The sequence below is a fragment of the Streptomyces sp. A18 genome, assembly GCF_059026065.1.
Map to the genome: position 1 here is coordinate 170599 of NZ_JBWLKL010000002.1, position 112062 is coordinate 282660.

Sequence of the window (112062 nt, forward strand, 5' to 3'; positions counted from 1 at the left end):
AACCGGCTGCTCTCGATCGTGAACGCGCCGCTTGCCACACCGCTCCTGGGCCACAAGGGCGCCGTCTACCTCACCTCGTTCAGCCCCGACGGACGGATCCTGGCCACCGCCAGTTACGACAGGACCGTACGGCTGTGGGATGTGTCGGACCCCTCGCGCCCCAAGCCGCTGGGCAAACCCCTTACCGGACACAAGAGTTGGGTGAGCAGCGCGGTCTTCGGTCCGGATGGCGACACGCTCGCCACCGCGTCGGACGACGGCACGGTCCGGCTGTGGGACGTACGGGATCCCGGCCACCCGCGTCCTTCGGGCTCGCCCATGGACGGCGACGGCGGCGCGATCTACCTGGTCGCCTTCAGCCCGGACGGACGCACGCTGGCCTCCGCCCACGACGACCACGCCGTTCGCCTGTGGGACGTGGACGACCCCGGTCGGCCCAAGTCGCTCGGCTCACCGCTCACCGGCCACACCGCCGCCGTGCGCTCCGTCGCCTTCAGCCCCGACGGACGGACTCTGGCGGCCGGCGGCGACAGCGGCGCGATCCGGCTGTGGGACATGGCCGACCGGCGTCACCCGAAGCCGATCGACAAGGTGACCGGCCATGCGGGCACGGTGCACTCCGTGGCGTTCAGCCCCGATGGCCGCACGCTCGCCAGTGGCGGCAAGGACGACACCATCCGGCTGTGGGACGTGGCCGACCCGCGCCACGCCACGTCGCGCGGCGCGCCCCTCACCGGCCACACCGGGCCCGTGTGGTCCGTGGCGTTCAACCCCGCGGGCACCATGCTCGCGGCCGCGAGCGCGGACTCCACGGCGAGCCTGTGGAACGTCCGTGATCCGGAGCATCCGTCACAGGTCGGCGAGCCCCTCGCGGGCAGCAGCGGGGAGATGTACGCGCTCGGCTTCAGCCCCGACGGACGGACGCTCGCCACGGGGAGCGGCGACAACAAGGTCCGCCTGTGGTCGATCCCGACGTCGGACATGGTCGGCCGCATCGGGGCGTTCCGCCCCGACGGGAAGGTTCTCGCCACGGCCGCGCGCGACGAGCAGGTGCGGCTGTGGAACGTGGAGCGCCCCAACCGGCCCGTGGCACTGGGCAAACCCTTCAAACCCCGGGACGGGGACGTGCGTTCGCCGGTGTTCTCCCCCGACGGCCGCACGCTCGCGCTGCTCACGGGAAGCCGCGCGGTGCAGCTGTGGAACGTCTCCGACCCGACCCGGCCCGTGCCCTACGGGCCGCCCGTCGCGCTGCGGACACGCTTCGCGGCCGCGCTGGCTTTCAGCCCGGACGGCGACACGCTGGCAACCGCCCACACCGACCGCACCGTTCAGCTGTGGGACGTCAGCGCGCCGTCCCGCCTCCGCCCGCTCGGCGATCCGCTCACCGGCCACAAGGGCTACGTCAATGACCTCGCCTTCAGTACCGACGGACACACGCTCGCCAGCGGCAGCGCGGACGGCACCATCCGGCGCTGGAACGTGACCGACCCGCGGCACACCACCCGGCTCGGCAGGCCTCTCACGGGACACCTGGGGCCCATCAACACGCTCACCTACAGCCGTGACGGTCGCACCTTGGCCAGCGGCAGCGACGACGGCACGGTCCGGCTCTGGAACATCACCGACCCCCGCAAGGCGACCCGGCTCGGCGCCACCCTCACGGGCCACACCGACGCCGTGGTGTCGCTGACGTTCAGCCAGGACGGCCGCACCCTGGCCAGTGGCGGCAACGACAACACGGTCAGGCTCTGGGACGTCGCCGACCCCGCCAGCGCCTCTCCCATCGGTCAGTCCATGAGCCCCAACGCCAAGACGGGCAGTTTCCTGTCGTTCAGTCCTCAAGGACAGATGCTCGGCGTTTCGAGCGGCACCGATACGGTCCGGCTGTGGAACCTGGACACCGACGAGGCGATTCGCCGTATTTGCTCGACCACTCGGAACGTTCTTACACGGGATAAATGGAACGAGTATCTGCCCCGTCTCTCGTATGAACCGCCCTGCGACGAGTAACGGCCGACCACCCCGCCCCTTTGGATCACGCTACGTGATCCCCATCACAACTCCTCATTTCGGCCGAGTAGTTGCCTCCCTCTACGCGGGGAGCCTTGTTACGGTTGGCCACAGCCCGATCGCTGGTGCATCCCCCGTCGCCAGCGATCGGGCGCTTTTGTTTATCTCCGGCCCAACTCGGTGGCGTAGCCATGCTTCATCTCTGGAGACGGATCTGGAGACGGATCTGGAAGCGGGCCCGATTGCTGGTTGGAACGGCAGTGCATTTCCCGTCAGACGCAGGCACACGGCAAGAGGCCAAGCCTCAAGTCCTCTTTAGGAGTCGTATGCTGAGCCGCGTCGGACGACGGGACGGTGGACGCGGATGGCGAAGGCTTACGAGAAGATCGCGGACGAGCTCCGCGCGCTGATCCGCGGCGGCCTGCTCGCGCCCGGCGACCGGCTGCCGTCCGAGGCGGACCTCATCAAGAGCTCCGGCCACAGCGGGCCGACCGTCCAGCAGGCCCTGCGCGTGCTCCAGGCGGAAGGCCTGATCGAGAAGCAGCACGGCCGCGGAACCTTCGTACGCCGCCCACGCACGCCGGTGCGGCGCTCGAACACGCGCCACCAATGGGAGAAGGACCGCGCCCGCGCCCCCGAACGGCGCCGCCTGGCGACCGGCGCGACCGAGCACGACACCGGCCTCGACGTCGGCGACCTCGTCTTCCACGCGGCCTACCGCGAGACCGGGGCGTCCGGGGAGCTCGCGGCCGCTCTGGGCGTCGACGAAGGCACGGCGCTGGTCGAGCGGACCTACCGGACGCGGTACAGCGCCGAGCAGAACCCCTTCAGCCTCGTCACGTCGTACCTGGTCCGCGAACGTATCAAGGCGAACCCCGACCTCCTGGACGAGACGAACGAGCCCTGGCCGGGCGGTACTTGGAACCAACTCCTCACGGTGGGTATCGAGATCGACCGCGTCGAGGAACGCGTGACGGCCCGGCCCCCGACGGCGGAGGAGGCCGACGAACTGGGCCTACCGCCCGGCACTTCGGTTCTCGTCCTGCGCAAGTCCATGTACGACAGGGACAACCGCGTCGTCGAGATGTCCGACGTCACGCTGCCGGGCGACCGCACCGAAATGCTCTTCACGACCCACTTGGAAAGGTGGTGAGCCGTGACCCGGCGCATCATCATCGTCACGGCCGTCCACGCACCGTCCGCGCACTTCCTTGCCGACGCGTACAAGTCCCTGTGCGCACAGGAGTTGCCCGCTGGTTGGGAGTGGCACTGGCTGATCCAGGAGGACGGCACGACCGACCAGGTCGCGCCCCACGTCCCCGACGACGACCGGATCACGTTCAGGCAGGGCCGCGCGGGAGGCCCGGGGGTCGCCCGGACCATCGCCATGGCGCACGCCGACGGTGAGTACGTGAGGATCCTCGACTCCGACGACCAGCTCGCGCCCGGCGCGCTGGCCCGGGACCTCGCGGCCCTCGAAGCCGATCGGAGCATCGGCTGGGCGACGTCCCGCGTGCTCGACCTGCTGCCCGACGGCTCCACGGCCGGTTTCCCCGGCGACCCCGAGCCCGGGGCGATCGAGCGCAACGCGGTGCTCGACTACTGGGCGTCCCACGACTATCGCGCGCAGGTCCATCCGGCCACGCTCTTCGTCCGCCGCGACCTACTGGTGGCCCTGGGCGGCTGGATGGCGCTTCCGGCATCCGAGGACACGGGCCTGCTGCTGGCCCTGAACGCGACGTCCCGCGGCTGGTTCTCGTCCGAGGTCGGCCTGCTGTACCGCAAGTGGGAAGGCCAGATGACGGGCCAGGCCGCGCACGTCGCCACGGCGGAGCGCGACGCCCGCATGGCAGTGGTCGAGGCCAGGGCGCGGGCGCTCGAGCACTTCCAGTGGCGGTACCCCGCAGGCTCGTGACCCGAAGGGCCGCGCCCCGCCCGTGAGCCGGCGCCGCCCTCGCCCTCCGCCTCGGCGACGCCCCGACCGTGAGCCGGCGTGACCGCCCTCGCCCTCCGCCTCGGCGGCGTCTGGTCCCGGTCGGCTCTGCTAGCTGTGGGCACCGCTTCCGGCAGTACCGACAGGGCGGATCTTGCCGCGGCCGCGGTGGACTACGTACGGTCGCGGCTATGCCTCCCGCTTCCCTCCGATGCGCGTCGGAGCTTCTGGTCACCCTTGGCCGCGGCTACGTACGCGACGCGCCCGGCACGCTGCTCAAGGGGCCGATCGCGGCCCGGTTCCTCAACCCGTATCTGCGCGACCAGCCGCGTCGGCGCGTGGTCGACGCGCGGTTCGGCGCCCGTTTCGCCTGTGACTCCCGCGACCTCATCCAGCGCTACATCAGCCTCTTCGGCGTGTGGGAGCCGCACATGACGCGGTGGCTGCGCGGTCGCCTGGGCGCCGGGGACACGTTCGTCGACGTGGGCGCCAACATCGGCTACTTCGCGGTCCTCGGCTCCCGGCTGGTCGGCGGCAAGGGGCGGGTGGTGGCCATCGAGGCGTCGCCCGCCTTCCACGACCGCGTACTGCAGCACGTCAGGCTCAACGGCTGCGACAACGTCCGCGCGGTCAACGCCGCGGTCTCCGACAGCCACAAGACGCTGACCTTCGTGCTCGCAAGCTCGAACAACATGGGCGCCAACTCCATCGTCCCGTACGACGGTCCGACCGAGTCGAGCTTCGAGATGGCGGCCACGCCCCTTCCCGAGATCCTGGACGGCGACGAACTCACGACCGCCCGCGTGATCAAGATCGATGTCGAGGGCGCCGAGGGCGGGGTCATCAGAGGGCTCGCTCCCGCCCTGGACCGGCTCCGCCCGGACGTGGAGATCGCCGTGGAGGTCACCCCGGACCGCATGGTCCAACTGGGGGACTCCATCGACGAGTTGATGGCGACCATGGCCCTGCACGGCTTCCACACCTACCGGCTGCCCACGGACTACCGCCCCGAGAACTACCCCCGCGCCCTGCGCAGCCCCGAGCCGCCGGTGCGCTGGCGCGGGCCCATCGTCGGAGAGAGCGAGCTGGTCTTCTCGCGGGTCGACGCCGAGGTCTTGCGCTGAGCCGAGCCCCATCCCGGCCGGGCGGCCTCGCTGAGCCGAGCCCCATCCCGGCCGGGCCGCACGGGGCTACCTGTTGCGGCTACCCGATTCGGCTACCCGATACGGCTACCCGATACGGCTACCTGTTCCCGTCGAACGGCAGATCCAGCATGCGGATCGCATTGCCGCGCAGCAGCTTGTACGCCACGTCCTCGGGCAGGTGGCCGACGTGGTCCTGGGCCACTTCCTTCGTGTGCGGCCACGTCGAGTCGACGTGCGGATAGTCGGTCTCGAACGTGGCGTTGTCGACGCCCACGGTCTCGATCGAGGCGACGCCGTGCTTGTCCCGGAAGAAGCAGCAGAAGATCTGCCGGTAGTAGTACGTCGACGGCGGCTCCGGGATCAGGTCCTTGACCCCGCCCCAGGCCCGGTGCTCCTCCCAGACGTCGTCGGCGCGCTCCAGGGCGTACGGGATCCAGCCCATCTGCCCTTCGCTGTACGCGAGTTTGAGGCGCGGGAACTTCACCAGGACCCCGGAGAAGAGGAAGTCCATCATCGAGGCCATGGCGTTGTTGAAGCTCAGGGACGCCTGGACGGCCGGGGGCGCGTCGGGGGACGCCGCCGGCATCTGTGACGACGAGCCGATGTGCATGTTCACGACCGTGCCGGTCTCCTCGCACGCCGCGAAGAACGGGTCCCAGTAGCCGGAGTGGATCGACGGCAGCCCGAGGTGTGTGGGGATCTCGCTGAAGGTCACGGCCCGCACGCCGCGAGCGGCGTTGCGCTTGATCTCGGCGACGGCGAGGTCCACGTCCCACAGCGGGATGAGGCAGAGCGGGATCAGCCTGCCGCCGCTGTCACCGCACCACTCCTCCACCATCCAGTCGTTGTACGCCCGGACGCAGGCGAGCCCGACCTCCTTGTCCTTGGCCTCGGAGAACGTCTGCCCGCAGAAGCGCGGGAACGTGGGGAAGCAGAGCGAGGCCTCGACGTGGTTGACGTCCATGTCCGCGAGGCGGGCCTTCGGGTCCCAGCAGCCGCGGCGCATCTGCTCGCGCGTGATGCCGTCGAGCGTCATCTCGTCCCGCGAGAAGCCGACGGCGGCGATGATGCGCTTGTACGGGAAGATCTCTCCCTCGTACTCCCACCAGTCGGTGATCTGACCGGCCGGATCCGTCGTGAACTTGTACTTGCCGCCGATGTATTCGAGCTCGCCGATGCCCGCCGTGAAGGGCTTCGGGCCCCGGTCGCGGTACTTGCTCGGGAGCCACTTCTCGAAGAGGTGCGCGGGTTCGATCACGTGGTCGTCCACGCTGATGACGCGGGGGAGTTCCCTGGCCCCGACCTCGCTGTTGTCCACTGCTGAGCCCCCTACTACCTGCCGGTTTCCCTGTTGCTCATCTGACGGTCCATCAGATCGAGGTTATGGGCTCACCCCGGTGACGGCAACAGCGCGCAGGAAACTCGACCCCTTGCGCGATCGGTCCTGATCCGCTGAACTGACGACTCGTCAGGTGAGGCAGAGGGAGGGCGCTCGATGCAGACGATGTGGCTCAGCGGAGCCGAGTGGTTCGCCGTGCTTCGGATCGGGCTCGGCCTGTGGTGGCTCGAAAGCTGGCGCCACAAGGACAAGAAGACGTGGTTCGGCGGCGGCGGGATCGACTGGGCCGCGGGGATCGCCGACAAGCACCGCTGGTCCTTCGTCCGGTCGGGCTTCGACGTCGTGGTGAAGCCCCGGCCCCGCACCATGGCGTACGTGGTCGCCTACGCGGAGCTCGCCCTCGGCCTCGGCCTGATCGTCGGCTTCCTCACGCCGATCGCCCTCGTCTGCGGCCTCGCCCTGAACCTGATCTACCTGGTGCTGATGATCCACGACTGGGGCGAGCAGGGGCAGAACCTGATGATGGCGCTGATCTCCGTGGTCGCGTTCTTCGGGATGGGCTGGCAGGTCTGGTCGCTCGACGACGCCTTCGGGCTCTTCTTGTAGGCGCTCGGCGTGCTGCAGGCGCCCGGCACCTTCCACGACGCCGCCCGTCGGGGCCTCGGCGTGAGCGGCCGCGTCACGGGCGAACAGGCCCCGGAGCGCGACCTGTTGCTCCCGCGCTCTCAGCGGAACGCGTAGCCGTTCGTCTGGTCTGTTGCGACGTGGCATGCCACCCTGCACCGTCGTTCTGGCAGACGAGGAGAAGCCGATGAGCGAACGCGACCGGGAAACGCACGGGCCACAGGCAGCGGCCCTCAGGAGCGGCCACGCGGCACGGGCCGAGAGCGCGGCGGCGCGGGCAGCCGCCATCAGCCACTACGTCGAGCTTTCCGCCCGACGCGGTGCCGGAGAGCGGCCAGACGGCGCCGCCGCGGACGAGAACGCCGTCTGGAAGGCCGCTCACGCCGCGCGCGTGGCGGCGCAGGCGCTCGCCGTGCTCTCCGAGAGCCCACCCGATCCGGCCGCGGACTCCCGCTGCGCCAGGAACGCCGCCGCGTCCGCCGCGCAGGCGGCCCAGATGGGGCAGCTTGTCGACGGAGACGGAGACGGGGGCGGAGACGGGGGCGACGGCGGTGACAGGGACGGGGGTTCCGGGCCGTCCCGGGCCGCGTGCCGAGCCGCCCTCGACGCATCCCTGGCCGCGTCAGCGGCAGCGGGAGCCAGGTATCTCGGCACGGACGAAGAGCTGAACTCCCGGGCGGACGCGGCGGAGAAGGCCGCCGTCGAGGCGGCGGAACGCGCCGGATGGATCCGGCCGGGCGCAGACGTGCCCGCCGTGTCGACGGGGGTGCGGAGCCCCGAGGTCATGTCGATGCTGCACTTCTGAGGTCATGTCGATGCTGCACTTCTGACCTACGCCCCCGTTCCGCTCGCCCTTCCGTGGTGTCACCATGCGGAGTCCAGGGGAGTCGAGGGGTGTCGAGGGGTTCCCTCGACGGGGGCGGGCGGAGGAACGAATGGCTGAGGTGTTCTTGCGCAGGCTGAGCCGGTGGCAGGCGGAGCAGCAGCGGGAAGCGGTCGCCGACGTCTATGTCGAGGCCTACAAAGGTCAGGCCGGAGCCGAGTACCGGGACCGGCAGGGATTCTTGATCATGTTCGAGAACACCGTGCAGCGGCCCGACTTCGACATGGTGGTCGCCGACGCGGCGGGCCTGGTCGGCTGCCTCTACGGCTACCGCGCCGCGCGTACCGGCGAGTGGTGGGAGGGGTTCCGCGGCGTCCTGCCCCCGGAGGTCGAGGAACGCACGGCGTCCGGCCGGGTCTTCATCCTGACCGAGCTGATGGTGGCGCCCCCCTACCGGCGCCAGGGCATCTCGGAACGCCTGCGCACGCTGCTGCTCGTACGGCACGCCACGGATCTGGTCGTCGCGGTCATCAAGCGGGACGACGACCTGGGGCGGGAGGTGCTGCGGTCCTGGGGCTGGACGAAGCTCGGGGAGTTCGACCGGGGCGGGCCCGGCTCCGCGGCGCCGCCCCGCAGGGGTGAGCGGGAGGCGCGTACGCAGGACGAGCTGGTGTGGGAGGGGTGGACGCGGCCTACGACGCCTTGAGCGGGCCACGGGTCTGTGCCTTGCTCGCTTAGCCGGCCTTGCTCGCCTTCAGGGAGTACATGAGGGGGATGCGCGGGCGGTCCACGGGGAAGCGGTAGGCGCCGTCGCGGAGTTCGAGGGTGCCGAAGCGTTCGAAGAGCGTGGTGTCGTGCTCGTGCAGGAACTCGATGCGCAGGCCCGCCGACACCAGTGCCGTGACGACCTCGCCCACCGGGTGCTGCCATTCCACGCTGCGGTTGTGGACGGTGGGGGTGGTCGTGTCCGCGTAGCCGCCGGGGGTCTCGTCGATCCAGGCGTCGCGGGCGAAGTAGTCGTACTCGATCCGTGAGCCCGTCGCGTCGTCCAGGATGTCCGCGAGCGGGTGGAACTCCGAAAGGTAGAGGAAACCGCCGGGAGCGACGAGCGCGGCCACGGTCTCGGCCCACCGCTGGATGTCGGGGAGCCAGCACAGGGCGCCCACTCCGGTGTAGACGATGTCGTACGAGGAGTCGGGCACCGCGTTCGCCGCGTCGTACACGTCGGCGGCGACGAAGGACGCCTGGTCGGCGGTGAGGCCGAGCTCGGCGGCGAGGTCGCGGGCCGCGTCGACGGCGGGCTCGGAGAAGTCGAGCCCGACCACGCGGGAGGCGCCGTGCCGGGCCCAGGAGAGGGTGTCGAGGCCGATGTGGCACTGGAGGTGGAGCAGCGAGCGCCCGGTGACGTCACCGACCTCCGTGAGCTCGAAGTCGCGCAGCGGGTCCTTGCCGGAGCGGAACGCGTCGAGGTCGTAGTAGTCACTGGCGAGATGGAGGGGGACCCTCTCGTCCCACCGTCTTCGGTTGGCCTCGCGCCAGTCGGAGGGGGTCGGTGAGTACATTCCAGAAAGTTATCCACAGGCTGGGGACCCTCGCCAGCGGATTGTCGGCGGGGACGTGCACTATGGGGTCCATGAGCGACTTGGGTGCGGGTGCGGTGGACAGGCCGGGTGCGGGTGCGGGCGCGGAGATGCCGGAGTGGGAGAAGCGGTTCCGTGCGCCGCGGGTCTCCCTGCCCGACTGGGCGGAGGACGCTCCGGCCCGGTCCTTGTTCGTGTCGAACGCTACGGGGACGTACGAGCTGTACGCATGGGACCGCGCCACCGGCGAGCAGCGCCAGGTGACGGACCGGCCGAACGGCACGACGGACGGCCTGCTCTCGCCGGACGGCGAGTGGATCTGGTGGTTCAACGACACGGATGGCGACGAATTCGGCGTCTGGATGCGCCAGCCCTTCGCGGGCGGCGGCGAGGACGAGCCCGCGGTGCCGGGGCTCGATGCGTCGTATCCGGCGGGCATCGCCCTCGCGCGGGACGGTCAGATGTCCGTCGTCGGCCGCTCGACGGACGAGGAGGGCTCGACGATCCATGTCGTACGGTCCGCGGGCGCGGACCCCGTCGAGATCTACCGCCACCGCGAGTCCGCGGGCGTCGGCGACCTCTCGCACGACGGCTCGCTGATCGCCGTCGAGCACACGGAGCACGGCGACGCGATGCACTCCACCCTCCGGGTGATCACGCCGGACGGCTCCACGGTCGCCGAGCTCGACGACACCAAGGGCGGCACCGTCGAGCTGGGCCTGGAGGTCCTGGGCTTCGCGCCGGTCGACGGGGACACACGGCTGCTCGTCGGGCATCAGCGGCGCGGCCGCTGGGAGCCGATGGTGTGGGACGTCGCGTCGGGCGAGGAGACGGACCTGGCGCTCGAACTGCCGGGGGACGTGAGCGCCGAGTGGTATCCGGACGGCTCCGCCCTGCTCATCGCCCACAGCTTCGAGGCCCGCAGCGAGCTGTTCCGGTACGTCTTCGCCTCCCGTGAGCTGATCGAGGTCGAGACACCCACGGGGTCCGTCTCGGGGGCGACGGCGCGGCCGGACGGCAGCGTGGAGTACCTGTGGTCGTCGGCCGCCGAGCCGCCGGTGGTGCGCTCGACGACGGGCGGCGTCGTCCTCGACCCGCCCGGCATGAAGGCCCCGGCGTCCGTGCCGGTGGAGGACGTGTGGGTGGAGGGCCCCGGCGGCCGGGTCCACGCCCTCGTACAGAAGCCGGCCGGCGCGAGCGGCCCGCTGCCCACGGTCTTCGAGATCCACGGCGGCCCGACGTGGCACGACAGCGACGCGTTCGCGGCGGGCCCCGCGGCCTGGGTGGACCACGGGTATGCGGTGGTGCGGGTCAACTACCGCGGGTCGACGGGGTACGGCAGGGAGTGGACGGACGCCCTCAAGCACCGTGTGGGCCTCATCGAGCTGGAGGACATCGCGGCGGTCCGGGAGTGGGCGGTGACGTCGGGCCTCGCGGACCCGGCCCGCATCATCCTGGCCGGGGGCTCCTGGGGCGGGTATCTGACGCTGCTCGGCGTCGGCACCCAGCCCGACGCGTGGGCGGTAGGCCTGGCCGCGGTCCCGGTCGCGGACTACGTGACGGCGTACCACGACGAGATGGAGGCCCTGAAGGCCATGGACCGCACGCTCCTCGGGGGCACGCCCGAGGAGGTCCCGGAGCGCTTCGAGGCCTCGTCCCCGCTGACGTACGTGGACGCGGTGAAGGCGCCGGTCTACATCTCTGCGGGCGTGAACGACCCCCGCTGCCCGATCCGCCAGGTCGACAACTACGTGGACCGGCTCAAGGCGCGGGACGCGGTGCACGAGGTGTACCGGTACGACGCGGGGCACGGCTCGCTCGTCGTGGACGAGCGGATCAAGCAGGTGCGGTTGGAACTGGACTTCGCCGAGCGGCACCTCCGCTAGCCGGGGGCTTGGCCGCGCGGACGGCGGCCACAAGGGACGGTGGCCGCGGGGCGGTCGCTTCGGCAACCCCGCGGCCCGTCTCCCACGGGCGCCCCCGTACCGTGGGGGTGTGTACCGGTTCCTGCTGACGCCCCGCTGGTGGGGGATCAACGTCTTCGTACTGCTGGCCATCCCCTTCTGCGTCTTCATGGGGTCATGGCAGCTGGGTCGGTTCGAGGACCGCGTCGAGGCGCATGACGCCGCGCAGGAGCAAGCGGACCGGCAGGCGTCGCCGTCCACGTCGGAGGCGAAGCCCCGGCCGCTGGACTCGCTCCTCCCCGTGGACCAGGAGACGTCCGGGGAACAGGTGACGGCGACCGGGCGATACGGCAAGCAACTCCTCGTGCCCGACCGCGAGTTGGACGACAAGTCCGGTTTCTACGTCCTGACGCTGCTGCGCACCGACAGCGGCAAGGACCTGCCCGTCGTGCGGGGCTGGCTCCCCGGGGACGCGGACGCGGCGGCGAAGGCCCCCGCCGCACCTTCCGGCGAGGTCACCGTGACCGGCGCGCTCCAGGCCTCCGAGAGCCCCGGCTCGAACGGGGTCAGCTCGGCCGGAGGGCTGCCGGACGGGCAGCTGGGCGCCATCAGCGCGGCCTCCCTGGTGAACGTCGTGCCGGACGACGTGTACGACGCGTGGGTCACCCTGGCGAAGGGCGACTCCGGGATGAAGGCCGTGCCTGCCGCGGCGCCGGACAACTCCGGACTCGACCTCAAGGCCTTCCAGAACCTCGGCTACACCGGCGAGTGGTTCGTCTTCGCGGGGTTCGTCGTCTTCATGTGGTTCCGGCTGTTCCGGCGGGAGCGGGAGTTCGCGCGGGACGCCGAGCTGGGACTGCTGCCGGAGGCTTAGCCTTCCCCCCTCCCCCTCGGGGGCCCTGAAGACCTGTGGACGTCGAAAAGCCGGTCAGGCTTGAGCCCGACCGGCTTTCGACTGCTCGCGAATCCGCGTCTCTCCGCGTCGTCTACGACGCCGACAGCATCCCCGTCCGGTAGACCGTCCCCGCACACGCGTTGTTGATCGTCGTGCCCGCAGCGGGGGAACCCAAGGACGCCGTCAGGGACACCGTCACTCCGCCGTCCAGGACGCCGTCCTCGCGCACCATCTGCGGCTCCGTGCCGCCCGGCGTACCACTGTCCCCGCCACCGCCGCTGCCCTCTGTCGGGCTCGGGTCGGGCGAAGGATCGCCGCCGCCGTCCGCCGGACACGCCTCGGAGGGCACCCAGGCGAACTTCACCTCGTACGCGGCTCCCGGCTGGAGGGTCAACGAGCCGACCGCCTGTGCCGGGTCCGGCAGACCGGTCGCAGGGTCGCCCGCCACGTGATCGCTGATGACGATCTTCGCGGGATCGGCCGCTCCCGTGGTCGCCGTGCTCACGTTCCCGGGAGCGCTGACCGTGCAGCTGCTCGTGGAGACGTTGGCGATGCGGAAGCTTCCGTAGACCTTGCCGTCCGCCTCCGCGACACCCGCGCTACCCGTGGCTTCGCCGAGCTGGTCCACCGTGCAGGCAGGCGAGTCGGCGGATTCTGTGCCCGCCGGGTCGGGACCACCGGTCGCGCCGCCGCTCGACTCACCCTTCCCCTTGCCGTCCTTCTTGTCCTTCTTGTCTTTCTTGTCCTTGGACTTGGAGGGGCCCGAGTCGCTGCCCTCGCCCTTCTCCCCGCCGTCAGGCCCCTTGCCCTCGCTCGAACCGCCCTGCGTCTGCTCGCTGTTGCCCGCGATCGACGGGCGGTCGTCCGAGCCGCCGCTCGAGTTCGTCACGTGTACGAGGGCGGGGATCGCGGTGCCGATGAAGAGGGCGGCGGCTGCCATGCCGACCACGGCCTGACGCTTGCGCGCCCGCCGCGCGGGCACCGCATGGCGCAGACGCTCCAGGGCGCGGTCCCCCGGCTCGATCTCCTGGACGGCCGAACGCATCATCCGCCGCAGCGCCAGCTCGTCGGAGCCGCCATCGCCGCCGAACGCGAAACTCGGCGCGGCGCCGCCCGCACGCTCGCTGCCCGCACGCTCGCTGTCCTGACGCTCGCCGCCCGCACGCTCGGACGCGGTGGGCTCGTCACCCTGGCCGTGTTTCACAGTTCCGTCCCCAGCATGCTGCTCAAACTCGACGCTCTTGGCGCTCTCGGCACTCTCGGCGTTCTCGACGCTCTCGGCGTTCTCGGCGTTCTCGTCACGCTCACGCCCGTACTCATGCTTGCTCATGCCGGTGCCTCCATGGCGACCCGCAGAGCCGCAATCCCGCGCGAGCCGTACGCCTTCACCGACCCGAGCGATATGCCGAGCGTCTCCGCGACCTGCGCCTCGGTCATGTCCGCGAAGTACCGCAGGACCAGGACCTCGCGCTGACGGCGCTGGAGGCCGCGCATCGCCTTGATCAGCTCGTCCCGCTCAAGGATGTCGTACGCACCCTCCTCCGCGCTCGCCATGTCCGGCATCGGCTTCGAGAGGAGCTTCAGGCCCAGGATCCGGCGCCGCAGCGCCGACCGCGAGAGGTTCACGACGGTCTGCCGCAGATAGGCGAGCGTCTTCTCCGGGTCCCGCACGCGTTTGCGCGCCGAGTGCACCCGGATGAACGCCTCCTGCACGACGTCCTCACAGGAGGCCGTGTCGTCGAGAAGCAGCGCCGCAAGCCCGAGGAGCGACCTGTAGTGGGCGCGGTAGGTCTCGGTCAGGTGGTCGACGGTGGTGCCCGCGCTCATCGCCTCCTCAGCGCCCTCGCGCTGCGTCGGGATGCGGGCCGATCTCGTGGTGGGCATGGGGGCGATCACCGGCATGCCGGCGGGCGCACGGGGACGGCGAGGCGGACGAAGAGCCGCGCCCCTCGCCTGAACCGCTGTGAAATCGAGTACCTCTGCCACGCCTGTTGGACACGCTTACCCCCTGGAGGGTTGTACGCATCGCGCGGCGCGTTTGCGGCAGGCATCGTCGCCGTCGGTGACGATGCATCAAATGCCCCCATGCGTACCAGCTCTTCCCCTATGCCCAATTTTCGCAGCGCTCAGGTCATGCCCCTGGGAGGGCGATCGCAAAGACGCGCCCCGCCCTGCTGCCGGTTGCAGTGGACGGGGACGAATAATGCGAATCTTCGAACGCGGCAATGGTCCAGATCAAGCGATCCTGGCCACCAAGTTGGACACAGAACTTACACAGATCCCACAAAGATCACCGCGCCGGGGATCAGTCACGCCCGGTCTGGGCCGGTCTGCCCCATCAGGACGTGAACTCCCCCGCCACCAGCTCGGCGATCTGGGCCGTGTTCAGCGCGGCTCCCTTGCGCAGGTTGTCCCCGCACACGAAGAGCTCCAGGGCCGTCGGGTCGTCCAGCGCGCGGCGCACCCGGCCCACCCACGTGGGGTCGGTCCCCACCACGTCGGCGGGCGTCGGGAACTCACCGGCTGCCGGATTGTCGAAGAGCACGACGCCCGGTGCGGTGGCCAGGATCTCGCGCGCGCGATCCACCGTGACCTCGTCCTCGAAGCGTGCGTGGACAGTCAGCGAGTGCGTGGTCACGACCGGCACGCGTACGCACGTGGCGGCGACCTTCAGATCGGGCAGGCCGAGGATCTTGCGGGACTCGTCCCGCACCTTCATCTCCTCGGACGACCACCCGTCGTCCCGCAGCGTCCCGGCCCACGGCACCACGTTCAGCGCCACCGGCTCCGGGAAGGGCCCCGTGTCGTCGCCGACGGCACGTCGTACGTCGCCGGGGCTCGTGCCGAGATCCGAGCCCGCCACCAGCTGCATCTGCCGGCGCAGGGTGTCCACGCCGTCCCGCCCGGCCCCGCTCACGGCCTGGTACGAGGAGACGATCAGCTCGCGCAGACCGAACTCGGCGTGCAGCGCGCCGATGGCCACGATCATGGACAGGGTCGTGCAATTGGGATTGGCGACGATGCCGCGCGGGCGTACGCGCGCGGCATGCGGATTGACCTCGGGGACGACCAGCGGCACGTCCGGGTCCATCCGGAAAGCGGCGGAGTTGTCCACGACGACGACGCCCTTGGACGTGGCGACGGGAGCCCACTGCGCGCTGACCTCGTCGGGCACGTCGAACATGGCCACGTCGACGCCGTCGAAGACGTCCTCGCTCAGCGCGAGGACCTCGACCTCCTCACCGCGCACGGCCACCTTTCGGCCGGCCGAGCGCGGTGAGGCGACGAGTCGGATCTCGCCCCAGATGTCGGCGTGCTGCGACAGGATCTGGAGCATGACCGCGCCGACGGCCCCGGTCGCTCCGACGACCGCGAGTGTCGGCTTTCCGGTCATCGCCCGGTGCCTCCGTAGTGCGGCGTCATCGCCCGGTGCCTCCGTAGACCACTGCCTCGTCCGTGTCGGAGTCGAGGCCGAACGCGGTGTGCACGGCGCGCACGGACTCGTTCGCGTCATCGGCGCGGGTCACGACCGAGATGCGGATCTCGGAGGTCGAGATCAGCTCGATGTTCACGCCCGCGTCGCTGAGCGCCTCGAAGAAGGCCGCAGTGACGCCGGGGTTCGTCTTCATGCCCGCGCCGACCAGCGAGATCTTGGCGATCTGGTCGTCGTAGCGCAGGGAGTCGAAGCCGATGGCCGAGCGGGTCTTCTCGAGCGCGTCGATCGCCTTGCGGCCCTCGGCCTTGGGCAGCGTGAACGAGATGTCCGTGAGCCCGGTCGAAGCGGCCGAGACGTTCTGGACGATCATGTCGATGTTGACCCCGGAGTCCGCGATGGCGCGGAAGATCGAGGCGGCCTCGCCCGGCTTGTCCGGCACACCGACGACCGTGATCTTGGCCTCCGAGGTGTCGTGCGCGACACCGGAGATGATGGCCTGCTCCACCTTGCGGTCCCCTTGCGGTTCGTTGCTGACCCACGTGCCCTGCAGCCCACTGAAGGACGAGCGCACGTGGATCGGGATGTTGTAACGGCGCGCGTACTCCACACAGCGGTGGAGCAGCACCTTGGACCCGGAGCTCGCGAGCTCCAGCATGTCCTCGAACGAGATCCAGTCGATCTTCTGCGCCTTCTTCACCACACGGGGGTCGGCGGTGAAAACGCCGTCCACGTCCGTGTAGATCTCGCAGACCTCGGCGTCGAGCGCGGCCGCGAGGGCGACAGCGGTCGTGTCGGACCCACCACGACCGAGCGTGGTGATGTTCTTGCCCTCCTGGCTGACGCCCTGGAACCCGGCGACGATGGCGATGTTGCCCTCGTCGATCGAGGCCCGGATACGGCCGGGAGTGACATCGATGATCCGCGCTTTGTTGTGGACGGAGTCGGTGATGACACCGGCCTGGCTGCCCGTGAACGACTGGGCCGCGTGACCCAGGTTTTTGATCGCCATGGCAAGCAGCGCCATGGAGATCCGCTCCCCGGCGGTCAGCAGCATGTCGAATTCGCGCCCGGCAGGAATCGGGGATACCTGCCCGGCAAGATCGATCAACTCATCCGTCGTGTCACCCATGGCGGACACCACGACAACGACCTGATGGCCGTTCTTCTTGGCGTCGACAATCCTCTTGGCGACCCGCTTGATGCCCTCGGCATCGGCTACGGAGGAGCCTCCGTACTTCTGCACGACAAGGCTCACGTGCGCTCCTCGCTCAGTCCGTCTCTTACCGCACTGCTGCGGTCGGCTCAGTCTAACGAGCGGCCGAAATTCGCCTCGCAGATATCACATCGTGAGATGTCCCGCCCACTACGTGATCATCCACCGGCATACGCTCCCGCTGCTCGGGACGTACGTTTCGACCGCTCGGCTTGGCACATGCCCGCTGGGGCGTGGGGCACTCCGGAAAGTGGGGCGGGTCACAGGATCCGGCGGTGGGTTCGGCGGCGGGTCCGGCAGCGGGTCCAGTGGTGGATCCGGGGCAGGCCCGGCGGCGGGTCCGGCGATGGCTCTGGTCGATCGGGTCTGGCGGATGTCCGAGAGTCCGACTATTCTGGAATCACGACTAGTCGGGGAGGTGGGTCACATGCCGGAGTTCAGCTCCGCGTGGCTGCGTGCGGCATTGCCGCTGTGCCTGCTCGGAATGTTGGAGCGGGGCGAGAGCTATGGGTACGCACTGCTCCAGGAGTTGAGCGCCGCCGGTCTGGCCAATGCCAAGGCGGCCACGCTCTATCCGGCCCTGACCAGGCTGGAGGAGGAAGGCGCCGTCGACATCCGCTGGAGCGCGGGCGAGGGCGGACCCGGCCGGAAGTACTACAGCCTCACCGAAGCGGGGCGCGCGCGGCTGACCGTCGAGTACGGCGCCTGGCGGGACTTCGACGGCGTGGTGACCGCCCTGGCCGGCGGCAGCACCGAAAGGCCGACGGAGAGCTCTGAGAGCGGACGAGAACAGGGGGAACACGATGATTCGTACGGACGGCAGGGAGCGGAAGCCTGACTGGCCCAGCGGTGACGACGCCCAGTGGGCCGCCGAGTTCGAGCTCGCGCTGGCGCTGGGGCACACCCCGCCGGATGGGCTCGCCGAGCAGGTGCTGGCAGAGGCTCGGGCGACCGCGGCCGAGGCGGGGCTGCCCGTCCGGGAGGTTCTCGGCGACCCCTCCGCGTACGCGGATGCCGTGGCCGCCGAGCGGATCGACGAGGCGCACCGCAGCTCCGTCGACGTCGAAGGGTTCGCCGCCGGTGACCGGTTCACCAGCTCGTTGATGATGGCCGGTGGCCAGGCCGCCCTGTTCGGTGCCGTGCTCTGGGTCAGCAACGGACTCTGGATCCAGGTCGGTTGGCCCACGGGCGGGGCCGGGCTGCTGCTCGCCGCGCTCATCGTGCTCGTGACCGGCGTCATCCCCGAACTGCGTTCGGCGGGACGGCTCCGTGCCGGCCGGGTCGCCATGGCCTGCGCCGCGGTGCTCGTCGTGGCGTGCGCCGTGGGGTTCACCGTCATACCTCGGGGGCCCCAAGTGGGCGTCCCCGCACCGTCGTTGTTCGTTATCGGCGCACTGCTGGGAGTGCTGGGTCTGCGCATGCCCGTAGAGCCCGTCGGCCGATGGTTCCGTGGTCGGACGGCGCCGGTCGAGGCGATACGGAGCGACGACGAAGCCTGGCTGAAGCGCCTCTCCGCCTTGCTGCGGGGGCGGCATGGGATGTCCGCGGGGAACGCGGCGCGCTGCGTGGCCGAAGCGCGGGATCATCTCGCCTCGTCGGGCGGAAGCGCCGCGGGCGAGTTCGGGGACGTCGAGGTCTACGCGCTGCGGCTCAGCGAAGGCCCGGGTAAGTCGCGGCGCGCGGCACGGGCCGAGGTGCTGCCCACGGTCCTGTTCACCGGCGGACTGCTGTGGTGGGGGCTGGACTTGCTCAGTGCCCCTGAGCCCGCGTCCCTCTGGTTCTGGACCAAGGTCGCGGTCCTGGTCGTCGGCGCCTGGGCCTGGGCCACGACCACGCGATCGCTGTGGCGGAAGCTGCGGCCCGGCGCGGAAGCCAAGGCCTGATGCTTCACCGATCGGTCCGGGCCGTGGGGCCCGGACCGGTGTCCGGATGGTCCGGGCCGTGGGGCCCGGACCCCGTGTCAGGATGGTCCGGCTACTGCACCGACCGCAGGCCCAGCGGCCCCGCGATCTCCTCCGCCATGACCTTGCCCGCGGCCTCGGCCAGCGCGTCCTCGGCCAAGTCCTCGTCCGTGTCCAGGCCGTTGAGGTCCTCAAGGGGCTGGTTCAGCCGGACGTGGGCCACCAGGGACTGGAGGGCGCGCAGGGCGCCCGAGGCCGTGGAGCCCCAGTTCGAGAAGTACGAGAACTGCCACCACCACAGCGCTTCCGTGGTGCGGCCCGCCCGGTAGTGGGCCAGGCCGTGGGAGAGGTCGGCGAGCACGTCTGCCAGGTCGTCCGAGATGCGGCAGGCCACCGGGGCCTTGCGCGGCTCGTACGGGTCGAAGACCTCGGAGTAGACGTCGATCGGCTCCAGCATGGCGGCGAGGCGCTCGCGGATGTCGTCCACGTCCCGCTCCGGGCCGAGGTCCGGCTCGTAGCGCTCCTCGGGGACGATGTCCTCGTGCGCGCCCAGGCGGCCACCCGCGAGGAGGAGTTGGGAGACCTCGAGGAGGAGGAAGGGGACTGCCGAGTCCGGCTCGTCGCCCTTCGCGACCTCCGTCACCGCGACGATGAAGCTCTCGATCTGGTCCGAGATCTGCACCGCGAAGGAGTCAGGGTCCTGCGCGGACGCGTGCAGCAGAACCGTCGACTCGGCGGCGGTGATCGGCTCGGAGGCGAGCGCCGGCTCAGGAGCGCGTGCCGTTTCCGGCTTGGTGGACTTCTCAGGCTGCTTCTTAGACATCTAGGAGTCGTCTCCCCTCGAAGGCGCGGCCCAGGGTGACCTCGTCCGCGTATTCCAGATCTCCCCCGACAGGGAGCCCGCTGGCCAGGCGGGTGACCTTCAGGCCCATGGGCTTGATCATGCGCGCGAGGTACGTCGCCGTGGCCTCGCCCTCCAGGTTCGGGTCCGTGGCGAGGATCAGCTCGGTGACCGTGCCGTCCGCGAGACGCGCGAGCAGCTCTCGTATACGCAGGTCGTCCGGGCCGACCCCCTCGATCGGGCTGATCGCTCCGCCCAACACGTGGTACTTCCCCCGGAACTCGCGCGTGCGCTCGATCGCCACGACGTCCTTCGGCTCCTCGACGACGCAGATGACGCTGAGGTCGCGGCGCGGGTCGCGGCAGATGTTGCAGAGCTCTTCCTGCGCGACGTTGCCACACGTCGCGCAGAAGCGGACCTTGTCCTTCACCTCCAGGAGGGCGTGCGCGAGACGGCGTACGTCCGTCGGCTCGGCCTGCAGGATGTGGAAGGCGATCCGCTGCGCGCTCTTGGGACCGACGCCGGGCAGCCTGCCCAACTCGTCGATGAGGTCCTGAACCACGCCTTCGTACACGGGTTGCCTTTCCTGCTATAGCCGGTCGTTCCGGTTCTTGTTCTTCCGGTCCTGCCGAGTGTCACGCTCTGGTACGTACGGTAGTTGGCCTGCGGCCCTCTTAGAAGGGAAGGCCGGGGATGCCTCCGCCGCCCAGGCCCTGCGCGAGCGGGCCCAGCTTCTGCTGCTGGAGCGCCTGCGCGTTCTCGTTCGCCGCCTGGACCGCCGCGACGACCAGGTCCGCGAGGGTCTCGGTGTCCTCCGGGTCGACCGCCTTGGGGTCGATCACGAGGCCGCGCAGCTCGCCGGAGCCGGTGACCGTCGCCTTGACGAGGCCGCCACCCGCCTGGCCTTCGACCTCGGTGCGCGCGAGCTCCTCCTGCGCGGTCGCGAGGTCCTGCTGCATCTTCTGGGCCTGCTGGAGCAGCTGCTGCATGTTGGGCTGGCCACCACCGGGGATCACGATCAGCTCCTGTCTCGGATGGTCTCGGATGGTCTGGGACGGTCTATGGGGGTATAGACGGTGGGTTTTCCACCTGGAATGAGCCTACGTGGTCGGGGGTGCCCTCGCCCCAGCACTCTTTCGAGTGAGATCAACCGTCCTCCTATACCTGATCAAGCACCACTTCCGGGCGGAAATACCGAGAAAACGGGCTCACGGCCACCCATTGGGCGGTAGGACTGGGGCTGCGCATGAGCTGACACCAGTCGCGTCAGCACCAGCTGTCACAGCGCGCGCACCGTACGGAACCGCCGCAGGGAACAGTCAGGGATCTCGTAGAGGTAGAGGGAGTGCCGGGTGAGCCAGCCGGATATGCAGCCCGAGGGGGTGCCCCATGAGGGGCAGGGTGCCGGGGCGGGGTCAGATGCCGGCTCGGGGGCCGGCTCCGGGGCCGGCTCCGGTGTTCAGCGCGGTGTTCCTGGTGGTGGGCACGGATCACGGCCCGGGGATCTGACGGGGCAGGCGTTCCCCCTCGGCGACTGGGGTGAGCCCGCGGAGCGGCTCGACGAGTTGTACCGGTGGGTGGAGCGGGGCGCCCTCAACACCGCGGAGTGGTATCTGTCCGACCGCGCCTGGAAGCGGCGCGGGGCGCGGTTCGCGCGGGTGGGGGCGGCGGTGGGGGCCGTGGGCGCGGGGGTGCTTCCGCTGCTCGACCTGGCGGGGGCGGTGGGGGGTGTCGCGACGTGGGGGTTCGTCTCGCTGCTCGCGGGGGCCGCGTGCGTGGGGTGCGACCGGTTCTTCGGCCTCACGTCCGGGTGGATGCGGGACGTGGCCACCGCGCAGGCCGTGCAGCGGCGGCTTCAGGTGCTGCAGTTCGACTGGGCGTCGGAGAGTGTGCGGGAGGTTCTCGGGCCCACTGAGGGGACCGCGAGTGAGGCTGCCGAGCGGTGTCTGGGGGTACTGCGGCGGTTCTCCGAGGACGTGACGGAGCTTGTGCGGTCCGAGACCGCGGACTGGATGGTGGAATTCCGGTCCGGTCCCGCGCCGCTGGCCATGCAGGCGGTGGTCCCGGCCTCCCGGGGGGAGGCGGGCGCTCCCCCCGTTCGGGCCGCGCTGCCGCCCGGGGCCCGGCCCAACATGCCCCGGCAGCGGCCGCCGGAGCCTCGGTGAGGGGCCCCGGGGGGCGGGCGGAGGCCCTGCGGGGCCTTCCCCAATCCCGCCCCTTCCCGAAACCATGGGGCTACGCCCCCTGGACCCCACAAAAGATGGCCTCAAACGTCGGCCGGGCCGAGATTTCCGACAAGGTCAGCTGTAGATGATCATCGAGCCCTGGGCCAGGCTTCGGGTCGTTGCCGCGTGCAGGCCCAGCCACACGTGGCGTTCCCTCGCGAAGGGGCTGTCGTCCGGGGGAGCCGGGGCCGCCGGTTCCTCCAGGGACGTCGGTGCCTCGGGCGGAGTCGGCGGGCGCGGAGGATTCGCCGCGTCGATGCCGATCGACGGGGCCACGAATTCCAATTCCCGCAGGAGCGCCTGGGCCGAGCCCAGCGGGCCGCCGCCCGACAGGAGCTCGTCGTTCGAGAGGGGCGCGGGGAAGTCGACAGGGACGTACGCCCCCGCATGGTCGTAGTGCCAGACCAGATGCGACTGCTGCGCCGTCGTGTCGAACATCTCCAGCAACTGTTCGTAGTCCCCGCCCAGTTCGTCCACCGGCGTGACCTCGAGACCGCAGACCTGGAGCAGATACGCCCGGCGCAGGAAATGCAGCGCGTCGTAGTCGAAGCCCGCGACCGGGGCCACGTCACCGGACAGGCCCGGCATGTAGGCGAAGACGGGAACGGGCGGCAGGCCGGCCTCGTGCAGCGCCTTGTCGTACGTCGCGATCTCCTCCGCGAAGGGATTGTCGGGGCTGTGGCACAGCACATCGACGAGCGGGACCAGCCACAGGTCACAGGCCAAGGGTTCTCCTCAGGTCAGGCTCATGCCGGAAGGCTTTCGGACGTCGGACGTTCCTCGCGTGCAGGCAGCGTAGTCCGGGCTGACGCCCCCTAGCTGCCCTTGTGCAGATCCCAGATCCACACCCCGTCTACCCACTTTCCGGGGCGCTCAAGGAGTTCCTCCACCGTCACCCGGAGTTCGGCGTCGTGCTCCTGCGGCGCGAGGACCAGGACGCCCGCGTTCCAGTACGCCAGGTCCTCGCGGGCCGCCTTGCGCCACGCGTCCGTGATCTGCGGGGCGCGGCCCGCCGAGCGGACGTCCCGCAGGAGGTTCGACGTGTTGCGGGGCGACGCACCGTAGATGCCCACGCGGTCGGGGCCCCACGGACCGTTGAAGTAGCCGCCGGGCAGGCGGAAGCCCAGGCCTGCGGCCGTCTGCCAGTGCAGCGCCTCCGCGACGCCCGGGTCGGGCAGCGGTACCGGTACGAGGGACTCGCCCTCGCCCACGTACTTCTTCCAGGTCCCGGCGGCGATGAACGCGGGCACCTGCGCCCGCTCCACCGCCCGCAGCGGCGCCGGCACGATCGGCAGGAGCGCGAGGACGACCGCGGCCACACCCGCGTACCGCGCGCCGGTCATCCGGCGCCGTGACGTGAGGAGGCCGGCCAGCGCGAGCGCCACCAGCATGCCGAGCGCCGGGGCGCACACCATCGCCACCCGCGACTCGATGACCGACTCGAAGAGGGGCGCGTGCGCGAGGACCGCCCACGGGCCCGGCAGCACGACGTCCGTCAGCGGGATGCGGAACTTCGGGCCCAGCGAGAGGAACGCCGCCGCGAGGACCGTGCAGGCCAGCGCCTTCACCACCGCCCGCTCCCAGAGGCGTACGACGATCGCGAAGGCCAGCGCGACCAGGGGCCAGCCGTAGAAGGCGTTCTGCTCGGTGGGGTTCTGGGAGAGGGCGTCCGCGGTCTGCTCGTTGCCCGCGAGCGAGCGTTCCGCGAAGGAGAGGAGCGCGAGCGGGCTGTTGCCCGCGTTGTCCCCGTGCAGCACGCTCGTGTAGCTCTGCGGGCCGAAGAACTGCCAGTAGAGCGGGAAGGCGACCAGCGGCACCGTCACCGCCACGGCCACCCCGAGGCCGCGCGCCAAGGGCCGCAGCGCCTCCCTCGCCACATCCCTGCGCACCACGCCGTACGCCACCGCGAACAGCAGCATGCCCATGGCCGCGAGCAGCAGCGGCTCCTCGCCGAGGAAGATCTGGTACGTCGTGAAGAGCCCGAGGACGACCCCGTCACGTACGACTCTCGCGCTCTCGCCCTCGCACAGGCGCAGGGCCCTGTCGATGATCAGCGGGATCATGAACAGGACCATGAAGTTCGGGTGCGCGTGGGCGTGGCTGATCATCGGTGGCGCGAAGGCGGCGAGCGCCGCGCCGACGGCTGCCGCGCCCCGGTGACGTACGAGCCGCTTGACGATCAGCCAGTACCAGGCGACCCCCGTCGCGGCCAGACCGAGCGTCATCGCCGCGTTCAGGGCGACCGCAGGGCCGAAGAGCCAGGTCACGGGGGCGAAGGGGACGGAGAGGCCGAGCATGACCGTGTTGGCCATGAGGTTCACGCCGTCGGGAAAGTTCTGGAGGGTCGTGAAGAGGGGGTTCTGGAGGTGGCGGACGTTGTCCGCCGTCACCGCGAAGAACCACTCCCACTGGTTCTGGTCCTGGAGGGAGTCCGGGAGATAGCGGTCGCCCGGCGCGATCCAGCGGCCCGAGTAGAGGGTGACGGCCATGGACAGGAACAGCGCCGCGACGAGCAGATCCATCGGGCGGACCGAGCGGGCCTTGAGCGAGGTCAGTTCGGCGAGGACCTTCACGTAGTCGAAGGGGCGGACCTTCGAGCCCTCCTGGTGCGCCCAGCGCACCGGCACCTCGGCGACCGGCCAGCCGGAGCGGCGGAAGTACTGCAGTATCTCGACGTCGATCCCCCAGCCGCGCAGGCGCGACGCGGCGAAGGCCTCGCGGGCCCGGTCGCCGTCGAAGAGCTTGAAGCCGCACTGGGTATCGCGGACTCCGGGGACGGCGACCGAGCGTATGAGGAAATTGCCGGTACGGCCGAGGAGTTCGCGCAGGCGGTGCTGGTGGCTCTCGATCGTCGCGCCGGGGCGGGCACGGGACCCGATCGCCGCCGCGTGGCCGTCGGCGAGCGCCTTGTCGAGGCACTCCAGCTCCTCGATGGGGGTGGCCAGATCGGCGTCGGTGATCAGTACGCGGTCACCGCGCGAGGCGAGGACGCCCAGGCGCAGGGCGTGGCCCTTGCCGAGGTTGCGGTCGGAGTGGACGAGCTGGACGCGGGCGTCGGCGGCCTCGGCGTCGGCCGCGATGTCGAGGGTGCCGTCGGTGGAGCCGTCGTCCACGACGATCAGCTCCCAGCGGAGGGGGTCGCCCGTGGTCGCGTCCGCCTCCAGGTACTCCCGGATCGCGGCGAGCGTGGGGGCCAGGCGCCGCTCCTCGTTGTAGGCGGGGACGACGACGGTCAGATCCACGCTCATACAGCGGCCAGCCGCTCGATGAGGGCGAGTGAGTGGGCGTTGTACTCGGCGACGATCGCGTGCGCGGCCTTGGGGTCGCGGTGCGCGAGGGCGTCGACGAGCTCGGTGTGCCGGGCCCAGAGGGTGCCACGCAGGTCGCCGTCGCCGCGTTCGACGGCGCGGCGGAGGTGGGTGACGGCGCAGACCCAGGACTGGACGCGGATGCGGTGCAGGAAGTCCGAGAGGTAGGGGTTGCCGAAGAGGGCGCTGAGCTCGCGCCAGAAGCGGAGGTCGTAGCCGATGAGGACGTTCAGGTCGCCCGCGCAGGCGGCGCGTGCGGCTTCCTCGCCACGGCGGCGTACGGAGAGGAGGGCGGCCGAGGCTTCCTTCTGGCCCTTGGGCCCCAGCGGGGTGCCCTTCGTCACGAGGTCACGGAAGATGCCGTCGGCGACGAGGCCGCGGGCCTCCAGCATGCCGCGGTAGTCGGTGAGGGTGTGCTCGTGGACGCGGTAGCCGCGGTGCTGGTCGGCGTCGAGCAGACCCTGCGCCGCGAGGTTGACCAGGGCCTCGCGGACCGGGGTCGCGGAGACGCCGTACTGCTCGGCGATCTCCTTGACCGTGAACTCCTGACCCGGCTCCAGACGGCCGCCGAGGATCTCGTCGCGCAGCGCGTCGGCGATCTGCTGGCGCAGAGTGCTGCGGATGACGGCGGGGCCGTCGGTGCCGGGCATCTGGGTTCCCTCGTCGTGGTCTCGTCGTGGTCTCGTCCTGCTTACGAGCACGTCAGACTACGCGGTCGGGGTTCCTGAGGGTGGGGGCTGTTGTGGGGGGCGGGGGACGCTGGTGCCCCCCGCCCCGCGGGGTTACCGGTGGGCGGGGGCAGATGATCCGCCGCGAGGCGGCGGTCCAGATGGCCCGGGCTCCGGGGTCAGGAGGTGTGTTCGTCCGCCACGGCCAGCGCCGCATCCAGCGCCGCGAGGCCCTCCTTCGCCTCCGTCTCCGTGATGTTGCACGGCGGCACCACATGGGTGCGGTTCATGTTGATGAAGGGCCACAGGCCCTGCTTCTTCGCGGCGGCGCCGAACGCCGCCATCGGCGCGTTCGCCTCGCCCGACGCGTTGTACGGGACGAGAGGCTCGCGGGTCTCCTTGTCCTTGACCAGTTCCAGGGCCCAGAACATGCCGAGGCCGCGGACCTCGCCGACACTCGGGTGCCGCTCGGCGAGCTCCGCGAGGGCGGGGGCGATGATCTCCGACCCGACGCGGGCCGCGTTCTCGATCACTCCCTCCTCCTCCATGACGTTGATCGTCGCGACGGCCGCCGCGCACGCCAGGGGGTGGCCGGAGTACGTGAGCCCGCCCGGGTAGGGCCTGCGGGCGAACGTCTCGGCGATGGCGGAGGAGATCGCGACACCGCCGAGCGGGACGTAACCCGAGTTCACGCCCTTCGCGAAGGTGAGGAGATCGGGCACGATGCCGCCGTCGAAGTGGTCGGCGGCGAACCACTTGCCGGTGCGCCCGAAGCCGGCCATCACCTCGTCGAGGATGAAGACGATGCCGAGGCGGTCGCAGATCTCGCGTACGCCCTTGAGGTAGCCCGGCGGCGGGGTCATGATGCCGGCGGTTCCGGGGACGGATTCCAGGATGATCGCCGCGATCGTCTGCGGGCCCTCGAAGGCGATGGTCTTTTCGAGGTGCTCGAGGGCGCGCTCGCACTCCTGCTGCTCGTTCTCGGCGTAGAAGGCGCTGCGGTAGAGGAACGGCGCCCAGAAGTGGACGACGCCCGCCGAGCCCGTGTCGGAGGCCCAGCGGCGGGGGTCGCCGGTGAGGTTGATCGCGGTGGCGGTGCCGCCGTGGTACGAGCGGTAGGCGGAGAGGACCTTGGGGCGGCCGGTGTGGAGGCGCGCCATGCGGGTCGCGTTCTCCACGGCTTCCGCACCGCCGTTGGTGAAGAAGATCTTGTCCAGGTCGCCGGGCGTCCGCTCGGCGATGAGGCGTGCGGCCTCGGAGCGGGCTTCCACGGCGAAGGCGGGCGCGAAGGTCGTCATCTCCGCGGCCTGCTTCTGGATCGCGGCGACGACCTTCGGGTGCTGGTACCCGATGTTGGTGTAGACGAGGCCGCTGGTGAAGTCGAGGTAGCGGTTGCCGTCGTAGTCCCAGAAGTACGAGCCCTCGGCGCCGGCTACGGCGAGGGGGTCGATCAGCTCCTGTGCGGACCAGGAGTGGAAGACGTGTGCGCGGTCCGCGGCCTTGACGGCGGCGCCGACCTGGGGGTTCGGGTTCGGCTGAGGGGTCATGTGGGTGAGGGTAAATGTCCACGATGCGGATGGGACATGGGCGGTCTGTTTCGCGGGGGCGGGGGGTACTGGACAGTGTGTCGGGGCACCCGGGGGCGGGGGCTCTGTACCCCTGCCGGGGTGGGGGCTCGGGGCTCTGCGCCCCCTGCCGGGGTGGGGGCTCGTTCGTCGGTGCTCGGCATCTGGGCGACTGATTTCTCCCCAACCCCGCCCCTTCCCGGCTGAGACATGTGCGGCTCCGCCGCGGGCCGCTCGGCGCGGGAGCCTTGCGTGCCCTCATCACCGGCTTCGCCGAGTTCGTCCTCAAACGCCGGACGGGCCGACATGCCTCAGTCGTCCGCCACCACCCTCGCCCTCGGCTCCCCGCCCTCCCCGCAGCGGATCTCGTACGGCAGATCCTCCTGCTCGTCGTCGTCGCTCGGTTCCGCCTCCAGGCGGGCCACCGCGCCCGGACCCCGATCCACGTCCTCATCGATGTGGAAACCGTCCGCCGGGCTCCACGAGACGAGGTACACCGTGCCGTCACCCCGGCACTCGACCGTCGCCGTCCCGCCCGTGAACCGCAGGGTCGAACGGTCGCGGGCCGTTTCCGCCGGCTTGCTCGGTGTGGCGGAGGGCGGGGACGGCCGCTGCGGTGTCGCCGATGTCGCCGCAAGCGCCCTCTCCACCGCCCCCTCGTCCAGAGGACGGCTGTGCGCCGCGCCTCCGCCGTCCGAAGTGGCCAACTGCCAGGCGCCCAGCGCCCCCGCAGCCGTTCCCACCCCCACCCATGCCGCGGTCACGACCGCGCTCCGCCACTTCCTCATCCGGCCACTGTGCCGCACAGTTTCCTAACGCCCGGTTAAGGGCTGCCCAAAGCGCCTGACTACGGTGGATGTATGGCCCATCTTCTCGTCGTGGAGGACGATCCCCAGCTGCGCGGTGCCCTCGTGCGGGCCCTGCGCGACAAAGGGCACGCCGTCGCCACCGCCCCCAGCGGCATGGCGGGCCTGGACGCCGCGGTCACCAACCGCCCCGACCTCGTCGTACTCGATCTGGGGCTCCCGGACGTGGACGGCGCCCAGATCCTCCGTATGCTCCGCGCCGTCAGCGACGTACCCGTCATCGTCGCGACCGCGCGCGACGACGAACCGGAGATGGTGGCGATCCTCGAGGACGGAGCCGACGACTACATCGTCAAACCCTTCGGCGCCGCCCAACTGGACGCCCGCATCAAGGCCGTCCTCCGCCGCCTCGGCGCCACCGAAGCCGCCGAGGAGCCCCTGCGCGTGGGAGGTCTGGCCATCGATCCCGCCTCCCGCGAAGTCGCCCTCGACGACCGGCCCCTCGACCTCACCCCCCGCGAGTTCGACCTCCTCACCTACCTCGCCAACCGCCCCGGCCAGGTCGTCTCCCGCCGCGAACTCCTCGCCGAGGTATGGCAGCAGCCCCTGGGCGGCGCCGACAAGACCGTCGACGTCCACCTCTCCTGGCTCCGCAGAAAGCTCGGCGAGACCGCCCAGGCTCCCCGCTACCTCCACACGGTCCGCACGGTGGGCGTAAAGCTCACAGCACCCGAGGACGCACCAGCCCCCACGCCCCCGCAGCCGCGCGACGCACGCGAGGGGACGTGCCGGTATGTCCGCCCGGAGCACGGCAAGCAGGACTCCCCGGCCGAAGTACGCGACGCTCGGACCGAGATGGCGCGGACGGACATACCGGCGCGGCGCCGCCCCCAGAACAGCACGGCGCCCCACGACGGCGGGGCCCACACCGACACCGGCCCGACCCACGACGACGGCGAGGCATCCCACGCCGACAGCCGGTCGACCCACGACACCGGGACCTCCCCTGACGGCGGCGAGGCGCCGGGCCACGGGGAGGGACCCCGCCACGGCGAGGCGCCCGCCCACGGCGAGAGGCCCGCCCAAGCCCCCGGCGAGGGATCCGCCCAAGGCCCAGGGGCCGGCCACCGCCCAGGGGCCGGCTGATGCGACGCAGCCTTCTCCTCCTCACCGCGGCCACCACCGCCCTCGTACTGACCGCCCTCCTCGTCCCCCTCACCCTTCTCACCCGCACCCACGCCGCCGACCGCACCACCGCCGAAGCCACCGCCCGTGCCCAGTGGGTGGCGCACGCGCTCGGGCCCGCCCTCGCCACCCCGGACGAACGCGAAACCGCCGAGCAGACCGTGGAGAGCGTCAACACCTCGGCTCTGCCGTCCACTTCGCTCGTTCTCGGGGACGGCACCGTCATCGGGCCGAACCCCGGGCGCCACGCCAAGGCCCGCGTCACGGATGCCATCCGCCTTGCCCGCACCGGCCGTGCCTTCACCTACGAGCCCTCCACCGGCGGCCGCCAGGTCCTCGTGCCCGTCCAGGGTGCGGCCGGTGGCACTGCCGTCGTGCAAGTCACCCTCAGCGAACGCCAGTTGTATGCCGGGACCATGACCTCCTGGCTCGTCCTCGCCGGGATCGGAGTAGGCCTCGTCCTCATCGGGCTGCTCCTCGCCGACCGTCTCGGCGCCCGCCTGGTCGGCGCGACCCGCCGCCTCGCGCGCACCGCGGACCGCCTCGCCGCCGGCGACCTCACCGCCCGCGCCACACCCGAGGGCCCGCCCGAACTGCGCCTGGTCGCAGGGCAGCTGAACCACCTGGCCACCCGCATCGACGCACTCCTCACCGCCGAACGCGAGAACGCCGCCGACCTCGCCCACCGTCTCCGCACGCCAGTCGCCGCCCTCCGCCTGGACGCCGAGACCCTCCGCGACACGGAGGAGGCCCACCGCATCGCCGCCGACGTCGCCGCCCTGGAGCGGAGTGTCGACGACGTGATCCGCAAGGCCCGCCGCCCGCTCCGGGACGCCCCGTACGCCGACCTGGCCGCCGTGGCCCGCGAACGCGTGACGTTCTGGCTGCCGTTGGCGGAGGATCAGGGGCGCACGACGGAGGTGTCGGCCCAGCCACGGACGAACCCGGTCCCGGTCCCGGAGGACGACCTCGCCGCCGCCATCGACGCTCTCATCGGCAACGTCCTGGACCACACCCCCCAAGGCACCCCGTTCCGCATCACCGTCCGCACCACCCCAGAGGGCACCGCCGAACTCACCGTCGCCGACGAAGGCCCCGGCCTCCCGCCGACGTACGCGGCGGAACGCGGCACCAGCGGCGGCGGCTCCACAGGCCTCGGCCTGGACATCGCCCGCCGGACGGCGGAAGACGCGGGCGGCAGCTTCGCCATAGCCTCGGACGCCGTCCGCGGCACCCGGGTCACCCTCACGTTCCCCGAGGCACCGCCAGGGCCCCCGCGGCCCGCGGAAACGCGACCCGCACCGCCCGAGCCCAGCGATTGATCCCCAACTCGGGCCGCAGCGCGGCGAACCCGCCGCAGTACTTCGTGAACTCCGCGGCCCGCACCCCGTACCGGTGAAGGACACGGTCCGCCTCCGTCAGATGCCCCTGCGTCTTCGTCTCCACCAGGACGAGCCCTGAATCCGCCTCCACCGAACGTCCCGTCGCCACGTCCCGCACCACAAGACCGGCATCGCACGTGATCCGCTGACCGTCGGCCACGAAGGTCGCCCGCTGGTACTCCGTGACCAGCGCCGACGTCAGACCGCCCGGCGCCTCGATCCCGTACGACCCGCTCAGGACCCCCGCGAGGAAACCCTGCCGCTCGGCATCAAGGACACGGTCGTCGCCCCGCAGCCGCTGCCGGTGCTTGACCGTTTCGCCGCGGCCGCTCTTCAGCTTGATCTCGAACTGCCGCTCCCCGCTGTCCTGGTAGACCCGCTCCCGGATGCGGTAGCGCAGCCGCCTGCCCTGCCGGTGGTGGTGGTAGGTCAGGAGCTCGGGGGTGTCGTAGTACGTCGAGTGGTAGCTGAACCAGCGCTTTCCGCCGATGCTCAGCGCCCGGAAGGGGCCCGACGCACGGCGCGGGTCCGTGAGCAGCGCCGCCAGGTCGTCGAAGATCTCGACCGGTACGAGGTAGCTGTTGTCGTAGCGGGCGAGCAGCTCCGCCCGTGCGTTGACCTCGTCGAGCGAGATGGGGTGCGCGGCGAGCGCGGCCCGTCCGATGGCGCGTACGGCGGGGTTCACACGGTCTCCTTCTGGTGGGGGACGGCAGGCGTGCGGGACCGGGTCGTGCGGCGTCGTGGTGCTGTACGTGTGAACTCCCCGGCCCGCCCGGAAGGTTCCGGCTGCCGGAAGCGGACTTCCAGAACCATCAGGTCACGTACGTAGTCGACCTCCTGGACGGTCCAGCCGAGCGGCTCTCCCAGGCGCCGCGCCAGCTCGGCGCGGAGCTCGGTCTCCTCGCGGTACACCGCGTCCAGGGTGATGACCGCCCGGCGGTCACCGGCGAAGAGGCGGGGGTGGTCGGCGCCGTACATCACCAGGAGCAGCACGGCCGCGAGCCCGGCGGCGACCGGCAGGTCGAGGCCCGGAAGGCCGCAGAGGAGGCCGAGGACGAGGGTGATGAAGTAGTACGCGACTTCCTGGTGCTGCAGGGCGTCCGAGCGGAGCCGCACGATCGAGAGCACCCCGAAGAGCCCGAACCCGAGCGCGAGGCCGCCGTTGCCGCCGGCGCTCGCGAGGGCGGAGACGACCGCGAAGAGCGCGACGTTCAGGGCGAGATAGGCGGGGACCAACTCCCGCCTGCGGTGCCGTGGATAGAAGACCCCGAAGGTCAGGAGGGTCACGGCCACCAGGTCGAGGCCGAGGTGGGCGGCCATCTGTCCGAGGTTCTCTGCACTGTCCATGACCAGGACGCTAAGGAACGGCGGGTTAAGGCCGCCCCCTGCGGGAGTTAACGGGCCCGGAGCCCACCCCCAGAGCACTGCCAGATATTGACAGCATGCTGTCGTTTTGACAGCATGCATACATAAGCACCGAGCGGCACCCAGCTCCCCGCCCACAGCCAGTGGAGGCAGTCATGACCCGCAAGCCCGTGCACCTCGCCGTCTACGACACGCTCGCCGACTGGGAGCCCGGATACGCCACCGCGTACCTCGCCCGCGCCGGTTACGAGATCCGCACCGTCGCAGCGGACTCACTCGACTCCGTCACCACCGTGGGCGGCGTCCGCATCCAGCCCGACCTGACCCTCGCCGACCTGCGGCCCGAGGACAGCGCGCTGCTGATCCTGCCGGGCGCCGACCTGTGGGACACGGGCGACGACCTCGCCCCCTTCGGCCGCGCGGCCCGCGCCTTCCTCGACGCGGACGTGCCGGTCGCCGCGATCTGCGGCGCCACCGCCGGGCTCGCCCGCGAAGGGCTGCTCGACGAGCGCGACCACACCAGCGCGGTGTCCTTCTACCTCACGGCCACCGGCTACAAGGGCGGCGAGCGGTACGTCGACGTGGACGCCGTCACCGACGGCGGCCTGACCACTGCGGGGCCGACCGAGCCCGTGGCCTTCGCCCGCGAGATCCTCGGGCGGCTCGGCGCCTTCGAGGGCGAGAAGCTGGACGCCTGGTACCGGCTGTTCCACGACTCGGACGCGTCTGCGTACGAGGTGCTCGAGTCGTGAGCGGCGACGCCCCCCACGGGAGGCGGGAGCAGCAGGAACTGTTCTCCCGCACCGCCATCGGCGTCTTCCGGCTCAACGGCCAATTCCTCTCCGTGGCGGATGAGTTGGCGAAGCCGGGCGGCCTCACCGCCGCCTGGTGGCAGGTGCTCGGCGCCGTCCTGCGCGAGCCGCTGCCCGTCGCCGGGATCGCCCGCGCGATGGGCATCACCCGGCAGAGCGTGCAGCGCATCGCCGACCTGCTGGTGCGGCGCGGCCTCGCCGAGTACGCGCCGAACCCCGCCCACCGCCGCGCCAAGCTCCTGCGCCCCACGGACGAGGGCCTGTCCGCCGTCCAGAGGATCAGCCCCGGCCACGCGGACGTGGCCGCCCGGCTGGCGGACGCGCTCGGCGAGGAGGAATTCGCCGAGACCGTACGGGTGTTGGAGCGGCTCTCCGCAGCCATGAAAGAGCTGGAGTCATGAAAATCCTGGGAGGGGATACGGAACAACCCGTTACGGAGCCGTAGCAGGCAGTCCGTGCCCCGATGTCCTATCGCCCCACTATCCTCGATCTGTTGCACACCAACGGGGGAGGTCGGCGCGGCGATGGAGAAGCTGGGACCCGGGGATCCACAGCGAATAGGCGCCTACCGGCTGCTCGCGCGACTCGGCGCGGGCGGCATGGGACACGTCTATCTGGCACGGTCCGACCGGGGTCGTACGGTCGCGGTGAAGCTGGTGCGTGAAGAACTCGCCGAGCAGGAGGAGTTCAGGAACCGCTTCCGGCAGGAAGTGCAGGCGGCACGGCGGGTCGGCGGCGCGTGGACGGCGCCGGTGCTCGACGCGGACACCGATGCGGCGATCCCCTGGCTGGCCACGGGATATGTCGCGGGGCCCTCCCTCCAGAGCGTCATCGCGCACGACCACGGGCCGCTGCCCGAGCGGTCCGTGAAGATACTCGCGGCAGGGCTCGCCCATGCCCTCAAGGACATTCACGCGGCGGGCCTCATCCACCGTGACCTGAAGCCGTCGAACGTACTCGTCACGATCGACGGTCCCCGCGTCATCGACTTCGGCATCGCCCGCGCCCTTGAGACGGTGACCGACGGCGGCCTGACCCGCACCGGCGCGCTCGTCGGCTCGCCCGGCTTCATGGCGCCCGAGCAGGTGCGCGGCGACCGCATCACACCGGCCTGCGACGTCTTCTGCCTGGGCTCGGTCCTCGCGTACGCGGCTTCGGGCGCGCTGCCGTTCGGCACCGCCAACAGCGGCGTGCACGCGCTGATGTTCCGCATCGCGCAGGAGGAGCCGAATCTGGAGGGGCTGCCGGAGGAGCTTGCCGAACTGGTAAGCGCCTGCCTGCGCAAGAACCCCGCGGACCGGCCGACGCTGCAGCAGGTCCTGGAGCGGACGGGGGCGGAGGACACACTCGGCGACGGCGGCCGGACGCGGGATCCCTGGCTGCCCGGCGCACTGGTGGCCCAACTGGGGCGCCATGCGGTGCAGTTGCTCGACACGGAGAACCCGGACGACGCCGGGTCCGGGTCCGGGTCCGGTACGAAGGAGCCTGCGGCGGAGGGCGATGGCAACGCCTCGGCGGCAGCGGCCGGGTCCGCCGCTGCGGCAGGCACGGCAGGTGCGGCAGGTGCGGCAGGCGCGGCGGCCGGAGCCGCGAGCGCCGAGCCCGAGCCCGTCGGCCGCGACACCCCGCCGCCGCCCGGAAAGCCGGGCGAGGCGGCCCCCTTGGACCACCTCCCCACGATGATCACCGGCCAGGCACCACCGCCCACTCCCCCGCCGGGCCCGGCGTACGGCTATCCCCAGCAACACCCACAGCAGCACCCCCACCCCCAGCAGCACCCCCAACAACCGCCGCCCGGCTACGGCTACCCCCAGCAGGGTCCGTTCGGCCCCACGCCTCCGTACGGCCCCCTCGTCCACCCCCAGGCCGAGCCCCCGCGCCGCAGCGGGCGGTCCACGGCCGCGCTCATCGCGGTGGCCGTCATAGTGGCCATAGGAGCGGGCGGCACGGTGTACGCGGTAATGAAGGGCGAGGGCAGCACGAAAGCGGGCGGCACCAGCTCCGAGTCGCCGTCCTCCAGCGCCCCTTCCACGCCGGGCACGCCGTCCGGGGACGAGGACGACGGGAAGCCGTCGGATCCCGACACTCCGCCCACATCCCCCGCGTCCAAGGACGAGGACAAGGACGAGGAGGGCGCGATCCCGGCCAAGTTCCTCGGCACCTGGAGCGGCTCCATCCAGAACGACCTGGGCGACAACTCCCGGCAGCTCGTCCTCCAGCAGGGCGAGGTCGGCGACACCGTCGTCTCGATCACGGCGGACGGCCCGACCGACACGGGCGGCACGTACCACTGCGTGTTCCAGGGCAAGTTGGAGTCGGCGAGCGGCAACACCCTGCGGATCGGACCGACGGACGTGATCGTCGGCCAGCCCGCGAGCTCCTGCAGGCCGGGCCAGGCGAGCACGGTCACGCTGCTCTCGAACGGCAGGCTGCACCGGGAGAACACGGGCACGGACAAGGGTCTGACGTACGACAAGGAGGGCTGAGCCCGTGACACGGGCCGCCGAACCAGCGGCCCCCCGCTCGTAGTTGAACCCCGGGCGAACAGATCCTGTCCGGACGGACAAGGGCCGTCCGGCGGCCGTTCCGGCCGCCTACCGTGCCGCCCATGAACTGGTTGAGCACCGAAAACATCATCGCCGTGCTCGCCATCCTGGTCGGCATCGCCGGCGCGTTCGTCCCCGTGCTGCTCGAACGCCGCGTACCACGCCGCAAGCGCATCGGCTACCGCAGGCAGATGGACACGGCGATAGGCGACAACGTCCGTACGGGCGACGCGAACGCGCGCCTCGGCCTCTTCGACGAGGACCCGGACATGTCGGACGCGACGCTGGTGCTCCTGCGCATCGAGAACGACGGCTCGCTGCCCATCGCCGTGGGCGACTACACGGGCCGCTCGCCGCACGGCCTGACGGCGGTCTTCGAGCAGCGCACGATCCGCGGCGTCGCGGTGACGCTGCCGCCCGAGGCCGACCACCTGATGGAGCACTTCGGGCCCGACACGAGCCTCGGCTACGAGGAAGGCAGACTGCGCATCCCGCGCGTGCCGCTCAACCGCGGTGAATACTACAAGCTCCTCGTCCTGCTGACCGGCGGCCCCGTCGACAGCGGCTACACGGTCATCGGCGGCATCGAGGGCGGCGAGACGCACGAGAACCACAGCGCGGCCCCCGACGAGAAGCCGCCGGTATTCAGCAGGCTGTCGCAGCGGGTGGCCATCGCGCTGAGCCTGGTGATCCTCGGCCTCGCGGGCCTCATCCTGCGCCCCGACACCCAGCCGCCGCCCTCGTACTGCGGGAAGGGCACGCTGACCCTGACGGGGTCGACGGCGTTCGAGGAGGTCGCGACCGAGCTCGCGGAGAAATACATGGAGGCCTGCGACGGCTCGACGATCAAGGTGAACGCGCACGGAAGCCGGGGCGGAGTGCGGGAGTTGGCGGCCATGGGCGCCGACTCCGATGAGGGCGAGGACGGTTCCCCGCCGGTGATCGCCTTCTCCGACGGGCCGCGCCCCTCCAGCTATACGCAGCTGAGCGAGACGCGGGTGGCGGTCTCCCTCTTCGCCCTCGTCGTGAACGACGAGATCCCGCTCAAGAACCTCTCGTCGCGGGATGCGGGTCGTCTCTTCAGGGGCGAGATCCGCAACTGGAACGAGCTTCCCGGCGGACCGAACCGCCCGGTGGTCCTGGTGAGCCGCGGTTCCAGCTCAGGCACGCGGGTCACTCTCCAAAAGCAGGTCCTGAAGGGCGGTCCGGAGATCCAGGAGTCCTCCAGCGACTGCCTGACCAAGGACATCAGCCCGTCCGCCCCGGTCATCCGCTGCGAACTCGACGACACGGACCAGGTCTTGGACACCGTCGCCTCCACCCCGGGCGCGATCGGCTACAGCGAACTCCGCAAGACGACCACCCTCAAGGACACGCACCGCCTGAACCTGAACGGCCACGCCCCGTCCATCGACGGCATCCAGTCCAGCGGCTATCCCTACCGCGAGATCGAGTACGCCTACACCTACGGCAGCCCGCCCGCCGACTCCCTGGCGTCGAGCTTCCTCGCGTACGCACTCCGCGGAAACGGCCAGGACGTGATCCGCACCCACGGCCATCTGCCGTGCGATACGCCGGTGGGCCTTCGGATGTGCGGGGAGGAGTGAGCCCCAAGGCCTGTCGGTTCTGGCCCGCGCGGCGGAGGTAGATCCGTCGTCCTCCCCGTCTGCGTCCGCGCGTGACCGGACGAACGGAAGGGGCGCCCCGGCCAGGCCGGGGCGCCCCTTCGTCGCACAGTGACCGCTGTTGAGCAGCCGCCCTCAGATGAACGAGTTGATCTCGATCGTCTCCGTGCGGCCGGGGCCGACGCCGATCGCGGAGATCGGTGCGCCCGACATCTCCTCGAGCGCCTTCACGTAACCCTGCGCGTTCTTCGGCAGGTCGGCGAAGGTCTGTGCCTTGGTGATGTCCTCGGACCAGCCGGGGAGGTACTCGTAGACGGGCTTCGCGTGGTGGAAGTCCGTCTGGTTGTACGGGAGTTCCTCGACGCGCTTGCCGTCGATCTCGTACGCGACGCAGACCGGGATCTGCTCCCAGCCCGTCAGGACGTCCAGCTTCGTGAGGAAGAAGTCCGTCAGGCCGTTCACCCGGGTCGCGTAGCGCGCGATCGGCGCGTCGAACCAGCCGCAGCGACGGTCGCGGCCGGTCGTGACACCGCGCTCGCCGCCGATGCGGCGCAGGTCCTCGCCGTCCTGGTCGAAGAGCTCCGTCGGGAACGGGCCCGCGCCGACGCGCGTGGTGTACGCCTTCAGGATGCCGATGACGCGGCTGATCTTCGTCGGGCCGACGCCCGTACCCGTGCAGGCGCCGCCCGCGGTCGGGTTCGAGGAGGTGACGAAGGGATACGTGCCGTGGTCCACGTCCAGGAGCGTGCCCTGGCCGCCCTCGAAGAGGACGACCTTGTCCTCGTCCAGCGCGTTGTTGAGGATCAGGGTGGTGTCGGCGACGTACTGCTTGATGTTCTCGCCGTGCTCCAGGAGCTGCTCGACGATCTGGTCGGCCTCGATGGCACGCCGGTTGTAGAGCTTGGTCAGGAGCTGGTTCTTGACCTCGAGCGCCGCCTCGACCTTCTGCTGCAGGATCGACTCGTCGTAGAGGTCCTGTACGCGGATGCCGGTGCGGTTGATCTTGTCGGCGTAGGTCGGGCCGATGCCGCGGCCCGTCGTGCCGATCTTCCGCTTCCCGAGGAAGCGTTCCGTGACCTTGTCGACGGTCACGTTGTACGGCGTGATGATGTGCGCGTTACCGCTGATCAGCAGTTTCGACGTGTCGACGCCGCGCTCGTTCAGACCGCTCAGCTCGGAGAGCAGGACCGACGGGTCGACGACGACACCGTTGCCGATGACAGGCACGCAGTCCGGGGAGAGGATCCCGGAAGGGAGGAGATGCAGCGCGTACTTCTGGTCGCCTACGACGACCGTGTGGCCGGCATTGTTGCCGCCCTGGTATCGCACCACATAGTCCACGGAGCCACCGAGCAGGTCGGTGGCCTTTCCCTTGCCTTCGTCACCCCACTGAGCACCGAGCAGCACAAGTGCGGGCACAGGCGTACACCCCTTCCGGGCGGGGCATGTCCAAGGTCAGGGGCCGTAGCCGCCATATGGGTGTGCCTTGGATGCTGCCCCGGAATAGACGAAGCCCCTGGCGCAATAGCGCAAGGGGCTCTTGCACAAAGATGCTACCCGAGGAAGGACGGACGTGTCGGCTCGCGATCAGCTGCTAGTCGTCATCGACCCGGTCGCCCGGCGCACGGACGGTGAGTCGGTACGGATCGCGAAGGACGTGCTCGGCGCGGCTGCGGCCGTCCGGATCTGCCTTCCTGACGGACCCGAGGACTTCGCAAAAGCCCTGGCCAGAAGGGGTGCGCGGCGTCCGGTGGTGATCGGCGACGACCGGGCGCTGCTGCGTGCCGTGACCGTCCTGCACCGCGAGCGCGAGCTCGATTCGTGCACGGTTTCGGTCGTTCCGGTGGGCGCCGCACAAGTCCTTTCACGCTCGCTCGGAGTGCCGCCGGGGGCCGTGGCGGCGGCACGAGCGGTGCTGGAAGGGGTCGAGCGGCGGCTGGATCTGCTCGTCGACGACAGCGACGGGGTGGTCCTCGGCAACCTTGGAATCCCGCCCGTAGCCGCATCCCCCGCCCCCTCCCCCTCTCCCTCATCCTCCTCATCGGCGTCCGGGGGCACGGCGATGGACGGCCGCCCCTGGCTGCGCACGTGCCAGTCCTTCGTACGCACCCTGACCCGCCCCTCACGCGTGACGTCGGCGCCGGGCCCCGCGCCGACGCGGCTGCGGGTGGAGGCGGACGGCGTGGTCGTGGTGGACCTGGACCAGCCGGTGGAGAGCGTCTCGGTACGCCCGCTGACCGATGGCTTCGCGGAGGTCGAGGTCAGACCCACGTCGGTGGGCGCGGCGGCCGAGACGCTGCGGGCACGGGCCCGGACGATCACGGTGTCCGGCGCGGATTTCCGCTACCGGGCGGATGCGGTGGTCGGGGGGCCGGTGCGGACGCGGACTTGGGCGGTGCGGGCCAATGCTTGGGGCTTGATGCTGCCCCGGTGACGACCGCTTTCCCGCCCCCCGACGGCCACCGCGACCCTTCGCCTGCGGCACCGCTCTCGCCTGGCGTGCCGCGCTTCGCCTGCGGCACCGTTCGCCCTGGCCGGGCGTCGTTCGTCTGCGACGCCGTTCTCGCCCGGCCCGCCGCTTCGCGGCGGATCTTTCCCGCCCACCCACCCGATTACCCCGCGGCGCCGGGGTGTCTTGTGGGTGAGCGGGGGCGTCCGCTGCGGGGCGGCAGGGCGTTACTTGCCGAACAGGTTCTCCCGGTGCTCGCGCCAGCGGGCCAGCATTCCTGCGATCTCTCCTTCGACGAACTCGAAGAAGGCGAGCGTCTCGGCCATGCGCAGGCCCGCGGGGGTGTCGGGGCCAAGGCTGGTGACGCCGTCTCGTAGGGCCGCCTCCCAGCGCTTGAGTACGCCGTCGCGGTTGGCCAGAGCCTCGTACCACTGGTTGCTGTGCACCCGGAAGAGATCCCGCCGTGAGCCGGGGTCGCGCTCCCTGGAGACCATGTGCTGCTGCGTGAGGTAGCGGACCGCGCCCGATACCGCCGCCGGGCTCACCTGAAGCCGTTCTCCCAGCTCCGCCGAGGTCAGTGCGCCCGCGTCCGACGCGAGGAGCGCCGCGAAGATCCTCGCGGGCATCCTCGGCATGCCCGCCTCGACCATTTGGGCGGCGAACTGCTCCACGAAACGTGAGACGACCGCATCGTCCCGCACACGTACCGCCTCTTCGTCGGACCCCTTGGGCATCTGCCGATCATCTCCCCTGCTCGTCGGACGGGGCCAAGTTTATACGCTTCCTTAACTTCACAAGTTTGTGAAAGTATGGCGATGGACGTTTCTCCCTTCGGTCACCTCCCGAAGCTGCCGGGCTCCGCGATGGCCTGGGGGCCGGTGATCTCCCTGATCGCCCTCGCGGCGGCGCTGACCGCCGCGGGCCTGGCGGGCCTGCGCCGCAGGGATCTGACGACCTGACCCGCGTTCCCCTGGGCGCAAGGACCTCTCCCGCCCTCCCCCAAACTCTTGAGGAGCAGGGGACCCCCACAGCGAGGACGGACATACCGGCGCGGCACCGACCCACGACGGAGGGGCACCGCACTCGCACCCCACGTAGTACCTGCGACGGACCCCGCGGAACCCATCCCTGAGGGGACGCCCCCGGCAAGGCCGCCCCCGTACCTTCGTAAGCGTGACTGACGCGACCAAGACCGCCGACCCCAGCAGCACCCACAGCAACGGCAGCAACCGCAGCCCGGAGTTCCGCCTGGCCATGGGTGCTCTCGGAGGGCTTCGGCAGGATCTCTTCCGGGATGCCTTCGCCTACCGACCGCTGCCCGCGATGCGTACGGACGGCCCGCTGACCCGGCGCCTCCCCGCACGCATACGTCAGTACGCCGGCTGGGCCCCGCACGCGGCGATCGGAACCGCCGCCTTCTTCACCTTCCTCCTCGCCCTCGCGGTGAACTCCGGCGGCCTCGACTACGTGCTCACCGGCCTCATCCCGGCCGCCGCCGTGGTCATGACCATGATCAGGCCCGTCGGCGCCTGGTGGGTCCTGCTCGCGGTCACGCCCTTCGCGGGCGCCCTCGCCGGCTACTACGACGGCTATCCCTGGCCCCCGAGCGTCTTCCTCGCGCACCTCACCGTGATGACGGTGATCACCCTGCGGACCCGCCCGCGCACCGCCGCGTGGATGTGGGTCGGCACAGTGCTGTACGGCATCGCGGCCGAGGTCTTCCTCAGCCCGGGGTACACCACCAACCTCCCGGAGATGCTCTTCTTCTCCGCGCTCACCCTCCTCGCCGCATCCCTCGTGCACATCCGCCGCGAGGCCCAGCGCGAGGTCACCGTCCAGCGCACCGTCACCGCCATCGAGCGCGACAAGCGCACGCTCCTGGAGGAGCGGACGACCATCGCGCGCGAACTGCACGACGTCGTCGCGCACCACATGTCGGTGGTCGCCATCCAGGCGGAGGCCGCGCCCTACCGCGTCGAGAACCCGCCGCCCGAGCTGGAGCAGGCCTTCGTCACGATCCGCGAGAACGCCGTGGCCGCGCTGACGGAGCTGCGCCGCGTCCTCGGAGTCGTACGCGCGGAGGACTACGAGGCGCCGGACGCCCCGCAGCCCACCCTTGCCGACCTCGACCGCCTCATCGCGAACGTCGCGGAGACCGGACTGAACGTCGAGAAGGTCGTCACCGGCGCCGTCCGCGAACTCCCGCAGGGCGTCGAGCTCTCCGCGTACCGCATCGTCCAGGAGGCCCTGAGCAACACCCTGCGCCACGCCCCCGGCGCCACGGCCCGCGTCGAGGTCGGGTACGTCCTCGGCGGGCTCGGTCTGCGCATCGTCAACGGGCCCGCGACCGGCCTGGTCAAGCCCTCACCCGGCGCCGGTCACGGCATCACCGGCATGCGCGAGCGCGTCACCATGCTGGACGGCGAGATGACGGCCGAGGAGACCGCCGACGGCGGCTACGAAGTCACCGTCTTCCTGCCCGTCGCGTCCGCCTCGGAGCCCACCGGAGGCCAGGAATGACGATCCGCGTACTGATCGCCGACGACCAGATGATGGTCCGCGAGGGCTTCTCCGTCCTGCTCAACGCGATGCCGGACATCGAGGTCGTCGGAGAGGCGGTCAACGGCCGCGAGGCGGTCGACCGCGTCCGCGAGCTCACCCCGGACGTCGTCCTGATGGACATCCGCATGCCCGTCCTGAACGGCATCGAGGCGACCCGCGAGATCGTCGCGGCGGACGTCACGTCGAAGGTCCTCGTCCTGACCACCTTCGACCTGGACGAGTACGTCTACCAGGCACTGCGCGCGGGCGCGTCCGGCTTCCTCCTGAAGGACGCGTCGGCTCGCCAACTGGCGGACGGGGTACGGGTGGTGGCCGCCGGGGAGGCCCTGCTCGCGCCCTCCGTCACGCGCCGCCTCATCACGGAGTTCTCCAAGCTGGGCGAGACGCCCCGCCTCTCGGCGACGGTCCAGGCCCAGCAGTACGGCGAGCTCACCGAGCGCGAGACGGAGGTCCTCGTCCTCATCGCCCAGGGCCTGTCCAACGGTGAGATCGCCTCGCGCCTCGTCGTCGCCGAGTCGACGATCAAGACCCACGTGAGCCGCATCCTGGTGAAACTGGGCCTGCGGGACCGCACCCAGGCGGCGGTCTTCGCGTACGAAGCAAGGCTGGTCACGCCCGGCTGACCCGCACTACGGTCCCCTCATGGACGCTCCCTTCGCCCCCTGGTCACCGGAGTTCATCGCCGACCCCTACCCGGCCTACGCGCAGCTGCGGGCCGCCGGGCGGGTCCACTACTTCGGGCCCACCGACCAGTGGCTGATCCCGCACCACGCCGACGTGTCGGCGCTGCTCCGGGACCGGCGGCTCGGTCGGACCTATCTGCACCGGTTCACGCACGAGGAGTTCGGGCGGCAGGCGCCGCCGCCCGAGCACGAGCCGTTCCACGTCCTGAACGACAACGGCATGCTCGACCTGGAGGCACCGACCCACACCCGCATCCGCCGCCTGGTGTCGAAGGCGTTCACCCCGCGCACGGTCGAGCAACTGAAGCCGTACGTCGAGGGGTTGGCCGACCGGCTCGTACGGGACCTGGTGGCCGACGGGGGCGGGGACCTCGCCGCCCGCGTCGCCGAGCCGCTGCCCGTGGCCGTCATCGCGCAGATGCTGGGCATCCCGGAGTCCGACCGGGATCAGCTGCGCCCCTGGTCGGCCGACATCTGCGGGATGTACGAACTGAACCCCTCCGAGGAGACCGCGTCCCGCGCGGTGAGCGCCTCGCTCGAATTCTCTGCGTACCTGCGCGAACTCATCGCCGTACGGCGCGAGAAGCCCGGCGACGACCTGATCTCGGGGCTCATCGCCGCGTACGAGGAAGGGGAGTCCCTCAGCGAGCAGGAGATGATCTCCACCTGCGTGCTGCTGCTCAACGCGGGTCACGAGGCGACGGTCAACTCCACCGTCAACGGCTGGTACGCCCTCTTCCGCAACCCCGCCCAACTCGCGGCCCTGCGCGCGGACCCCGGCCGCCTGATCCCCACGGCCGTGGAGGAGTTGATGCGGTACGACACCCCACTGCAGCTCTTCGAGCGGTGGGTCCTCGACGACATCGAGGTCGGCGGCACCGTGATCCCGCGCGGCAGCGAGGTCGCCCTCCTCTTCGGCTCCGCGAACCACGACCCGGCGGTCTTCGCCGACCCCGCCGAACTGGACCTGTCCCGCGCGGAGAACCCGCACATCTCCTTCAGCGCGGGCATCCACTACTGCATCGGCGCACCCCTGGCCCGCATCGAACTGGCCGCTTCCCTGGGCGTGTTGCTCCGCCGCGCCCCCGAGCTGCGGCTCGCTTCGGAGCCGGAGCGGAAACCGAACTTCGTGATCCGGGGACTGCGGCAGCTCCTCGTGGAGGTCTGACTCAGAACGCCAGTTGCGCGATCTCCTCCGCCACCACCGCACAGGCGTCCGCCGCCGGGTCGATCAGCGGGAAGTGCCCCACGTCCTCGAGAAGCGTGAACCCCACCACTTCGCCCGCCTTCGCCGCCGCGTCGGCGTACGCCTCGGAGACCTCCTGCGGCACGACGATGTCCGTACGCCCCTGAACGATGGCCGTGGCGATCCCGGTCGGCAGCAGGGCCGCGGGGTCGGCGTGCGGCAGCCGCTCGTCGAACTTGTCTTTCCCGCCGAGCAGTTGGAGAGGGGCATCCGAACAGACACCCAGCTCCTGCGCGACACGGAAGTCGACGATGGGCGCGAGGGCCACGACACCGCGCAGGGGCGCGGGGCGGTCGGTGCGCCAGGGGGAACCTGCGGGCAGTACGTGGCGGGATGCGACCCAGAGGGCGAGGTGGCCGCCCGCGGAGTGACCGATGACGACGGTGCGGCGGGTGTCGGCCGCCGGCAGGTGCTCCCGCGCGAGGGCGGGGAGCGCGTCGAAGGCGGCGGCGACATCGTCGAAGGTCTCGGGCCAGCGGCCCGCGACGGGCCCTTCCCCCTGCGCGGGGATCGAACTCCCCTTGCGGTACTCGACGTTGGCGACTGCGAAACCACGCCTGGCGAGGAAGTCCGCGAAGGGCGTCATGTGCGCGCGGTCGTACGGGGCACGCCAGGCGCCGCCGTGCAGGACGACGACGAGGGGGGCGGGGGTCGCGAGGGCGACCCGGGGTTCGTAGAAGTCGACCACCTGGTCGGGGTGTTCGCCGTAAGCAGCGGTGGCGTCGGGCGTCACCGCGGGGTGCGAGAAGGCGGCTTCGGCCTCGGTGGCATCGCGGGCCACGGCGTCGGCGTCGTCCGGCATGCGACAACCTCTCTGCGGGGAGTGGAGCTGCTGCGGGTGGGTGTTCATTTGATCTTCCCCTACCCCGCCCCTTCCCGATACCGGGGTCCCGCCCCGGACCCGCCCGGGAAGAGGCGGGACCGGGGACGGAATTCGCTCCGGGCTCAGGCCTGCGAGCCGGTGGCCTCACCCAACGTCCGGGCAAGGACCCCCGCCGCCCGCTCCACATCGGCGAAGCCGACGTACAACGGCGTGAAGCCGAACCGCAGTACGTCCGGCGCGCGGAAGTCCCCGACGACGCCCTGCTCGACCAGGCGCCGCATCACGTCACCCGCGTCATCACACTGCAGGGCGACCTGGCTGCCGCGCTCTCCGTGCGCGGCCGGGGTCAGCACCTCGACCCGGCCCTCGGGGACGTAGGCCCGCACGCACTCGACGAAGAAGTCCGTCAGAGCGAGGGACTTGGCCCGTACCGCCTCGATGGACACCCCGTCCCAGACGTCGAGCGCCGCGTCGAGCGCCAGCATCGAGAGGATGTCGGGCGTACCGACCCGCCCCCGAAGGGCCCCCTCCGCCGCCTCGAACTCCGGCCGCATCCCGAACGGCTCGGCGTGCGAGTTCCAGCCGGGCAGCGGGGAGTCGAAGCGGGGCTGCAGATCCGCCCGTACGTAGATGTACGCAGGTGAACCCGGCCCCCCGTTCAGGTACTTGTAGGTGCACCCGACCGCGAGGTCCACGCCGTGCTCGTCGAGCCCGACGGGCAGCGCACCCGCGGTGTGGCACAGGTCCCAGACGACAAGGGCGCCCGCCTCGTGCACGGCCGCCGTCAGGCCGGGCAGATCGTGCAACCGCCCGGTGCGGTAGTCGGCGTGGTTGAGCAGGACCACCGCCGTGCGCGGGCTCAGGACGCCGTGCACCTCGCCCGGCGCGACCGGCACCAGACGGCAGCCGGTCATGCGTGCCGCGGACTGCGCGATGTAACCGTCCGTGGGGAACGTCGTCGCGTCAACGACGATCTCGTCGCGCCCCTCGCCCGAGTCACGCGCGATACGGACCGCCGCGACCAGCGCCTTGAAGACGTTCACGCTCGTCGAGTCGCCGACGACGATCTGGCCGGGGCCCGCTCCTACGAGGGGGGCTATGCGGTCGCCGATGCGCTCGGGGGCGGTCCACCAGCCGCTCTCGTCCCAGGAGCGGATGCGGAGTTGGCCCCACTGGCGGGATATGACGTCTGCCACGCGGGCCTGAACGACCGCCGGGAGCGCGCCCAGCGAGTTTCCGTCCAGGTAGACGGAGTCGTCGAGGACGAACTCCTCGCGCTTCGCGGCGAGTTCGTCCTCCGCGTCCCTCTTCGCCGCTTGCGCCGGGAGGTCCCGCTCGCCGGTCTCAGACATGGCTCCTCGCAGTCCACAGCTCGGGGAACACGTTCTTCGTCGCTCGCTTCTCCAGCCACGCCACGCCCGCCGAGCCGCCCGTGCCCGTCTTGGAGCCCATCGCGCGGCGGGTGGCCACCAGGTGGTCGTTGCGCCAGCGCCACACCAGCTCGGCCACGTCCGTCAACACCTCACCCAGGCGGGCGAGTTCGTGGTGCTCGTCGCCCGCGTAGAGGTCGGTCCACACCTTCTCGACTTCCGGAGACGGCTCGTACTTCTGCGTCAGGTCGCGCTGGAGCACGGCGTCGGGGACGGCGTGGCCGCGGCGGGACAGGAGGGCCAGGACCTCGTCGTACAGGCTCGGCTCCTGGAGCGCCTTCTCCAGTTCCGCGTGGACGCGCGGCGCGCCCCGGTGCGGCACCAGCATGGACGCGGACTTGTCGCCGAGCAGGAACTCCATGCGGCGGTACATCGCGGACTGGAATCCGGATCCCTCGCCGAGCGCGGAACGGTAGGAGTTGAACTGCCCGGGGGTCAGCTGGGCGAGCGGGCGCCACGAGGCGTTCAGCGCCTCCAGCTCGCGAAGGCTCCGCTTGAGCGCGGCCACGGCGGTGGGGATGTCGTCGCGGCGCAGGGCGTGCGACGCGGTCTCCCACTCATGCACGATGACCGTGAACCACAGCTCCATCACCTGGGTGGTGACCAGGAAGACCATCTCTCCGGGGTCGTCCGAGCGCAGATGCTGGAGGTGTGTGAGGACGTCCGCCTGGACGTAGTCCTCGTACGGGGTGGTTCCTGCGAAGTCGAGGTTCGGGGTGTCCACGTCTTGGGACATCGCGATCTCCTTGATACGTACTCCGGGTAGCGGTCCGCCCCTGCCGTTACCGACACGGGGGCCCCGGTCCCCACCGGCATCCTCCGCAACATCCCATGAAACGGCAAGACCTGCCTGGTCACAGCGGCGTCCAGGCAGGTCACGCGCGTGCGGGGGCTAACCCAGGGTGTCCGCCGCCGTCTCCGAGGAGTCCCTCAGGAAGCTCGCGCAGCGCTCGTACTCCTCCTGCTCACCGATCGACTGCGCGGCGCGCGCGAGCCCGTGCAGGGCACGCAGGAAGCCGCGGTTCGGCTCGTGCTCCCACGGCACGGGGCCGTGGCCCTTCCAGCCGCTGCGGCGCAGCGAGTCCAGGCCGCGGTGGTAGCCGGTGCGGGCGTACGCGTACGACTCGACGACGCTGCCCCGCTCGAACGCCTCGTCGGCGAGCTGCGCCCAGGCGAGGGAGGAGGTCGGGTACTTCGCGGCGACGTCGGCGGGCGCCGCGCCGTTCGCGAGGAGCTCGCGCGGCTCCGGGTCGTCGGGCAGGTGGGTCGGGGGCGGTCCCCCGAGCAGATCCTTGTGAATGGCCATGGGTTCCAGTCTGCTCCATACGCGTACGGGCCCGGCACCCAGGGAAGGGTGCCGGGCCCGTACGGACGCCACGTGCGGACGCCGTGGTGACTACTGGTGACTACTGGTGACTACTTCAGCCTCGTGCCCGTGGAGCGCAGGTTCGCGCAGGCCTCGGTGACGCGCTTGGCCATGCCCGCCTCGGCGGCCTTGCCCCAGGTGCGGGGGTCGTACGTCTTCTTCGAGCCGACCTCTCCGTCGACCTTCAGGACGCCGTCGTAGTTCTTGAGCATGTGGTCCGCGACGGGACGCGTGAAGGCGTACTGCGTGTCCGTGTCGAGGTTCATCTTCACGACGCCGTTCTCCAGGGCGGTCGCGATCTCCTCGGCGGTGGAGCCGGAGCCGCCGTGGAAGACGAAGTCGAACGGCTGCGAGCCCGCGGCCTTGCCGTGCTTGGCGGCGACGCCCTCCTGGAGGTCCTTGAGGAGCTCGGGGCGCAGGACGACGTTGCCCGGCTTGTAGACGCCGTGGACGTTGCCGAAGGACGCGGCCAGGAGGTAGCGGCCCTTGTCGCCCAGGCCCAGGGCCTCGGCCGTGCGCAGCGCGTCGTCGACGGTGGTGTACAGCTCGTCGTTGATCTCGTGCGTGACGCCGTCCTCCTCGCCACCGGTCGGGGTGATCTCGACCTCAAGGATGATCTTCGCGGCGGCGGCCTTCGCGAGCAGCTCCTGGCCGATGGCCAGGTTGTCGGCGAGGGTCTCGGCGGAGCCGTCCCACATGTGCGACTGGAAGAGCGGGTCACGGCCGGCCTTGACGCGCTCGGCGGAGACGTCGAGCAGCGGACGGACGTACGTGTCCAGCTTGTCCTTGGGGCAGTGGTCGGTGTGCAGCGCGACGGTGATGTCGTACTTCGCGGCGACGATGTGCGCGAACTCGGCGAGGGCCACGGCGCCCGTCACCATGTCCTTGTTGTGCTGACCGCCCAGGAACTCCGCACCACCGGTGGAGATCTGGATGATGCCGTCGCTCTCGGCCTCCGCGAAACCGCGCAGTGCGGCGTGCAGCGTCTGCGAGGAGGTCACGTTGATGGCCGGGTAGGCGAACTTGCCTGCCTTCGCCCGGTCGAGCATCTCGGCGTAGACCTCGGGGGTTGCGATGGGCATGTGTCCGCTCCTTGTGATGTGCGGGTGTGTGCTTGGCCCTGACCTAAGGGGGCGACGTCATCGTCGCCCCCATCTTTCCAGACTTGCCGGGCGGCTCCGCCCGGACGTAGGTCCTCAGTCGCTGAGGCCGAGGTCGTCCTTGGAGTACGCGAAGAGGTACGGCACCCCGGCGCCCTCGGTGATCTTCTCGCCCGCCCCGGTGGCCCGGTCCACGATGGTCGCGACGCCGACGACCTCGGCCCCGGCCTCACGCACGGCCTCGACGGCGGTCAGCGGGGAGCCGCCGGTGGTGGAGGTGTCCTCGACGACGAGGACGCGTCGCCCCTTGATGTCGGGGCCTTCCACGCGCCGCTGCATGCCGTGCGCCTTGGCGGCCTTGCGTACGACGAAGGCGTCGAGCCGCTTGCCGCGCGCCGCGGAGGCGTGCAGCATCGCGCCGGCGACGGGGTCGGCGCCCATGGTGAGGCCGCCCACGGCGTCGAAGTCGAGATCGGCGGTGAGGTCGAGCAGGACCTGACCGACCAGGGGGGCGGCCTCCCCGTCGAGGGTGATGCGGCGCAGGTCGATGTAGTAATCGGCTTCGAGACCCGAGGAGAGGGTCACCTTGCCGTGCACCACGGCCTTGTCCTTGATCTGCTGCAGCAGGGCGCCACGTACGTCGTCAGTCATGCCTGTCAGCTTAAAGCTGCTTCAGCCGCGTCCAGGTCCAGGTGGTCGACGTCTCCAGGGGGTCGATGGGGGTGACCAGGCGGGGCAGGGTGTTGAGCCCGTCGGGCGGCCCGGTCTGCGGCTCGACGCAGACGGCGGCTTCCTGCTCGTCGTACACGACGACCCACTGCTCGCGGCTCTTGACGTTGAGCTCGATCTGCTCGGGCCAGGTGAGGGTGGCATCGACGCCGTCGGGCATGCCGAAGCAGTCGTCCCAGGGGCCGGGGGTGGGGGCGATGCGGTGGCCGGTGGTGAGGTGGTCGTCGCCGCGCTCCTCCTGCCAGGCGGGGGTGAAGTTCACCTGTACGTCCTCGCCGCCGAGGCTCCTGTTGAACCACGGGTGCCATCCCGCCTGGGCGGGGAAGGAGTCGCCGTACGTCTCGATGCCGAGGGTGAGGGTGAGGGAGTCCTCGGTGAGGGCGACGATCTGGGTGACGCGGCCTTCGTAGGGCCAGGGGTCGGCGAGATCGTACGTAAATGCCGCCTCGGCCTTCCCTGCGCGGGCGGTGCGCCAGGCCGCGTCGCGGGCGAAGCCGTGGATGGCGTGGGGCGGGGAGTTCAGGGGCATCCGGTGGAGGGTGCCGCCGTTGCGGAACTTGCCCTCGCGGATACGTCCTGCCCAGGGGGCCATGGGGAAGCAGCCGTATCTGGCACCTTGCCTCAGCAGCTCCAGGCCGCCGACCTTGAGGCTCCCCACTCGGCAGCCGTTCCCCGGCCGCACGATGACTTCCGCGTCGCCCGCGGTCAGTGTCACGTCTTCGTCGCTACTCACGGGGTGAGCCTACGGGCACAGACTTTCCTCTTCCCCGACCCCGCCCCTTCCCGGCTGCGACATTTGCGGCTCCGCCGCGGGCCGCTCGGCGCGGGGGCCTTGCGGGCGGGGTGGGGCAAAGTCACCGCCTGCGCCGAAGCGCTCGGCCCACCACGATCGCCGAGGCCAGCACCACCGCGGCAGCAGGCGCAGCCCACCGCAGCGTGGCGGAGGTGGACATCGACTCGGCCGCCGGAGCGGGGGCGTACCGCCCCCGGGGCGGCGCGTGGTCGACCTCCTCCGCGCTCCGGCCGATCATCGTCCGCCGGGCATGCGCGGCCTCCGCAGGAGGAACCACGACCTCATCCACGTCGTCGGCCTCCTCGAACGACGACGGCGGCACCTCCGTCTCGAAGACGGACGCCTCCGCGACGGGCTCGACCACGACTGGATCGGGCGCGGGCTGAGCCTCGGGCTCGGGCGAAGCCCCCCGCCCAAGCCCCTCCCCGAACCGGTCGAGCAGCCTGCGCACCGCCCCCTCCACAGCCTGTGGAGAACTTTCGGCGACGCGCCCCTCCCCCGCACCCGTACCGGAGAAGACCACCCGGGTCCCGGACTCGGTACCGGATCCGGCCCCGCCCCCGTCATCGGCGGAATCGAGCCGCACCGTCAGCGAGAACTTCACGGAGCCGCCGCCCCGCACCTCGACACCCTCGCCCTCGATCGCGAAGGACCCGTCGCCCCGCACGGCGGCCCGCGCCGCGCCGCGGTACGTGATCGTGTGCCCGCCGATCCGCACCTTGAGGCGGCCGGAGAGCGGGGACGCGGACTCGTCCGCGTCGCGCTGAAGTCCGGGCACCGCCCCAGCGACCTGCTCGGGGTCGCTCAGCACCTGCTGAAGACGGTCGGCGGGAACCGGAACGAACACCTCATGCTCCATGGCAACCGAGCCTACCCACGCGGTCCACACCATGTACGTCAGTTCGTCAGTTCGCGTACCGCGGGTGTACCAGCGTGGAGGGGGTCACCCCCCGGACCCGCGTCCGTTCGGCGGACTCCACGCCCACCGAGAGCAGCGCAGCGGTCCGTGGCGCGGCCCGTGCCGCGGTCCGCGTCGGGGAGAAGGTGGGGCGGGATCCGGCCGCGAGGACGAAGCCCCAGTCGCGCGGCGCCGACTCACCGTCCGCCGTCCGGTCCGGGCCCGCCGCGAACCCGGAGAGTCTGCCGCTCACGCGGTAGGGCTCGGTCCGCAGCCCCGCCGCCCGCAGCGTCGCCTCCACCGTCCAGAAGACGCGGGGCCTCGCGGCGACCGGGCCCGCGTGCACGGAGAGGCGCCCGCCCGGGGCCAGGACCCGCCGCGCCAGGCCGTAGAACTCCTGGGAGTAGAGCTTGGTGCTCGCGGTGATGCCGGGGTCGGGCAGATCGGAGATCACCACGTCGTACGTACGCGGGGGCGAGCGCAGCCAGCGGAACGCGTCGGCGTACACCACCCGCACCCGGGGGTCGCGGTACACCTGCTCGTTCAGCTCGCTCAGGGCCGGGTCGCGGCGCGCCAACTCCACCACTCCCGGGTCGATCTCGACGACGTCCACCCGCCGCACCCCCGGGTGCCGGAGCACCTCGCGCGCCGCGAGGCCGTCGCCGCCGCCGAGGATCAGCACGCGCGCGTGCCGTCCGTTCATCGCGGGGCCGACGAGCGCCCGGTGGTAGCGGTGCTCCTCGCGGCCGCTGACGCGCAGGCGGCCGTCCAGGTAGAGGTCGAGCGAGTCCTGCCTGCCGCCGGTGAGGACCACTTCCTGGACGTCGGTCTGCACGGCGACCCGCACGTCCTCGCCGTAGACCGCCCTGCGCGCCGCCGCCTCGAAGTCCCCGACGAGGACGGCGGCCGAGGCGAGCAGGCCCAGGACGGTGACGTTCGCGACGAGCAGCGCCCAGCGGCCCCGCACGCTCAAGTCGTGCCGGAACAGGCCGAAGACGAGCGCGCCGCCCGCGATCGCGTTGACCGCGCCGGTGATCAGCGCCCCGGTCAGCTGGCCGAGGAGGGGGAGCAGCAGGAAGGGGAAGGCGAGGCCGCCGACCAGCGCACCCACGTAGTCGGCGGCGAACAGGTCCGACACGGCGCCGCTGGCGTCCTGCCGTCTGATCCGCTGGATGAGCACCATGAGCAGCGGCACTTCGGCGCCGATGAGCAGGCCGATGGCGAGCGAGAAGGCGACGAGCAGATACCGCGATCCGCTCGCCCAGACCTCGCCCTGGTCGCCGGTCCAGGCGAACGCCGCGTACAACGCCATCGCGCTCAGTCCGCCGACCAGTGCGAGCGCCGCCTCGACCAGGGCGAATCCGGCCGCCGCCCGGCACCGCAGTCGCTTGGCGAGCAGGGAGCCGATGCCCATCGCGAAGACCATCACCGAGAGGACCACCGATGCCTGCGTGACCGAGTCACCGATCAAGTACGAGGCGAGGGCGACGAGTTCGAGTTCGTACACCAGACCGCAGGCCGCGCAGATGAAGACGCCGGCCAGGACGAGGAACCGCCCCGTTCTGGGCGTCACGGGTAAATGCGTTGACGGCTCCATCACCTTGGGAACGCTACGTCACCACACTCTTACGCCCAGTCACCCACAAGGGTGCATCTCGACTGCAGGGGTGTAGAAGGGGCGCAGCCGTCAGAGCGCGGCCGGCGTACGGACCCCCAGGCGCGTGCGCGTGGCCACGAGTTGCCCGTCCTGCGGGTAGGCGTGCCAGGTGCGCCACTGCACGGAGCCCTCGTGGCGCTGGGCCAGCATCGCCGTGAACGCGTGCGGGCTGCCGGGGAAGACCCCCGCGAGGCCGTGCGGATGCTCGGCCACCAGAGCGAGCAATTCCTGTGCGCGTCCGGCGAATTGACCGCGCGAGAGAGTTTCGACGCGCGCCGCGAATTCGTACTCCCACTCGCCCAGGCGCTTGGAGACGCCCAGCGGAAGGGGCGTACTGCTGCCGGGGATGCAGGCGACGGTCTCGGAGCAGGTTCCCTGCTCTTCTTCGAGAAGCACCTGGTGTGACGCGCCGAGAAGCCTCAACTCCATTCTCGTGTCGGCGAGTTCGAGTTCGAGTGTGGCGAGCGCCGGCAGCGGCTCGCGCCCCAGGGTCCAGGCGAGGTCCGCGGCGCACGTGTCGGTATAGACAGTCTTCAGGGTCGTGAGCATGGGTCGGCTCCGCTAACACGCAATGGAGGTGGTGCCGACACACCCGGTCGGAACACCGGGAGGTCGGAATGCCGGCTCGTGCCCACGGGAACGTCCTTGTTGTCCAAGTCGTCCTGACGAGGGCGGTGCTGACGATTTAGAGGGAATCATGGACTGCTGCACTGCCACAGCGTTTTTACCCAACTTCGGAGGGTTTCCATCCCCTCGGGGGCTGCACAGTTCAACTGTTCAATGACTCAACGACAAAGTGCCCGACAGGAGTTGCCTCCCTGCCGGGCACTTCAACAGATGGACGGACCAGCTGCCCCGTGTCAGCTGCCTCCGCCACCGCCACAACCGCCGCCACCGCCACCGCCACCGCACGAAGAGCTGCTGCCGCAGGACGATCCGCCGCCACAGGAGCCACCCCCGTGGTGACCGCCATCGTGGCCGCCTCCGGCCCACCAACTGCCGCCGCCGGAACCCGCCGCCCCGCTCGCCCCCGAGCGCGACCCCTTGCCGCTCGCATTACCGGCGTACACGGCGAGTCCGACGATCAGAGCCACGCCGACAAACACGAAGACCAAGACCATGACCTTCACGCTCCTTTCTGTTCCCCCGAAGCAGGCCCCCCGTGGGTCCGCGTTCTTTTCCGTGCTGTTCTTGTGTGAAGGGGGAATGCCCCCGCACACGGCGGCCCAAAGCAGAGTTGAGGAACTCCAGAGGTTCGGCGCAGGATGGCGGCCATGACCTCCACATCCGGGAGCGCGCGCCCGCTGCTCAACCGCCGCCTCGCCGAGTTCGGCACGACGATTTTCGCCGAGATGTCCGCACTGGCCCTGAAAACGGGTGCCATCAACCTCGGCCAGGGCTTCCCCGACACGGACGGTCCCGAGGAGATCCGCGAGGCCGCGGTCCGCGCCCTGCGCGATGGCCGCGGCAACCAGTACCCGCCGGGCCCCGGCATCCCCGAGCTCCGCACGGCCGTCGCCGAGCACCAGCGGCGCCGGTACGGCCTCTCGTACGACCCCGACCGCGAGGTCCTGGTCACGGCGGGCGCCACCGAGGCCATCGCGGCATCTCTGCTCGCCCTGGTCGAGCCGGGCGACGAGGTGATCGCCCTGGAGCCGTACTACGACTCGTACGCGGCCTCGATCGCCCTCGCCGGAGGCAAGCGTGTCCCCGTGACGCTGCGCCCGGACGCGGCCGAGGGACGCTTCCGACTGGACCTGGACGAGCTGCGCGACGCGATCACGCCGCACACCCGGCTGCTGCTGCTCAACACCCCGCACAACCCGACCGGCACCGTCCTCACCCGCGCGGAGCTCACCGAGATCGCGAAGCTCGCGGTCGAGCGCGACCTGCTCGTGGTCACGGACGAGGTCTACGAACACCTCGTCTTCGACGACGGCGACGGCACGACGCACATCCCGCTCGCCTCCTTCCCCGGCATGCGCGAGCGCACGGTCACGATCGGCTCCGCGGGCAAGACGTTCTCGTACACCGGCTGGAAGGTCGGCTGGATCACCTCCACGCCGGAGCTCGTCACGGCGGTCCGCTCGGCGAAGCAGTTCCTCACGTATGTGTCGTCGGGCCCGTTCCAGTACGCGATCGCCGAAGCCCTGGCCCTGCCCGACGCGTACTTCGCGGACTTTGCCGAGAGCATGCGGGCCAAGCGGGACCTGTTGAGCGAGGGTCTGACGGCGGCGGGCTTCGACGTCTACCGCCCGGCGGGCACGTACTTCGTCACCACCGACATCCGCCGCCTGGGGGAGTCCGACGGCTTCGCGTTCTGCCGGGCGCTGCCCGAGCGCGTCGGCGTGGTCGCCGTACCGAACGCGGTCTTCTACGACCACCGCGAGGCCGGAGCGCCGTTCGTGCGCTTCGCGTTCTGCAAGAAGGACGAGGTCCTGGCGGAAGCGGTCTCGCGGCTCAAGTCGCTGTAGTCCCGGTCATCACCGTCACGACGAGAGCCCGGCCGGGTCACCCCGGCCGGGCTCTCGGTCCCGCGTGGTCCAGGCTTAGGCCTGGTCGTCGCCGGGCTTCTCTTCACCCTCGGTGCCGTCGACCTCGGCCTCCAGGCCGAGCTGCTCGACGAGCCAGCGGTCGAACTCGATCGCGGCCCGCACCCAGCTGACCGTCGACGACACGAAGTGCTCGAGCGCGACGCCGGTGCCGATCAGCATCTGCGCCTCACCGATGAGGCGGACGGTGCCGTCGTCGTGGGTGTGCGTGTAGACCTTCGGCCACAGCGTGCGGCGGTTCCAGTCGTCGATCGCCTCGAGAAGCTGGGGCTTCTCCTCGATCGCGTGCGCGCGGTCGTAGAACGTCCGCACCGAGAAGACCTGCTGGTCACCCTCGCCACGGAACATGAAGTACGTGCGGAACTCCTCCCACGGCGCCGCGAGGTCTCCCTCTTCGTCGACGACGTGCTTGAGCTCCATCTGGTCCAGGAGCTGCTTGACCAGGTCCTGGTCGGGGACAACGGGGCCCGCCGGTCCATCGCCCTGCTGCGGTTCGGGCTGTCCCCCGAAATTCGGAATCGAGGACGGGTCGATGCTCACGTGCTTAGTCCCTTCGTACGGATTCCGCCATCCTGCCCCATGTCGGGCGGGGGCCCGCAACCCCCGCCCCCGATGTGACCGGGTTATGCCGTCATGGAGTGCCTCAGAGCGACTTTCCGGTGGCCGGACCGACGATCAGGCCGTCCCCGAAGGTGTCCACGCGCACCGTGTCGCCGTCCTTCACCTCGCCCGAGAGGATCTCCTTGGCGAGCCGGTCGCCGATGGACGTCTGGATGAGGCGGCGCAGCGGGCGCGCGCCGTACGCCGGGTCATTGCCCTCGTCCGCGAGCCAGGCCAGCGCGTCCGGGGAGACCTCAAGGGTGAGCCGCCGCTCGGCGAGCCGCTGGGCGAGCCGGTCGATCTGCAGCTCGGCGATGTGCGCGAGCTCGTCCCTGCTGAGCGCGGAGAAGACGACGAGGTCGTCAAGGCGGTTCAGGAACTCCGGCTTGAAAGAGGCCCTCACGACTTCGAGTACCTGCTGCTTCTTCTCCTCCTCGGAGGAGAGCGGCTCGACGAGGTACTGGCTGCCGAGGTTGGAGGTCAGGACGAGGATGGTGTTGCGGAAGTCCACCGTCCGCCCCTGCCCGTCGGTGAGCCGCCCGTCGTCGAGGACCTGGAGCAGCACGTCGAAGACCTCCGGGTGCGCCTTCTCGACCTCGTCGAGGAGTACGACGCTGTACGGGCGCCTGCGTACGGCCTCGGTGAGCTGGCCACCCTCCTCGTAGCCGACGTATCCGGGCGGTGCGCCGACCAGCCTCGCCACGCTGTGCTTCTCGCCGTACTCGCTCATGTCGATGCGGACCATGGCGCGCTCGTCGTCGAAGAGGAAGTCCGCGAGGGCCTTCGCCAGCTCGGTCTTGCCGACACCGGTCGGGCCGAGGAAGAGGAAGGACCCGGTGGGGCGGTCGGGGTCGGCGATCCCTGCGCGCGTGCGGCGCACGGCGTCGGAGACCGCCTGCACGGCCTCGGTCTGGCCGATGAGCCGCTTGCCGAGCTCGTCCTCCATGCGGAGCAGCTTCTGCGTCTCGCCTTCGAGGAGCCGCCCAGCCGGAATACCCGTCCAGGCGCCGACCACGTCGGCAATATCGTCGGGCCCCACTTCCTCCTTGACCATGGTGTCCTTCGAGACCTCTTCCTCCGCCTCGGAAGCGACCTCCAGATCGTGTTCGAGGGCGGGGATCTCGCCGTAGAGCAGCTTGCTCGCGGTGTCGAAGTCACCGTCGCGCTGGGCGCGTTCGGCCGTGCCGCGCAGCTCGTCGAGCTTCTCCTTCAGCTCACCGACGCGGTTGAGGGACTGCTTCTCCTTCTCCCAGCGCGCGTTGAGCCCACGCAGCTCCTCCTCCTTGTCGGCGAGGTCGCGCCGCAGCCTTTCGAGGCGCTCCTTGCTCGCGGCGTCGGTCTCCTTGCTGAGGGCGAGCTCCTCCATCTTCAACCGGTCGACGGAACGCTGGAGTTCATCGATCTCGAGCGGGGACGAGTCGATCTCCATCCGCAGCCGGGATGCCGCCTCGTCGACGAGGTCGATGGCCTTGTCGGGCAGGAAGCGGGACGTGATGTACCGGTCGGAGAGCGCGGCGGCGGCGACGAGCGCGCTGTCGGCGATCTGGACCTTGTGGTGCGCCTCGTACCGCCCCTTGAGCCCGCGGAGGATGGCGATGGAGTCCTCGACGGTGGGCTCGTCGACGAGCACCTGCTGGAAGCGGCGCTCCAGGGCGGGGTCCTTCTCGATCCGCTCCCGGTACTCGTCGAGGGTGGTGGCGCCGACCATGCGCAGCTCGCCGCGGGCGAGCATGGGCTTGAGCATGTTCCCGGCGTCCATGGCGGAGTCGCCCCCGGCCCCCGCCCCCACGACGGTGTGCAACTCGTCGATGAACGTGATGATCTGCCCGTCACTCTCCTTGATCTCGGAGAGGACGGTCTTGAGCCGCTCCTCGAACTCGCCGCGGTACTTGGCGCCCGCGACCATGGCCCCCAGGTCGAGGGAGACGAGCCGCTTGTTCTTCAGGGACTCGGGGACGTCACCCTTCACGATGCGCTGGGCGAGCCCTTCGACGACGGCGGTCTTGCCGACGCCGGGTTCGCCGATGAGGACGGGATTGTTCTTCGTACGCCGCGAAAGGACCTGCACCACGCGTCGGATCTCCTGATCCCGCCCGATGACGGGATCGAGCTTCCCTTCCCTCGCTGCGGCGGTGAAGTCGGTGCCGAACTTCTCCAGGGCCTTGTACTGACCCTCCGGGTCCGGTGTGGTCACCCGACGTCCTCCCCTTGCCGTCTCGAACGCGTCGAGCAGTTTCTTGGCCGTGGCCCCGTACCGGCTCAGTACCTCACCGGCGGAGCCGCCCTTGGCGGCGGTGCCGATCAGCAGATGCTCGGTCGAGAGGTAATCATCGCCCAGCTCCTTCGCGCGCTGCGAGGCGTCGGCGATGACCGCGAGCAGCTCGCGGTTGGGCTGCGGCGGCGCGACGGTGGATCCCGTGACGCTGGGCAGGCCGCTCAGCGCCCGCTCGGTGTCGGCGCGGACGGCTGCCTGGTCGGCGTCGACCGCGGCGAGCAGGTCGGTGATGTTCTCGTTGTCCTGCCCCTCAAGCAGCGCGAGCAGCAGATGCGCGGGGGTCAGATCGGGATGCCCGTCCTTCACGGCCAGGCTGCCGGCCGCGTTGATCGCGTCCCGGCTCCTGTTGGTCAGCTCGGCGTCCACGTGAGTCGTCTCCTCCTTGCGGTTACTGGCCTCTGGCCTTGGCGGTACGGGTGGCCGGGTCCACCTGACTTAAACAGCGTACATAAAGTTGAGTCTATTCCACTCAAGGGCGGAGGACGAAAATCGGCTGACCGGCGGTTAAGTTCCCTCCATGGCCATGGACCCTCACCACCCCACTCCCGCATACCTCAGCTTCTGGCGCGAACGGCACCTGTGCACGCTGACGACGCCACGCCCCGACGGCACCCCGCACGTGGTACCGGTCTGCGTGACGTACGACCCGGAGGCGGGTGTGGCCCGCGTACTGGCGAGCAAGTCGAGCGCGAAGGTCCGCAACGTCCTCGCGGCGGCCGGCGCGGAGGGGCCGGGGGCGCTCGCGCCGGCCGGCGGGGAGGGGCCGGGGGCGCGGGTGGCGGCCGGCGCGGAGGGGCCGGGGGCGCGGGTGGCGGCCGGCGCGGAGGGGCCGGGGGCGCGGGTGGCGGTCTGCCAGGTGGACGGGCGGCGCTGGGCGACGCTGGAGGGGTACGCACGCATACGTACGGAGGCGGCGCAGATCGCGGAGGGCGAGCGCCGCTACGAGGAGCGGTACGGGAAGCCGCCGAGGCCGAATCCGGACCGGGCGCTGATAGAGATCACGCTGACGCGGGCGATGGGCACGCGGTCACTCACCGAGGCATAGCTCCCCCTGGGCCCGCCCGGGGGTCCCTGTACACGGCGATGGGCACGCGGTCGCTCCACCGAGGCACAGCTCCCCCTGGGCCCGCCCGGGGGACCCCTGCACACACCACAGCGGCGCCACCGTGTTCAGGTCCACGGTGACGCCGCTGCTGGGGGAAGCACCTGCGCGATGTACAACGACGGGGGATCGCGTCAGGCGCTGCGGGGGGTGGCTGTGATGGCTCTTGTAGTACTCGTGGTGTTCGTGGTGCTGCCCGAACTCTGCTGGTCCTGCTGCCCGCCGGGCCGGCCGGGCTCACCGACCAGCTGGTGGTCACGCCGGTCGAGATTGACGAAGACCATCCCGTACCGAATGGCACACCGCACGGGCTGCGGGGCGCCTCGCGGCTTACGGAGGCATCGGTAGGCCCGGATCTCCTCCTCGTCGTCCCGGGTGACGACGATGGGCTCGCCGAGGAGCGTGACCATCAACGAGTCGCCTGCGTGGGGTATCGCGGTGGCGAGATCGATGAAGTGCCAACCGGAGCGGTAGGCGGTGGCCATTTCTCGGCGGAAGGTGCGGTCGTCGGGGGGCGTGCTCATACGCTCGCCCCCTTCGGCCCGATGGTCCAGCCGGTGTCGGTCTCAGTCGCCGTCACCGCTCGGGTCCAGCCGGTGTCCGATCCGGGGGTCGCCTCCACGCTGGTCCAGCCGGTGTCCGGTGGGGCCGCCTGTCGGGCGTCCCCCACGCCGTGGCCCGAGCCACCCAGAGCACCGAGGGCCAGGGCGGCAGAGAAGACAGTGGCAAGCACTGAGCCAAGCATTCTCACGCGCATAGTCGGCTTCGTCCTCACTTGATGGATTCCTCTCCCCCGGCCAACATGACGATGGCTCATTCAGGCATGTCAATGCCACAGGAGCGATGCATCATGTTCCTGCACGTTCAGGACCCTGGGGGGTGGAGATATGACCACAATGGATTCAAAACCGACACATCCCCATGCTGTCACTGAGCTGTGTGACGAGGGGGCGCGGCTTTACGCCAACGCTTTGCGTTCCGGACGCCTCACCCGCGTCGAGGTGGAACCCGCTCCTTGCCTGGTGGAGTTCGGCCTTCTCCACCCCGATCCGGACGACGCGAACTGGCTCCGCCCCGTTCCACCGTCCGTCGCGTTGGCCCAGCGACTGCACCCCCTGGAACGGGAGATCCAGGACCGCAGACGGCTCGCCATCGAACTGACCGACTCCTTCGACTCGTTCGTCGCGATCAGCACCCAGAGCCCGGCGAGTATCCACGCGATCACCGTGTTGGAGGGGTTCGACCGGATCAACGCGGCGCTCAACTCCGCCACGGCCGAGTGCCGCACGACAGTACTGACGATCCAGCCCGGCGGCGGTCGCCCTGTGGACGCCCTGACCCAAGCCCTGGAGCGTGACAGGCCGCTCACCGACCGCGGGGTCAGCATCCGTACGCTGTACCAGCACACAGCCAGGCACAGCCAGGGAACTCTCGCCTACGTGGACCGAATATCCGGCGGCAAGGTCCAAGTGCGCACCCTGGAAGAGCTCATCGAACGCTTGATCATCTTCGATGGAACGGTCGCCTTCATCCCTGCGAGCGACGACCGCCGGGTAGCCCTTGAGCTGCGCCACCCCGGATTGGTCGAGTACCTCAGCAAGGTCTTCGAGCAACTCTGGCAGCGTGCCGTCCCGCTGACGGAAGAGGTCCCCTACGACCTTCCCTCTGACGGCATCACCGGCGTCCAGCGCACCATCGCCAGGCTCCTCATCGAAGGTCACGTGGATGAGGCCATCGCCCGCAGGCTCGGTATGAACGTCCGCACCTGCCGCGCCCACATCGCCAAGATCGCCGCCGCTCTGGGAAGCGGCAGCCGCGCTCAACTCGGCTACTTGATCGCCCGGTCAGGAATCCTCGAGAAGGACCACTGAGTCCGGCGAGGGAGGGGGCCGACGTGACAGCAGCACCCCATACGCACGCGCCAGACGAGCTGTGCGAGGCCGGCTCGGCCCTGTACGTCCGCGCGGTGACCGAAGGCCGCGTCCACCGTGAGACGGCGGCTGAAACCCCCTGCCTGATCGGCTTCGGGCTGCTGCGCCCGGATCCCGAGGACACGCTGTGGCTGCTGCCCACCGCACCCGCCGTCGCGCTTCCCCGGCTGCTGCGGACCATCGAGGAGGACATCGCGCACCAGCGCCGTCGAGCGACAGAACTGGCCGATCTCTTTGAGCCACTCATGGCGCTCGGCTTTCACAGGGCCTCCACACCCGGCGCTCCGGACATCACCGTCCTCGACGGTTTCGAGCGCATCAATTCAGCCATATCAGAGGCGATGGCACCCGCGGTCCACGAGCTGCTCACCATCCAGCCGGGCGGCACCAGATCCCCCGAAGTCCTGGCCACGGCGCTTCCACTCGAACAGTCACTTCTCACGCGAGGTGGCCGCATGCGCACGCTCTACCAACACACGACGCGGCACGCGTTGCCGGTCCTCGCCCACTTCGAACAACTGGAGGGCGATGTCGAGGTCCGCACTCTGGACGAAGTGACCGAACGCCTTGTCGTCATCGACCGTGCCGTGGCGTTCATCCCCGCGACCAAGGATCGCAGCATCGCCCTCGAAGTACGCCACCCCACCCTGATCGACTACTTCGCCACCACCTTCGAGCGCTTCTGGCGCATGGCCGCTCCCATGCATCCCCGGCCCGCACCGGAGCCCTCCGGCAAAGGAATCTCCGGACGCCAACGGGCCGTGGCCGGATTTCTGATCGAAGGCCTCACCGACTCCGAGATCGCCGCACGCCTCGGCCTCAACGTCCGCACCGCTCGCGTCCACATAGCCAAGCTCGCCACCACCCTGGGCAGCAACAGCCGCGCACAACTCGGCTACCTCATCGGCAGCTCAGGCATCCTCAACGACCACGCGTGCGCTTCCCCCACTCCGACCTCGCACATGACGCAACCACCCCCGCCCCCATCGCGTCGCTTCAGCCAACCGGGAGGGAGACAGTATGCCGATCGAGCACATACCGCACGGGGTAGAGCAGCTATGTGATGCGGGCTCGGCCGTCTACCTCCGTGCCCTTCACGAAGGCCGCATCCCACGAGAAGACACCGATGAAGCCCCCTGCCTCATCGACTTCGGGCTGCTCCACCCTGACATCAGCGACATGCAGTGGCTCCTCCCCACATCCCCCGCCGTCGCACTCCCCCGCCTCCTCCGCACCATCGAAGACCACATAGCGGACCAGCGTCGACGGGAAGACCACCTCACCGCGGCGTTCGAGCCGCTCATGGCCCTCGCCTCCCGGATGACCGCCGACTCCGACGACCCGGCGATCACGGTCCTCGACGGCCTCGAACGCATCAGCGCGGCCATCGACCAGGCCATGTCCGACACCACGGAGGAGTTCCTCGCCGTCCAACCGGGCGGCACCCGCCCCCCGGAGACGCTGGCCGACGCCTTCGCCCGCGACCAGGACCTGCTCAGCCGGGGCTGCCGCATGCGAACCCTCTACCAGCACACGACTCGCCACTCACTCCCGGTCCTCGCCTACTTCGAGCGCCTCGAAGGCGACGCCGAAGCCCGAACCCTCGACGAGGTCACGGAGCGCCTCTTCGTCTTCGACCGGACCGTTGCCTTCATCCCGGCGAGCAAGGACCGCAGCATCGCCCTCGAACTGCGCCACCCGGCCGTGGTCGACTACCTGGCCACCACCTTCGACCGCCTGTGGCGCCTGGCCACGCCGATGTGGCCCCAGTCGGTCCCGCAGCGCACGGAAGGCGGAGTCACCACACGCCAACGCGCCATAGCGACCCTCCTCGTCGAAGGCCACACCGACGCCGAAATCGCCGCTCGCCTCGGCATGAACGTGCGCACCGCCCGTGTCCACATAGCAAAGCTTGCTGCCACTGTGGGCAGTCACAGCCGGGCCCAACTCGGTTATCTGATAGGCCAGTCAGGGCTTCTGGATCCGGACGGCTGAGTCACAACATGGACGTACGCCAGTACGTTCACCAGCGCCACGAAAAGCCCACCACTCCGGCGGGCCTACGCCACATCTCGGGAGGCCCTGCCCATGAAGCTCATTCCAATCAGGCTCCATCCATGACGACTCACCCCGTCGCCCGCCTGACGGCCCTCACGCAGGGATACGGCAGCCGCCGCATCATCGAGGACCTCGACCTGTCCATCCAGCCAGGCGTCACCGGATTGCTGGGTCCCAACGGAGCAGGCAAGACCACCCTGTTCCGTACCCTCGCCACGATCGCGCCTCCGCAGAGCGGGGCATTGGAGCTATTCAACGAGCCCGTCACCAGCGAACGGGACGTGCGGAAGGTCCGTCCTCGCATCGGCTATCTCCCACAGGACTTCGGCTACTACCCGGCCTTCTCCGTCACCGATTTCGTCCGCTACTGCGCCTGGTTGCGTGAAGTCCCCTCCAAGGAAGCCGAGTCGGCGACGAGGGAGGCGCTGGCCGCTGTGGGGTTGACCGACCGGGCCCGGGACCGCATGAAGTCTCTTTCCGGCGGCATGCTCCGTCGCGCCGGAATCGCCGCCGCCATCGTCGGCTCCCCCTCGCTGCTCCTCCTCGACGAGCCCACCGTCGGCCTCGACCCCGCCCAGCGTCTCGACTTCCGTGAGCTCATACGTTCCCTCGCCCGCGGCGGGGCCGCCGTCGTGCTCAGTACGCATCTGGTGGAGGACGTGGGCGCCGCTTGCGACGCTGTCCTCGTACTCGACGACGGGCTGCTGGTCCACAGCGGTACGCCACAGGAGCTGGCGGCACTGTCCACACCGGCAGCCCCAGGAGACAGCCCGCTGGAGCGCGGCTACATGACGGTTCTGGGGGGTCGCAGAGGCAGCCGCGGGACGACCGAGGAAGCCGCATGCTGAACGCCTACCGCATCGAGCTGCGCCGCTCCCCCCTGCTCACCGCCTTCCCCGCGCTGATCGCCATGGACCTGCTGGTGCTCTTCGGGCGGTCCCGGTACTGGATCGGGGTGTGGCCCGAGGCGAGCGTCGCGGCGCAGGTCGTCACGCTCTTCCTGGGGCCCGTCCTCGCCGGTGTCTCCGCCTGGCAGGCCGGACGTTCCTCCCGTGCGGGGATGCCCGAGTTCCTTCTCGCCGCCGCCCGGCCGGGCTGGCAGGTCGAGGCCGTGCGGCTGGCCGCCACCCTCACGCTCGGATTCCTCGCGTACGGAATCGGATGCCTCACCGCCGTGGCCGTCTCGCTCGGCGACGCGGGGCCAGGTTTCCTCTGGCCGTCCTACCTGCTGCTCGGCGCCTCGACCCTGATCATTTTCGCGTCCGTGGGACATCTGGCCGGTCGCTGGTGGCCCTCGGCAGCATTCACACCCATCGTCTGCGCACTGGGCTGCTTCATCAGCATGTTGTCCCTGCCGTTCAAATTCAATGTGCTTGCGGGGCCGCCGGACACCCACCTGAGTCCGCTGCCGGTCGCTCTTCGCCTGCTGTGCGCTCTCGCTCTCGCGGTGCTAGCGGTGACGGCACCGCCGCTGAGGAAGAGAGCCGCGCGCCAGATGCCCCACCGGAAGCTCCCGCGCCCTGTCCGCGCCATCGCCGTCGGGTCGGTGGCCTGCTCCCTCACCGCACTGGCCGCGGTCCCGGCAGCCGGCGAACTGCGCGTGGAGCGCCCGGCCTCGGCGACCGAGCCGCTGTGCGACCGTGCCGACAAAAGCGCCCCGCGGGTGTGCGTCTGGCCCGAGCACCGGAAGTATCTGCCGGAGCTGACGCGGATGGCTCAGCGCCTCGACCAGACCAATCACTCCTGGATCAAGACACCCGCCGTGTTCTACGAGTTCGGGCTCCGGCGAACGGACCTGGGAGACCGAGGCTTCGACATCGCCGAAGGGCACGTACGCACCGCAGCGATCGCCATGTCCGACCAGGTGTTCACCGAGTCGATCGGCGACTGCAGCCCGCCCGAGGACGAGCGCCGTGCGTGGCAGTCCATGGACAACATCGCTCTATGGCTTGAGTACCAGGCCGTGGGACAGGACCCGGCCGTCGCCGACAAGGGACTCCACATGGAAGGAGTCGACACCGCCCAGCGCGAGGCGACCAAGGCCTCGCGGATGCCGTCGGCCGAGCAGCAGAAGTGGGTCGAGCAGGAGCGCGGCCAGGTACTTCGTGAGAGCTCGTGGTGCAAGCCTGATGCATGGCACTGATCTGCTCCGCTACGCAAGAGTCCACCGAGGCGCAGCAGTCCTCGTCGGGACCGCAGTTGTCGCCCTTCTGTCGGCGCTCTTCGGCGGTACCAGCATCTCGCTTCCCTCCATCGGCAGCGGAGGAGTAACCACAGGCGTGCCGTACCGGCAGGAGCTTCCGCTGCTGTCGGCGGTCTTCCTCTCCGCCTCCCTCGACGGGGCCATGTCGGCACACGACGCGATGGGCGCGTCCACGATGCACCGCTTGCGCGTCGCGTACTGCACTGGGCTGACGCTGACGGTCTGCGCCTTCTCGTTCGGTGCGGAGACCGTCGCCAACGGCCCGGACTCCGGGTCCGTCTTCGTCCGCTCCACCTTGATCTGGCTGGGCCTCGCCCTGCTCTCTTCGGGTGTACTCGGCCATCAGCTCGGCTGGGTCGTCCCGCTGACCTCGGTCCTATTCCTGGTCTGGTACCCGGGCAACTGGTGGGACTGGACGGCCAATCCGGCCGCTCACCTCTTCAGCTGGGCTGCCGCCGCCATCGCACTGAGCCTCGGAGTCACCGCGACCGCGGCAACTCCGTGGCGCAGGAAGGCCCTCCTCCGCAGGGCGGCCTCCCTCACCCGCGCCGCGCCCCCGTGATCGCCTCGCCGATCGTGAACCCCTTGGCGGGTCCTTCGGGGATCGTGACCTCGGTCCCGTACGGAACTCGGTGGACGCCCACCCAGTCCGCCTTCTCCGGCGACATGGTCTCGTGCCTCTCAGCAGCAAGAGCGGTCATGATGGCGCACCTCCTTTCCAGTGTGGGCTTGGCGTCCTCGCGGCACAAGCAACGCGATCACGGTAGGTACGTTCATGGGGCCGACCAGGGGAAAGAGCGTCCAGCTCACCCGATGCGGTGAGGGCGAAACGGTCCTCCGTTCCCGGCCTCCCCCAACTCGAACCACACCCCCTTCGCATACCGCCCCGCCCTGTCGTCCGCGACGCCCCACGTGTCGGCGAGTTCCGCGACCAGGGCCAGCCCTCGCCCCCAGGCGGCCACGGCCACCCCGGCGGCGGGGTGCGCTACGACCGGAGGGTCCGGGCTCTCGTCGAAGACCGTTACCCGTAGGCGGGTGAGCGTCAGGAGGATGCGGAGTATGGCGGAGCCCTTGGTGTGCAGGTGCACGTTCGTGAGGAGTTCCGAGGTGCAGAGAGTTGCCGGCATGACCAGCGGTTCTCGGTCCAGGGTGCGCAGGACTGTGCGTACGAAGTCTCTGCCGACCTTGGGGGAGGTCGCGTCCCCGGGGGTGAAGAGGCTGTAGTCGTACGCGAGTTGGGCTGCTCGGTGCGCGATGCGTGGGCGGTCTGCGGGCATGACGGTTGCTCCCGTCGGGAGGGGTGGGGGAGGTGGTGCGTGTTCCTTGCCGGGCGATGGCGTTGCCCACGTGCGCCTGGTCGGTGCTGTGGGTGCCTTTCGGCTTGTGGGCAGGGGGAGTTGACCAACTCCGGGGCGTCACCGGTGTCACACTTAAGGTAAGGATGCAGGGAACGCATTCGCAACCTGAATCGCGTAAGTGATAGACCAACTCCCCCGAAAGAGGGGAGACTTCGCCCAGACAACTGAGGAGATAGCCCCTTGGGAATGCGCACTGTCATCAGTGAACGCCAGCACCGGCTCGGCCACGAGCTCAAGAAACTGCGCGAACAGGCAGGCTTGTCCGCCGGAGAAGCAGCCGAGCGGATCAATATGGGCCGCGGCCAGCTGAGCCATGTCGAAGCCGGGCGCACCTCGATCGTGTCGGACCGTCTTCGAGACCTCTGCGAAGCACTGGGATGCGAAAGTGTTCCCTACGTCGATGCCCTCGTCGCCATGTCCGAGGCAACAGGAAAAGGCTGGTGGAGTGCCTATAAGGGCAACGTCGGTTCTGCGGCCATGAATCTCGCCGAGCTGGAGGCTGGCGCTATCGCGTTGCGGAGTCACGAGTCGCTGTTCGTCCCCGGCCTGTTGCAAACCGAGGAGTACATGAGAGCCATCTTCGCCAACCCCAAGTTGGCCGTGAGCGACGTGGACGAAGCTGCAGCCTTCCGCATGGAGCGTCAGTCCGTCCTCACCTCCGAGAACCCTCCGGAGTTCCACGGCGTGATTCACGAGGCGGCACTGCACATGCGCTTCGGCGGTACTTCCGTCCTGCGCGGCCAACTTCTGCACCTTGTCGAGGTCGCCCGGCTCCCCAACGTGACCGTCCAGGTCGTCCCGTTCGAGGCGGATGTCGATGCCGCGCTCAGTGGAGCATTCCTGCACAGCATCACGCCGGTACACCGGCTGAGCACGGTCGTGCTCGATCACCCTTCGGGTCCGCTGTATCTCCGCGACGATGAGCACCTTGCGTTGTACGGCAGCATGTTCGATCGTCTAACCGAGTGTGCACTCGCGCCGATCTCCGGGCGTTCACACGCCACACTCGCGGCCAAGGACTCTCTGGCACTGATCCAGCATCTGCTCTACACACTCTAGGAGCCCACAAATGCCCCGCCTGAACTGGCAGAAGTCCTCATTCAGCGGCGGCCCGGAGAGTAACTGCCTCTACATAGCCACCGCCCCCGACGGAACGATCCGCCTCCGCGAGAGCGACGCCCCGGACACGATCCTGACGACCACGTCCGGCTCGCTGGCAGCACTCCTGGAGACGCTCTCCCGAGAGGACTGACTCAAGAAGGCAATCGCTGAGGAGTTGAGGTCGCGGGCTCAGCCGCCGCCCCACTCCCGCAGCAGACCCTCCCGCTCAGCGCCCCGCGGCGAACCCCCCTCCCGCGCCCGCCCCCACTCCGCCATCGACGCCAGAGTCGTCCGCAAGGTCGCCTCGCCCTCCGTCATGCGGGTCAGGAGCGTCAAGGACAGGTCGTACTCCTCCTGGGAGTAGCCGATCGCCGCCGCCGTGTACGCCGACAGTTCCGTGTCGGCGCCTTCGGCCCCCGTGACCCGGACGGTGAGGGTCGGCGGCTCGTCCCCACTCCCGAGGCCCGCCGTCAGCGCCATGTCCACCAGCGCTCCCACGTGCCGCTTCAGGGACTTCACGGGGACATCGTCGACGCTCAGCGCGTGTACGTCCTCCCACGGGAAGAACCCCGACTGGCCGTCCCCCAGGGCCACCACGCCCTCCGGCGTCAGCCGCACCCCGGCCGCGAGGCCCGACGGCTTCGCGCCCACGTACACATCGCCCTCGGCGATCCAGAACAGTCCCACCATGGCCATGGCGAACCCCGCTTCCCCCGGCAAATTTCTTCAGGTCGACCATCGCAACGCGCGTCGGGGCCGGGAGGTTCCCACCTCCCGGCCCCGACGCGCGAGCAAAGAACTACTGCTCCGAAGCTACCGCTCCGAAATTACTGCTCCGACGACCTCTTCGGCCGCCACACCACCAACGCGCTCGCCTGCTGCACGTCCTGGTACGGGACCAGGTCGCGGCGGTACGAAGCGTGCACCGCCGCCTCGCGCTGCTGCATCGCCGCAGCCGCGCCCTCCACCGCCGACGACAGCTCCGCCACCCTCGACTGGAGCGCCGCCACCTGGTGTTCGAGCTCGATGATGCGCTTGATGCCCGCCAGGTTGATGCCCTCTTCCTGCGACAACTGCTGCACCGTACGGAGCAGTTCGATGTCGCGGGCCGAATAGCGTCGGCCACGGCCCGGCGTGCGGTCGGGAGAGACCAGGCCCAGGCGGTCGTACTGACGCAGGGTCTGCGGGTGGAGGCCGCTCAGCTGAGCCGCTACCGAGATGACGTAGACCGGCGTCTCGTCGGTCAACTGGTACGGATTTCGACGACGGCCGTCCATCTCATGCTCCCTTCGCGGCCTGGAACAGTTCTGCCCGCGGATCGTCGTCCGCAGTCGCCTTGCGGTAAGCCTCGAGGGCTTCCTTCGCCGTGTCGGAGAGTTCGGTCGGGACCGATACCTCCACCGTCACCAGCAGGTCGCCCCGCGAGCCGTCCTTGCGGACCGCGCCCTTGCCCCGCGCCCGCATCGTACGACCGTTGGGCGTGCCCGGAGGGAGCTTCAGCGTGACGGCCGGTCCGCCCAGGGTGGGGACCTTGACCTCGCCGCCCAGTGCCGCTTCCGTGAACGTCACCGGCACCGTCACCGTGAGGTTGTCGCCCTTGCGGCCGAAGACCGGGTGGGTGTCGACGTGCACGACCACGTACAAGTCGCCCGCCGGACCGCCCCGTTCACCGGGGCCGCCCTTGCCTCGCAGGCGGATGCGCTGGCCGTCCGACACGCCCGCGGGGATCCGCACCTGCATCGTGCGGGACGACTTCGCCCTGCCCGAGCCCTTGCAGACCTCGCACGCGTCCTGGGCGATGAGCCCTCGGCCCTTGCAGTCCACGCAGGGGTCGGTGAGGGAGAATCCGCCGCCGCCTCCCCGCGTCACCTGGCCCGTGCCGACGCACGTCGGGCACACGCGCGGTGTGCCGTTCTTGTCGCCGGTGCCGGAACAGGCCTTGCAGGGAGCCTGGGAGGACATCCGGAGCGGGACCGTGGCCCCGTCCACCGCCTCCGTGAAACTCAGCGTGACCTCGGACTCGATGTCCTGGCCGCGCCGGGGCTGCGTACGCGTGCCCGCGCCGCCCGCCCCCGTACCGCCTCGGTTGAACAGGCCCCCGAAGACGTCACCCAGACCGCCCCCGAAGCCGCCGGCACCGCCTGCGCCGCCCGCTCCACCGCCCGGGGCGCCGCCTCCGAAGAGGTCGCCCAGGTCGAAGTTGAACGAGCCGCCGGTGCCGCCCGCTCCGGGGCCTGCCCTGAAGCCGCCGTTGCCGAAGAGAGCACGCGCTTCGTCGTACTCCTTGCGCTTCTTGGGGTCCCCGAGGATGTCGTTCGCCTCGGAGATCTCCTTGAAGCGCTCTTCCGCCTTGGTGTTGCCCTTGTTGGCGTCCGGGTGGTTCTCGCGGGCGAGCTTCCGGTACGCCTTCTTGATCTCGGCTTCGGTGGCGTCCTTGGGGACGCCGAGGACCTTGTAGTAGTCCTTCTCGATGAAGTCCTTCGTGCTCATCCCCGACGTCCCTCCTCTCGCTTCACAACAACTCCGTTACGTCAGCCCTCGTCCGGGCCGCCACCGGTCTCCTTGTCCTCCGCCTGCTCGGCGGAGTCCTTGGAAGCAGCGGTGTCGGCGTCTCCGCCCTTGACCGTCTGCGCGCCCGGCTGCGGCTCGGCCACGGCCACCCGCGCGGGGCGGATGGTGCGCTCGCCGATGCGGTACCCCGGCTGCAGGATCGCGACGCAGGTCGTCTCGGTGACGTCCGGCGCGTACGAGTGCATCAGGGCCTCGTGGATCGTCGGGTCGAAGGGCTCGCCCTCCTTGCCGAACTGCTGGAGGCCCATCTTGGCGACGACCGTCTCGAGCGCCTCCGCGACGGACTTGAACCCGCCGACCAGCTCGCCGTGTTCACGGGCGCGGCCGACGTCGTCCAGGGTCGGGAGGAGTTCACCCAGGAGGTTCGCCGCGGCGATCTCCTTGACCGTGACCTTGTCCCGCTCCACTCGGCGGCGGTAGTTCTGATACTCCGCCTGGAGCCGCTGGAGGTCCGCCGTGCGCTCGCCGAGCGCCGTGCGCACCTGGTCCAGCTGCGCGATCAGACCCACGTCCTGGGCGGACTGAGCCGACTGCGCCGATGCGTTGTTTGCTGCGTCCCCGGCCGGGGCCGCCGGGCCCTCCTCAGTGGAGGGCTCGGCGGCCTGCGGCGCCGCGTCATCAGGGGTGGCGCCGGAGGGGACGTCGGGCTTCTCGGCGTTGTCACCGAAGCCCGGAGTCTCCTCGGTCATGCGGCGCCGCCCTTCGTGTCACCAGGCTTCTCGTCGTCGACGATCTCGGCGTCGACCACGTCGTCGTCCTTGTCCTTGGACATGTTCGGGGCCTCTTCGCCCTCGCCGCCGGGGGCAGCGCCCTCGGCACCCGCGGCCTGAGCGTCCGCGTACATGGCCTGGCCCAGCTTCTGGGAGACGGCCGCGACCTTCTCGGTGGCCGTGCGGATCTCCGCGGTGTCCTCGCCCTTGAGCTTTTCCTTCAGCTCGTTGACGGCTTCCTCGACCTCGGTCTTGACGTCACCGGGGACCTTGTCCGCGTTATCGGTGAGGAACTTCTCCGTCTGGTAGACGAGCTGCTCGCCCTGGTTGCGGGACTCGGCGGCCTCGCGGCGCTTGTGGTCCTCGTCCGCGTACTGCTCGGCCTCCTGGCGCATGCGGTCGACCTCGTCCTTCGGCAGCGAGGAGCCGCCGGTGACGGTCATCTTCTGCTCCTTGCCGGTGCCGAGGTCCTTGGCCGTCACGTGCATGATGCCGTTGGCGTCGATGTCGAAGGCGACCTCGATCTGCGGGACACCGCGCGGGGCCGGCGGCAGGCCCGTGAGCTCGAACATCCCGAGCTTCTTGTTGTACGCCGCGATCTCGCGCTCGCCCTGGTAGACCTGGATCTGGACGGACGGCTGGTTGTCCTCGGCCGTCGTGAAGATCTCGGAGCGCTTGGTCGGGATCGTGGTGTTGCGCTCGATGAGCTTCGTCATGATCCCTCCCTTGGTCTCGATGCCGAGGGACAGCGGGGTCACGTCGAGGAGCAGGACGTCCTTGACCTCGCCCTTGAGGACACCGGCCTGCAGGGCGGCGCCGATGGCGACGACCTCGTCCGGGTTCACGCCCTTGTTGGCGTCCTGGCCGCCGGTCAGCTCCTTGACGAGCTCCGCGACGGCGGGCATACGGGTCGAGCCACCGACGAGAACGACGTGGTCGATCTCGGAGAGCTGGATGCCCGCGTCCTTGATGACGTTGTGGAACGGCGTCTTGCAGCGCTCCAGAAGGTCGGACGTGAGCTGCTGGAACTGGGCGCGCGTGAGCTTCTCGTCCAGGTGCAGCGGGCCCTCGGCGGACGCCGTGATGTAGGGCAGGTTGATCGTGGTCTCCGTAGAGGAGGACAGCTCGATCTTGGCCTTCTCGGCCGCCTCGCGCAGGCGCTGGAGCGCCATCTTGTCCTTGCCCAGGTCCACGCCGTGGCCGTTGTTGAACTGCTTGACCAGGTAGTCGACGACGCGCTGGTCCCAGTCGTCACCACCGAGGTGGTTGTCGCCGTTCGTGGCCTTCACCTCGACGACGCCGTCGCCGATCTCCAGGAGGGACACGTCAAAGGTGCCGCCACCGAGGTCGAAGACGAGGATCGTCTGGTCGTCCTTGTCGAGGCCGTACGCCAGAGCGGCGGCCGTCGGCTCGTTGACGATGCGCAGGACGTTCAGGCCCGCGATCTCGCCGGCCTCCTTCGTGGCCTGGCGCTCCGAGTCGTTGAAGTACGCCGGGACGGTGATGACCGCGTCGGCCACCTTCTCGCCCAGGTACGACTCCGCGTCGCGCTTCAGCTTCTGCAGGATGAACGCCGAGATCTGCTGGGGGTTGAACCCCTTGTCGTCGATGTCCACCTTCCAGTCAGTGCCCATGTGGCGCTTGACCGAACGGATGGTCCTGTCGACGTTCGTGACCGCCTGGCGCTTGGCCACCTCGCCGACAAGCACCTCGCCGTTCTTCGCGAAGGCGACGACGGACGGCGTGGTCCTGGCGCCCTCGGCGTTGGTGATGACGGTGGGCTCGCCGCCTTCAAGAACGCTGACGACAGAGTTAGTCGTGCCCAGGTCGATGCCGACCGCACGTGCCATTTCGGTTCCTCCAGATGTAACTCTTGAGTGGATCTGACTCAACAATGCATGACGGCTGCGCCGGCGTCAACAGAACTGAGTCGAGGGGGCTCAACTCTTATCCAGCCCTTACGCGCAACCAGGCCCCGTAAGGGGCACGGGGAGCTGCGCGACCAGCCGCAGCCGACCCACAGATGGGCGGTCTTCCAGCGGAGCGCCGACGCAAGGGTTGCCTGAGCGACGCAGATCACCGCCTTGCTGGCTACAGTGCGGCTGAGTAAGTGGGTAGTCTCAGACGGACTGCATAAGTTACCGCTTAGTAATAGTTCGCCTCGCAGGCCCGAGGAGCCCCCAAATGCAACTCGCCGCGATCATCGTGTCGCTGGTCCTAATCGCGGTCGGCGTCGCGCTGTTCGGCCGTGCCATCGTGCAGATCTACCAGTACATGCGCCTCGGACAGTCCGTCCCGGCAGGTACCCGCACCGATCAGCCCGTGCAGCGCACCGTCACCGTGGCCAGGGAGTTCCTCGGCCACACCCGCATGAACCGCTGGGGCGTCGTCGGCGTCGCGCACTGGTTCGTGGCGGTGGGCTTCTTCTCGCTGCTCCTCACCATCGTCAACGCCATCGGCCAGCTCTTCAAGGCCGACTGGATGCTGCCGATCATCGGTGAGTGGGCGCCGTACAACATGTTCGTCGAGTTCATCGGCACGATGACGGTGGTCGGCATCCTGACGCTGATCGTCATCCGGCAGCTGAGCAACCCCGACAAGCCGGGCCGCAAGTCCCGCTTCGCGGGTTCCAAGAAGGGCCAGGCGTACTTCGTCGAGGCCGTGATCCTCATCGTCGGCGTCTGCATCTTCACGCTGCACGCCCTTGAGGGTGCCCAGCACCACGTGGACAGCTACGAGGCGTCGTTCTTCATCTCGTACCCGTTCGTCTCGTGGTTCGGCGGCATGGACCTCTCCACGCTGCAGAACCTCACGTACTTCTTCGCCATGGTGAAGATCGCGACGTCCTTCATCTGGATGATCACCGTCGCGCTCAACACGAACATGGGCGTCGCCTGGCACCGCTTCCTCGCCTTCCCGAACATCTGGTTCAAGCGCGACGCGGACGGCTCCACGACCCTCGGCGAGCTCCAGCCCATGACGTCCGGCGGCAAGCCGATCGACTGGGAGGACCCGGCCGAGGACGCCGTCTTCGGTGTCAGCCAGGTCGAGCAGTTCTCCTGGAAGGGCCTCCTCGACTTCAGTACGTGCACCGAGTGCGGCCGCTGCCAGTCGCAGTGCCCCGCCTGGAACACCGGCAAGCCGCTCTCCCCGAAGCTCCTGATCATGTCGCTGCGCGACCACGCGCACGCCAAGGCCCCCTACTTGCTCGCCGGTGGCGGCAAGGACATGGAGGGCAACGAGAAGGCCACGGAAGAGCAGCTCAAGGACGTTCCCGCCGCCGCCCTCGCCGAGGCCGAGCGCCCCCTCATCGGCACCGCCGAGGAGAACGGCGTCATCGACCCCGACGTCCTGTGGTCCTGCACCAGCTGCGGTGCCTGCGTCGAGCAGTGCCCGGTGGACATCGAGCACATCGACCACATCGTCGACATGCGCCGCTACCAGGTGATGATCGAGAGCGCGTTCCCGTCCGAGGCCGGGACGATGCTCAAGAACCTGGAGAAGAAGGGCAACCCCTGGGGCCTGGCCAAGAAGCAGCGCCTGGAGTGGCTCAAGGAGCTCGACTTCGAGGTGCCGGTCGTCGGCAAGGACATCGAGGACCTCACCGAGGTCGAGTACCTCTACTGGGTCGGCTGCGCCGGCTCCCTGGAGGACCGCGCGAAGAAGACCACCAAGGCCTTCGCGGAGCTGCTCCACATGGCGGGCGTCAAGTTCGCCATCATGGGCGGCGACGAGAAGTGCACCGGCGACTCCGCACGCCGCCTGGGCAACGAGCCGCTGTTCCAGCAGCTCGGCCAGGAGAACGTGATGGCGCTGAACATGGCGTTCGGCGAGGAGCTCGACGACGACGGCAAGGTCACGCCCGAGTCGGCCAAGCCGAAGACCGCGAAGAAGATCGTCGCGACCTGTCCGCACTGCCTCAACACGCTCGGCAACGAGTACCCGCAGCTCGGCGGCGACTACGAAGTCATCCACCACACGCAGCTGCTCCAGCACCTCATCGACGAGGACAAGCTGATCCCGGTGACGCCCGTCGAGGGCCTCATCACCTACCACGACCCGTGCTACCTGGGCCGGCACAACAAGATCTACACGCCCCCGCGCGAGATCATGTCCGCCGTCCCGGGCCTGCGCCAGCAGGAGATGCACCGCCACAAGGAGCGCGGCTTCTGCTGCGGTGCCGGTGGCGCGCGGATGTGGATGGAGGAGCGGATCGGCAAGCGCATCAACAACGAGCGCGTCGACGAAGCCCTGTCCCTCAACCCGGACATCATCTCCACCGCCTGCCCGTTCTGCCTGGTGATGCTCACCGACTCCGTCAACGGCAAGAAGGCTGCATCTGACAGCGGCTCCGCCGCGGGCGGCAAGGCCCAGGAGTCCCTCCAGGTCGTGGACGTCGCGCAGCTGCTGCTCGACTCCGTGAAGACGCCGGTGGACCCCGCCGGTGAGTCCGAGACCGCGGACGAGCCGGAGCCCGAGCCCGTGAAGTAACCACGGGAAGCATGGCTTCAGGCCGGTTCCGCCCTCTTGGGCGGGACCGGCCTTTCGTTTGTGAACGGAGGGGGAGCATCATGTGCTGGTTGTTGTCGGTTGGGGCGGTCGGGGTGGGTGATGGGCATGCGGAGTGCCGGGACGCGTGGCATACGTGGTGTCAGACGCGGAGGCGTCACGAGCCGCGGAGGTGTCATGGGCACGGCAGCCGTGGTCAGCTGTGCGCTGCTGCTCGCCGGATGCGGCGGCGGCAACGACGACGCGGGCAAGCCCGACACACGGCACCGGCCCGTCAGCATGGCGGGCAAGGGCGCGGCGCAGCAGCCCGTCCCCAGCGGCAAGGGCTCCAAGGTCGACGACGACTTCAACGGTGACGGCGCCCCCGACCTCGTACTCGACGACCTGGTGCACCGCGGCCACGGCGACGACGCGGGCATCGGAGTCGTCTACGGCTCCCGGAGCGGACTGCGGCCCGGCGCGCGGCAGTTGCTGAGCGCGCGGGCCAACGGGGCTCGCACCAAGGGCGAGTTGCCCGCGTCCTTCGAGTCCGAGGCGTCCTGCGACCTCGACGAGGACGGCTTCACCGACCTCCTGGTCTCCACCGACCCGCCGTACGACGGCCTCGGCCGACCGCCCGTGCCGCTGCAGATCGTCTTCGGCTCGCCCGAGGGCCTGAAGGGCAAGGCCGTGAAGGTGAAGGTGCCCGCGCAGTCCCGCATCGGCAACGACTGGTCCGACCAGCCGGTGTGCGGGGACTTCGACGGGGACGGGGCGAACGACCTGGTCCTGCACGCGAGCGGCGCCCGGCTCACCTTCCTGCGCGGCCCCTTCAAGCGGACCGGCGCCCCGCGCGCCGCGGGCAAGCCGCTGGCCGCGCCCGGCAACGACCTCGTCACCGGCAGGGCCACGGACGTCGACCGCGACGGGTACGACGACGTCCTGGTCCGCAAGGCCGCGAACGCGTCCGGCGCCGCGGCCGGCGCGCTCGTCCTGGGCGGCCCGAAGGGCCCCGCCGAGACCGGGGTCCTGTTCCCCTCCGGCACGGACACCGCGTTCGGGCGCTTCGGCAAGGGCAAGGGCATGGACGCAGCCGTCGCGGGCCCGTCCGGGGTCGCCCTGCGCTACGACGTGCCCGGCACCCTGCGCTCCACCCTTGAGGCGAAGGACGTGGCCGTGGACGCGGGTGACCTCGACGGGGACGGCCTGAGCGAGCTCGTGATGAGCGGAGGAGGCAGCGGGAGCGGCGGCGGCGCCGGTGAGGTGCGGGTCTTCCGGGGGCGGGCCGGAGGGCTTTCGGCCAATGCCACCGCGACCGTGATCCCCTCCGCCAAGGGCACCACGCAGGTTCTCGGGATCGCGGACTTCGACGGGGACAAGCGTGCCGATCTGATCCTTCGTACGTACCGGGGAGACGGCGAGGACACGGTGGGGGTCTATCCCGGGGTGAAGGGGGACCTCGTGGCACGCAAGCCCCAGCTGACCTTCTCTACGCGGGATTTCCTGGCCCTGGGGGACGGGGCGTAGGGGACGGGCGCAGGAGACGGGCGTAAGGGTTCCGCGGGGCCTTCGGTTCACCTGGACGTCACCTCACCTCCCCCGTCGCACAACCATTGGTACGCCTCACATGTCACATCCCCGGAAGCATCTCCGTACTCCCGGGAGTCCCACGTGCGCGTACGTAATCTGGCCATCGCCGCGAGCGTCGCGGCCCTCGCCGCCGCGGGCCTGACGCTGCCCCTCGCGGGCACCGCGAGCGCCGCGTCCACGCTCAAGGACGACTACAACGGGGACGGCTACCGCGACCTCGCGATCGGCAACCCCGCGACGAACTCCGTGACGGTGACCTTCGGTTCGGCTTCCGGCGTGTCCCAAGGCCGCTCGGTCACCGTCACCCAGAACACCGCCGGGGTCCCGGGAGTCACCGAAGCCGAGGACGAGTTCGGCGAGAACGTCACCAGCGGCGACGTGAACGGCGACGGCTACGCCGACCTGATCGTCGGCGCCCCCGGCGAGCAGGTGACGGGCAAGCCCTCCGGCTCCGTCACGATCATCAAGGGCGGCAAGAGCGGATTCACCGGCGGCAGCCACGTCGTGAACGCCCCCGCCGACACCGCGGGCCGCTTCGGCGAGGCCACCACGTGGAACGACCTGGACACCGACGGCGCGCCCCAGCTGGCCGTGATCAGCGGCGACAACTGGTGGTACTACTCCGGCGCGGGCGAGGACGGCCGCGCGTACGGACTCGAAGTCGACTTCATCCCCGAGGGCGTACGCCTGGACGGCATGGTCAGCGGCAACTTCAAGTACAAGGACGGCTTCGGCTACGTCCTGTACGGAGAGCGCGCCGACGGCGGCGCCTACACCGCGCACATGAACGGCGGCGCCGGCGACTACGGCTACCAGGCGGAGCTCCTCGGCGAGGGCGACGATCCGACCGCGACGCGCGACGCGGCCACCGCGGGTGACGTGAACGGCGACGGCTACGACGACCTGATCACCGGCAACTCCCGCGACTCGGCGGGCGGCAAGGGCGGTTCGGTGAGCGTCCGGTTCGGCGGCGACCGCGCGTTCGGCGCCCCGGTGACGTACGGCCAGGACAGCGCGGGCGTGCCCGGCGCCGACGAGGCGGGCGACGGCTTCGGCGCCTCGGTCTCCGCGGGCGACGTGACCGGTGACGGCCTCCCGGACCTCGCGGTGGGCGCGCCCGGCGAGACGGTCGGCACCGTCGCGGGCACCGGCAGCGTCACGCTCCTCAAGTCCTCCGCGGGTGCCTTCACTTCGGGCAAGGCGTGGCATCAGGAGACCGCGGGCGTGCCCGGCGTCGCCGAGGCCGACGACCGCTTCGGCGCGTCCGTCCGCCTCAAGGACATCAACAAGAACGGCAAGGCGGACCTGGCCACCGGCGCGACCGGCGAGGACATCGGCACGACGCGAGATGTCGGCGCCGTGTGGGTCCTGCGCGGCACGGCCACGGGTCTGACGTCGTCGTACGCGACCTCCTTCAACGGTTCGGACTTCGGGGTCGGCGGCGCGGACGCCGACTTCGGACGAACGCTGCGCTGAGCCCCTCCCGCGGGCCCACCGCCCCCTCAACTCGCCACCCCCCAAGGCAGACGAGCAACTTCAGGAGTAGTCCCGCATGGCAAAGCACAAGCGCACCGCCCCCACCCACCGACCCAGACCCGGCCGCCTGGCCGTGGCAACCGCCGCCGCTGCGGCCCTCACAGGCGGACTCCTCACCCTCTCGACGACCTCCGCGACCGCGGCACCCGCGGCCACACAGCCCGACGACGCCGACTTCAACGGCGACGGCACGGCCGACCTCGCCACCTCCGCGACGCACGCCAATGTGGGCGGCAAGGACAAGGCGGGCCAGGTGGTCGTCACGTACGGCGGCACCCAGCAGCGCCACGTCACCTTCAGCCAGAACAGCGCGGGCGTGCCCGGCACCGCCGAGAAGGGCGACTTCTTCGGCGCCGACTCCGCGTACGGCGACTTCGACGGCGACGGCTACGACGACCTCGCCGTCGGAGCCATCGGTGAGGACGTCGGCACGGATGTCGACGGCGGCACGGTCCAGGTCCTGTGGGGCTCGCCGAACGGCCTGTCCGGCGGATCCACGGTCAAGGACCCGCGCCCCACCAAGCACGACGGGTTCGGCGGCCCCCTCCAGGCGGGCGACTTCGACGGCGACGGCAAGGACGACCTCGCCGTGGGCTCCGCTTCGGGCGCGGCCACCATCGACATCTTCGACGGCGGCATCAAGCGCTCCGGCGCGACCGGCGGCCGCTACACCGTGCTCCCGCCCATCCACAGCGGCGACGGCGCGGGCCCAGCCAACCTGCACTCCGGGGACGTCAACGGCGACGGCAAGGACGACCTGATCGTCAACGGCTACTCCACCGCCGACGACTACAACGCCAACCTCTGGCTGCCCGGCAGCGCGAACGGCATCACCACGAACGGCGTCCAGCGGCTGCCCGCGGGCATCGTCACCGACGTGGGCGACACGGACGCCGACGGCTACGGCGACGTCATCATCGGCCTCGACTGGGACGAAGGCATCGACGGCGCCAACAAGGGCGGCACGGTGTACGTGGTCAAGGGCAACGAGAACGGCCCGTACGGCGGCAGCCAGGCCTTCACCCAGGACACGGCGGGCATCCCGGGCGGCGGCGAGAAGGGCGACTTCTTCGGCTCGGAACTCGACCTCGGCGACATCAACGGCGACGGCCACCTCGACCTGGTCGTGAGCAGCCCCGGCGAGAACCTGGACGGCGTCGTCGACGCGGGCTCGGTCACCGTCATCTACGGCGCGGCGGACGGCTCGGGCCTCTCCACGCGGGGAGCGGCCCTCTACAGCCAGGACACACCGGGCGTCCCCAACTCCAATGAGAACAGCGACTACTTCGGCTCGGACGTCCACATCGACGACCTGAACGCGGACGGCAAGGGCGACGTCTCCATCGGAGCCCAGGGCGAGAACGGCTCCAACGGAGCGCTCTACATCCTGACCGCCGAGCAGGACGGCTCCCTCACGGGCACGTCCGGCGTCTACACCTCCACGGCCGGCATCTCGCCCACGGGAACACCCCGCCTGGGCACCAACTTCGCGGACTAGCAGCGAAGTTCCCCCATCGACCGCCGGGCCCGCACGCTCCACCCACTGCGGGCCCGGCTCTCCCCCTCGGAGCTACCGTGCGCATACGCACTTTCCTGCTGGTCTCGTCCCTGGCGACCACCGGCCTGCTCACGCTTCCCGCCACGACGGCATCCGCCGCCCCCGCCCCCCTCACCGCCGACTTCAACGGCGACGGATACGACGACCTCTTCGTCGGCGTGCCCAGTGGCACCGTCGGCGGGAAGGCCAAGGCCGGGTACGTCAGCGTCGTGTTCGGTGGGGAGCACGGGCCGGGGCCGCACGGTGTGCGGCGTATTACTCAGGCCACCGTCGAGGTGCCCGGGACTCCCGAGAGCGGGGACCGGTTCGGGGGGTCCGTCGTCGCAGCTCATGTCGACGACGACCAGTACGCGGATCTCGTCATCGGCGCCCCCGGCGAGGACATCGACGCCAAGACCGATGCCGGTTCCGTCACCGTGCTGTACGGCACCGGCGACGGCTTCGCGCTCGCCAACACAGCCGCCCGGGGGGCGAAGTCCGGTGACGCGTACGGGAACGCCCTCGCCGCCGCCGACTTCACCGGTGACACGGACGTCGACCTCGCGATCGGCGGCAAGGACCAGGTCGTCGCCAACTTCAATCCGTACGCCGCCGACACCCGGCCGGTCATGGCCGACCGCATGGGCGGCCGGGCGCCCGTCCTGACCACCGGCGACTTCAACACCGACGGGCTCCCCGACCTCGCCCTCGGCTACTACACGCAGAACCAGCCCTACACCCAGTCCCATCTGCGCCTCTACGGGTGGAACAAGGACGAGGGCGCCATGGGCAACTTCTGGAACAACTCCAACGGCGCCGCGAACGCCCTCGCGTCCGGCGACTTCAACGGCGACGGCTTCGACGACCTCGCCGTCGGCAACTGCCGCGAGATCGCCGACGAGAACATCGACGACCCGTGCGGTCCCGAGGAGCTCACCAAGGGCGGCGGCATCCACATCCGCTTCGGCGGCGCGAACGGCAACTTCGGCTGGGAGCAGCAGACGTTCAACCAGGACACCGCGGGCATGCCCGGCGTCGCGGAGACCGGTGACGGCTTCGGCGACGCGCTCGCCGTGGCGGACATCGACTCCGACGGCCACGACGACCTGATCGCGGGCGCCCCCGGCGAGGCCATCGGCAGCGCGGCGAAGGCGGGCAGCGTCACCGTCCTGAAGGGCGGCGAGATGGGCCTGCTCGACCCGGCGGGCGCGGCGAACCCGGGCACGGTCGCGTACCAGCAGAACTCCCCCGGCATCCTGGGCGTCGCCCAGGCGGGCGATCTCTTCGGCGGCGCGCTCGCCTTCGGTGATCACAACGGGGACGGCGCCCGGGACCTGTCCGTCGCCGCGCCCGGCGAGAACGCCTCCGCGGGCGGCGTCTGGGATCTGCCGGGCGCGAAGGCCGGCGGCTCGGTCGTCACCCCGAACTCCCTTGGCCTGCCCGCCTCTTCCGACCCCCTGGCGTACGGAGCGGTGCTGGGGAAGTAGCCCGTGACCCGCGGCACGCCGCAGGTCACCCGGGACCCTGGGGAAAACCCCTCAGGGTCCCCCTAAGGGTTGTCACAGGTCAGCGGCAAAGCCGCTCTCCTCCCGGGGAGGGACGACCCGAGCCCTCCAGACCAGGTACGTTCGATTCGTGGCTGGATTCAGGATCGGACGCGGCCGGGACAACCGCACCCCGCAAGCGCGACCCCAACAACGACCGCGGCAGGAGCCGTACGGGCAGCAGGCCCCCCAGGGCCAGCAGCCCCCGTACGGCTACCCTCAGCCGCCCCCTCGGCAGCACGGCGGCCAGCAGCCGCCGTACGGCCAGGGCCAGGGCGGATACGGCGGGCAACAGTGGCCGCAGGCGGGCGGCAACCACGGCGAGCCGGAGTACTTCGGCGGGCCGGGAGACCCAGGGCACGGGGGCCAGGGCGGTCAGGGCGGCTTCGATCCGTACGCCGCCAACAACCCCGGTCACACCCAGGCCTTCTCCGTGGGCGAGGACCCCTACAACCAGGGCGACACCTACCGCGCGGGGCAGGCGCCCGCGCCGGTGGGCCCGCGCCTGCACTGGAAGGACCTCCTGCGCGGCATCGTCCTGCGCCCGGGACCGACGTTCCTGCAGATGCGGGACTACGCGATGTGGGCCCCGGCGATCATCGTCACGTTCCTCTACGGGCTCCTGGCGATCTTCGGCTTCGACGGCGCCCGCGAGGACGCCATCAACGCCACGCTCTCGACGGCCGTCCCGTACGTCCTGACGACCGCCGTCGCGATCACGATCAGTGCCTTCATCCTGGGCGTGGTCACGCACACCCTCGCCCGCCAGCTCGGCGGCGACGGCGCCTGGCAGCCGACGGTCGGCCTCTCCATGCTGATCATGTCGATCACGGACGCGCCCCGCGTGATCGTCGCGATGTTCCTCGGCGGCGGCCAGCCCTTCGTCCAGCTGCTCGGCTGGGTGACGTGGGTCGCGGCGGGCGCGCTGCTCACGGCGATGGTGAGCAAGTCGCACGACCTGCCGTGGCCGAAGGCGCTGGGCGCGGCGTCGATCCAGCTGCTCGCGCTGCTCGCGATCATCAAACTGGGTACGTTCTAGACGTACGTACGCACGAAGAGGGCCCCCGCGGGTTGATCCGCGGGGGCCCTCTTCTTACGCGTGGGCGGGACTCAGGCGTCGAGAACCTGACCGGCGCGCCGCACCACGGGCGCCTCGACACTCCACGGGAAGTTGATCCAGTCGTCGGTGCGCATCCAGACGTACTCGCACTTCACTAGCGACTGCGACTTCTCGTAGATGACGGCGGACCGCACCTCGGCCACGTGGTCGAGGCAGAAGTCGTGCACGAGCTTCAGCGTCTTGCCGGTGTCGGCGACGTCGTCGGCGATCAGCACCTTCTTGTCGGTGAAGTCGATCGCGTTCGGCACGGGCGCCAGCATGACCGGCATCTCCAGGGTCGTCCCGACCCCCGTGTAGAACTCCACGTTCACCAGGTGGATGTTCTTGCAGTCGAGCGCGTACGCGAGGCCGCCCGCGACGAAGACGCCACCGCGGGCGATGGAGATGATGATGTCGGGCCGGTACCCGTCGTCGGCGATGGTCTGCGCGAGCTCACGCACCGCGTCGCCGAACTTCTCGTACGTAAGGTTCTCGCGCACGTCACTCATGCTGGATGTCACACCTGGGTCCGATGGAAATTGAGGAAGGAACGGGAGGCGGTCGGCCCGCGCTGCCCTTGGTAACGCGACCCGTACCGCTCCGACCCGTAGGGCTCCTCGGCGGACGACGTCAGCCGGAACAGACACAGCTGCCCGATCTTCATGCCGGGCCAGAGCTTGATGGGCAGCGTCGCGAGGTTGGAGAGCTCGAGGGTGACGTGCCCGGAGAAGCCGGGGTCGATGAAACCGGCCGTGGAGTGGGTCACGAGCCCGAGCCGCCCCAGGCTGGACTTCCCCTCGAGCCGGCTCGCGAGGTCGTCCGGGAGGCTGATGATCTCGTACGTCGAGGCGAGCACGAACTCGCCGGGATGCAGGATGAACGGCTCGTCGCCCTCGGGCTCGACGAGGCGCGTCAGGTCGGCCTGCTCGACGGAGGGGTCGATGTGTGGGTAGCGGTGATTCTCGAACACCCGGAAGTAGCGGTCGAGCCGCACGTCGATGCTTGAGGGCTGCACCATGGATTCGTCGTACGGATCGATCCGTACTCGTCCGGTGTCGATCTCGGCCCGGATGTCCTTGTCTGAGAGAAGCACGCACCGAGGATACGCAGAGCGCGCGGGCCCGCCCCAATCGGACGGCCCCGCGCGCTGTCGTTACCTGCTTCGCGGCTTCCCCGCTGCTGCTCGTCTGTCGCTCGTCGCTACCGCTTCTGCGACGCGACCGGCACGGCATGCCGCAATCGGGCGCACCGTGGGCAGCGGATGAGGCGGCCGGGTCCGAGCCGGTCGGCCTTCTGCATCGGGAACGAAGCAGTGCTGAACACGTGCCCTTCGGCACATCGGACGACGGTGCGCTCCATCAAGTCCTCGAGTCCCTTCCCCAAAGCCGTAATTGAACTCGTAGCGTCCCGCACTCTGCTCGTACGCGAGCTGACGACGAAAGCCACATTACGGGACGATTGGGGCGCCCCTCCAGGCGGCACTCCGGTCCCTCACCGTACGCCCCAACTCCCGCGTCCCGCAGAGGCATCCATGCCCCGGACAGCACACAGGCCCCGGGGCAAAAAGCGCCCGGGGCCTGGAATGAGGTAGAGTGTGCGACGTTACGACACCGCCACAGACGGTGTCTTTCGCGGGTGTAGTTTAGTGGTAGAACATCAGCTTCCCAAGCTGAGAGTGCGAGTTCGATTCTCGTCACCCGCTCCACAGTGAAACCCCAGGTCAACAGCCTGGGGTTTTGTCGTTTCCGCTCAGTCCATGCGGCCGCCGCGACGCAGTGCGCGGGTGCACCAGCCGATGATCGCGGCATTGGCCGCTGCCCCGAGAGCGACGGCGATGGGGAACATGACACTGCTGTCCGGCAGTACGAGGAACACGAGGCTGGCGGGGGCGGTGGCGAGGATCGGGATGACGCCGGCCATGGACTCTCCGGAGCTGTCACTGGCGGTCACCACCAGTGCCCACACGAGCAGGGCGGCACAGACGCCGAGGTAGACGAGGCCGACGACGCCGAAGTGGTCGCGCAGTCGGCGTGGGGTGGAGGTTCCAGTACCGGTCATGGGGGTGGACTCCTTGGTTGCGTCTCGGTGGTCAGAGGTGGGTACCGGGCGGGTTCGGGCGGGCGAGGCCGAGGTCGTACGCGAGGATCGTCGCCTGTACGCGGTCGCGCAGGCCGAGCTTGCGGAGCAGCGCGTTCACGTGGGACTTCACGGTGCCCACGGTGATGCCGAGTTGCTCGGCGATCTCCGCGTTGGTGAGTCCGGCCGCGACCAGAGTGAGGACGCCCCGCTGGCTGCCGGTCAGGCTGTCCAACTCGGGGGAGCTCCCGACCGGGACCGCGGCGGGTGGTCCGGACGCGTAGTGGCCGATGAGGCGGCGGGTCGCGGACGGGGCGAGTACGCTCTCGCCGACCGCCACCTCCCGGATGCCCTGCAGCAGTTGGGAGGGGTGTACGTCCTTGAGGAGGAAGCCCGATGCGCCGGCGCGCAGCGCGTCGAAGACGTACGCGTCGAGGTCGAATGTGGTCAGGACGAGGACACGGGGCGCGTTCTCCTGTCCGGTGATGATGCGGGTGGCGGCGATGCCGTCCAGTTCGGGCATGCGTACGTCCATGACGACCACGTCGGGAGCCAGCTCTTCGGCCAGCCGCACCGCGGCGGCACCGTCGGCGGCCTCACCGACGACCGTCATGTCCTCCTCGGCGTCGATCACGGCGGCGAATCCCGCCCGTACGATGCCCTGGTCGTCGACGACCAGCACCTTGAGGCTCATCGTTGTCTCTCTTCGTTGTCCGGCGTGACGGCGAGGGGCAGCCGGAGGAGAACCGTCCCCTGAGGGCCGGTGGTCACGTTGCCGCCGACCGCCGCGACCCGCGTGGTCAGCCGCTCCTGTACGGCGGAGTCGGCGGCGAGGGGCACCCCCGTGGCCGTGAGCGTCAACGTATCGTTTTCCACGTCGAGTTCGAGCGTCGCAGGCTCCTCACCGCCCGCCGCGAGCACCGTCTCGGCGGCGCGGTAGGCGGCCAGGTCGACGGCGGTGGGCAGGCGTTCCGGTACCCGGTCGGTCAGCCGTATCTCGATGTCGCGGCCGGTGGCCCGGAGTTGGTGGGCGAGCAGGTCGAGCGCCTGAAGGGTGGGCTGTGGCCGCAGTCCGGGCCCTGTCTCGCCGTCCCGGACGGTGTCGAGCAGAGCGCGCATCGCGGCCAGGGCCTCGCGGGCGCGGGTCGCTGTCCCGTCGAGTCGGCCCGCCTCCGCCTCGGTGACCATGTCGGCGGTGCGGGCCAACACCGTGGTTTCGAGACCGGCGGCGATGCGGCGGCGCTCGGTCCACGCGTCGCGGACGGCCTCCTCGGTCCAGGCGGCGATGCGTTCGTCATGGGCGCGGCGGTCGGCTTGCCGGCGCCGGGCGAGGCGGCGTCCCGTCAGGAGAGCCGCGGTGCCGGTGAGGGCCGCGCCGACCGTGGTTCCCGCGATGACCGTCCAGAGGGGAGCGGCCGTACCCCGGTCCAGAACCGCGGTGGTGGCTGCCCCGGCGTGCACCAGCGCCGTGAGGAGAAGGGGCGTGAGGAGAAGGGGCGTGACGTGGCCGCGGGCCGGTGGGAGGTGCGCGGCCGGTGGGAGCTGCGCGAGGGCCGCGCACGTGGCCAACAGGCTCAGCGCGGGCGGGAGGAGGACCGGACCGCTGTAGTTCCCTACCGCCATCGCCACCGGCCACAGCAGCGCCAGCCCAAGGAGCATCCCGTACGCCGTCCGCGGAGCCCTCCGCAGCCACAGCAGGGCCACCGCCTGGCCCGCCGCCAGCAGGGCGAAGAAGACACCCGCGGATACCGGCGTCCCGCTCGACGTGTCCTCGGCCCGGATGACCAGGGCGGGGAGCAGCGGCTGCAGGATCAGGCCCGCCGCCGCCACCACCTGCGCCACGCGGTAGGCCCTCGGCGTCGACGGCTCCACCGTCGTGGCTTTCCGGCCCGGCAGCACCGCCCGTACCTCCCAACCGCCCTCCGCCGTCGGGCCGCTGTGCACGGTGCCGCCCGCCTCCCGTGCCCGGGAGCGCAGGAAGCCCTGCCCGCGGCCACCGCCGAGTCCCGCACCGTGCGCCACCGCACCGGCCGGCGGGGCCGTGCTCGTGACCACGACGTCGGTGCGGGTGTCGCCGTACCGGCACAGCACCTTCGTCCGCGCGCCGGGCGCGTACCGTGCCACGTTGGTCAGCGCCTCGCGCACGATGCCGTACGCCGCGTCCGCGACGGCGCCGTCCGGCAGCGAGTCGATCTCGCAGTCCACCTGCTGGTCCAGGCGCCGGAACCCGGCGACCAGGTCAAGGAGCCGCTCCTCCGGTGCCGGCTCGCTCCCGCGGGAGGGTGCCGGCGCTCGTACCGCGCCGAGCGCGCGGGTGACTTCGCGGCCGGTCTCGACCGCGAACTCCAGTGCCTCCTCGGCCAGTTCGGGACGGCGGTCGCGCAACCCGATGGCCGCTCCCGCCGTGACCACCACGGCCGTCAGATGGTGGGCGCTGACGTCGTGCAACTCCCTTTCCATGCGTCGCCGTTCGACCGCCGGGAGCCGGTGGCGCTCGGACGCGGCCCGCTCCAGCAGTTGTTCGGCCGCGTCCCGTGCACGACGGGTTCGCCGTACGAGCAGGCCTGCGCCGCACGCGGCGGCGTACAGGAGAGCGGTCAGGACGAGGTCGAGCCCGTTGCGGTCACTGAGCCCGTGCAGGCTGATGCCCTGCATGAGCTGCCAGACGGCAAGCGCCACCACGCACAGCACGGTGGTGAAGGCGTCGCCTTCGGTCGCCACGGTGAACAGAGCCAGCGCGACGCCCGCGGTCCCGAGCACCGCCATCGCCCCGACGGGCAGCGGCCCGGCACCCAGCGCACAGGCGGCGGCGACCACGACGAGGGTGACCACCGGGCGGGTACGGCGCAGGGCGAGCGCGGCCGTCACCACTCCGGCGACCAGGGCCGCCACGAGAAGGGCGGACGCGGGTGGCACGGCCCCGCGCACCAGCGGAACGCCGGGCCACACCACGGCCTGGGCGCAGATCAGCAGGACCGGGAACAGCCGGTCGTCGGTTCGATTCATGTCCGATCAAGGCTATGGCCGCAGGTGAGCGGCCCGACTCCGGCTGGAGGCGGATTCCGGCCTCTTACCTGAGTTGCAGAGTCTCTACCTGTGGTTCGACGCGCCAATCGTCCCGCAGCGCGAGGACGGCGCCAGGCCCCCGGCCATAAGCTCGATCACATCGAGAACGCGGTCGGCCACCGCTTCTACGACCGCTTCCCAGACCGGCTCCAAGACCGGCTCCACCAGTGGTTCTTCCACGCTCTTTCACGCTCTTCTGCGCTCTTCTGCGCAATCGGCCCAACTTTCCAAAGAATTCAGGGGGATCTCCCATGTCCAAGATGTCCAAGCGCATTCTCTTCTCGTCGCTCATCGGCGCCGTCGCCATCGGCGGAGTGGCCGCAGGCGGCCTCGCCCTGGCCGCCTCGGCCCCCACGGAGCCGACACTGGCGAACGGATCGGCCCGCTACGCGGCTCCGTCCGACGGCAGTGCGGGCTCGCTCACCTACACCGTCGACGTGAGCGACGACTCGGGTATCCGGGGCCTCAAGGTCCTGGCCTGGCCCGCGAGTTCGAAGCTCGACCCGACCGAGGCGGAGCTTCGCTCGGTGGAGAGCGCCAAGTGCCGGAGCACCTCGGACGAGACCAGCCGCTGCACCTACACGCTGCAGGTCACGGAGCGGGAGGCGGCCGACCTGGCCAAGGGCACCTGGTACGTCTCGGCGCTGGCGACGGCCGAGGACGGGGAGACGACCTTCGTGCCCCGCGCCACCACGTTCGACCTCACACGCTGACACGCCGGGCCCTTGATCGGCGGGCGCACAATGGGAGTAGTACCTCTGGTACCTCCAGTGCCTCCTGGAAGGACGGGGCCATGAGCGAGACGCGCCGTGCTCGGCACCCACAAGCCCAGCGGCCGCACCACCACGGACCGCACCACCACGGGCCGCCCCCTCCTCCCCCGCCCGCGAGGAAAGGCCATCGCGTCTTCCTCTGGACCTTTCTCGCGATCCAGGTCGTCTTCATCGCCTGGGTCGTGGCGGGCCTCGCCAGCGGCAGCGGGACGGCGGAGGCCTGTTCCGGTCTGACGGGCGACAGCCTGAAGGTGTGCGAGGACACCGACGCTCTCGGCACCACGATCGGGGTCGGCCTGATCGTCGGGATCTGGCTGGCGACCGACTTCATCGTGGCCGTGATGTACGGGATGTACCGGCTCGCCGCCAGGCCTCCTCGCCCCCGCCCTGGCCCTGGCCCTGGCCCTAGAAACGGCGGGCCCGCCGCGCACGCGCGCTGAAGGTCACGCCTCGGGGTTGTGCGGGGCACCGCGCGGGGCGCGGGGCGGGGCGCGGTGCGGGGCGCGGTGCGGGCCCAGTTCCTTTAGTACGTCGCCGAGTTCGGCCTCCGTCAGGGCGGGGGCCGGCAGGGTCCGCGCGGCCGGGGACGCGCGCAGGCCGTCGAGGAACAGGAACAGGGGGCGGCGCCAGGCGTCGGGGGTGGTCGCCGCGGTCGCGGTGGTCAGGGCGGGGACCGCGCGGCCGAGGGCCGCCAGCGCGAACAGGACGTCCTCCGTGGTGGCGTCGGCGCGGACCGTGCCCTGGTCGCGGCCCCGGCCCAGCAGGATGTCCATCGTCTCGCGGTTGTGGGCGTGGACGGATCGGAGCGCTTCGATGCCCTGGAGGTGGGTGGTCATGAGGTCGTTCGTGCCGCGGTCGGCGGCCAGGGTGACGAAGACGGCCTGGAGGTAGTCGTTCAGCGCCACCCAGGCGTCCGGGGCGGTCCGCGCCTGTTCGCCCGCGGTCATCGTGCCCGTGAGCAGGTCGTGGAACGCGGCGTCCACGAGGGCGGCGCGGGTGGGGAAGTTCCGGTAGAGCGTCGCGTTCCCCACCCCCGCGCGGCGGGCGATCACGTCGAGGGGCGCCTCAAGGCCCTGCTCGGCGAACACCTCGCGGGCCGCCGCCACCAGGAGATCCCAGTTGCGCCGCGCGTCGCGCCGCCGCGGGGGCGTCGCGCGGGGCGTCTCGTCGTCGCCGGTCATCGTCAGCCTCCAGGGAAGTGGGGAGTGGTCCCCGATAGGGATGCTATCGTCGGAGGCCAAAGTGGGGAGCATTCCCCACTTAAGGCCTGGGAGGCGCGGCATGGGTGGTGGGACGGGGACGGGTGGGACAGCGCTGGTGCTCGGCGGCGGAGGGCCCGTCGGTGGGGCGTGGATGACCGGCGTCCTGGCCGGGCTCACCGACGCCTCCGTCGGACCGGACCGGGCCGACGTCGTCATCGGCACCTCCGCGGGCGCGATCTTCGGCTCCCGGATCGCGTGCGGTGAATCACCGCGCGAGCTGTACGAGCGCCAGCTCGCCGGAGCGGACCGGATCGACCTGAAGGTCGGCGTGGGCCAGACCGTCCGCTTCCTGTGGGCGGCGCTCGGATCCCGGGACCCCGAGCGCTCCGTCCGGCGGCTCGGCCGCGCCGCGCTCGCCGCGCGCACCGTCCCCGAGGCGGAGGTGTTCGACACCGTGCGGGGGCTGCTCCGCGATGCGCGGGAGTGGCCCGAGCGGGCGCTGCGGATCACCTCGGTCGACGCCCTGACCGGCGCCCTGGAGACGTTCGACGCGGACTCACGGGTCCCCCTCGCCGAAGCCGTCGCCGCCAGTTGCGCGGTGCCCCTGGTCTGGCCGCCGGTCACGGTGGCCGGGCGGCGCCGGATGGACGGCGGCAGCCGCTCCACCACCAATATCCACCTGGCCCGCGGCCACCAGCGGATCCTTGCCGTCTCCCCGATCCCGGCCGCGGTCGGACCGCACCCCAGCGCGCAGCAACAGGCGGCGGAACTCGCCGCGCAGGGGGCCGACGTCACGCTCATCGCTCCGGACCGCGCCGCCCGCAGCGCCATGGGCCGCGACATGACCGCCGCCGCCCGCCGCCCGGCCGCCGCCCGCGCGGGCCACCGCCAGGCAACAGCACTCGCGGCCACCATGGCCGCCCTCTGACACCGGCGCACCAACAGGCCGACCCCGCCTACGCCCCCGCAGCCGACCGCCACCCGCGCGGGGCACCGCCGAGCAACAGCACTCGCAGCCACCATGGCCGCCCTCTGAAGCCGAGGACACCAACAGGAGGAGACGCCGTGCAGGAACCCAGCCCGGAAGACCTGAACCCCGGCGGGCACGACCTGGCCGCCGACCCGTACGGCCTCTACGCGACCCTGCGTGCCAAGAGCCCCGTCCACCGCGTCCACGTCCCCGGAAGCGGCGAGGCCTGGTTGGTCCTGAGCCGGGACGCCGCGCGGGCCGCGCTGACCGACCCCCGGCTGCGCAATGACATCCGGCACTCCTCCTCCTGGCAGACCGACGGCGGCCACTCCATCGGCCACAACATGCTGCAGAGCGATCCCCCGCAGCACACCCGACTGCGCCGCCTCGTGGCCGGTCGCTTCACCGCCGGACGCGTGGCCGAGCTGCGTCCGCGGATCGAGGCCTTCACCGAAGGCCTGCTCGCCGCGCTGCCGGAGCAGAGGGCTGTCGACCTGGTGAGCCAGTACGCCATGCCGCTGCCCGTGGCGGTGATCTGCGACCTCCTGGGCGTCCCCGCGTCAGATCGAGCCGTCTTCCACACCTGGTCGAACGAGCTGGTCATGCCCACCTCGGACGAGGCGGCGGCCTCGGCGGGCGCCGCGCTCACCGCCTACCTCACCGAGCTCATCGGCAGGAAGCGCCAGACCCCGGACGACACCCTCCTCAGCGACCTCGCCGCCGAAGTCGGGCTCTCTCCCGGAGAGCTTCTCGGCATGGCCTTCCTCATCCTCGTCGCGGGCCACGAGACGACCGTCAACCTGATCTCCGGCACCCTCCACAGCCTGCTCGCCCACCCGGACCAGCTCGCCCTCCTGCGCACCGACCCGGACCTGGCCGGCAGCGCCGTCGAGGAGTCCCTGCGCTACAACTCCCCCGTCCACGCGACCGCGTTCCGCTTCGCGGCCGAGCCCCTGGACCTCGCCGGCACCCGCATCGCCGCCGGTGACACGGTCCAGGTCTCGCTCGCCGCGGCCTCCCGCGACCCCCGGCACTTCCCCGACCCCGACCGCTTCGACATCACGCGCCGCGCGCAGGGGCACCTCGGCTTCGGCCACGGCATGCACCACTGCGTCGGCGCCCCGCTGGCACGCGCCGAGGCCGAGATCGCCCTGCGCCGGCTCCTGGCCGACCGCCCCGCGCTCACCTTCGCCACCGACCCCGCAGCACTCACCTGGCGGACCAGTACGTTGCTGCGGGGTCTGGCGGAACTGCCGCTGTTCTTGGGGCCTTCCTCGGGGGCCTCCCGAGGAAGGCCTATCCGAACTGGCCCGGCTGGTAGTCCCCGGCCGGCGTCTGGACCATGACGTTCACGCGGTTGTAGACGTTGATGAGGGCGATGAGCGACACCAGGGCGGCGATCTGGTCCTCGTCGTAGTGCTTGGTGGCGTTCGCCCACGCCTCGTCCGTGACGCCACCGGCCGCGTCGGCGATGCGCGTCCCCTGCTCCGTGAGCTCCAGGGCGGCGCGCTCGGCGTCGGTGAAGACCTTGGCCTCGCGCCAGGCGGCGATGAGGTTGAGGCGCGTCGAGGTCTCGCCCGCGTGCGTGGCGTCCTTGGTGTGCATGTCCGTGCAGAAACCGCAGCCGTTGATCTGGCTGGCGCGAATCTTCACCAGCTCCTGCGTCGCGGCGGGCAGCGTCGAGTCCGACACGACCTTGCCCGCCGAGTTGACGTGCTTCAGGACCTTGCCCGCCAGCGGGCTGCCGAAGAGGTTCAGACGAGCTTCCATGGTGTGCTCCCACGTCGTTTCCGATGCCTTCACTCCTCTGACGGATGCGCCCGTCGAAAGGTGACAGGAACCAGGAGCCGCAGGCCGGGCGTTACAGTCAGAAGATCCTGTGAGTTCAATCGAGTTCGACACATTTCGACCAATGGGGGGCTTCTCATGGCACTGTTCGGAAACGCGCACACGATCAATCCGGCCACCGCGCAGCAGGACTACGCGCGCCTGCTGGGCCACGGCGAGCAGGTGCAGGCGGCGTTCCTGCTGATCCGCGACACCATGCTCTTCACCGACCGCCGCCTCGTCCTCGTCGACAAGCAGGGGATAACGGGCAAGAAGGTCGAGTACCACTCGGTCCCGTACCGCAGCATCACGCACTTCTCGGTGGAGACCGCCGGCCACTTCGACCTGGACGCCGAGCTGAAGATCTGGATCTCCGGCACCCACGAGCCGATCCAGAAGACCTTCACCAAGGGCGTCGACATCTACGAGGTGCAGGCGATCCTCACGCAGTACGTGGCGCGCTGATCAGCAGTTGCAGTAGTTGCATCAGTTGCAGTAGTTCGTGACGCGAATCTCTTCCTTGTATTCTGGGCGAATGGGAAAACCCGAGGGTGTCGAGGATGCCGAGGACGAGCAGATGGGGGTCGCCGCCGCTCTGGTGCGCTCCTCGTTCCTGGTGAACGCCGTGTACGCGGAGTCGGCCAGGGAGTTCGGACTGACCGCCCAGCAGGGGCAGTTGCTCTGCGTCCTGATGGGGCATGCGTACGGCATGAGCGAGCTCGGCGCGATCCTCGGCCTGGCGAAGTCGAGCCTCACCGGCCTGGTGGACCGCAGCGCCCAGCACGGCCTGGTGCGGCGCGAGCCCGACCCGCGGGACGGCCGCGCGGTGCAGGTCGTGCTCACCGCCAAGGGCGACACCCTCGCGGACGAGTTCTACGCGGCGACCTGCCGCAAGATCGACGAGCTGCCCGCGGGCTTCGGCGAGAGTGATCGCGCGAAGCTCGCGGAGCTGCTCAGCCGTGTGGTGCGGGACAACAAGGTGCCCGTCGTCTTCGCCGACTAGGTCCGGAAGGCGCACTCACGCCGTGCCGAACAGCTCCGCGAAGCGGCCCGTCAGCAGGTCCGTCCCCTTGTACTCGCTGACCGTCTCCGCGGGCAGCACCGTCGCGCCGTCCGGCGTCCCCATCTGGCCGATGCCGCCCTTCGGGCCCAGCGGCAGCAGGACCGAGGGGGCGGACGCCGGCCGATAGACAGTCTCGGGGCGCTCTCCGCGCACCTGGGCGACGATGTTCTGCGCGACCACCTCGGCGTGCTGCATCGCGTTCCCCGCCATCTTGGCCTCGGCCAGGTCGGCGAGGTCACCGAGCGCGTAAATGTGGCTGTGGCCCTGGACGTTGAGCGTCTCGGTCACCCGGATGCCCCGCGGGGTGCGGGCGGCTGCCAGGTCCTCGCCGAGGTAGTCGCCGGTGACGCGCACTCCGTAGCAGCGGAACCAGATGTCCGCGGTGACACTGTCACCGGTCTCCTCGCCTCCTGCCGCCCTCGTGCCCACCGTGAACGTCTTCGTCCGGCCCGGCTCGCTCGGCGGCTCCTCCGCGAGGCCGGTCCCGAGCCGCAGCTCCACGCCCAACTCGGCGAGCTGGCGATGCAGTTCCTCGCGCACCTCGGGCAGGAAGCCCGGCATCAGCTGCTCGGCCGGGTCCACCACCGCCACATGCTTGTCCGGCCAGACCGCTTTCATCTCCCCGGCGAGCTCCAGGCCGACGGGACCGGCACCCACCAGCAACACCCGTTCCGCACGGTCCAGTTCATCGTGCGTGACGCGCAGCCTCTCCAGCGCCTCGCTCGTGATGTCGGTGTCCGTCTTGGCGGGGTAGGGGTAGCCGGAGCCCGACGCCAGGACCACATAGTCGGCGTCGACCCGCGCGCCGGACGCCAGCGTGACGCCCCCGGAGTCCACCGATGCCGCGCGCTCGCGCACCACCTTGCCGCGCCGCAGCAGCTTGTCGTAGGGGAAGAACATGTTGCCCGCCCAGTCCGGCTGGACCAGGGCCCGCAGGGATCCCGCCGCGTGCACGAACGCATCCTTGGGCTCGATGAGCACTACGTCGGTGTCCTCGTCCAGGGCCTTGGCCACTGCGGACCCTCCATAGCCTCCACCGATGACCGCGACGACGGTTCCAGTCATGGACTCTCACTCCCAGCAATCCGAAGAAGAACAAGCAGAAGAAGCAGAATGTAGTTCGCCCTACGAACCATATTAGTTCGTAGGGCGAACTTCAATCGCGGATCGGGGAATAAACGGGGCGGCTCAGGCCTGCGGCACCCCGCCTCAGGCCTGCGGCACGCGGTCCAGGAATCCGTGCACCGTGCGGATGCGGCCGTCGTCGTCCAGCGCGATGACATCGAAACCGGCGACGGGCGCGGAACCGTCCGCGACCGACACCAGTTCCCACCCGAAGCGCGCGATGTGGTGGTGCCCTTCGACCGTGCCGGTCTGCCGGAACTCGAAGCCGGGGAACTGCTCGTGGGCCCCCGCGATCACCGCGGCCACGGACACGTGCCCGGAGACGTCGGCCAGCGGATCGGTGTAGCTCCCGTCCTCGCTCCACGCGGCGGCCACGGCCTTGGCCAGGTTCTCGGCGCCCTCGGCGTTCCAGGCCTCGAAGTAGCGGGCGACGGCGGTCTCGTACGCGGAAGTCTCGTGTGCGGACATGGCGGGTGCCTCCTGCGGCTCGGTCAACCGGCTTGTTCTTCGGATGACTTGAGCCTGCCGTGCGTGCGGCCACGGGTCGATTACGTCCCGGGTAATGCGGGGGCCGGAAGCACGCCCGCTGTCTTCACACGGTCTTCTCACGCGAGGGCGTCTGTGCTTGCCTTGGGTCTCTTTCGGTCGCTGGGGCGGGAGTCGTGTCATGCGCAAGCCGTGGATCGGTGGGGTGCTTGCCGCTGTGCTGCTCCTCGGGGCGTGCGGCGACCCCGGCTCGGGGGGTGCGCAGGACGGCGCCCCTGAGACCCCCGCCCCTGCACGCACCTCCGCCGCCGCCGCCGAGCGGGAGAATGCGCCGGCCGAACCCTCCGCCGAGCCCGCCGACCCGCCGCCCTCCTCGACCACCCGCCGGCGCCCCGGGAAGAAGCCGGGGAGCAGTTCCCCCAAGGTCCTCTACCTCGGCGATTCCCTCGCCATGGAGAACCAGACGGCCCTCGGCGACCACCTGCGCTCCGAGCTCGGCGCCCGCTACCGCAGCGCGCCCTACTCCGGCACCACCCTCTGCGACTACCTCGACGGCACCGGCAAGGACTCCCTCGTCCCCGACAAGGACAAGGCCGCCGCGCTCGTCCGCGAGCAGCGGCCCGACTATGTGGTGCTCCAGTTCTGGGGCAACGCGTGGGGCTATACGCCGTGCATGGACGGCATCACGTACGACAAGCAGCGGCAGAAGTACGTCGACCGGTACACCGCCGACGCGAAGGAACTCGCCTCGCAGATCCATGAGGCCGCCGGGGCGGACCGGCCGCGGATCGTGTGGGTCCTTCAGGGCCCCGACCCGATCACGCCCGACCGCGTACGCCACGTCAACGCCATCTACGAGGCGCAGGCGCGGGCCTCGGGCGGGATCGTCGCCGACGCGGGCCGCGCGGTCGCCCCGGCGTCGGACCGGCACAAGTGGGTCGAGAAGCTGCCGTGCACGGCGTACGAACGGAACCACCCCGCCTACTGCACGGGGGCTGGCCTCGCGGCCCTGCACCGGGGCGACGACTACCTGCACTTCTGCCTCGCCCCGACCACGGCCAAGTCCCGCCCGTGCCCGGTCCGTTCACCGGGGATACGCCGGATGACCTCGGAGATCACGGAGGCCGTGGCCTCAGCGGGGTAGCTCCGCCGGGGGGCGGTGACATCGGGCCGTCTCTCAGCCGCGGGCACGTCGTGGCGGGGCCTTCGGGGTGCTTGCTGTCGCGGATGGCCATGGCGCCTGGGCGGGGGCGAACTCGATGCAGTCGCCGCCGCTGCTGCCGCTGTACGTCGACTTGCGCCATGGTGTGCCGTTGAGGGGGGCGCATTCGATGCGGTCGCCGCCGGTGTCCGAGCTGTAGGACGACTTACGCCACAGTGCGCCCGTCACCACGCCGCTCCACGCTGGTGGCATGAATCACGCAGCTCCCCCTCCGCCCCGTACGGGCTAAGCCCGCTCGCGAGGGGCGTAGGGCTGTCGGACGCTGTGAACTCCTGCCGAGAAGAGGAGAGGTGCCCATGAGCAGCGGCACGAGCGTCCCGCGGAGCGACAGCCCCTGGGTATCCGGCGGCGCCACTTTCGCGGGTGTCCTGATGCTGGTCTACGGCGTCCTCGGTGTCCTGGAAGGCATCGCGGGCATCGCCAAGGACGACGTCTACGCGCGCATCGGCGACTACGTCTACAAGTTCAACCTCACCACGTGGGGCTGGATCCACCTGATCCTCGGCATCCTGGTCGCCGTCACCGGCTACGGCATCCTCAAGGGAGCGGCATGGGGCCGGGCGAGCGGTATCGCGCTGGCCTCGTTCGCGGTGGTCCTGCAGTTCTTGTGGCTGCCGTACCAGCCGATCTGGGCGCTCATCTCGATCGCGATCGGCATCTTCGTCATCTGGGCGCTCTGCACGGACCACCCGGACCGTCACGACCGCCACGCGGGCCACGGCGTACCGCCGGGCGGCCAGGCGGGGGCGGGCGGTTGGGGGGCACGGAGCACCTCCAGCGGGCCCGGCCCGTTCGCGGAGGGCTCCGCGGGCACCGACCCCGGGCCCCCCGGCGGGCCGGGCCGCACACCGCCCGCCGCTCCCTGACCGGCCCCGAGGCAGAGGCCGCACCGGAGGGCCCATGACACCGCAGGCCCGTGCCCTGCTTCCGCTCGTCCTGCCCGCCCTGCTGATCGGGGCGGGGTCCAGCCTGGTCCTGCTGCTGCTCAGCCTGGTGGCCGAGCGGTTGCAGGATCTGCTGTGGGACACGCTGCCGGACGCGGTGGGGGTGTCCGGGGGGTCGGTGGGGTGGATCATCGCCATGCTCACCGCGGCGGGGCTCGTCGTCGGGATCGTCGTGTGGAAGGCCCCCGGGCACGCCGGGCCCGACCCCGCGACGCTCGGCCTCGTCGACCCGCCGCTGCCGGTCCGGGTGCTGCCCGGCATCGCGCTCGCGGTGATCGTGGGCCTCGCGGGCGGCGTCAGCCTCGGCCCGGAGAACCCGATCACGGCGATCAACATCGCCCTCGCGTACGCACTCGGCATGAAGGCCATGCCCCGCACACCGGCAGCGGACTGGGTCGCCCTGGCCGCCGCGGGGACCATCGGCGCCCTCTTCGGTACGCCGGTCGCTGCGGCGCTCGTCCTCTCCGAGACGGTGGTCGCCCCGGACCCCCGGCCCCTCTGGGACCGGCTGTTCGCACCGCTGGTCGCGGCGGGCGCGGGGGCGCTGACCACGGTGCTCATCGCGCACCCGACGTTCCAGATCGACGTCGAGGCGTACGCGGGGCCGCGCTGGGCCGACATCCTCTCCGCGATGGTCATCAGCACCGCTGCGGCGGCCGTCGGACTGTGCGGGGTGTACGCGTTTCCCTACCTCCACCGCGTCTTCCATCAGCTGGGACACCCCGTACTGATGCTGACGGTGGGCGGTCTGGTGCTGGGCGCCCTGGGCGCGCTCGGCGGTCAACTCACCCTGTTCAAGGGCCTGGACGAGATGAAGGAGCTGACGACGCACGCCTCGGACCACGACGCGGGCAACCTCCTGCTGCTCGCCGTGGTCAAGCTGCTGGCGCTCTGTGTGGCAGCGGCCTGCGGCTTCCGGGGCGGGCGGATCTTTCCCGCCGTCTTCGTGGGCGTGGCGCTCGGCATGCTCGCGCACGCGCTCGTCGACTCGGTGCCGCCCTCTCTGGCGATCACCTGCGCCATCCTCGGCGTCCTGCTGGCCACGACACGACAGGGCTGGCTGAGCCTGTTCACGGCGGGGGTCGTGGTGATGGATCTGGCTCTGCTGCCGGTCCTGTGCGTGGCGGCGCTGCCCGCGTGGCTGTTGGTGACGGGCCGCCCGGAGATGCAGATCAAGGAGGCCGGGAAGGCGGACGCGGCGGACCAGCCGCAGGCGGCGCACTGACGGCGTACCGAGACCGCTCAGGCGCGGTCCGAGCCGAGGTGGACCGCCGCGCACGAGGCCACGGCGGCTCGCTGCCGCACCGTGCCTAGAACGCCGCGGGCCCGCCGTTCGCCGCGACCGTGTCGCGCACGGCGTGCACGAAGGCCTCCAGGCGCGGGGTGCCGGCGGCGGCCGTGCGCCAGATCAGCGCGACGTCGGCGGACGGCACGTCGTGCAGGGGGATGAAGACGATGTCCGGCCGCGAGTAGTACTTCTCCACGGACGCGACGACCGGCGACACCCCCTGCCCCGTGGCGACCAGCGTCATCAGCTCCTGGAATCCGGCGACGGACGTGCCGCGGCGGATCGGGAGGCCGCTGGGGGTGCGGGGCGGGACGTGGAAGTCCCACCAGTAGGCGGGCGCGCCGTTCACGACGCCGAAGAAGGTCTCGCCCGCGAGCTCTTCGAGGGAGACGCTGTCGCGCTCGGCGAGGCGGTGGCGCAACGGCACGGCGAGCATGCGGGGTTCGTTGATGACGACGGGCCCGACGGTGAGGTCCGGCTCCTCGACGGGCAGGCAGGTGAACAGGACGTCGGCCTCGCCGCCGCGGAGCGCGCCGAGCGGGTCACCGAACTGGGTCTCGCGCATCCGGACCTCGCAGCGTGGGCAGCGGGCGCGGAAGGTCTCCAGGATGGCGGAGGTGAGTGAGCCGGCGCCCGACCCGAGGAAGGCGACGTTGAGCTCGCCCTCGACGCCGCGCGCCATGTCCATGGCTCGGGTGAGGGCGGCCTCCATCCGTACGTGGAGCGGCGCGAGGTCGTCGTACAACTGCCGCCCCAGCGGGGACATTTCCACCCTGCGGCTGGTGCGCTCGAAGAGGGGGGCGCCGATCTTGCGCTCCAGGCGCTTCACGGTCTGGCTGACGCGGGCCTGGGAGAGGAGGAGGCGCTCGGCGGTGCGGCCGAAGTGGAGTTCCTCGGCGAGGGTCAGGAAGGTCTCCAGTTCCTGGCGTTCCATGGGGTGGGCCACCTCGTCTGCGTCTGGCGTCTGCCGTGACCTGCTTCTGGCCTGCATCTGACCTGCATCTATAAGTCTGAGCGTGCCGATCGTTTCACGGATTGGCGTTGATCGGGGGGTGATGGGGGCGGATCTTGGAGGAGTCCGGTCAACGGACGACCTCTCGACTCCTCAACTCCTCAACTCCCGGGAGAATCCCATGCTTTCGCGTACTCGTACGTCTGTTGTCGCCGCCGCTGTCGCGCTCTCCCTGACGGCAGGTCTCGGTCTCGCCGTGACCGGGGCGCACGCCTCCGGCTCGAAGTCCGGGCCGGCCTGGACCGCCGCCTGGGCCGCGTCGCCGCAGCGCGCCAGTACGGGCTTCAAGCCCAACTGGTCGGAGGACGGCTTCTCCGGCCAGACCCTGCGGCAGGTCGTCCGCGTCACCGAGGGCGGCGACAGAGCCCGTATCCGGCTCTCCAACGCGTACGGGACGTCGCCGCTGCACATCGCGGGGGCTTCCATCGCGCGTACGAAGAAGGGGGCGTCGGTCGAGGAGGGATCGGTGCGGCGCCTGACGTTCGAGGGGAGGCGTTCGGTGGAGATCCCGGCGCACGGGCAGCTTTCGAGCGATGCGGCGGGGCTTGACCTGAAGCGATTCGAGTCGGTCACCGTGACGCTGTACCTCGCGGGTACGACGGGGCCCGCGACGTTCCACGCGCAGTCGTTCGCGACGAGTTTCCGGGCGGACGGGGAGCATGTCGGGGACACGGGGGCGGGGGCGTTCGGTGAGTCGACGGAGTCCTGGTACTTCCTGTCGGGGGTGGACGTCTCCGCGTCGGGTGGCGGAGGAGAGAGGCCGCGTCGCGGGAGGGGTGGTGTCGTTCTCTTCGGTGACTCCATCACCGACGGCTTCGCCTCCTCCACCGACCTCAACCGCCGCTGGTCCGACGCACTCGCCGAGCGCCTCGCCAAGGCGGGGACGCCGCGGCCGGTCCTGAACGCGGGGATCGGCGGCAATCTCGTCCTCAATGACTCGGCCTGGTACGGGGAGAGGGGGACTGCTCGCTTCGGGCGGGACGCGTTGGATCTGCCGGGCGTGGAGACGGTGATCGTTCTGGAGGGGCTGAACGACATCGGTTTCAGCGAGAGCGATACGCCTACGTACAAGCCCGCTCCCGAGGTGAGTGCTGCTGAACTCATCGCTGGGCACCGGAAGTTGATCCGGGCCGCGAAGGGAGAGGGAGTACGGGTCGTGGGGGCCACGTTGCTGCCGTTGGGGGGTTCTGATCATTACGGGGAGCGGGCGGCCAAGGTGAGTGACGAGTTCAACGAGTGGGTGCGGACGTCGGGGGAGTACGACTCGTACGTGGACTTCGACCGGGCCCTCGCGGATCCCTCGGACGGGGAGCGGATCGCTCCGCAGTACGACAGTGGGGATCACCTGCATCCGAATGACGCCGGGTATCGGGCGATGGCCCGTGCGGTGGACCTGGAAGGGATTTAGGCCCTACCCCCTCGGCGAGGCAATCGCGCGCGCCGCCACCACCTCCTGGCGGAGCGGTTCCAGGACGCTGGCCTGGGGGGCCGTGAAGGATGTCGGGACCTCCTCCAGGGTCTCGGAGTCGCGCAAGCCGTCCGCGAGCTCACGGAGTTGGCGCGCCACCTCCCCCACCTCCGTGAGCGTCGGCTCCGGCGCCCCATGGCGGATCCGCACCGCCGCGGCGGTAGTCGCGTCCACGATCCGCTCCACGGCGATCACCAGCGGCCACCACGCTGCCGCCCGCGCCCCCATCGGCGGCGGCTCCGTCAACGCACGCTGGAACTCCGTCCGGACCACGGACAGGTCCCGGTACAAGCCGCGCCGCATCCGCGCCCGCTCGGCCGCGTCCACCACCGTGCCGAACGCACTCTCGACGTACGACGCCGTGTCGGCGACCGCGTCCGCCAACCGGTCGCCGATCCTCGTGTGCCAGCTCTCCGGCCACAGCAAGTAGCCCGCCACCAGCGCGATCGCGCAGCCGATCAGGCTGTCGACCAGGCGTGGCACGACGAGGCCGAAGCCCTGGTGGTTCAGGACGTCCGACAGGAGCAGGATCACCGGGGTGATCGCGGCCGTCTGGTAGCCGTAGCCGCGCGGCGTGAGTGCTGGGATCAGGGATGCCAGGGCCAGCATTACCGGTACGTCCCACCAGCCCCGCGGTACCTGGGACAACACCGCTGCCGCCACCACAAGACCCGCCGCCGTCCCCAGCGCCCGCAGCACCGCCCGTGAGAACACCGAGCCGAAGTCCGGCTTCAGGACGAACGTGACCGTCAGCGCCACCCAGTACGAGCGCGGCACCTCGATCAGTGACACCAGCGACTGCGCGATGCCGATGCAGAGCGCCAGGCGCAGGCCGTACCGCCAGGACGCGCTCGACAGGATCACGTTGCGGGCCGCTCTGCGGGCCCGTACTCGCAGGGCCGCCGGGCGGCCCAGGCCGTCGGCGGCGTTCTTGGTGTGCACGACGCCGTGCGGGTCCGCGTCGTTGAGGAGCTCGGCCACGTGGCGCAGGGCGTGGTCCACCGTGTCGGCCGAGGGGTCGAGGGGGTCGGGCAGCCGGGGGGCCGGGACCTCCGCGTCGCCGGGCGAAGCCACCTCATCCGCAAGGCGCCGCACCTCCGCGGGGAACTCCGGCGGCATCGGCACCCCGCACTGATGCGCCGCGGGCGCGGCCTCGACCACCGGCGTGATCGCGTTCAACTGGGCGATCAGGCGCACCAGATCGGGGTTGCGGCCGTGCGCGCGGGTGCGCCGGGCGAGGACGAGGTCGTACGCCTTGTTGAGCGAGGCCGTCACCGCGGCCCGCGCCTCGTCGTACCGCTCGGTGCCCGCCGCTTCGAGCAGCTCGGCCACGCTGCGGTACGTCGCCGCGACCGCGGCCCGCTCCGGGATGCCCGACCGCAGCGGCCAGGCGAGCAGCGCGAGAGCGAGGATCAGGAGGCCGCCGCTCGTCATCAGGACGGGGGCCAGCCACCAGTCCCCCGGCATCGGAAGCCCCGCCCCCACCACGGAGTTGAGCAGCAGGAGCAGACCGGAGACGGACGCCACCGCGCCGATCGTCGACATCATCCCGGAGACGAGGGCCACCAGCGTGACCACCCCGACCGCCACCCAGCCGTGCCCGAAGACGAGCGAGCCGATGGTGACGCCGAGCGCGCCGAAGAGCTGCGGGATCGCGATGTTGAAGATCCGCATGCGGTACGCGTCCGCCGTGTCGCCGATGACTCCCGACAGAGCGCCCATCGAAGCGAGCGCGCCGTACGCGGGCTGCCCTGCCGCGAGACCGATGAGGAGCGGCAGCGTCATGCCGACGGACGCGCGCGCCACCGCCGCCCAAGGGATCGGCGCCGTCTGCGGTTCGAGTGTCCTGACCAGCCAGGGAGGTGGGGCGAGGACGCTCAGAGGGCCCGGTGGTGCAGGTGACTCACGGCGGCGCATGTGGCCATTATGACCGCCCCCTTCGCCGCTTCTACTGCTGCTTCGGCCCGTCTGACCTGCCTTTACCCGGTCATCGGTGCTACCGGTGCTACCGGTCCTGCTTGTGCAGCGTCAGGTCCACCACCAGCGTCCGGTGGTCCGTGTCGCCGATGTCCAGGAACCTGGCGTCGGCCGCCGAGAAGTCCGGGGTCGCCAGTACGTGGTCGATCTGCGTGCCCAGCGGCGACATCAAGTCGGCGGGCCAACTGGCCGTGCGGGCCGAGCCGGAGAGGGCCGCGGCGTCGCGCAGGCCGCCGGTGTCCAGGATGTCGCGGAAGGCCGCGTGGTCCTGGGTGGCGTTGAAGTCGCCCGCGATGATCGTGGACCGGTCCGCGCGCTTGCCCTTGACGGCGTAGTCACGGAGTTCGGCGAGTTCGGAACGCCAGGTGCCGAGCTGCTTGGGCAGCGGCGGCAAGGGGTGGGCGAGCTGGACGCGGACCTGGTGGCCGGCCTTGAGTTCGGCCACGGCACCGGGCATGCCGAGCGTGCCCGGGACGCCGCTCGCCTTGTGCAGCGGCAGCTTGCTGACGATCACCGAGCCCTCGGCGCCGCTCGCCTCGCTCGCGGTGCGGTAGGGGTAGTCGGCGCGGGGCAGTTCGTCGCGCAGGGTGTCCGAGCAGGCGTAGTCGCACTCCGGCACGAAGACGAGGTCGGGTTTCTCCTTCCGGACCGCCTCGATCAGGCCCTCGGTGGCCTGGCCGAACTGCACGTTCGACACCATGACGCGCAGTTCGGCCACCGCCGGACCTTTGGGGGCGTCCGCCGTGCCGTACGGCTCAAGGAACCAGGCGACGCCGCCGAGCGCGACGACTCCCCAGACGAGGCCGATCCGCCAGCGGGCGAGCGCCGCGAGGAGGAGGGCGGCGATGGCGGGGGCCAGGAGCCAGGGCAGGAACGCGAGGATCTGCGGGACGGGGGTGGGGCCGTCGGAGTCTGCGGTGCGGAAGGCGAGGATGGTCGTGACGCCTGCCAGGAGGAGGGCCGCCAGCCAGGCGGAGGGGCGGTGCCGGGGCCTCCGTTGCCTTGCGTGCGGCTCTGGCCAGTCCCCCTGCGGGACCGTCTCAGCTGCCGTTGCGCTGTCCAAGGACCGGCCTCTCCGTCTGGTGGGATCTCGAATCCTCCCTGAGAGACGGCTGGAGGTGGGGAAAGGGTTGCATTTCCCCGATCCCGCTCCTCAAACTCCCCCGGACTCCGTCCGGGGGGACCCCTGGGGGCTGGACCCGCCGGCCGATCTGCGGCGCCGAAGCAGCCACACGGCAAGCGCGACCGCCAGGCCCACCCCGAGAATCACCCACGCCGCCACACTCAGCGAGAGCGTCAACGCGTCGTACACCGCCCCCGCCGCCTCCCGCGACACGTCCTTCGGGAGGTCGTCCAGGGTCAGGCCCCGGCCCACCATGACCGCGATGCCGAGGACCGCCCCGGCCAGGGCCGCCCCCAGGGACGTGGCGATGATCGCCCGGCGGCGGCGTACCGCCAGGAGGATGCCTGCCACGGCGAGGAGCACCGCCGCCGCCGGGAGCCAGAGGCCTGCCACCTGGAGCATGTGGAATCCTTTTCCGAAGGGGCCTAGGTCCGACGACTCCATGAGCGTCACCTCGGTGTGCCTGACGGGGATGCCGTCCGCGAACGGCACGTCGTCCTCGGCCAGTTGGCGCTTGACCTGCTCGGTGATCGGCGCGAGGTCGATGGTGACCGCGCCGCCGTCGGAGCGGTCGCTGAGCGCGTCCTGCACCGCGTCGTGCGCCGCGCGGTTCGCCGTGTTCCAGGCCGTCCTGAACGCCTTCGTCTCGCTGAAGGACAGCACCGCCTCCCGTACGAACGATTCGACGGTGCCCTGCAGCGGGCCCACGTCGATCTCCTTCATCACCGAGTCGGTGACCGCTCCGGCCACCGCGTCCCGCACATCGGGGTCGGAGGCCAGCGGCGCCATCGTCGCGACGTACTGATCGGCGTCCTCGATCTCGTACTTCGCCCACGTGGAGAGAGCGCCGAGCGGCACGAGGAGGACGGCGATGACCAGGAGGACGGCGGACAGCGGGCGTCTGAGCACGCCCCCAGCAGAAGTCCCGGCCACGCCGTGCGCGACCGGGACGAGTGCATACGGGGCAAGCACCTCCTACTTGCGGTTGTAGAGCCGCATCGTCACCGGGCCGAACACCGCCACGAGCAGCACCGCCCAGCCGAGGGCCCAGACCAGCGACGAGCCCGGTGACGTACCCGCCATCAGATCGCGGACGGCGGAGGCGACATGGGTGACCGGGTTGTTGTTCACGAACGCCTGCAGCCAGCCCGGCATCGTCTCGGGCTTCACGAAGATGTCGCTGAGGAACGTCAGTGGGAAGAGCACCATCATGCTGACGCCCATCACCGACTTCTCCGTGCGCAGCAGCAGACCGAACATCGTCCACACCCACGAGAAGGCGAAGGAGAAGACCAGGAGCAGGAGCACTCCGGCGATGACCCCGAGGACGCCGCCGTCCGGGCGGAAGCCGATGATCATGCCGACGGCCAGCATGACCAGGGACGCGATCAAGTACCGCAGGGCGTCGCCGAGCAGGTAGCCGACCATCACCGAGGGGCGCCAGATCGGCAGCGTACGGAAGCGGTCGAAGACGCCCTTCTCGATGTCGATGTTGACCGAGACGCCTGTGTACATCGTGATCATGACGACGGACATCACGAGGATGCCCGGCAGCAGGTACTGGATGTACTCGCCCGGCGAACCGGCGAGCGCGCCCCCGAAGAGGTACGTGTACATCAGCACCATCATGATCGGGAACGCCGTCACGTCGAACAGCTGCTCCGGCACATGCTTGATCTTGAGCATGGCCCGCCAGCCGAACGTGAGGGACGCGGAGACCGCGCTGGGGCGCTGCGGCCGTTCACCGGCGATGAGCAGTTCGGCCAGGGACTCGGTGCTTACGGGCGCCAGGTCCTGGGCCTCGGATGTGGTGGTCGCGGTGCTCATGCCTGTGCCTCTTTCTCCGCCATGTCCGTCGCGTGATGGGGGGTGCCCGTCAGGGCAAGGAACACCTCGTCCAGGCTGGGCTGGCCCAGGGAGAAGTTGTCCACGGTGATCCCGGCGCGGGCCAGTTCGGCCAGGGCGCGGGACGCCTTCTCGGCGGCGCCCGTGCCGTTCGCCCCGCCGTTGCCGACGCAGGCGGTGAGGGCTACCGGGTCGGGCTCCAGCTGGACCTCCGCGTCGACCGCGATCCGCAGCACGTCCGCCGCGTCATCCCGCTGTGCCGCGTCCCGCAGCCGTACGTGCACCGAGCCCGCGCCGACCGACGCCTTCAGCTCGCCCTTGGTGCCCTCGGCGATGACCTTGCCGTCGTCGATGACGGCGATGCGGGACGCGAGGTGGTCGGCCTCGTCCAGATACTGCGTGGTCAGCAGGACCGTCGTGCCGTGCGCGACGACCGCGCGGACGATGTCCCAGACCTGGTTGCGGCTGCGCGGGTCGAGGCCCGTCGTCGGCTCGTCGAGGAAGAGCAGGTCGGGGGTGTTGAGGATGGACGCCGCGATGTCGATGCGGCGGCGCATGCCGCCCGAGTAGTTCTTCACCTGACGGGCGGAGGCGTCGCTCAGGCCGAAGGCCTCCAGGAGCTGCTCCGCCCTGCTGTACGCCGCCTTCTTGCCGTGCCCCGTGAGGCGGGCCAGGAGGACGAGGTTCTCGGTGCCCGTCAGGTCCTCGTCGACCGAGGCGTACTGCCCGGTGAGGCTGACCCTGCTGCGTACGGCGTCGGCCTCGCGCACGACGTCGTGGCCGAAGACGTGGGCGTCACCGCCGTCGGGGCGCAACAGGGTGGCGAGCATTTTCACGGTGGTGGTCTTGCCGGCGCCGTTCGGGCCGAGCAGGCCGTAGACCGTGCCGGCGGGGATGGTGAGGTCCACGCCGTCGACGGCGCGGTTGTCGCCGAAGGTCTTCACCAGGCCCGCGGTCTCGATGGCCACGCTGTTCATGTCGTACGCCCTCTCCACGTCAGTGGTCGTCCGTTACGAAGGCAGACCGCCCCCGCGGCTGAAACTCATCGTCCGGTGGAGCACTAGCCCGAACGGGTGTTTGCTGGAGGAGGGGAAAGAGGAGGTCGATCATGCGGACCACTCCGGCCCTGAGAACCACTCCGGCCACTCTGGGAACCCTCGCCACCGCGCTCCTGACCGCGGGTGCGCTGTCCCTCGGAGGTGCTTCTCCAGCGTCCGCCGCCGCACCACCGGCGCACCACCCGAACGTGATCTGGGGGACGATCGTCGCCCCCGTCGACCTGAAGATCCGGGACATGCCGTCCACCGGTGCCACCATCGTCGCGAAGCTGCCCGCGCAGAGCCAGGACCGCGTCGAGTGCGTGACGCAGGGTACGAGCGTCTGGGGCGACACGCACTGGTACTGGCTGGGCGGGGTACAGGGCTGGGCGAGCGCCGCGTACGTCGACGTCGGCGGGCAGCACGTGCCGAGCTGCGCGACCGCGGACCCGTGCCAGGAGTACAAGCCGTGCTGGAACACGTGTGAGGGCGGCTACAACCGATACCACTGAAGCCGCCGAGTTGCCGGTCGAGGCGGGCGGGTGTGCCCTGGATATGGGGCGGGCGCGTGCGGCGCCGGCCCGGGGCGAACGTGACTGGAGGAACCGTCATGGCTCACGCGGCACCCACTTCACACGCACCACAGCTGCGGGCCCCCGGCTCCGCCACCACCAGGTTCGGCATCGCGGCCGTGGTCATCGGCCTCGTGTTCGGCATCGTGGTGGCCCAGCGCGCCGCCGGCTCGGTCGCCGACGGCAACGCGTGGCTCGGCATCGTCTCCGGTGTCGTCTTCGCCGCGCTCTTCATGGGTGTGCACAGGGCGGCACCCCGGCTGCCGCGCGAGCTGCGCGCGGCGGCGTGGGCGAGCTTCGCCGGGATCGCGTTCGGCTTCGTCTACAGCCAGGGCATGCCGGGTCCGAGCGTCCTGCGGTCCACGATCATGGCCATCGGCATCGCCGCGGGCGTGTTCGCGGTGACGTTCTACCGCTACTACACGCGCGAGTGACCGGTCCCCGGCTTCTCCCCTGAACACCACTGTGCCCATCGGCGTCGAGCGCGCCGATGGGCACAGTGGTCGAGCGGCCTCAGCCGACCGTTCAGCCGACCTTCTCCAGTCTGTCCAGCTTGTCCAGCGCCTTCGCGAGACCGTTGGCCCACAGCTCGTTCACCCGGGCGCGCTCGTTCGCGTCCGGCTGCGCGTTCGTGCACGACGTGCCCGGACCGCCGCCGGACATCAACTCACTGCACGGGCCTTCGTAGTGGTCCGGAAGACCGAGGACGTGACCCGTCTCGTGCGCCGTCACACGGGTCGAGTCGTACTGCTGGTTCTGCGCGTAGTCCAGGAAGATGTACCCGTTGCCGTGGCCGTCCGTGCTCGCGTACGAACCACGCGGGTCGTTCCCCTCGCGGTACTCGAAGCTCGCACCGCCACTCCCCTCCTGGAGCTTCACGTTGGACACCGCGCTGTTCCAGATCGACGTACTGCTGGATATCTGCTGCGCGAAGGTGGGGGCACCGGAGGCGTCGTACACCACCGTGACCTGCTTCGCGCCGGGGTTGGCAGCGCGCTTCTCGGCGACCGACTTCAGGACGGCCTCGAAGAACGCCTTGTTGGCCGCGGCTTCCTCGCCGGAGCCCGCGTACTTGGCGTACGCGGCGGCGGGGGACGGCGACGCGGTGGGGGTCGCTGCCGTCGCCGACGTCGTGCCGAGGCCGGCGGCGGCAAGGCCGAAGACGGCCGCGACGGACAGGTAACGCTTGTTCATGCGGGGGTTCATGTGGGGGGCTCCCTACTCGTTCGGTGAAAGGTGAACGGTTCGGTACCGGGAGTGTCGGGGAGCCAGAGGCGTCTGGGGATGATGGCAAGTGGCGATAGCGCCGGGCTATCGCCCGCCCGTCGCCCGTCCCGCGCCGACTGCGCACAAGACTGTGCCCGTGCCCAACTCAGGCGGTTCCCGTGGGGTTTGTGAGTCTGGTGCGGCGACGCCCGCCGCTCTACGCTCACAGCCATGGAGCTCGAGGTGAGGCACCTCCGCGCGCTGTGCGCCATCGCCGACACCGGCAGCCTGCACAAGGCGGCTCGTCAACTCGGCATGAGCCAGCCCTCGTTGACGACCCAGCTGCGCCGCATCGAGCAGGAGATCGGCGGCCAGCTCTTCGCCCGCGAGCGCACCGGCTGCCGCCCGACCCCGCTCGGCCGCGTCGCCCTCAGCCGCGCACGCCCCCTCGTCAGCGAGATGCGGGCGCTGATCAGCGAGACCAAGGCGGCAGCCGCCCGCGCCTCCGAGGGCCCGCAGCTGCGCATCGGCTCCACCGCAAGCCGCGCCATACCGGGCTGGCTGCGGCGGCTGCGGGTCCGCCTGCCCGCCACCGAGACCTCGCTCCAGATGGACGTCTCCGCGAACGCGCTGCTCCGTATGGTCGCGGGCGGTCAGCTCGACGTGGCCTTCGTGCACGAGGTGGAGGGCAGTCCGCTGCGGATGCCGGAGGGGCTGCGGCGGCGCGTACTGGTCGAGCGGGAGCCGCAGTTCGTCTTCCTCGCGGCCGACCATCCGGCGGCGGCGCGGCCCGTCGTCCACCTCGCCGACCTCGCCGACGACCGGTGGATGGTGGACCCGACGGTGGACGGCGAGTGGGACGGCCTGATCCGGGTACTTCGCGCGGCCGGCATCAACCCCCGTGTCCTGCACGGCGATTACCTCACCGCGTCCTCCCTCGTCGCCAGCGGCGAGGTCGTCACCGTCTGCCAGCCGACCTCGCGCGCGAGACCCGACATGGCGGTCCGGCCGCTGCACGGCGACCCGCTCGGCGTGCGGCTGCTCGTGGCGGCCCGTACGGAGAAGGAGCTCGACGCGGTGTACGGGGACCTGGAGGCCTCGTACTGGGAGGCGGCGCGCCAGGCGCCCACCTACGGGGAGTGGCTCGCGGGGCGGGCGACGGCGGCGTGACCTAGGTCCTCACCAACCGGTGACCTTTGACCTGCCCGCCTCTGACCACCCCTGACCTGCATTTTTGTCCGCTTTACGGTTCTGCGTCACCGTATGCGGCTGGTTGTTACGTTCTCTACGGATGACGCACACACAGCGCCCGTAGCTTCATGTCTGTCGCCACCGCAAAGAGGCACAAAGACGGACAGTTCGTTCGACCAGTCGCAAGGGATCCGCTATGCGCGCCACCCGCCGTACCTTCCGCAACGCCGCCATCGCCACCGGCGTGATCACCGCTCTCGCCGCCCCGACGACGGCGGCCTTCGCCGCCGACGCGCCGTCGAACCCGCAGGGCCAGGTCGCACCTGGCGACCAGACGGACCCAGGGGACCAGGGTCAGACGCCGGAGCCCGGGGACCAGGACCGGACGCCGGAGCCCGGGGACCAGGACCAGACGCCGGAGCCCGGGGACCAGGACCAGACGCCGGAGCCCGGCAGTTGGGAGTCGAAGGGCACCACGGACCTCGGCAAGGGCTGGTCGGCCGAGGTCGAGGTCAACGCGTCCGCACGCACCGCCAAGGCCACGATCTCCCTCGACGGCGCCGCCAAGGGCTCGCTCACCGCGTACGAGAACTCCGCGAGCACCAGCATCGACGGCAGCACCTTCACGCTGACGCCGGACGGCACGGTCACCGCCAAGCTCGTGGACAAGGACAAGGACAAGCCCGTCCCCGGCGGCTGGGTCTCCAAGGGCACCACCGACCTCGGCAAGGGCTGGTCCGCGAAGGTCGACGTGAACGCTTCGGCCCGCAGCGCCAAGGCCGCCATCTCCCACGACGGCACCGCCAAGGGCTCCCTGGAGGCGTACATCAAGCCGTCGAGCACCAAGATCGACGGCAGTACCTTCACGCTCTCCGCCGACGGCACCATCACCAGGACGGGCGGCAAGCCGACCCCGCCGAAGCCGCAGCCCAAGCCCACGCCCGACCACAAGCGCACCCTGGTCCACCAGTACACGAACCTCGGCGGCACCGGCTTCGACGCGAAGGTCTACAAGACCAAGAGCGGCTACGAGGCCGACATGATCGCCAAGGCTCCCGACACCGGCAAGAAGATCGTCTGGGACACCCTCAAGCAGTCGGGCAGCAAGCCCGCGTACGGGCAGCACAACGGCGCGCACTTCGTGCTCGCCCCGGACGGCACCATGAAGGGCTGGACCGAGGGCAAGAAGGCGCAGCCGCAGACGAAGCCGCACACGCAGACGCCGACGAAGCCGAAGAACGGCACCTCCCAGGTCGTCCCCAAGGGCGGCGTCAAGGCCGGCGCCGACGGCATGACCCCGGCAGGCGAGAGCGCGCCGCTGATGGCGGCCGGTGGCGGCATGGCGGCGCTCGGCGCGGCGGGCCTCGGCTTCGCGATGTACCGGCGCAAGCAGCAGAACAACTGACCCAGCGGGCGCGGAAGTACGGCCGACCACGACGGTGGGGCACCCCCTTGGGGGGGTGCCCC

The 112062-nt window shown here is 70.4% G+C and carries 107 protein-coding genes, 1 tRNA gene and 3 pseudogenes (1 of these 111 only partly in view); 55 read left to right on the plus strand and 56 right to left on the minus strand.

All coding sequences use genetic code 11. The features are described from left to right. The 4 genes from AC5P1C_RS03515 to AC5P1C_RS03530 form a co-directional block, all read left to right on the plus strand. Positions 1–2010, plus strand: partial view of an nSTAND1 domain-containing NTPase gene (locus tag AC5P1C_RS03515; protein WP_493864160.1) — the 3' portion only. 2013 nt of this gene lie to the left of the window's left edge; the window shows 2010 of its 4023 coding nt (coding positions 2014–4023); its start codon lies off the left edge, out of view; it ends in the stop codon at positions 2008–2010. A gap of 364 nt (positions 2011–2374) precedes the next feature. Beyond that, positions 2375–3163: a GntR family transcriptional regulator gene (locus AC5P1C_RS03520; protein ID WP_493864161.1), complete on the plus strand. Its 789-nt coding sequence runs from the start codon at positions 2375–2377 to the stop codon at positions 3161–3163. Positions 3164–3166: 3 nt separating this feature from the next. Then, the gene (locus AC5P1C_RS03525; protein ID WP_493864162.1) at positions 3167–3925 is read left to right on the plus strand and encodes a glycosyltransferase family 2 protein; all 759 of its coding nucleotides are present in this window, start codon (positions 3167–3169) and stop codon (positions 3923–3925) included. A 209-nt stretch (positions 3926–4134) separates the two neighbouring features. Continuing rightward, on the plus strand, positions 4135–5067 hold the full coding sequence (locus AC5P1C_RS03530; protein WP_493864163.1) for an FkbM family methyltransferase: 933 nt from the start codon (positions 4135–4137) through the stop codon (positions 5065–5067). Positions 5068–5185: 118 nt separating this feature from the next. Here the strand turns inward: AC5P1C_RS03530 and AC5P1C_RS03535 are convergent, their stop codons facing one another. Further along, positions 5186–6406: an amidohydrolase family protein gene (locus tag AC5P1C_RS03535; protein ID WP_493864164.1), complete on the minus strand. Its 1221-nt coding sequence runs from the start codon at positions 6404–6406 to the stop codon at positions 5186–5188. 177 nt (positions 6407–6583) lie between these two features. Here AC5P1C_RS03535 and AC5P1C_RS03540 point away from each other — a divergent pair, with 177 nt between their 5' ends. The 4 genes from AC5P1C_RS03540 (at position 6584) to AC5P1C_RS03555 (ending at position 8580) form a co-directional block, all read left to right on the plus strand. Beyond that, a complete protein-coding gene (locus tag AC5P1C_RS03540; protein ID WP_493864165.1) occupies positions 6584–7033 on the plus strand; it encodes a DoxX family protein in 450 nt (149 codons plus the stop codon). A gap of 9 nt (positions 7034–7042) precedes the next feature. After that, positions 7043–7168: a hypothetical protein gene (locus AC5P1C_RS03545; protein ID WP_493864166.1), complete on the plus strand. Its 126-nt coding sequence runs from the start codon at positions 7043–7045 to the stop codon at positions 7166–7168. A 70-nt stretch (positions 7169–7238) separates the two neighbouring features. Next, entirely contained in the window at positions 7239–7856 is a 618-nt protein-coding gene (locus AC5P1C_RS03550; RefSeq protein WP_493864167.1) for a hypothetical protein, read from the plus strand. Between the two features lie 130 nt (positions 7857–7986). After that, a complete protein-coding gene (locus tag AC5P1C_RS03555; protein ID WP_493864168.1) occupies positions 7987–8580 on the plus strand; it encodes a GNAT family N-acetyltransferase in 594 nt (197 codons plus the stop codon). A 28-nt stretch (positions 8581–8608) separates the two neighbouring features. Here AC5P1C_RS03555 and AC5P1C_RS03560 read toward each other — a convergent pair whose 3' ends face one another. Continuing rightward, positions 8609–9436 carry a class I SAM-dependent methyltransferase gene (locus tag AC5P1C_RS03560; protein WP_493864169.1) on the minus strand — a complete coding sequence of 276 codons (828 nt, stop codon included), beginning with the start codon at positions 9434–9436 and terminating at the stop codon, positions 8609–8611. Positions 9437–9507: 71 nt separating this feature from the next. On the opposite strand from AC5P1C_RS03560, the gene AC5P1C_RS03565 reads away from it, so the two are divergent. Continuing rightward, a complete protein-coding gene (locus AC5P1C_RS03565; protein WP_493864170.1) occupies positions 9508–11340 on the plus strand; it encodes a S9 family peptidase in 1833 nt (610 codons plus the stop codon). A gap of 109 nt (positions 11341–11449) precedes the next feature. Then, complete coding sequence (locus AC5P1C_RS03570; RefSeq protein WP_493864171.1) at positions 11450–12232, plus strand: SURF1 family protein; 783 nt, start codon at positions 11450–11452, stop codon at positions 12230–12232. Positions 12233–12344: 112 nt separating this feature from the next. Here the strand turns inward: AC5P1C_RS03570 and AC5P1C_RS03575 are convergent, their stop codons facing one another. The 4 genes from AC5P1C_RS03575 to AC5P1C_RS03590 form a co-directional block, all read right to left on the minus strand. Then, the gene (locus AC5P1C_RS03575; protein WP_493864172.1) at positions 12345–13583 is read right to left on the minus strand and encodes a hypothetical protein; all 1239 of its coding nucleotides are present in this window, start codon (positions 13581–13583) and stop codon (positions 12345–12347) included. After that, a complete protein-coding gene (locus tag AC5P1C_RS03580) occupies positions 13580–14239 on the minus strand; it encodes a SigE family RNA polymerase sigma factor (RefSeq protein ID WP_493864173.1) in 660 nt (219 codons plus the stop codon). Before AC5P1C_RS03580 ends, AC5P1C_RS03575 begins: the two co-directional genes overlap by 4 nt. A 352-nt stretch (positions 14240–14591) precedes the next feature. Further along, the gene (locus tag AC5P1C_RS03585; RefSeq protein WP_493864174.1) at positions 14592–15647 is read right to left on the minus strand and encodes an aspartate-semialdehyde dehydrogenase; all 1056 of its coding nucleotides are present in this window, start codon (positions 15645–15647) and stop codon (positions 14592–14594) included. Between the two features lie 25 nt (positions 15648–15672). After that, positions 15673–16944 (minus strand): aspartate kinase, encoded by a 1272-nt coding sequence (locus AC5P1C_RS03590; protein WP_249588720.1) that lies wholly within the window; start codon positions 16942–16944, stop codon positions 15673–15675. Between the two features lie 385 nt (positions 16945–17329). On the opposite strand from AC5P1C_RS03590, the gene AC5P1C_RS03595 reads away from it, so the two are divergent. Continuing rightward, the gene (locus AC5P1C_RS03595; protein ID WP_493864175.1) at positions 17330–17740 is read left to right on the plus strand and encodes a PadR family transcriptional regulator; all 411 of its coding nucleotides are present in this window, start codon (positions 17330–17332) and stop codon (positions 17738–17740) included. Then, complete coding sequence (locus tag AC5P1C_RS03600) at positions 17706–18785, plus strand: hypothetical protein (protein WP_493864176.1); 1080 nt, start codon at positions 17706–17708, stop codon at positions 18783–18785. The genes AC5P1C_RS03595 and AC5P1C_RS03600 overlap by 35 nt, the downstream gene beginning before the upstream one ends. Before the next feature lie 91 nt (positions 18786–18876). Here AC5P1C_RS03600 and AC5P1C_RS03605 read toward each other — a convergent pair whose 3' ends face one another. The 3 genes from AC5P1C_RS03605 to AC5P1C_RS03615 form a co-directional block, all read right to left on the minus strand. Next, on the minus strand, positions 18877–19626 hold the full coding sequence (locus tag AC5P1C_RS03605; protein ID WP_493864177.1) for a DUF5063 domain-containing protein: 750 nt from the start codon (positions 19624–19626) through the stop codon (positions 18877–18879). Next, positions 19619–20218, minus strand: coding sequence for a recombination mediator RecR (gene recR / locus AC5P1C_RS03610; RefSeq protein WP_030781910.1), 600 nt, complete (start codon positions 20216–20218; stop codon positions 19619–19621). The genes AC5P1C_RS03605 and recR overlap by 8 nt, the downstream gene beginning before the upstream one ends. Positions 20219–20318: 100 nt before the next feature. After that, on the minus strand, positions 20319–20660 hold the full coding sequence (locus AC5P1C_RS03615) for a YbaB/EbfC family nucleoid-associated protein (protein ID WP_160506267.1): 342 nt from the start codon (positions 20658–20660) through the stop codon (positions 20319–20321). 336 nt (positions 20661–20996) lie between these two features. On the opposite strand from AC5P1C_RS03615, the gene AC5P1C_RS03620 reads away from it, so the two are divergent. Next, entirely contained in the window at positions 20997–21809 is an 813-nt protein-coding gene (locus tag AC5P1C_RS03620; protein WP_493864178.1) for an SLATT domain-containing protein, read from the plus strand. Positions 21810–21944: 135 nt separating this feature from the next. Here the strand turns inward: AC5P1C_RS03620 and AC5P1C_RS03625 are convergent, their stop codons facing one another. From AC5P1C_RS03625 to AC5P1C_RS03645, 5 genes are all read right to left on the minus strand, one after another. Beyond that, a complete protein-coding gene (locus AC5P1C_RS03625) occupies positions 21945–22595 on the minus strand; it encodes a putative DNA-mimic protein (RefSeq protein WP_493864179.1) in 651 nt (216 codons plus the stop codon). An 89-nt stretch (positions 22596–22684) separates the two neighbouring features. Beyond that, complete coding sequence (locus tag AC5P1C_RS03630) at positions 22685–25117, minus strand: dolichyl-phosphate beta-glucosyltransferase (RefSeq protein WP_493864180.1); 2433 nt, start codon at positions 25115–25117, stop codon at positions 22685–22687. Continuing rightward, a complete protein-coding gene (locus AC5P1C_RS03635) occupies positions 25114–25827 on the minus strand; it encodes a GntR family transcriptional regulator (RefSeq protein ID WP_493864181.1) in 714 nt (237 codons plus the stop codon). The genes AC5P1C_RS03630 and AC5P1C_RS03635 overlap by 4 nt, the downstream gene beginning before the upstream one ends. Positions 25828–26024: 197 nt before the next feature. After that, positions 26025–27392 carry an aspartate aminotransferase family protein gene (locus AC5P1C_RS03640; protein ID WP_493864182.1) on the minus strand — a complete coding sequence of 456 codons (1368 nt, stop codon included), beginning with the start codon at positions 27390–27392 and terminating at the stop codon, positions 26025–26027. Between the two features lie 329 nt (positions 27393–27721). After that, on the minus strand, positions 27722–28198 hold the full coding sequence (locus tag AC5P1C_RS03645; RefSeq protein WP_493864183.1) for a hypothetical protein: 477 nt from the start codon (positions 28196–28198) through the stop codon (positions 27722–27724). 72 nt (positions 28199–28270) lie between these two features. Here AC5P1C_RS03645 and AC5P1C_RS03650 point away from each other — a divergent pair. Next, positions 28271–28963 (plus strand): annotated as a pseudogene (locus AC5P1C_RS03650) (response regulator transcription factor); the annotation flags it as partial. Between the two features lie 398 nt (positions 28964–29361). Next, entirely contained in the window at positions 29362–30723 is a 1362-nt protein-coding gene (locus AC5P1C_RS03655) for a sensor histidine kinase (RefSeq protein WP_493864184.1), read from the plus strand. Here the strand turns inward: AC5P1C_RS03655 and AC5P1C_RS03660 are convergent. Next, complete coding sequence (locus AC5P1C_RS03660) at positions 30647–31468, minus strand: VTC domain-containing protein (protein WP_493864185.1); 822 nt, start codon at positions 31466–31468, stop codon at positions 30647–30649. The two genes, AC5P1C_RS03655 and AC5P1C_RS03660, sit on opposite strands and share 77 nt — an antisense overlap. After that, positions 31465–32130 carry a DUF4956 domain-containing protein gene (locus AC5P1C_RS03665; RefSeq protein ID WP_493864186.1) on the minus strand — a complete coding sequence of 222 codons (666 nt, stop codon included), beginning with the start codon at positions 32128–32130 and terminating at the stop codon, positions 31465–31467. The genes AC5P1C_RS03660 and AC5P1C_RS03665 overlap by 4 nt, the downstream gene beginning before the upstream one ends. Positions 32131–32303: 173 nt before the next feature. Between AC5P1C_RS03665 and AC5P1C_RS03670 the strand changes: the two genes are divergently transcribed. From AC5P1C_RS03670 to AC5P1C_RS03685, 4 genes are all read left to right on the plus strand, one after another. Further along, positions 32304–32900 carry a DJ-1/PfpI family protein gene (locus AC5P1C_RS03670; protein WP_493864187.1) on the plus strand — a complete coding sequence of 199 codons (597 nt, stop codon included), beginning with the start codon at positions 32304–32306 and terminating at the stop codon, positions 32898–32900. Then, a complete protein-coding gene (locus AC5P1C_RS03675; RefSeq protein ID WP_493864188.1) occupies positions 32897–33361 on the plus strand; it encodes a MarR family winged helix-turn-helix transcriptional regulator in 465 nt (154 codons plus the stop codon). The genes AC5P1C_RS03670 and AC5P1C_RS03675 overlap by 4 nt, the downstream gene beginning before the upstream one ends. Positions 33362–33484: 123 nt before the next feature. After that, positions 33485–35446: a serine/threonine-protein kinase gene (locus AC5P1C_RS03680; protein ID WP_493864189.1), complete on the plus strand. Its 1962-nt coding sequence runs from the start codon at positions 33485–33487 to the stop codon at positions 35444–35446. Positions 35447–35568: 122 nt separating this feature from the next. Further along, positions 35569–37113, plus strand: coding sequence for a substrate-binding domain-containing protein (locus AC5P1C_RS03685; RefSeq protein WP_493864190.1), 1545 nt, complete (start codon positions 35569–35571; stop codon positions 37111–37113). A gap of 153 nt (positions 37114–37266) precedes the next feature. Here the strand turns inward: AC5P1C_RS03685 and AC5P1C_RS03690 are convergent, their stop codons facing one another. Further along, a complete protein-coding gene (locus AC5P1C_RS03690) occupies positions 37267–38550 on the minus strand; it encodes an adenylosuccinate synthase (RefSeq protein WP_493864191.1) in 1284 nt (427 codons plus the stop codon). Positions 38551–38704: 154 nt separating this feature from the next. Between AC5P1C_RS03690 and AC5P1C_RS03695 the strand changes: the two genes are divergently transcribed. Then, a complete protein-coding gene (locus AC5P1C_RS03695; RefSeq protein WP_493864192.1) occupies positions 38705–39565 on the plus strand; it encodes a diacylglycerol kinase family protein in 861 nt (286 codons plus the stop codon). Positions 39566–39807: 242 nt separating this feature from the next. On the opposite strand, the gene AC5P1C_RS03700 is transcribed toward AC5P1C_RS03695, so the two are convergent. Beyond that, positions 39808–40314, minus strand: coding sequence for a GbsR/MarR family transcriptional regulator (locus AC5P1C_RS03700; protein WP_493864193.1), 507 nt, complete (start codon positions 40312–40314; stop codon positions 39808–39810). Between the two features lie 81 nt (positions 40315–40395). Between AC5P1C_RS03700 and AC5P1C_RS03705 the strand changes: the two are divergent. From AC5P1C_RS03705 to AC5P1C_RS03720, 4 genes and pseudogenes are all read left to right on the plus strand, one after another. Continuing rightward, positions 40396–40539, plus strand: a pseudogene (locus AC5P1C_RS03705) (efflux permease Rv1217c-related protein); the annotation flags it as partial. 214 nt (positions 40540–40753) lie between these two features. Then, a complete protein-coding gene (locus AC5P1C_RS03710) occupies positions 40754–42100 on the plus strand; it encodes a sensor histidine kinase (RefSeq protein WP_493864194.1) in 1347 nt (448 codons plus the stop codon). Next, on the plus strand, positions 42097–42765 hold the full coding sequence (locus AC5P1C_RS03715) for a response regulator (RefSeq protein ID WP_493864195.1): 669 nt from the start codon (positions 42097–42099) through the stop codon (positions 42763–42765). Before AC5P1C_RS03710 ends, AC5P1C_RS03715 begins: the two co-directional genes overlap by 4 nt. 19 nt (positions 42766–42784) lie before the next feature. Then, entirely contained in the window at positions 42785–43993 is a 1209-nt protein-coding gene (locus AC5P1C_RS03720; RefSeq protein ID WP_493864196.1) for a cytochrome P450, read from the plus strand. A gap of 1 nt (position 43994) precedes the next feature. Here AC5P1C_RS03720 and AC5P1C_RS03725 read toward each other — a convergent pair whose 3' ends face one another. The 10 genes from AC5P1C_RS03725 to AC5P1C_RS03770 form a co-directional block, all read right to left on the minus strand. Next, positions 43995–44873, minus strand: a complete 879-nt coding sequence (locus AC5P1C_RS03725; RefSeq protein ID WP_493864197.1) for an alpha/beta hydrolase — start codon at positions 44871–44873, stop codon at positions 43995–43997. A gap of 143 nt (positions 44874–45016) precedes the next feature. Further along, complete coding sequence (gene kynU, locus AC5P1C_RS03730) at positions 45017–46246, minus strand: kynureninase (protein WP_493864198.1); 1230 nt, start codon at positions 46244–46246, stop codon at positions 45017–45019. Next, a complete protein-coding gene (locus AC5P1C_RS03735; protein WP_493864199.1) occupies positions 46239–47060 on the minus strand; it encodes a tryptophan 2,3-dioxygenase family protein in 822 nt (273 codons plus the stop codon). The genes kynU and AC5P1C_RS03735 overlap by 8 nt, the downstream gene beginning before the upstream one ends. A gap of 156 nt (positions 47061–47216) precedes the next feature. Continuing rightward, positions 47217–47630 (minus strand): DUF3151 domain-containing protein, encoded by a 414-nt coding sequence (locus AC5P1C_RS03740; RefSeq protein ID WP_493864200.1) that lies wholly within the window; start codon positions 47628–47630, stop codon positions 47217–47219. Positions 47631–47740: 110 nt separating this feature from the next. Then, positions 47741–48772: a class II fructose-bisphosphate aldolase gene (fbaA, locus tag AC5P1C_RS03745; RefSeq protein WP_493864201.1), complete on the minus strand. Its 1032-nt coding sequence runs from the start codon at positions 48770–48772 to the stop codon at positions 47741–47743. A gap of 114 nt (positions 48773–48886) precedes the next feature. Further along, positions 48887–49441, minus strand: a complete 555-nt coding sequence (pyrE, locus tag AC5P1C_RS03750) for an orotate phosphoribosyltransferase (protein WP_249588748.1) — start codon at positions 49439–49441, stop codon at positions 48887–48889. Positions 49442–49451: 10 nt separating this feature from the next. Further along, on the minus strand, positions 49452–50252 hold the full coding sequence (locus AC5P1C_RS03755) for an aldose epimerase family protein (RefSeq protein WP_493864202.1): 801 nt from the start codon (positions 50250–50252) through the stop codon (positions 49452–49454). 121 nt (positions 50253–50373) lie between these two features. Then, positions 50374–51171 carry an SRPBCC domain-containing protein gene (locus AC5P1C_RS03760; protein ID WP_493864203.1) on the minus strand — a complete coding sequence of 266 codons (798 nt, stop codon included), beginning with the start codon at positions 51169–51171 and terminating at the stop codon, positions 50374–50376. 46 nt (positions 51172–51217) lie between these two features. Beyond that, a complete protein-coding gene (locus tag AC5P1C_RS03765) occupies positions 51218–52807 on the minus strand; it encodes a polyamine aminopropyltransferase (protein ID WP_493864517.1) in 1590 nt (529 codons plus the stop codon). Positions 52808–52897: 90 nt separating this feature from the next. Next, the gene (locus AC5P1C_RS03770; RefSeq protein WP_493864204.1) at positions 52898–53416 is read right to left on the minus strand and encodes a DUF2617 family protein; all 519 of its coding nucleotides are present in this window, start codon (positions 53414–53416) and stop codon (positions 52898–52900) included. A 716-nt stretch (positions 53417–54132) separates the two neighbouring features. Here AC5P1C_RS03770 and AC5P1C_RS03775 point away from each other — a divergent pair. Beyond that, positions 54133–55341, plus strand: coding sequence for a pyridoxal phosphate-dependent aminotransferase (locus tag AC5P1C_RS03775; RefSeq protein ID WP_493864205.1), 1209 nt, complete (start codon positions 54133–54135; stop codon positions 55339–55341). Between the two features lie 75 nt (positions 55342–55416). On the opposite strand, the gene AC5P1C_RS03780 is transcribed toward AC5P1C_RS03775, so the two are convergent. After that, positions 55417–55959 carry a YbjN domain-containing protein gene (locus AC5P1C_RS03780; protein ID WP_493864206.1) on the minus strand — a complete coding sequence of 181 codons (543 nt, stop codon included), beginning with the start codon at positions 55957–55959 and terminating at the stop codon, positions 55417–55419. A 103-nt stretch (positions 55960–56062) separates the two neighbouring features. Next, on the minus strand, positions 56063–58660 hold the full coding sequence (gene clpB / locus AC5P1C_RS03785; protein WP_493864207.1) for an ATP-dependent chaperone ClpB: 2598 nt from the start codon (positions 58658–58660) through the stop codon (positions 56063–56065). Between the two features lie 151 nt (positions 58661–58811). Between clpB and AC5P1C_RS03790 the strand changes: the two genes are divergently transcribed. Beyond that, positions 58812–59339: a pyridoxamine 5'-phosphate oxidase family protein gene (locus AC5P1C_RS03790; protein WP_493864208.1), complete on the plus strand. Its 528-nt coding sequence runs from the start codon at positions 58812–58814 to the stop codon at positions 59337–59339. Between the two features lie 191 nt (positions 59340–59530). Here the strand turns inward: AC5P1C_RS03790 and AC5P1C_RS03795 are convergent, their stop codons facing one another. Together AC5P1C_RS03795 and AC5P1C_RS03800 are read right to left on the minus strand one after the other, a co-directional pair. Next, positions 59531–59920, minus strand: a complete 390-nt coding sequence (locus AC5P1C_RS03795; RefSeq protein ID WP_493864209.1) for a hypothetical protein — start codon at positions 59918–59920, stop codon at positions 59531–59533. Beyond that, complete coding sequence (locus tag AC5P1C_RS03800; RefSeq protein ID WP_493864210.1) at positions 59917–60129, minus strand: hypothetical protein; 213 nt, start codon at positions 60127–60129, stop codon at positions 59917–59919. Before AC5P1C_RS03800 ends, AC5P1C_RS03795 begins: the two co-directional genes overlap by 4 nt. 154 nt (positions 60130–60283) lie before the next feature. Here AC5P1C_RS03800 and AC5P1C_RS03805 point away from each other — a divergent pair, with 154 nt between their 5' ends. The 6 genes from AC5P1C_RS03805 (at position 60284) to AC5P1C_RS03830 (ending at position 66150) form a co-directional block, all read left to right on the plus strand. After that, complete coding sequence (locus tag AC5P1C_RS03805; RefSeq protein ID WP_493864211.1) at positions 60284–61267, plus strand: helix-turn-helix transcriptional regulator; 984 nt, start codon at positions 60284–60286, stop codon at positions 61265–61267. A 23-nt stretch (positions 61268–61290) separates the two neighbouring features. Continuing rightward, positions 61291–62391 (plus strand): helix-turn-helix transcriptional regulator, encoded by a 1101-nt coding sequence (locus AC5P1C_RS03810; RefSeq protein WP_493864212.1) that lies wholly within the window; start codon positions 61291–61293, stop codon positions 62389–62391. Beyond that, a complete protein-coding gene (locus tag AC5P1C_RS03815) occupies positions 62348–63322 on the plus strand; it encodes a helix-turn-helix transcriptional regulator (protein ID WP_493864213.1) in 975 nt (324 codons plus the stop codon). The genes AC5P1C_RS03810 and AC5P1C_RS03815 overlap by 44 nt, the downstream gene beginning before the upstream one ends. 122 nt (positions 63323–63444) lie before the next feature. Beyond that, positions 63445–64233, plus strand: a complete 789-nt coding sequence (locus AC5P1C_RS03820; RefSeq protein ID WP_493864214.1) for an ATP-binding cassette domain-containing protein — start codon at positions 63445–63447, stop codon at positions 64231–64233. Next, entirely contained in the window at positions 64227–65528 is a 1302-nt protein-coding gene (locus tag AC5P1C_RS03825; protein ID WP_493864215.1) for a DUF7224 domain-containing protein, read from the plus strand. Before AC5P1C_RS03820 ends, AC5P1C_RS03825 begins: the two co-directional genes overlap by 7 nt. A 136-nt stretch (positions 65529–65664) precedes the next feature. Next, the gene (locus tag AC5P1C_RS03830; protein ID WP_493864216.1) at positions 65665–66150 is read left to right on the plus strand and encodes a hypothetical protein; all 486 of its coding nucleotides are present in this window, start codon (positions 65665–65667) and stop codon (positions 66148–66150) included. On the opposite strand, the gene AC5P1C_RS03835 is transcribed toward AC5P1C_RS03830, so the two are convergent. Continuing rightward, a complete protein-coding gene (locus tag AC5P1C_RS03835; protein ID WP_493864217.1) occupies positions 66128–66289 on the minus strand; it encodes a hypothetical protein in 162 nt (53 codons plus the stop codon). The genes AC5P1C_RS03830 and AC5P1C_RS03835 overlap by 23 nt on opposite strands. Positions 66290–66394: 105 nt before the next feature. Then, on the minus strand, positions 66395–66865 hold the full coding sequence (locus tag AC5P1C_RS03840; RefSeq protein WP_493864218.1) for an ATP-binding protein: 471 nt from the start codon (positions 66863–66865) through the stop codon (positions 66395–66397). 267 nt (positions 66866–67132) lie between these two features. Here AC5P1C_RS03840 and AC5P1C_RS03845 point away from each other — a divergent pair, with 267 nt between their 5' ends. Next, positions 67133–68005, plus strand: coding sequence for a helix-turn-helix domain-containing protein (locus tag AC5P1C_RS03845; RefSeq protein ID WP_493864219.1), 873 nt, complete (start codon positions 67133–67135; stop codon positions 68003–68005). A 10-nt stretch (positions 68006–68015) separates the two neighbouring features. Then, a complete protein-coding gene (locus tag AC5P1C_RS03850) occupies positions 68016–68198 on the plus strand; it encodes a DUF397 domain-containing protein (protein ID WP_493864220.1) in 183 nt (60 codons plus the stop codon). A 38-nt stretch (positions 68199–68236) separates the two neighbouring features. Here the strand turns inward: AC5P1C_RS03850 and AC5P1C_RS03855 are convergent, their stop codons facing one another. The 5 genes from AC5P1C_RS03855 to dnaK all read right to left on the minus strand — a co-directional run bounded on the left by AC5P1C_RS03855 (position 68237) and on the right by dnaK (position 73178). Then, positions 68237–68743, minus strand: a complete 507-nt coding sequence (locus tag AC5P1C_RS03855) for a hypothetical protein (RefSeq protein WP_493864221.1) — start codon at positions 68741–68743, stop codon at positions 68237–68239. 131 nt (positions 68744–68874) lie between these two features. Further along, the gene (locus AC5P1C_RS03860; protein WP_493864222.1) at positions 68875–69324 is read right to left on the minus strand and encodes a heat shock protein transcriptional repressor HspR; all 450 of its coding nucleotides are present in this window, start codon (positions 69322–69324) and stop codon (positions 68875–68877) included. 1 nt (position 69325) lies between these two features. Beyond that, positions 69326–70537 (minus strand): molecular chaperone DnaJ, encoded by a 1212-nt coding sequence (dnaJ, locus tag AC5P1C_RS03865; RefSeq protein ID WP_493864223.1) that lies wholly within the window; start codon positions 70535–70537, stop codon positions 69326–69328. A 41-nt stretch (positions 70538–70578) separates the two neighbouring features. Then, on the minus strand, positions 70579–71307 hold the full coding sequence (gene grpE / locus AC5P1C_RS03870) for a nucleotide exchange factor GrpE (protein ID WP_493864224.1): 729 nt from the start codon (positions 71305–71307) through the stop codon (positions 70579–70581). Next, positions 71304–73178: a molecular chaperone DnaK gene (gene dnaK / locus AC5P1C_RS03875; protein ID WP_493864225.1), complete on the minus strand. Its 1875-nt coding sequence runs from the start codon at positions 73176–73178 to the stop codon at positions 71304–71306. The genes grpE and dnaK overlap by 4 nt, the downstream gene beginning before the upstream one ends. A 334-nt stretch (positions 73179–73512) precedes the next feature. Here dnaK and AC5P1C_RS03880 point away from each other — a divergent pair, with 334 nt between their 5' ends. From AC5P1C_RS03880 to AC5P1C_RS03905, 6 genes are all read left to right on the plus strand, one after another. Next, a complete protein-coding gene (locus AC5P1C_RS03880; protein ID WP_493864226.1) occupies positions 73513–75819 on the plus strand; it encodes a (Fe-S)-binding protein in 2307 nt (768 codons plus the stop codon). 195 nt (positions 75820–76014) lie between these two features. Beyond that, positions 76015–77343 carry an FG-GAP repeat domain-containing protein gene (locus AC5P1C_RS03885; protein ID WP_493864227.1) on the plus strand — a complete coding sequence of 443 codons (1329 nt, stop codon included), beginning with the start codon at positions 76015–76017 and terminating at the stop codon, positions 77341–77343. Positions 77344–77487: 144 nt separating this feature from the next. Further along, positions 77488–78882, plus strand: coding sequence for an FG-GAP and VCBS repeat-containing protein (locus AC5P1C_RS03890; RefSeq protein WP_493864228.1), 1395 nt, complete (start codon positions 77488–77490; stop codon positions 78880–78882). 76 nt (positions 78883–78958) lie between these two features. Beyond that, the gene (locus tag AC5P1C_RS03895) at positions 78959–80440 is read left to right on the plus strand and encodes an FG-GAP repeat protein (protein ID WP_493864229.1); all 1482 of its coding nucleotides are present in this window, start codon (positions 78959–78961) and stop codon (positions 80438–80440) included. Between the two features lie 77 nt (positions 80441–80517). Then, positions 80518–81966: an FG-GAP-like repeat-containing protein gene (locus tag AC5P1C_RS03900; RefSeq protein WP_493864230.1), complete on the plus strand. Its 1449-nt coding sequence runs from the start codon at positions 80518–80520 to the stop codon at positions 81964–81966. 148 nt (positions 81967–82114) lie between these two features. Further along, positions 82115–83062: a Yip1 family protein gene (locus AC5P1C_RS03905; protein WP_493864231.1), complete on the plus strand. Its 948-nt coding sequence runs from the start codon at positions 82115–82117 to the stop codon at positions 83060–83062. 71 nt (positions 83063–83133) lie between these two features. Here AC5P1C_RS03905 and AC5P1C_RS03910 read toward each other — a convergent pair whose 3' ends face one another. Beyond that, a complete protein-coding gene (locus AC5P1C_RS03910; protein WP_493864232.1) occupies positions 83134–83631 on the minus strand; it encodes a phosphoribosyltransferase in 498 nt (165 codons plus the stop codon). Between the two features lie 8 nt (positions 83632–83639). Beyond that, positions 83640–84215, minus strand: a complete 576-nt coding sequence (dcd, locus tag AC5P1C_RS03915) for a dCTP deaminase (RefSeq protein WP_493864233.1) — start codon at positions 84213–84215, stop codon at positions 83640–83642. A gap of 538 nt (positions 84216–84753) precedes the next feature. Between dcd and AC5P1C_RS03920 the strand changes: the two genes are divergently transcribed. Continuing rightward, positions 84754–84827 (plus strand) — tRNA-Gly (locus AC5P1C_RS03920). A 44-nt stretch (positions 84828–84871) separates the two neighbouring features. On the opposite strand, the gene AC5P1C_RS03925 is transcribed toward AC5P1C_RS03920, so the two are convergent. Genes AC5P1C_RS03925 through AC5P1C_RS03935 form a run of 3 tightly spaced genes read right to left on the minus strand, consistent with a single transcriptional unit; the run spans position 84872 to position 88204 of the window. Then, a complete protein-coding gene (locus AC5P1C_RS03925) occupies positions 84872–85180 on the minus strand; it encodes an SCO4225 family membrane protein (RefSeq protein WP_493864234.1) in 309 nt (102 codons plus the stop codon). A gap of 31 nt (positions 85181–85211) precedes the next feature. Next, positions 85212–85892, minus strand: a complete 681-nt coding sequence (locus AC5P1C_RS03930; protein WP_493864235.1) for a response regulator — start codon at positions 85890–85892, stop codon at positions 85212–85214. Continuing rightward, positions 85889–88204 (minus strand): sensor histidine kinase, encoded by a 2316-nt coding sequence (locus tag AC5P1C_RS03935; protein ID WP_493864236.1) that lies wholly within the window; start codon positions 88202–88204, stop codon positions 85889–85891. Before AC5P1C_RS03935 ends, AC5P1C_RS03930 begins: the two co-directional genes overlap by 4 nt. Positions 88205–88524: 320 nt before the next feature. Here AC5P1C_RS03935 and AC5P1C_RS03940 point away from each other — a divergent pair, with 320 nt between their 5' ends. Together AC5P1C_RS03940 and AC5P1C_RS03945 are read left to right on the plus strand one after the other, a co-directional pair. Beyond that, positions 88525–88977 carry a DUF5707 domain-containing protein gene (locus tag AC5P1C_RS03940; protein ID WP_493864518.1) on the plus strand — a complete coding sequence of 151 codons (453 nt, stop codon included), beginning with the start codon at positions 88525–88527 and terminating at the stop codon, positions 88975–88977. An 80-nt stretch (positions 88978–89057) separates the two neighbouring features. Then, on the plus strand, positions 89058–89477 hold the full coding sequence (locus tag AC5P1C_RS03945) for a hypothetical protein (protein ID WP_493864237.1): 420 nt from the start codon (positions 89058–89060) through the stop codon (positions 89475–89477). Between the two features lie 3 nt (positions 89478–89480). On the opposite strand, the gene AC5P1C_RS03950 is transcribed toward AC5P1C_RS03945, so the two are convergent. After that, positions 89481–90218, minus strand: a complete 738-nt coding sequence (locus tag AC5P1C_RS03950; protein ID WP_493864238.1) for a TetR/AcrR family transcriptional regulator — start codon at positions 90216–90218, stop codon at positions 89481–89483. Positions 90219–90318: 100 nt separating this feature from the next. On the opposite strand from AC5P1C_RS03950, the gene AC5P1C_RS03955 reads away from it, so the two are divergent. Then, a complete protein-coding gene (locus tag AC5P1C_RS03955; RefSeq protein ID WP_493864239.1) occupies positions 90319–91167 on the plus strand; it encodes a patatin-like phospholipase family protein in 849 nt (282 codons plus the stop codon). A 137-nt stretch (positions 91168–91304) separates the two neighbouring features. Continuing rightward, positions 91305–92555, plus strand: a complete 1251-nt coding sequence (locus AC5P1C_RS03960) for a cytochrome P450 family protein (RefSeq protein WP_493864240.1) — start codon at positions 91305–91307, stop codon at positions 92553–92555. Here AC5P1C_RS03960 and AC5P1C_RS03965 read toward each other — a convergent pair. Beyond that, positions 92506–92979 (minus strand): carboxymuconolactone decarboxylase family protein, encoded by a 474-nt coding sequence (locus AC5P1C_RS03965; RefSeq protein WP_493864241.1) that lies wholly within the window; start codon positions 92977–92979, stop codon positions 92506–92508. The two genes, AC5P1C_RS03960 and AC5P1C_RS03965, sit on opposite strands and share 50 nt — an antisense overlap. A gap of 156 nt (positions 92980–93135) precedes the next feature. On the opposite strand from AC5P1C_RS03965, the gene AC5P1C_RS03970 reads away from it, so the two are divergent. Both AC5P1C_RS03970 and AC5P1C_RS03975 read left to right on the plus strand, forming a co-directional pair. Further along, positions 93136–93501, plus strand: a complete 366-nt coding sequence (locus AC5P1C_RS03970; protein WP_361190664.1) for a PH domain-containing protein — start codon at positions 93136–93138, stop codon at positions 93499–93501. 112 nt (positions 93502–93613) lie between these two features. Then, the gene (locus AC5P1C_RS03975; protein ID WP_493864519.1) at positions 93614–94039 is read left to right on the plus strand and encodes a MarR family winged helix-turn-helix transcriptional regulator; all 426 of its coding nucleotides are present in this window, start codon (positions 93614–93616) and stop codon (positions 94037–94039) included. A gap of 15 nt (positions 94040–94054) precedes the next feature. On the opposite strand, the gene AC5P1C_RS03980 is transcribed toward AC5P1C_RS03975, so the two are convergent. Further along, positions 94055–95164: an NAD(P)/FAD-dependent oxidoreductase gene (locus AC5P1C_RS03980; RefSeq protein ID WP_493864242.1), complete on the minus strand. Its 1110-nt coding sequence runs from the start codon at positions 95162–95164 to the stop codon at positions 94055–94057. Between the two features lie 144 nt (positions 95165–95308). Further along, entirely contained in the window at positions 95309–95692 is a 384-nt protein-coding gene (locus tag AC5P1C_RS03985; protein WP_493864243.1) for a nuclear transport factor 2 family protein, read from the minus strand. Positions 95693–95891: 199 nt separating this feature from the next. On the opposite strand from AC5P1C_RS03985, the gene AC5P1C_RS03990 reads away from it, so the two are divergent. After that, positions 95892–96854, plus strand: a complete 963-nt coding sequence (locus tag AC5P1C_RS03990) for an SGNH/GDSL hydrolase family protein (RefSeq protein WP_493864244.1) — start codon at positions 95892–95894, stop codon at positions 96852–96854. Between the two features lie 33 nt (positions 96855–96887). Here the strand turns inward: AC5P1C_RS03990 and AC5P1C_RS03995 are convergent, their stop codons facing one another. Next, positions 96888–97124, minus strand: a complete 237-nt coding sequence (locus AC5P1C_RS03995; RefSeq protein WP_493864245.1) for a DUF397 domain-containing protein — start codon at positions 97122–97124, stop codon at positions 96888–96890. A gap of 104 nt (positions 97125–97228) precedes the next feature. Here AC5P1C_RS03995 and AC5P1C_RS04000 point away from each other — a divergent pair. Together AC5P1C_RS04000 and AC5P1C_RS04005 are read left to right on the plus strand one after the other, a co-directional pair. Next, positions 97229–97621: pseudogene (locus AC5P1C_RS04000) on the plus strand (DUF7144 family membrane protein); the annotation flags it as partial. 211 nt (positions 97622–97832) lie between these two features. Further along, complete coding sequence (locus tag AC5P1C_RS04005) at positions 97833–99101, plus strand: ion channel protein (RefSeq protein WP_493864246.1); 1269 nt, start codon at positions 97833–97835, stop codon at positions 99099–99101. An 85-nt stretch (positions 99102–99186) separates the two neighbouring features. On the opposite strand, the gene AC5P1C_RS04010 is transcribed toward AC5P1C_RS04005, so the two are convergent. Next, positions 99187–100098, minus strand: a complete 912-nt coding sequence (locus tag AC5P1C_RS04010) for a LysR family transcriptional regulator (RefSeq protein WP_493864247.1) — start codon at positions 100096–100098, stop codon at positions 99187–99189. 199 nt (positions 100099–100297) lie between these two features. Here AC5P1C_RS04010 and AC5P1C_RS04015 point away from each other — a divergent pair, with 199 nt between their 5' ends. After that, positions 100298–101584: an SGNH/GDSL hydrolase family protein gene (locus AC5P1C_RS04015; protein ID WP_493864248.1), complete on the plus strand. Its 1287-nt coding sequence runs from the start codon at positions 100298–100300 to the stop codon at positions 101582–101584. Positions 101585–101587: 3 nt separating this feature from the next. Here AC5P1C_RS04015 and AC5P1C_RS04020 read toward each other — a convergent pair whose 3' ends face one another. The 5 genes from AC5P1C_RS04020 to AC5P1C_RS04040 form a co-directional block, all read right to left on the minus strand. Beyond that, a complete protein-coding gene (locus tag AC5P1C_RS04020) occupies positions 101588–103561 on the minus strand; it encodes an FUSC family protein (RefSeq protein WP_493864249.1) in 1974 nt (657 codons plus the stop codon). 88 nt (positions 103562–103649) lie between these two features. Then, positions 103650–104684 carry an endonuclease/exonuclease/phosphatase family protein gene (locus tag AC5P1C_RS04025; RefSeq protein WP_493864250.1) on the minus strand — a complete coding sequence of 345 codons (1035 nt, stop codon included), beginning with the start codon at positions 104682–104684 and terminating at the stop codon, positions 103650–103652. Positions 104685–104774: 90 nt separating this feature from the next. Beyond that, positions 104775–105653 carry a hypothetical protein gene (locus AC5P1C_RS04030; protein WP_493864251.1) on the minus strand — a complete coding sequence of 293 codons (879 nt, stop codon included), beginning with the start codon at positions 105651–105653 and terminating at the stop codon, positions 104775–104777. 66 nt (positions 105654–105719) lie between these two features. Continuing rightward, positions 105720–106571 carry an ABC transporter permease gene (locus AC5P1C_RS04035; RefSeq protein ID WP_493864252.1) on the minus strand — a complete coding sequence of 284 codons (852 nt, stop codon included), beginning with the start codon at positions 106569–106571 and terminating at the stop codon, positions 105720–105722. Then, positions 106568–107566, minus strand: coding sequence for an ATP-binding cassette domain-containing protein (locus AC5P1C_RS04040; protein WP_493864253.1), 999 nt, complete (start codon positions 107564–107566; stop codon positions 106568–106570). Before AC5P1C_RS04040 ends, AC5P1C_RS04035 begins: the two co-directional genes overlap by 4 nt. 131 nt (positions 107567–107697) lie before the next feature. On the opposite strand from AC5P1C_RS04040, the gene AC5P1C_RS04045 reads away from it, so the two are divergent. Then, on the plus strand, positions 107698–108138 hold the full coding sequence (locus tag AC5P1C_RS04045; protein WP_493864254.1) for an SH3 domain-containing protein: 441 nt from the start codon (positions 107698–107700) through the stop codon (positions 108136–108138). Between the two features lie 98 nt (positions 108139–108236). Next, the gene (locus AC5P1C_RS04050; protein ID WP_493864255.1) at positions 108237–108632 is read left to right on the plus strand and encodes a hypothetical protein; all 396 of its coding nucleotides are present in this window, start codon (positions 108237–108239) and stop codon (positions 108630–108632) included. A gap of 91 nt (positions 108633–108723) precedes the next feature. On the opposite strand, the gene snpA is transcribed toward AC5P1C_RS04050, so the two are convergent. Further along, positions 108724–109404: a snapalysin gene (snpA, locus tag AC5P1C_RS04055; RefSeq protein ID WP_493864256.1), complete on the minus strand. Its 681-nt coding sequence runs from the start codon at positions 109402–109404 to the stop codon at positions 108724–108726. 231 nt (positions 109405–109635) lie between these two features. Here snpA and AC5P1C_RS04060 point away from each other — a divergent pair, with 231 nt between their 5' ends. Together AC5P1C_RS04060 and AC5P1C_RS04065 are read left to right on the plus strand one after the other, a co-directional pair. Continuing rightward, positions 109636–110574: a LysR family transcriptional regulator gene (locus AC5P1C_RS04060; protein WP_493864257.1), complete on the plus strand. Its 939-nt coding sequence runs from the start codon at positions 109636–109638 to the stop codon at positions 110572–110574. A gap of 217 nt (positions 110575–110791) precedes the next feature. After that, positions 110792–112000: a hypothetical protein gene (locus tag AC5P1C_RS04065; protein WP_493864258.1), complete on the plus strand. Its 1209-nt coding sequence runs from the start codon at positions 110792–110794 to the stop codon at positions 111998–112000. Positions 112001–112062 lie beyond the last annotated feature (62 nt).

What these genes read in the sequence shown, in the direction of transcription:
- AC5P1C_RS03665 (WP_493864186.1), bottom strand. Translation starts at nt 32,130, where the DNA reads ATGGACAGTGCAGAGAACCTCGGACAGATGGCCGCCCACCTCGGCCTC.
- AC5P1C_RS03575 (WP_493864172.1), bottom strand. Translation starts at nt 13,583, where the DNA reads ATGAGCAAGCATGAGTACGGGCGTGAGCGTGACGAGAACGCCGAGAAC.
- AC5P1C_RS03645 (WP_493864183.1), bottom strand. Translation starts at nt 28,198, where the DNA reads ATGAGGAAGTGGCGGAGCGCGGTCGTGACCGCGGCATGGGTGGGGGTG.
- AC5P1C_RS03740 (WP_493864200.1), bottom strand. Translation starts at nt 47,630, where the DNA reads ATGGCCATTCACAAGGATCTGCTCGGGGGACCGCCCCCGACCCACCTG.
- AC5P1C_RS03990 (WP_493864244.1), top strand. Translation starts at nt 95,892, where the DNA reads ATGCGCAAGCCGTGGATCGGTGGGGTGCTTGCCGCTGTGCTGCTCCTC.
- AC5P1C_RS03935 (WP_493864236.1), bottom strand. Translation starts at nt 88,204, where the DNA reads ATGAATCGAACCGACGACCGGCTGTTCCCGGTCCTGCTGATCTGCGCC.
- pyrE (WP_249588748.1), bottom strand. Translation starts at nt 49,441, where the DNA reads ATGACTGACGACGTACGTGGCGCCCTGCTGCAGCAGATCAAGGACAAG.
- AC5P1C_RS03765 (WP_493864517.1), bottom strand. Translation starts at nt 52,807, where the DNA reads ATGGAGCCGTCAACGCATTTACCCGTGACGCCCAGAACGGGGCGGTTC.
- AC5P1C_RS04005 (WP_493864246.1), top strand. Translation starts at nt 97,833, where the DNA reads ATGACACCGCAGGCCCGTGCCCTGCTTCCGCTCGTCCTGCCCGCCCTG.
- AC5P1C_RS03775 (WP_493864205.1), top strand. Translation starts at nt 54,133, where the DNA reads ATGGCGGCCATGACCTCCACATCCGGGAGCGCGCGCCCGCTGCTCAAC.
- AC5P1C_RS03995 (WP_493864245.1), bottom strand. Translation starts at nt 97,124, where the DNA reads ATGCCACCAGCGTGGAGCGGCGTGGTGACGGGCGCACTGTGGCGTAAG.
- AC5P1C_RS03520 (WP_493864161.1), top strand. Translation starts at nt 2,375, where the DNA reads ATGGCGAAGGCTTACGAGAAGATCGCGGACGAGCTCCGCGCGCTGATC.
- AC5P1C_RS03880 (WP_493864226.1), top strand. Translation starts at nt 73,513, where the DNA reads ATGCAACTCGCCGCGATCATCGTGTCGCTGGTCCTAATCGCGGTCGGC.
- AC5P1C_RS03980 (WP_493864242.1), bottom strand. Translation starts at nt 95,164, where the DNA reads ATGACTGGAACCGTCGTCGCGGTCATCGGTGGAGGCTATGGAGGGTCC.
- AC5P1C_RS03760 (WP_493864203.1), bottom strand. Translation starts at nt 51,171, where the DNA reads ATGGAGCATGAGGTGTTCGTTCCGGTTCCCGCCGACCGTCTTCAGCAG.
- AC5P1C_RS03640 (WP_493864182.1), bottom strand. Translation starts at nt 27,392, where the DNA reads ATGACCCCTCAGCCGAACCCGAACCCCCAGGTCGGCGCCGCCGTCAAG.
- AC5P1C_RS03795 (WP_493864209.1), bottom strand. Translation starts at nt 59,920, where the DNA reads ATGAGCACGCCCCCCGACGACCGCACCTTCCGCCGAGAAATGGCCACC.
- AC5P1C_RS03805 (WP_493864211.1), top strand. Translation starts at nt 60,284, where the DNA reads ATGACCACAATGGATTCAAAACCGACACATCCCCATGCTGTCACTGAG.
- AC5P1C_RS04060 (WP_493864257.1), top strand. Translation starts at nt 109,636, where the DNA reads ATGGAGCTCGAGGTGAGGCACCTCCGCGCGCTGTGCGCCATCGCCGAC.
- dnaK (WP_493864225.1), bottom strand. Translation starts at nt 73,178, where the DNA reads ATGGCACGTGCGGTCGGCATCGACCTGGGCACGACTAACTCTGTCGTC.
- AC5P1C_RS03855 (WP_493864221.1), bottom strand. Translation starts at nt 68,743, where the DNA reads ATGGCCATGGTGGGACTGTTCTGGATCGCCGAGGGCGATGTGTACGTG.
- AC5P1C_RS04045 (WP_493864254.1), top strand. Translation starts at nt 107,698, where the DNA reads ATGCGGACCACTCCGGCCCTGAGAACCACTCCGGCCACTCTGGGAACC.
- AC5P1C_RS03950 (WP_493864238.1), bottom strand. Translation starts at nt 90,218, where the DNA reads ATGACCGGCGACGACGAGACGCCCCGCGCGACGCCCCCGCGGCGGCGC.
- AC5P1C_RS03720 (WP_493864196.1), top strand. Translation starts at nt 42,785, where the DNA reads ATGGACGCTCCCTTCGCCCCCTGGTCACCGGAGTTCATCGCCGACCCC.
- AC5P1C_RS03940 (WP_493864518.1), top strand. Translation starts at nt 88,525, where the DNA reads ATGTCCAAGCGCATTCTCTTCTCGTCGCTCATCGGCGCCGTCGCCATC.
- AC5P1C_RS03840 (WP_493864218.1), bottom strand. Translation starts at nt 66,865, where the DNA reads ATGCCCGCAGACCGCCCACGCATCGCGCACCGAGCAGCCCAACTCGCG.
- AC5P1C_RS03550 (WP_493864167.1), top strand. Translation starts at nt 7,239, where the DNA reads ATGAGCGAACGCGACCGGGAAACGCACGGGCCACAGGCAGCGGCCCTC.
- AC5P1C_RS04020 (WP_493864249.1), bottom strand. Translation starts at nt 103,561, where the DNA reads ATGCGCCGCCGTGAGTCACCTGCACCACCGGGCCCTCTGAGCGTCCTC.
- AC5P1C_RS03555 (WP_493864168.1), top strand. Translation starts at nt 7,987, where the DNA reads ATGGCTGAGGTGTTCTTGCGCAGGCTGAGCCGGTGGCAGGCGGAGCAG.
- AC5P1C_RS03600 (WP_493864176.1), top strand. Translation starts at nt 17,706, where the DNA reads ATGATTCGTACGGACGGCAGGGAGCGGAAGCCTGACTGGCCCAGCGGT.
- AC5P1C_RS03985 (WP_493864243.1), bottom strand. Translation starts at nt 95,692, where the DNA reads ATGTCCGCACACGAGACTTCCGCGTACGAGACCGCCGTCGCCCGCTAC.
- AC5P1C_RS03700 (WP_493864193.1), bottom strand. Translation starts at nt 40,314, where the DNA reads ATGCCCAAGGGGTCCGACGAAGAGGCGGTACGTGTGCGGGACGATGCG.
- AC5P1C_RS03845 (WP_493864219.1), top strand. Translation starts at nt 67,133, where the DNA reads ATGCGCACTGTCATCAGTGAACGCCAGCACCGGCTCGGCCACGAGCTC.
- AC5P1C_RS04035 (WP_493864252.1), bottom strand. Translation starts at nt 106,571, where the DNA reads ATGAGCACCGCGACCACCACATCCGAGGCCCAGGACCTGGCGCCCGTA.
- AC5P1C_RS03955 (WP_493864239.1), top strand. Translation starts at nt 90,319, where the DNA reads ATGGGTGGTGGGACGGGGACGGGTGGGACAGCGCTGGTGCTCGGCGGC.
- AC5P1C_RS03790 (WP_493864208.1), top strand. Translation starts at nt 58,812, where the DNA reads ATGGCCATGGACCCTCACCACCCCACTCCCGCATACCTCAGCTTCTGG.
- AC5P1C_RS03975 (WP_493864519.1), top strand. Translation starts at nt 93,614, where the DNA reads ATGGGGGTCGCCGCCGCTCTGGTGCGCTCCTCGTTCCTGGTGAACGCC.
- AC5P1C_RS03835 (WP_493864217.1), bottom strand. Translation starts at nt 66,289, where the DNA reads ATGACCGCTCTTGCTGCTGAGAGGCACGAGACCATGTCGCCGGAGAAG.
- AC5P1C_RS03770 (WP_493864204.1), bottom strand. Translation starts at nt 53,416, where the DNA reads ATGCTCACGACCCTGAAGACTGTCTATACCGACACGTGCGCCGCGGAC.
- AC5P1C_RS03825 (WP_493864215.1), top strand. Translation starts at nt 64,227, where the DNA reads ATGCTGAACGCCTACCGCATCGAGCTGCGCCGCTCCCCCCTGCTCACC.
- AC5P1C_RS03635 (WP_493864181.1), bottom strand. Translation starts at nt 25,827, where the DNA reads ATGCCCGGCACCGACGGCCCCGCCGTCATCCGCAGCACTCTGCGCCAG.
- AC5P1C_RS03680 (WP_493864189.1), top strand. Translation starts at nt 33,485, where the DNA reads ATGGAGAAGCTGGGACCCGGGGATCCACAGCGAATAGGCGCCTACCGG.
- AC5P1C_RS03860 (WP_493864222.1), bottom strand. Translation starts at nt 69,324, where the DNA reads ATGGACGGCCGTCGTCGAAATCCGTACCAGTTGACCGACGAGACGCCG.
- grpE (WP_493864224.1), bottom strand. Translation starts at nt 71,307, where the DNA reads ATGACCGAGGAGACTCCGGGCTTCGGTGACAACGCCGAGAAGCCCGAC.
- AC5P1C_RS03945 (WP_493864237.1), top strand. Translation starts at nt 89,058, where the DNA reads ATGAGCGAGACGCGCCGTGCTCGGCACCCACAAGCCCAGCGGCCGCAC.
- AC5P1C_RS03595 (WP_493864175.1), top strand. Translation starts at nt 17,330, where the DNA reads ATGCCGGAGTTCAGCTCCGCGTGGCTGCGTGCGGCATTGCCGCTGTGC.
- AC5P1C_RS04065 (WP_493864258.1), top strand. Translation starts at nt 110,792, where the DNA reads ATGCGCGCCACCCGCCGTACCTTCCGCAACGCCGCCATCGCCACCGGC.
- dnaJ (WP_493864223.1), bottom strand. Translation starts at nt 70,537, where the DNA reads ATGAGCACGAAGGACTTCATCGAGAAGGACTACTACAAGGTCCTCGGC.
- AC5P1C_RS03530 (WP_493864163.1), top strand. Translation starts at nt 4,135, where the DNA reads ATGCCTCCCGCTTCCCTCCGATGCGCGTCGGAGCTTCTGGTCACCCTT.
- AC5P1C_RS03605 (WP_493864177.1), bottom strand. Translation starts at nt 19,626, where the DNA reads ATGTCTAAGAAGCAGCCTGAGAAGTCCACCAAGCCGGAAACGGCACGC.
- AC5P1C_RS03685 (WP_493864190.1), top strand. Translation starts at nt 35,569, where the DNA reads ATGAACTGGTTGAGCACCGAAAACATCATCGCCGTGCTCGCCATCCTG.
- AC5P1C_RS03670 (WP_493864187.1), top strand. Translation starts at nt 32,304, where the DNA reads ATGACCCGCAAGCCCGTGCACCTCGCCGTCTACGACACGCTCGCCGAC.
- AC5P1C_RS03815 (WP_493864213.1), top strand. Translation starts at nt 62,348, where the DNA reads ATGCCGATCGAGCACATACCGCACGGGGTAGAGCAGCTATGTGATGCG.
- AC5P1C_RS03560 (WP_493864169.1), bottom strand. Translation starts at nt 9,436, where the DNA reads ATGTACTCACCGACCCCCTCCGACTGGCGCGAGGCCAACCGAAGACGG.
- kynU (WP_493864198.1), bottom strand. Translation starts at nt 46,246, where the DNA reads ATGTCTGAGACCGGCGAGCGGGACCTCCCGGCGCAAGCGGCGAAGAGG.
- AC5P1C_RS03885 (WP_493864227.1), top strand. Translation starts at nt 76,015, where the DNA reads ATGGGCACGGCAGCCGTGGTCAGCTGTGCGCTGCTGCTCGCCGGATGC.
- AC5P1C_RS03655 (WP_493864184.1), top strand. Translation starts at nt 29,362, where the DNA reads ATGCGACGCAGCCTTCTCCTCCTCACCGCGGCCACCACCGCCCTCGTA.
- AC5P1C_RS04010 (WP_493864247.1), bottom strand. Translation starts at nt 100,098, where the DNA reads ATGGAACGCCAGGAACTGGAGACCTTCCTGACCCTCGCCGAGGAACTC.
- AC5P1C_RS03925 (WP_493864234.1), bottom strand. Translation starts at nt 85,180, where the DNA reads ATGACCGGTACTGGAACCTCCACCCCACGCCGACTGCGCGACCACTTC.
- AC5P1C_RS03850 (WP_493864220.1), top strand. Translation starts at nt 68,016, where the DNA reads ATGCCCCGCCTGAACTGGCAGAAGTCCTCATTCAGCGGCGGCCCGGAG.
- AC5P1C_RS03820 (WP_493864214.1), top strand. Translation starts at nt 63,445, where the DNA reads ATGACGACTCACCCCGTCGCCCGCCTGACGGCCCTCACGCAGGGATAC.
- AC5P1C_RS03540 (WP_493864165.1), top strand. Translation starts at nt 6,584, where the DNA reads ATGCAGACGATGTGGCTCAGCGGAGCCGAGTGGTTCGCCGTGCTTCGG.
- AC5P1C_RS03715 (WP_493864195.1), top strand. Translation starts at nt 42,097, where the DNA reads ATGACGATCCGCGTACTGATCGCCGACGACCAGATGATGGTCCGCGAG.
- AC5P1C_RS04050 (WP_493864255.1), top strand. Translation starts at nt 108,237, where the DNA reads ATGGCTCACGCGGCACCCACTTCACACGCACCACAGCTGCGGGCCCCC.
- AC5P1C_RS03965 (WP_493864241.1), bottom strand. Translation starts at nt 92,979, where the DNA reads ATGGAAGCTCGTCTGAACCTCTTCGGCAGCCCGCTGGCGGGCAAGGTC.
- AC5P1C_RS03970 (WP_361190664.1), top strand. Translation starts at nt 93,136, where the DNA reads ATGGCACTGTTCGGAAACGCGCACACGATCAATCCGGCCACCGCGCAG.
- fbaA (WP_493864201.1), bottom strand. Translation starts at nt 48,772, where the DNA reads ATGCCCATCGCAACCCCCGAGGTCTACGCCGAGATGCTCGACCGGGCG.
- AC5P1C_RS03930 (WP_493864235.1), bottom strand. Translation starts at nt 85,892, where the DNA reads ATGAGCCTCAAGGTGCTGGTCGTCGACGACCAGGGCATCGTACGGGCG.
- AC5P1C_RS03910 (WP_493864232.1), bottom strand. Translation starts at nt 83,631, where the DNA reads ATGAGTGACGTGCGCGAGAACCTTACGTACGAGAAGTTCGGCGACGCG.
- AC5P1C_RS03585 (WP_493864174.1), bottom strand. Translation starts at nt 15,647, where the DNA reads ATGACCGGAAAGCCGACACTCGCGGTCGTCGGAGCGACCGGGGCCGTC.
- AC5P1C_RS03630 (WP_493864180.1), bottom strand. Translation starts at nt 25,117, where the DNA reads ATGAGCGTGGATCTGACCGTCGTCGTCCCCGCCTACAACGAGGAGCGG.
- AC5P1C_RS03725 (WP_493864197.1), bottom strand. Translation starts at nt 44,873, where the DNA reads ATGCCGGACGACGCCGACGCCGTGGCCCGCGATGCCACCGAGGCCGAA.
- AC5P1C_RS03735 (WP_493864199.1), bottom strand. Translation starts at nt 47,060, where the DNA reads ATGTCCCAAGACGTGGACACCCCGAACCTCGACTTCGCAGGAACCACC.
- AC5P1C_RS03565 (WP_493864170.1), top strand. Translation starts at nt 9,508, where the DNA reads ATGAGCGACTTGGGTGCGGGTGCGGTGGACAGGCCGGGTGCGGGTGCG.
- AC5P1C_RS04015 (WP_493864248.1), top strand. Translation starts at nt 100,298, where the DNA reads ATGCTTTCGCGTACTCGTACGTCTGTTGTCGCCGCCGCTGTCGCGCTC.
- snpA (WP_493864256.1), bottom strand. Translation starts at nt 109,404, where the DNA reads ATGAACCCCCGCATGAACAAGCGTTACCTGTCCGTCGCGGCCGTCTTC.
- AC5P1C_RS04040 (WP_493864253.1), bottom strand. Translation starts at nt 107,566, where the DNA reads ATGAACAGCGTGGCCATCGAGACCGCGGGCCTGGTGAAGACCTTCGGC.
- AC5P1C_RS03895 (WP_493864229.1), top strand. Translation starts at nt 78,959, where the DNA reads ATGGCAAAGCACAAGCGCACCGCCCCCACCCACCGACCCAGACCCGGC.